Origin of the sequence: Streptomyces sp. CB02923 (genome assembly GCF_001905005.1) — a bacterium.
GTDB lineage: Bacteria > Actinomycetota > Actinomycetes > Streptomycetales > Streptomycetaceae > Streptomyces.
In genome coordinates, this window is record NZ_LWKZ01000001.1 from 118,803 (window position 1) to 234,145 (window position 115,343).

91 protein-coding genes and 1 pseudogene (1 of these 92 only partly in view) are annotated in these 115,343 nt (G+C 72.8%); 56 read left to right on the top strand and 36 right to left on the bottom strand.

Annotated elements, in window-relative coordinates:
* The 4 genes from glgX to A6A06_RS00485 form a co-directional block, all read left to right on the top strand.
* A protein-coding gene (gene glgX, locus A6A06_RS00470) for a glycogen debranching protein GlgX (protein WP_242440575.1) crosses the window boundary here: on the top strand, positions 1 to 664 show its 3' portion. The gene continues 1,502 nt to the left of window position 1, outside the view; 664 of the gene's 2,166 nt are visible here — the last part of the coding sequence; its start codon lies beyond the left edge, outside the window; the stop codon is at positions 662 to 664.
* A gap of 83 nt (positions 665 to 747) precedes the next feature.
* Entirely contained in the window at positions 748 to 2,712 is a 1,965-nt protein-coding gene (locus tag A6A06_RS00475) for an ABC transporter ATP-binding protein (RefSeq protein ID WP_073759573.1), read from the top strand.
* Positions 2,709 to 4,595, top strand: a complete 1,887-nt coding sequence (locus A6A06_RS00480; RefSeq protein WP_073757638.1) for an ABC transporter ATP-binding protein — start codon at positions 2,709 to 2,711, stop codon at positions 4,593 to 4,595. The genes A6A06_RS00475 and A6A06_RS00480 overlap by 4 nt, the downstream gene beginning before the upstream one ends.
* Before the next feature lie 330 nt (positions 4,596 to 4,925).
* The gene (locus A6A06_RS00485) at positions 4,926 to 5,510 is read left to right on the top strand and encodes a YbhB/YbcL family Raf kinase inhibitor-like protein (RefSeq protein WP_073757640.1); all 585 of its coding nucleotides are present in this window, start codon (positions 4,926 to 4,928) and stop codon (positions 5,508 to 5,510) included.
* Between the two features lie 132 nt (positions 5,511 to 5,642).
* Here the strand turns inward: A6A06_RS00485 and A6A06_RS00490 are convergent.
* From A6A06_RS00490 to A6A06_RS00505, 4 genes and pseudogenes are all read right to left on the bottom strand, one after another.
* A pseudogene (locus A6A06_RS00490) lies at positions 5,643 to 7,158 on the bottom strand (carboxylesterase/lipase family protein).
* Positions 7,159 to 7,302: 144 nt separating this feature from the next.
* Positions 7,303 to 8,409, bottom strand: coding sequence for an NAD(P)/FAD-dependent oxidoreductase (locus tag A6A06_RS00495; RefSeq protein ID WP_073757642.1), 1,107 nt, complete (start codon positions 8,407 to 8,409; stop codon positions 7,303 to 7,305).
* 54 nt (positions 8,410 to 8,463) lie between these two features.
* The gene (locus tag A6A06_RS00500) at positions 8,464 to 9,354 is read right to left on the bottom strand and encodes an RNA polymerase sigma-70 factor (RefSeq protein WP_073757644.1); all 891 of its coding nucleotides are present in this window, start codon (positions 9,352 to 9,354) and stop codon (positions 8,464 to 8,466) included.
* A gap of 101 nt (positions 9,355 to 9,455) precedes the next feature.
* On the bottom strand, positions 9,456 to 9,962 hold the full coding sequence (locus A6A06_RS00505) for a DinB family protein (protein WP_073757646.1): 507 nt from the start codon (positions 9,960 to 9,962) through the stop codon (positions 9,456 to 9,458).
* A 272-nt stretch (positions 9,963 to 10,234) separates the two neighbouring features.
* Here A6A06_RS00505 and A6A06_RS00510 point away from each other — a divergent pair, with 272 nt between their 5' ends.
* From A6A06_RS00510 to A6A06_RS00525, 4 genes are all read left to right on the top strand, one after another.
* Complete coding sequence (locus A6A06_RS00510) at positions 10,235 to 11,314, top strand: surface layer protein (RefSeq protein WP_073757648.1); 1,080 nt, start codon at positions 10,235 to 10,237, stop codon at positions 11,312 to 11,314.
* Between the two features lie 368 nt (positions 11,315 to 11,682).
* Positions 11,683 to 13,950: a M4 family metallopeptidase gene (locus A6A06_RS00515; RefSeq protein WP_073757650.1), complete on the top strand. Its 2,268-nt coding sequence runs from the start codon at positions 11,683 to 11,685 to the stop codon at positions 13,948 to 13,950.
* A 270-nt stretch (positions 13,951 to 14,220) separates the two neighbouring features.
* Positions 14,221 to 15,861: a M4 family metallopeptidase gene (locus tag A6A06_RS00520; RefSeq protein ID WP_073757652.1), complete on the top strand. Its 1,641-nt coding sequence runs from the start codon at positions 14,221 to 14,223 to the stop codon at positions 15,859 to 15,861.
* A 163-nt stretch (positions 15,862 to 16,024) separates the two neighbouring features.
* Positions 16,025 to 16,699 carry a response regulator gene (locus tag A6A06_RS00525; protein ID WP_199930612.1) on the top strand — a complete coding sequence of 225 codons (675 nt, stop codon included), beginning with the start codon at positions 16,025 to 16,027 and terminating at the stop codon, positions 16,697 to 16,699.
* A 23-nt stretch (positions 16,700 to 16,722) separates the two neighbouring features.
* Here the strand turns inward: A6A06_RS00525 and A6A06_RS00530 are convergent, their stop codons facing one another.
* Positions 16,723 to 17,961, bottom strand: coding sequence for a helix-turn-helix domain-containing protein (locus A6A06_RS00530; RefSeq protein ID WP_199930613.1), 1,239 nt, complete (start codon positions 17,959 to 17,961; stop codon positions 16,723 to 16,725).
* Between the two features lie 133 nt (positions 17,962 to 18,094).
* Between A6A06_RS00530 and A6A06_RS41320 the strand changes: the two genes are divergently transcribed.
* Both A6A06_RS41320 and A6A06_RS00535 read left to right on the top strand, forming a co-directional pair.
* Positions 18,095 to 18,256, top strand: a complete 162-nt coding sequence (locus A6A06_RS41320) for a hypothetical protein (RefSeq protein WP_199930614.1) — start codon at positions 18,095 to 18,097, stop codon at positions 18,254 to 18,256.
* A 55-nt stretch (positions 18,257 to 18,311) separates the two neighbouring features.
* Complete coding sequence (locus A6A06_RS00535; protein ID WP_079193713.1) at positions 18,312 to 19,943, top strand: sensor histidine kinase; 1,632 nt, start codon at positions 18,312 to 18,314, stop codon at positions 19,941 to 19,943.
* A gap of 37 nt (positions 19,944 to 19,980) precedes the next feature.
* On the opposite strand, the gene A6A06_RS00540 is transcribed toward A6A06_RS00535, so the two are convergent.
* Entirely contained in the window at positions 19,981 to 20,913 is a 933-nt protein-coding gene (locus A6A06_RS00540; RefSeq protein ID WP_073759575.1) for an NADP-dependent oxidoreductase, read from the bottom strand.
* 85 nt (positions 20,914 to 20,998) lie between these two features.
* On the opposite strand from A6A06_RS00540, the gene A6A06_RS00545 reads away from it, so the two are divergent.
* A complete protein-coding gene (locus A6A06_RS00545; RefSeq protein ID WP_073757662.1) occupies positions 20,999 to 21,976 on the top strand; it encodes a GlxA family transcriptional regulator in 978 nt (325 codons plus the stop codon).
* Positions 21,977 to 22,072: 96 nt separating this feature from the next.
* On the top strand, positions 22,073 to 22,360 hold the full coding sequence (locus A6A06_RS00550; RefSeq protein WP_073757664.1) for an antibiotic biosynthesis monooxygenase family protein: 288 nt from the start codon (positions 22,073 to 22,075) through the stop codon (positions 22,358 to 22,360).
* Between the two features lie 67 nt (positions 22,361 to 22,427).
* Here the strand turns inward: A6A06_RS00550 and glgP are convergent, their stop codons facing one another.
* Positions 22,428 to 25,145: an alpha-glucan family phosphorylase gene (glgP, locus tag A6A06_RS00555; protein WP_073757666.1), complete on the bottom strand. Its 2,718-nt coding sequence runs from the start codon at positions 25,143 to 25,145 to the stop codon at positions 22,428 to 22,430.
* A 375-nt stretch (positions 25,146 to 25,520) separates the two neighbouring features.
* Between glgP and A6A06_RS00560 the strand changes: the two genes are divergently transcribed.
* The 5 genes from A6A06_RS00560 to glgB all read left to right on the top strand — a co-directional run bounded on the left by A6A06_RS00560 (position 25,521) and on the right by glgB (position 35,256).
* Entirely contained in the window at positions 25,521 to 26,732 is a 1,212-nt protein-coding gene (locus tag A6A06_RS00560) for a S8 family peptidase (RefSeq protein WP_073757668.1), read from the top strand.
* A 342-nt stretch (positions 26,733 to 27,074) separates the two neighbouring features.
* Positions 27,075 to 29,078, top strand: coding sequence for an alpha-1,4-glucan--maltose-1-phosphate maltosyltransferase (locus tag A6A06_RS00565; protein WP_073757670.1), 2,004 nt, complete (start codon positions 27,075 to 27,077; stop codon positions 29,076 to 29,078).
* Positions 29,075 to 30,775 (top strand): maltose alpha-D-glucosyltransferase, encoded by a 1,701-nt coding sequence (gene treS / locus A6A06_RS00570; RefSeq protein ID WP_073757672.1) that lies wholly within the window; start codon positions 29,075 to 29,077, stop codon positions 30,773 to 30,775. The genes A6A06_RS00565 and treS overlap by 4 nt, the downstream gene beginning before the upstream one ends.
* Positions 30,776 to 31,057: 282 nt before the next feature.
* Positions 31,058 to 32,629 carry a maltokinase N-terminal cap-like domain-containing protein gene (locus A6A06_RS00575; protein ID WP_073757674.1) on the top strand — a complete coding sequence of 524 codons (1,572 nt, stop codon included), beginning with the start codon at positions 31,058 to 31,060 and terminating at the stop codon, positions 32,627 to 32,629.
* 158 nt (positions 32,630 to 32,787) lie between these two features.
* On the top strand, positions 32,788 to 35,256 hold the full coding sequence (gene glgB / locus A6A06_RS00580; RefSeq protein WP_242440507.1) for a 1,4-alpha-glucan branching enzyme: 2,469 nt from the start codon (positions 32,788 to 32,790) through the stop codon (positions 35,254 to 35,256).
* Positions 35,257 to 35,493: 237 nt separating this feature from the next.
* Here the strand turns inward: glgB and A6A06_RS00585 are convergent, their stop codons facing one another.
* Together A6A06_RS00585 and A6A06_RS00590 are read right to left on the bottom strand one after the other, a co-directional pair.
* Positions 35,494 to 35,895 carry a DUF4259 domain-containing protein gene (locus tag A6A06_RS00585; protein WP_073757676.1) on the bottom strand — a complete coding sequence of 134 codons (402 nt, stop codon included), beginning with the start codon at positions 35,893 to 35,895 and terminating at the stop codon, positions 35,494 to 35,496.
* Between the two features lie 122 nt (positions 35,896 to 36,017).
* On the bottom strand, positions 36,018 to 37,706 hold the full coding sequence (locus A6A06_RS00590) for an MFS transporter (RefSeq protein ID WP_073757678.1): 1,689 nt from the start codon (positions 37,704 to 37,706) through the stop codon (positions 36,018 to 36,020).
* Positions 37,707 to 37,886: 180 nt separating this feature from the next.
* Between A6A06_RS00590 and A6A06_RS00595 the strand changes: the two genes are divergently transcribed.
* Entirely contained in the window at positions 37,887 to 38,555 is a 669-nt protein-coding gene (locus A6A06_RS00595; protein WP_073757680.1) for a TetR/AcrR family transcriptional regulator, read from the top strand.
* A gap of 91 nt (positions 38,556 to 38,646) precedes the next feature.
* Here the strand turns inward: A6A06_RS00595 and A6A06_RS00600 are convergent, their stop codons facing one another.
* Positions 38,647 to 40,050 (bottom strand): cation:dicarboxylate symporter family transporter, encoded by a 1,404-nt coding sequence (locus A6A06_RS00600; RefSeq protein WP_073757682.1) that lies wholly within the window; start codon positions 40,048 to 40,050, stop codon positions 38,647 to 38,649.
* A 183-nt stretch (positions 40,051 to 40,233) separates the two neighbouring features.
* Here A6A06_RS00600 and A6A06_RS00605 point away from each other — a divergent pair, with 183 nt between their 5' ends.
* From A6A06_RS00605 to A6A06_RS00630, 6 genes are all read left to right on the top strand, one after another.
* Positions 40,234 to 41,970: a sensor histidine kinase gene (locus tag A6A06_RS00605; protein ID WP_073757684.1), complete on the top strand. Its 1,737-nt coding sequence runs from the start codon at positions 40,234 to 40,236 to the stop codon at positions 41,968 to 41,970.
* On the top strand, positions 41,967 to 42,665 hold the full coding sequence (locus tag A6A06_RS00610; protein WP_073757686.1) for a response regulator: 699 nt from the start codon (positions 41,967 to 41,969) through the stop codon (positions 42,663 to 42,665). Before A6A06_RS00605 ends, A6A06_RS00610 begins: the two co-directional genes overlap by 4 nt.
* Before the next feature lie 63 nt (positions 42,666 to 42,728).
* Positions 42,729 to 44,090 (top strand): extracellular solute-binding protein, encoded by a 1,362-nt coding sequence (locus tag A6A06_RS00615; protein ID WP_073757688.1) that lies wholly within the window; start codon positions 42,729 to 42,731, stop codon positions 44,088 to 44,090.
* Complete coding sequence (locus A6A06_RS00620; protein ID WP_073757690.1) at positions 44,087 to 45,004, top strand: carbohydrate ABC transporter permease; 918 nt, start codon at positions 44,087 to 44,089, stop codon at positions 45,002 to 45,004. Before A6A06_RS00615 ends, A6A06_RS00620 begins: the two co-directional genes overlap by 4 nt.
* Before the next feature lie 4 nt (positions 45,005 to 45,008).
* Entirely contained in the window at positions 45,009 to 45,860 is an 852-nt protein-coding gene (locus A6A06_RS00625; protein ID WP_073757692.1) for a carbohydrate ABC transporter permease, read from the top strand.
* Positions 45,861 to 45,886: 26 nt separating this feature from the next.
* A complete protein-coding gene (locus tag A6A06_RS00630; RefSeq protein WP_079193715.1) occupies positions 45,887 to 46,615 on the top strand; it encodes a S1 family peptidase in 729 nt (242 codons plus the stop codon).
* A 52-nt stretch (positions 46,616 to 46,667) separates the two neighbouring features.
* On the opposite strand, the gene A6A06_RS00635 is transcribed toward A6A06_RS00630, so the two are convergent.
* A complete protein-coding gene (locus A6A06_RS00635; protein WP_199930615.1) occupies positions 46,668 to 50,558 on the bottom strand; it encodes an nSTAND1 domain-containing NTPase in 3,891 nt (1,296 codons plus the stop codon).
* A gap of 320 nt (positions 50,559 to 50,878) precedes the next feature.
* On the opposite strand from A6A06_RS00635, the gene A6A06_RS00640 reads away from it, so the two are divergent.
* The 6 genes from A6A06_RS00640 (at position 50,879) to A6A06_RS00665 (ending at position 58,642) form a co-directional block, all read left to right on the top strand.
* A complete protein-coding gene (locus A6A06_RS00640; RefSeq protein ID WP_073757696.1) occupies positions 50,879 to 51,544 on the top strand; it encodes a mycothiol-dependent nitroreductase Rv2466c family protein in 666 nt (221 codons plus the stop codon).
* 318 nt (positions 51,545 to 51,862) lie between these two features.
* Positions 51,863 to 52,645 carry an ABC transporter ATP-binding protein gene (locus tag A6A06_RS00645; RefSeq protein ID WP_073757698.1) on the top strand — a complete coding sequence of 261 codons (783 nt, stop codon included), beginning with the start codon at positions 51,863 to 51,865 and terminating at the stop codon, positions 52,643 to 52,645.
* Between the two features lie 42 nt (positions 52,646 to 52,687).
* Positions 52,688 to 55,258: an ABC transporter permease gene (locus A6A06_RS00650; RefSeq protein ID WP_073757700.1), complete on the top strand. Its 2,571-nt coding sequence runs from the start codon at positions 52,688 to 52,690 to the stop codon at positions 55,256 to 55,258.
* 122 nt (positions 55,259 to 55,380) lie between these two features.
* Entirely contained in the window at positions 55,381 to 56,382 is a 1,002-nt protein-coding gene (locus A6A06_RS00655) for a YihY/virulence factor BrkB family protein (RefSeq protein ID WP_073757702.1), read from the top strand.
* 158 nt (positions 56,383 to 56,540) lie between these two features.
* Positions 56,541 to 58,199: a catalase gene (locus tag A6A06_RS00660; protein ID WP_073757704.1), complete on the top strand. Its 1,659-nt coding sequence runs from the start codon at positions 56,541 to 56,543 to the stop codon at positions 58,197 to 58,199.
* 137 nt (positions 58,200 to 58,336) lie between these two features.
* Positions 58,337 to 58,642 (top strand): hypothetical protein, encoded by a 306-nt coding sequence (locus A6A06_RS00665; protein ID WP_073757706.1) that lies wholly within the window; start codon positions 58,337 to 58,339, stop codon positions 58,640 to 58,642.
* Between the two features lie 12 nt (positions 58,643 to 58,654).
* Here A6A06_RS00665 and A6A06_RS00670 read toward each other — a convergent pair whose 3' ends face one another.
* Together A6A06_RS00670 and A6A06_RS00675 are read right to left on the bottom strand one after the other, a co-directional pair.
* Positions 58,655 to 58,915 carry a DUF4235 domain-containing protein gene (locus A6A06_RS00670; protein ID WP_073757708.1) on the bottom strand — a complete coding sequence of 87 codons (261 nt, stop codon included), beginning with the start codon at positions 58,913 to 58,915 and terminating at the stop codon, positions 58,655 to 58,657.
* Between the two features lie 290 nt (positions 58,916 to 59,205).
* Positions 59,206 to 60,231 (bottom strand): 6-phosphofructokinase, encoded by a 1,026-nt coding sequence (locus A6A06_RS00675; RefSeq protein ID WP_073757710.1) that lies wholly within the window; start codon positions 60,229 to 60,231, stop codon positions 59,206 to 59,208.
* Positions 60,232 to 60,463: 232 nt separating this feature from the next.
* Between A6A06_RS00675 and pta the strand changes: the two genes are divergently transcribed.
* The 3 genes from pta to pyk all read left to right on the top strand — a co-directional run bounded on the left by pta (position 60,464) and on the right by pyk (position 65,387).
* Complete coding sequence (pta, locus tag A6A06_RS00680) at positions 60,464 to 62,563, top strand: phosphate acetyltransferase (protein ID WP_073757711.1); 2,100 nt, start codon at positions 60,464 to 60,466, stop codon at positions 62,561 to 62,563.
* Between the two features lie 44 nt (positions 62,564 to 62,607).
* Positions 62,608 to 63,819: an acetate kinase gene (locus A6A06_RS00685; protein WP_073757713.1), complete on the top strand. Its 1,212-nt coding sequence runs from the start codon at positions 62,608 to 62,610 to the stop codon at positions 63,817 to 63,819.
* Positions 63,820 to 63,959: 140 nt separating this feature from the next.
* A complete protein-coding gene (gene pyk, locus A6A06_RS00690; RefSeq protein WP_073757715.1) occupies positions 63,960 to 65,387 on the top strand; it encodes a pyruvate kinase in 1,428 nt (475 codons plus the stop codon).
* 77 nt (positions 65,388 to 65,464) lie between these two features.
* Here pyk and A6A06_RS00695 read toward each other — a convergent pair whose 3' ends face one another.
* The 4 genes from A6A06_RS00695 to A6A06_RS00715 form a co-directional block, all read right to left on the bottom strand.
* Entirely contained in the window at positions 65,465 to 66,838 is a 1,374-nt protein-coding gene (locus A6A06_RS00695) for a hypothetical protein (RefSeq protein WP_073757717.1), read from the bottom strand.
* Positions 66,828 to 67,334, bottom strand: coding sequence for a DUF6114 domain-containing protein (locus tag A6A06_RS00700; RefSeq protein WP_073757719.1), 507 nt, complete (start codon positions 67,332 to 67,334; stop codon positions 66,828 to 66,830). The genes A6A06_RS00695 and A6A06_RS00700 overlap by 11 nt, the downstream gene beginning before the upstream one ends.
* 150 nt (positions 67,335 to 67,484) lie before the next feature.
* Positions 67,485 to 68,123: a DUF6230 family protein gene (locus A6A06_RS00705; protein ID WP_073757721.1), complete on the bottom strand. Its 639-nt coding sequence runs from the start codon at positions 68,121 to 68,123 to the stop codon at positions 67,485 to 67,487.
* A 615-nt stretch (positions 68,124 to 68,738) separates the two neighbouring features.
* The gene (locus tag A6A06_RS00715) at positions 68,739 to 69,701 is read right to left on the bottom strand and encodes a tetratricopeptide repeat protein (RefSeq protein WP_073757723.1); all 963 of its coding nucleotides are present in this window, start codon (positions 69,699 to 69,701) and stop codon (positions 68,739 to 68,741) included.
* Between the two features lie 356 nt (positions 69,702 to 70,057).
* Here A6A06_RS00715 and A6A06_RS00720 point away from each other — a divergent pair, with 356 nt between their 5' ends.
* Positions 70,058 to 70,744 (top strand): TetR/AcrR family transcriptional regulator, encoded by a 687-nt coding sequence (locus tag A6A06_RS00720; protein ID WP_199930616.1) that lies wholly within the window; start codon positions 70,058 to 70,060, stop codon positions 70,742 to 70,744.
* 85 nt (positions 70,745 to 70,829) lie between these two features.
* Here A6A06_RS00720 and A6A06_RS00725 read toward each other — a convergent pair whose 3' ends face one another.
* Together A6A06_RS00725 and A6A06_RS00730 are read right to left on the bottom strand one after the other, a co-directional pair.
* Positions 70,830 to 71,849: a GDP-mannose 4,6-dehydratase gene (locus A6A06_RS00725; protein ID WP_073757727.1), complete on the bottom strand. Its 1,020-nt coding sequence runs from the start codon at positions 71,847 to 71,849 to the stop codon at positions 70,830 to 70,832.
* Entirely contained in the window at positions 71,846 to 73,012 is a 1,167-nt protein-coding gene (locus A6A06_RS00730) for a UDP-N-acetylglucosamine--N-acetylmuramyl-(pentapeptide) pyrophosphoryl-undecaprenol N-acetylglucosamine transferase (RefSeq protein ID WP_073759581.1), read from the bottom strand. The genes A6A06_RS00725 and A6A06_RS00730 overlap by 4 nt, the downstream gene beginning before the upstream one ends.
* Before the next feature lie 63 nt (positions 73,013 to 73,075).
* On the opposite strand from A6A06_RS00730, the gene A6A06_RS00735 reads away from it, so the two are divergent.
* The 4 genes from A6A06_RS00735 (at position 73,076) to secD (ending at position 78,377) form a co-directional block, all read left to right on the top strand.
* Positions 73,076 to 73,894 carry a response regulator transcription factor gene (locus A6A06_RS00735; RefSeq protein ID WP_073757729.1) on the top strand — a complete coding sequence of 273 codons (819 nt, stop codon included), beginning with the start codon at positions 73,076 to 73,078 and terminating at the stop codon, positions 73,892 to 73,894.
* Positions 73,891 to 75,288, top strand: coding sequence for a sensor histidine kinase (locus A6A06_RS00740; protein ID WP_073757731.1), 1,398 nt, complete (start codon positions 73,891 to 73,893; stop codon positions 75,286 to 75,288). Before A6A06_RS00735 ends, A6A06_RS00740 begins: the two co-directional genes overlap by 4 nt.
* A 117-nt stretch (positions 75,289 to 75,405) precedes the next feature.
* Complete coding sequence (locus A6A06_RS41325) at positions 75,406 to 75,915, top strand: hypothetical protein (protein WP_199930617.1); 510 nt, start codon at positions 75,406 to 75,408, stop codon at positions 75,913 to 75,915.
* Between the two features lie 119 nt (positions 75,916 to 76,034).
* The gene (gene secD, locus A6A06_RS00750; protein WP_073757735.1) at positions 76,035 to 78,377 is read left to right on the top strand and encodes a protein translocase subunit SecD; all 2,343 of its coding nucleotides are present in this window, start codon (positions 76,035 to 76,037) and stop codon (positions 78,375 to 78,377) included.
* A gap of 52 nt (positions 78,378 to 78,429) precedes the next feature.
* Here secD and A6A06_RS00755 read toward each other — a convergent pair whose 3' ends face one another.
* The 4 genes from A6A06_RS00755 to A6A06_RS00770 form a co-directional block, all read right to left on the bottom strand.
* On the bottom strand, positions 78,430 to 80,130 hold the full coding sequence (locus tag A6A06_RS00755; protein WP_073757737.1) for an acyl-CoA mutase large subunit family protein: 1,701 nt from the start codon (positions 80,128 to 80,130) through the stop codon (positions 78,430 to 78,432).
* 142 nt (positions 80,131 to 80,272) lie between these two features.
* Positions 80,273 to 80,605, bottom strand: coding sequence for a DUF3817 domain-containing protein (locus A6A06_RS00760; RefSeq protein ID WP_073757739.1), 333 nt, complete (start codon positions 80,603 to 80,605; stop codon positions 80,273 to 80,275).
* A gap of 53 nt (positions 80,606 to 80,658) precedes the next feature.
* A complete protein-coding gene (locus tag A6A06_RS00765) occupies positions 80,659 to 81,168 on the bottom strand; it encodes a MarR family winged helix-turn-helix transcriptional regulator (RefSeq protein ID WP_073757741.1) in 510 nt (169 codons plus the stop codon).
* A 66-nt stretch (positions 81,169 to 81,234) separates the two neighbouring features.
* A complete protein-coding gene (locus tag A6A06_RS00770) occupies positions 81,235 to 82,593 on the bottom strand; it encodes an MFS transporter (protein WP_073757743.1) in 1,359 nt (452 codons plus the stop codon).
* Between the two features lie 118 nt (positions 82,594 to 82,711).
* On the opposite strand from A6A06_RS00770, the gene A6A06_RS00775 reads away from it, so the two are divergent.
* Positions 82,712 to 83,710: an ArsR/SmtB family transcription factor gene (locus A6A06_RS00775; protein WP_073757745.1), complete on the top strand. Its 999-nt coding sequence runs from the start codon at positions 82,712 to 82,714 to the stop codon at positions 83,708 to 83,710.
* A gap of 11 nt (positions 83,711 to 83,721) precedes the next feature.
* Here A6A06_RS00775 and A6A06_RS00780 read toward each other — a convergent pair whose 3' ends face one another.
* Positions 83,722 to 84,027, bottom strand: a complete 306-nt coding sequence (locus A6A06_RS00780; RefSeq protein ID WP_073757747.1) for an MTH1187 family thiamine-binding protein — start codon at positions 84,025 to 84,027, stop codon at positions 83,722 to 83,724.
* The gene (locus A6A06_RS00785; RefSeq protein ID WP_073757749.1) at positions 84,024 to 84,368 is read right to left on the bottom strand and encodes a DUF3817 domain-containing protein; all 345 of its coding nucleotides are present in this window, start codon (positions 84,366 to 84,368) and stop codon (positions 84,024 to 84,026) included. Before A6A06_RS00785 ends, A6A06_RS00780 begins: the two co-directional genes overlap by 4 nt.
* Positions 84,369 to 84,497: 129 nt before the next feature.
* On the opposite strand from A6A06_RS00785, the gene A6A06_RS00790 reads away from it, so the two are divergent.
* The 4 genes from A6A06_RS00790 to A6A06_RS00805 all read left to right on the top strand — a co-directional run bounded on the left by A6A06_RS00790 (position 84,498) and on the right by A6A06_RS00805 (position 87,182).
* On the top strand, positions 84,498 to 85,136 hold the full coding sequence (locus tag A6A06_RS00790) for an AIM24 family protein (protein ID WP_073757751.1): 639 nt from the start codon (positions 84,498 to 84,500) through the stop codon (positions 85,134 to 85,136).
* Complete coding sequence (locus A6A06_RS00795; RefSeq protein WP_073757753.1) at positions 85,136 to 85,819, top strand: AIM24 family protein; 684 nt, start codon at positions 85,136 to 85,138, stop codon at positions 85,817 to 85,819. Before A6A06_RS00790 ends, A6A06_RS00795 begins: the two co-directional genes overlap by 1 nt.
* Complete coding sequence (locus A6A06_RS00800) at positions 85,816 to 86,589, top strand: AIM24 family protein (protein WP_073757755.1); 774 nt, start codon at positions 85,816 to 85,818, stop codon at positions 86,587 to 86,589. Before A6A06_RS00795 ends, A6A06_RS00800 begins: the two co-directional genes overlap by 4 nt.
* A 116-nt stretch (positions 86,590 to 86,705) precedes the next feature.
* Positions 86,706 to 87,182, top strand: a complete 477-nt coding sequence (locus A6A06_RS00805; protein WP_073757757.1) for a MarR family winged helix-turn-helix transcriptional regulator — start codon at positions 86,706 to 86,708, stop codon at positions 87,180 to 87,182.
* 3 nt (positions 87,183 to 87,185) lie between these two features.
* Here A6A06_RS00805 and A6A06_RS00810 read toward each other — a convergent pair whose 3' ends face one another.
* Both A6A06_RS00810 and A6A06_RS00815 read right to left on the bottom strand, forming a co-directional pair.
* Complete coding sequence (locus tag A6A06_RS00810; RefSeq protein ID WP_073757759.1) at positions 87,186 to 88,589, bottom strand: sensor histidine kinase; 1,404 nt, start codon at positions 88,587 to 88,589, stop codon at positions 87,186 to 87,188.
* Positions 88,582 to 89,244 carry a response regulator transcription factor gene (locus tag A6A06_RS00815; RefSeq protein WP_075806930.1) on the bottom strand — a complete coding sequence of 221 codons (663 nt, stop codon included), beginning with the start codon at positions 89,242 to 89,244 and terminating at the stop codon, positions 88,582 to 88,584. The genes A6A06_RS00810 and A6A06_RS00815 overlap by 8 nt, the downstream gene beginning before the upstream one ends.
* A gap of 126 nt (positions 89,245 to 89,370) precedes the next feature.
* Between A6A06_RS00815 and A6A06_RS00820 the strand changes: the two genes are divergently transcribed.
* Positions 89,371 to 89,997 carry a PepSY domain-containing protein gene (locus A6A06_RS00820; protein ID WP_073759583.1) on the top strand — a complete coding sequence of 209 codons (627 nt, stop codon included), beginning with the start codon at positions 89,371 to 89,373 and terminating at the stop codon, positions 89,995 to 89,997.
* 753 nt (positions 89,998 to 90,750) lie between these two features.
* Here the strand turns inward: A6A06_RS00820 and meaB are convergent.
* Positions 90,751 to 91,719, bottom strand: coding sequence for a methylmalonyl Co-A mutase-associated GTPase MeaB (gene meaB / locus A6A06_RS00825; RefSeq protein ID WP_073757761.1), 969 nt, complete (start codon positions 91,717 to 91,719; stop codon positions 90,751 to 90,753).
* A gap of 148 nt (positions 91,720 to 91,867) precedes the next feature.
* On the bottom strand, positions 91,868 to 93,043 hold the full coding sequence (locus tag A6A06_RS00830; RefSeq protein WP_073759585.1) for an acetyl-CoA C-acetyltransferase: 1,176 nt from the start codon (positions 93,041 to 93,043) through the stop codon (positions 91,868 to 91,870).
* Positions 93,044 to 93,216: 173 nt separating this feature from the next.
* Here A6A06_RS00830 and mce point away from each other — a divergent pair, with 173 nt between their 5' ends.
* From mce to A6A06_RS40605, 7 genes are all read left to right on the top strand, one after another.
* Positions 93,217 to 93,690, top strand: coding sequence for a methylmalonyl-CoA epimerase (mce, locus tag A6A06_RS00835; protein WP_073757762.1), 474 nt, complete (start codon positions 93,217 to 93,219; stop codon positions 93,688 to 93,690).
* A gap of 199 nt (positions 93,691 to 93,889) precedes the next feature.
* Complete coding sequence (gene scy / locus A6A06_RS00840; protein WP_073757763.1) at positions 93,890 to 98,134, top strand: polarized growth protein Scy; 4,245 nt, start codon at positions 93,890 to 93,892, stop codon at positions 98,132 to 98,134.
* Between the two features lie 114 nt (positions 98,135 to 98,248).
* Positions 98,249 to 99,187 (top strand): cellulose-binding protein, encoded by a 939-nt coding sequence (locus tag A6A06_RS00845; RefSeq protein ID WP_073757764.1) that lies wholly within the window; start codon positions 98,249 to 98,251, stop codon positions 99,185 to 99,187.
* Positions 99,188 to 99,475: 288 nt separating this feature from the next.
* On the top strand, positions 99,476 to 100,555 hold the full coding sequence (locus A6A06_RS00850) for an ABC transporter ATP-binding protein (RefSeq protein ID WP_073759587.1): 1,080 nt from the start codon (positions 99,476 to 99,478) through the stop codon (positions 100,553 to 100,555).
* 2 nt (positions 100,556 to 100,557) lie between these two features.
* On the top strand, positions 100,558 to 101,331 hold the full coding sequence (locus tag A6A06_RS00855) for an ABC transporter permease (RefSeq protein ID WP_073757765.1): 774 nt from the start codon (positions 100,558 to 100,560) through the stop codon (positions 101,329 to 101,331).
* Between the two features lie 161 nt (positions 101,332 to 101,492).
* Complete coding sequence (locus tag A6A06_RS00860; protein ID WP_073757766.1) at positions 101,493 to 102,788, top strand: ATP-binding cassette domain-containing protein; 1,296 nt, start codon at positions 101,493 to 101,495, stop codon at positions 102,786 to 102,788.
* Complete coding sequence (locus A6A06_RS40605) at positions 102,785 to 104,161, top strand: ABC transporter permease subunit (RefSeq protein WP_079193718.1); 1,377 nt, start codon at positions 102,785 to 102,787, stop codon at positions 104,159 to 104,161. The genes A6A06_RS00860 and A6A06_RS40605 overlap by 4 nt, the downstream gene beginning before the upstream one ends.
* A gap of 3 nt (positions 104,162 to 104,164) precedes the next feature.
* Here the strand turns inward: A6A06_RS40605 and A6A06_RS00870 are convergent, their stop codons facing one another.
* Positions 104,165 to 104,482: an ATP/GTP-binding protein gene (locus A6A06_RS00870; RefSeq protein WP_073757767.1), complete on the bottom strand. Its 318-nt coding sequence runs from the start codon at positions 104,480 to 104,482 to the stop codon at positions 104,165 to 104,167.
* Positions 104,483 to 104,671: 189 nt separating this feature from the next.
* On the opposite strand from A6A06_RS00870, the gene A6A06_RS00875 reads away from it, so the two are divergent.
* Entirely contained in the window at positions 104,672 to 105,700 is a 1,029-nt protein-coding gene (locus A6A06_RS00875; protein WP_073757768.1) for an LLM class flavin-dependent oxidoreductase, read from the top strand.
* Positions 105,701 to 105,945: 245 nt separating this feature from the next.
* Here A6A06_RS00875 and A6A06_RS00880 read toward each other — a convergent pair whose 3' ends face one another.
* Positions 105,946 to 106,338, bottom strand: a complete 393-nt coding sequence (locus A6A06_RS00880; protein ID WP_073757769.1) for an SCO5389 family protein — start codon at positions 106,336 to 106,338, stop codon at positions 105,946 to 105,948.
* A 214-nt stretch (positions 106,339 to 106,552) separates the two neighbouring features.
* Here A6A06_RS00880 and nucS point away from each other — a divergent pair, with 214 nt between their 5' ends.
* Complete coding sequence (nucS, locus tag A6A06_RS00885; protein ID WP_199930618.1) at positions 106,553 to 107,215, top strand: endonuclease NucS; 663 nt, start codon at positions 106,553 to 106,555, stop codon at positions 107,213 to 107,215.
* Positions 107,216 to 107,356: 141 nt separating this feature from the next.
* Here nucS and A6A06_RS00890 read toward each other — a convergent pair whose 3' ends face one another.
* From A6A06_RS00890 to A6A06_RS00905, 4 genes are all read right to left on the bottom strand, one after another.
* Positions 107,357 to 109,861, bottom strand: coding sequence for an AAA family ATPase (locus A6A06_RS00890; RefSeq protein ID WP_073757770.1), 2,505 nt, complete (start codon positions 109,859 to 109,861; stop codon positions 107,357 to 107,359).
* 265 nt (positions 109,862 to 110,126) lie between these two features.
* Positions 110,127 to 110,450: an STAS domain-containing protein gene (locus A6A06_RS00895; RefSeq protein ID WP_073757771.1), complete on the bottom strand. Its 324-nt coding sequence runs from the start codon at positions 110,448 to 110,450 to the stop codon at positions 110,127 to 110,129.
* 266 nt (positions 110,451 to 110,716) lie between these two features.
* The gene (locus A6A06_RS00900) at positions 110,717 to 111,565 is read right to left on the bottom strand and encodes a 3-hydroxyacyl-CoA dehydrogenase family protein (protein WP_073757772.1); all 849 of its coding nucleotides are present in this window, start codon (positions 111,563 to 111,565) and stop codon (positions 110,717 to 110,719) included.
* Positions 111,566 to 111,691: 126 nt separating this feature from the next.
* Complete coding sequence (locus A6A06_RS00905; RefSeq protein WP_073759593.1) at positions 111,692 to 112,333, bottom strand: TetR/AcrR family transcriptional regulator; 642 nt, start codon at positions 112,331 to 112,333, stop codon at positions 111,692 to 111,694.
* Between the two features lie 82 nt (positions 112,334 to 112,415).
* Here A6A06_RS00905 and A6A06_RS00910 point away from each other — a divergent pair, with 82 nt between their 5' ends.
* The 3 genes from A6A06_RS00910 to A6A06_RS00920 are packed head-to-tail and all read left to right on the top strand — an operon-like array spanning position 112,416 to position 114,562.
* Positions 112,416 to 113,198: an ABC transporter ATP-binding protein gene (locus tag A6A06_RS00910; RefSeq protein WP_073757773.1), complete on the top strand. Its 783-nt coding sequence runs from the start codon at positions 112,416 to 112,418 to the stop codon at positions 113,196 to 113,198.
* A gap of 25 nt (positions 113,199 to 113,223) precedes the next feature.
* Positions 113,224 to 113,979: an ABC transporter permease gene (locus A6A06_RS00915; RefSeq protein WP_073757796.1), complete on the top strand. Its 756-nt coding sequence runs from the start codon at positions 113,224 to 113,226 to the stop codon at positions 113,977 to 113,979.
* 10 nt (positions 113,980 to 113,989) lie between these two features.
* Positions 113,990 to 114,562 carry a cob(I)yrinic acid a,c-diamide adenosyltransferase gene (locus A6A06_RS00920; protein WP_073757798.1) on the top strand — a complete coding sequence of 191 codons (573 nt, stop codon included), beginning with the start codon at positions 113,990 to 113,992 and terminating at the stop codon, positions 114,560 to 114,562.
* A 6-nt stretch (positions 114,563 to 114,568) separates the two neighbouring features.
* Here the strand turns inward: A6A06_RS00920 and A6A06_RS00925 are convergent, their stop codons facing one another.
* A complete protein-coding gene (locus A6A06_RS00925) occupies positions 114,569 to 115,255 on the bottom strand; it encodes a hypothetical protein (RefSeq protein WP_242440508.1) in 687 nt (228 codons plus the stop codon).
* Positions 115,256 to 115,343 lie beyond the last annotated feature (88 nt).

Below are 115,343 nucleotides of genomic sequence, written 5' to 3' on the forward strand. Positions count from 1 at the left end.
CGGTGCGGAGGGCGAGACCGACGACACCGCCGTACAGGCGCTGCGCCGCCGCCAGCTGCGCAACATGATCACCACCCTGCTGCTGTCCACCGGGGTGCCGATGCTGGTCGCGGGCGACGAGATGGGCCGTACGCAGGGCGGCAACAACAACGCCTACTGCCAGGACAACGCGACCGGCTGGGTCGACTGGTCACTGCTCGGCGACCCGGGCTGGCGGGCCCTGGCCACCCTCGCGTCCCGGCTGATCGCGCTGCGCCGCGACCATCCCGTACTGCGCCGCCGCGCGTTCTTCTCCGGCCGCCCGCAGCGCCCGGACGGCCTGCGCGACCTGGCCTGGTTCACCCCGCGCGGCACGGAGATGACCGAACCCGACTGGTACGCGCCCACCTCCGCGCTCGGCATGTACCTCTCCGGCACCGACATCCCGCAGCGCGACCCCGAAGGCCGCCCGGTCACCGACGACAGCTTCCTCGCCGTCCTGCACAGCGGCCACCGCCCGGCCGCCTTCACCCTCCCGGGGCCGCCCTGGGCCGACGCGTACGAACTGGTCGTCGACACCTCCCGCGAGGACCAGGACGGGCCGCCCGGGACCACCCTGCGCGCCGGTGCCCGGCTCACCGTCCCCGAGCGGTCGGTACTGCTGCTCCGCGCGAGGGCCGGCTGACGCCCCGACTGCCCCTGCTTCCCCTGGCGTTCCGCCGAAAACCCGGTGAGCGATGTCAGTGGTGAGCCGTACTCTCGGTGCTGATGGCCGATACAGCGAAGGTGACGAGTCAGCGGCAGCCCGACAGACCCGGTCCTGCCCCCGCCGACGGGCCGCGCCCGGCGGCCCGGCGCTCCGCCGTGCGCTCCCTGCTGCGGCTGTGGCCGTTCGTCCGGCCGGTGCGGGCGCGGCTGTTCACGGCGGCGTTCGTGGCGGTGCTCGCGTCCTGCATCGGGCTGGTCATCCCCCTGGTCCTCAAGTGGCTGGTGGACGGGCCGATCGCGGACCGGGACCCGGCCGGGGCCTGGCTGGGCGGCGGGTATCTGCTCCTGCTCGGCCTAGCGGAGGCGGGCCTGTTCGGGCTGCGGCGCTGGCTGGTGGCCCGGCCGCTGGCGAGCGTCGAGGCCACCATGCGCGACAGCCTGTACCGGCACGTGCAGCGGCTGCCGGTCGCCTTCCACGACCGCTGGGCCTCCGGCCAGCTGCTGTCCCGGGGCACCACGGACCTCCAGCTGATACGCCTGTTCCTGGCGTTCCCCCTGACGTTCCTCGTCGTCAACGCGACCACGATCCTGGTGGGCTGTGTGATCCTGCTGGTCCAGCGCTGGTCGCTGGGGCTGGTGCTGCTGGCGCCGATCGTGCCGCTGATCGTGCTGTGCTCGGTCTTCGAGGCGAAGTACGCGGTGGCCGCGCGCCGGGCCCAGGACCAGGTCGGCGACGTGACCACGGTCGTGGAGGAGTCGGTCCTCGGCATCCGGATCATCAAGGGGTTCGGCCGGCACCGCAGCCAGGCCCGCGCCTTCCGGACGCTGACGGCCCGGCTGCGCACCACCGAACTGCGCAAGGCGCGGCTGCTGGCCGCCCTGTGGGCCTTCATCATGACGCTGCCGGAGCTGGCCATCGGGGCGGCGCTGGTGCTCGGCACGGTCCAGGTGGCCGACGGGGACATGTCGGCGGGCACCCTCGTCGCGTTCCTGTCCACGGCGCTGGCCCTGGTCTGGCCGGTGGAGTCGATCGGCTTCCTGCTCGCGATGAGCAACGACGCGGCGGCGGCCACCGACCGGTATCACGAGGTCCTGGACGAGCCGGTGGCGGACCGGGACGACACCCGGCGGTCCGCGGAGCACGCGGCCGGAGCGGGTCCCGTGCCCGGTCCCGAAACCGGTCCCGGAAGCGATCCCGGAAGCGGCCCCGAAACCAGCCCCGGAGACGGCCCCCGAGACGCCCCCGGAGCCACGGGCCTCGCCTTCCACGGCGTCACCTTCCGCTATCCGGACGCACCTGCCGACGCTCCGCCCACCCTCCAGGGCATCGACCTGCACATACGCCCCGGCGAGACGATGGCCCTGGTCGGTGCGACCGGCAGCGGCAAGACCACCCTCACCGCGCTCGTCCCCCGGCTCCACGACCCCACCGGCGGCCGCATCACCCTCGACGGCACGGACATCACGGCGCTGACGCGCGACGAGCTGCGCACCCGGGTCGCGGTGGCTTTCGAGGAGCCGACCCTGTTCTCCGCGACCGCCGCGGAGAACGTCCTGATGGGCGGCGAGGGCACCGGCCCCGACGACCTCGTACGGGCGCTGCGCGTCGCCCAGGCCGACGGGTTCGTGGACGCGCTGCCCGACGGCCGGGACACCGAGGTCGGCGAGCAGGGGCTGAGCCTGTCCGGCGGGCAGCGGCAGCGCCTCGCGCTGGCCCGCGCGGTGGTCGGCCGGCCGCGCTTCCTGGTCCTCGACGACCCGCTGTCGGCGCTGGACGTCCATACGGAGGCGCTGGTCGAGGCGGCGCTGCGGCAGGTCCTGGCGACCACCACCGCCCTGGTCGTCGCCCACCGTCCGTCCACGGTCCTGCTCGCCGACCGGGTGGCGCTGCTGTCCGGCGGCCGGATAGCGGCGGTCGGCCACCACCACCGGCTGCTGCGGGAGAACACCGAGTACGCGGCGCTGATGTCCGGCGCCGCGGACGGCGCGAGCACCGCCCGCGGCGAAGGGGAGAGCGTGCGATGACCACGACCACGGATACCGGTACGGCCGCGGGTGACGCGCCGGACGACGGCAGCGCGCCCCGGCCGGGCTCCCCGCCCCCGGCCGCCCCCTCCCCCGAAGCCTTCGAAGAGGACCTTCTTCCCACCGCCAAGGGTGCCTCCCGCGGTCTGCTGGGCTCGCTGCTGCGCCCGCACACCCGGTCCGCCTGGGCAGCGGCGGTCCTCCTCCTGGTCCAGCAGGCCGCGGTACAGGCCGGGCCGCTGCTGGTCGCCTTCGCCATCGATCGTGCCGTGCCCGCCCTGCGCGCGGGCTCGCACGGCCCGCTGGTCGCCGTGGCGGCGGCCTATCTGCTGTGTGCGACGGCCTCCGGCGGCCTCCAGTACGTCTTCATCCGGCTCTCCGCGCGGATCAGCCAGGACGTCCTGCTCGACCTGCGGGGCCGGATCTTCCGGCACGGCCAGGCGCTGAGCCTGGACTTCCACGAGCGCTACACGTCCGGCCGGCTGATCTCCCGCGCGACCACCGACGTGGAGGCGCTGCGCGAGCTGCTGACCGAGGGCCTCCAGGAGCTGATCTCCATCGTGCTGGCCACGGTCTACATCACGGCGACGCTGCTCTACCTGGACTGGGGCCTGGGCGCCGCCGCCGTCGCCACCGCCGGACCGCTCTACCTGCTCATACGCTCCTTCCAGCGCCGTTCGCAGCGCGTCTACAGCGTGAAGTCGTCGGCGATGGCCGCCGTCATCGTGAAGTTCGCCGAGACGATCAACGGCATCCGCCCGGTGCAGGCGTTCCGGCGCGAGCGCGCCAACGACGCGGCGTTCGCCCGCCTGAACGGCCGGCACGAGCGCACCAACGGCGACGCGATACTGGAAATGGCGCGCTATGTCGTCTCCTCGCGCCTGGTGGCCAACGTCGCGGTGGCCGCACTGGTCCTGTGGGGCGCGTACCGGGTGGCCTCGGACAGTCTGGCGCTGGGCGTCCTGGCCGCGGCGGTGCTGTACCTGCGCCGCCTGTACGACCCGATCGACCGCCTCGGCATGTTCCTCAACTCCTACCAGTCCGCGGCCGCTTCGCTGGAGAAGATCGCCGGGCTGCTCGCGCAGCGGCCGAGCGTCCCGGAGCCCGCCGGACCGCTGCCGCTGCCGGACCGGCCCGGCTCCCGGCCCGGCCGCGAGGTCGCCTTCGACGGCGTCCGGTTCGCCTACCGCACCGGCGGCGAGGTGCTGCCGCGCTTCGACCTCACCCTCGCCGCCGGCCGTACGGTCGCCGTCGTCGGCTCCACGGGCGCCGGCAAGTCCACCCTCGCCAAGCTGCTGGCCCGGTTCTACGACCCCACCTCCGGCAGCGTCCGCGTCGACGGCGTCGACCTGCGCGACCTGGCCACCGCCGACCTGCGCCGCTCGGTGGTCATGGTCACCCAGGAAGCGTTCCTGTTCTCCGGCACGGTCGCCGAGAACATCACCATGGGCCGCCCCGACGCCACCCGCGAGGAGGTCGAGCGGGCCGCGCGGGCCATCGGCGCGCACGACTTCATCGCGGCCCTGCCCGACGGGTACGACACCGACGTACGCAAGCGCGGCGGCCGAATATCCGCCGGTCAGCGGCAGCTCGTCGCCTTCGCCCGCGCCCTGCTCGCCGACCCGGCCGTACTGATCCTCGACGAGGCGACCAGCTCCCTGGACATCCCCGGCGAACGCGCGGTGCAGCGCGCCATGGACACGGTCCTGCGCGGCCGTACGGCGGTGGTCATCGCCCACCGCCTGTCCACCGTCGAGACGGCCGACCGCGTCCTGGTCATGTCGGCGGGCCGCATCGTCGAGGACGGCACCCCCGCCGAACTGATCGCGGACCGCGGCCGCTTCGCGGAGCTGCACCAGGCGTGGCGGGAGAGCGTGGTGTGACCCGCTCCCGGTCCAGGTTTCGCGGTTTCGCGAGCACTTCCGCGTGAACATGAGCACCGTTCGGGCACTTCCGCGTGATCGTGGGCAGCGGTGACGTTCGGTCAGCACCTCTCCGCGTCAGCATCCCTCTGCGTCACCACCGAACGCGCACCGGGGCCGTCGAATGGACAGTCCCGTCCGAGATGACAAAGCCGGAAGTGAAAAGTACCCCGATCGGATCGACAAGTACCCTGACGCCAGAAACCAAGGTGCATACGCTGGTTCCGCCCCACGCATACCACTCTCACGCCACGGACGACCAAGCGACCACAAGCATCTCGGGAGCCTCCAGTGAGAAGTGCAGGAATTGCGCTTTGCGCGCTGCTCGTCAGCGGGGCCGTCGGCCTCTCGCCAACCGCCGCTTCGTCGGCCTCGTCGGCAAGCCGGAGCACGTTCGCCCTGTCCAGCACCGCATTCGCCGACGGCGGCGTCATCCCCAAGGTCCACGAGTGCACCAGCGGAGGAGGAAGCGACCCCGGCACGAGGAACGAATCCCCTCCCCTGATCTGGTCGGGGGGACCGACCGCCGCCAAGAGCTACGCGATCGTCATGCGCGATCTCGACAACGCCAGCCTCATCCACTGGGTCATCTACGACATCGCGGCGAGCGCGACCTCGCTCCCCCAGAACGTCGACCATGCATACCGGCCCTCGACCCCGGCGGGAGCCAGGCAGGTCTACTACCGTGGCAGCGCGAGCCTCTACGGCTATCAGGGACCGTGCTCGCCCTCGACGGTGAACACCTACGAGTTCGTCGTCCACGCGCTCAACCAGGCGTCGCTGACCAACCTGAACTCCAGCTCGTCGACCCGGACCGCCGCCAGGGAGATCGCCGCGGCGACGATCGGGTCGGCCAGGATCACCGGGGAGTCATAGCGTTGCCGGGCCGGCATGCCTGCCGCCCGGCCGTTCCGCGGCCACAAGCTGTGCTCATCCCCTGCGGAAAGCCCCACCCTCACAGGAGCCGGTGCTCACGGAACCGCGGTCCCCGCACCGGACGGGGCGCTTCTACCCGTCGGTCGGCCGCAGCACGGGGAAGGTGTGGTCCTGCCAGATGCGGCGGGAGGTGTCTTCCGGGTACGGGGTGACGGCCGGCGGGGTGTCGAAGAGGCGCGCGAGGCGCCGGTCGGGGTCGTAGGCGGGCCAGCCGGGGTCGCCGTGGGCGGCGAACGCCGTCCACGCGGCGCGCATTCCGGCGGACAGTGCCTCCGCCTCGGCGGAGGGTTCCTCGCCGATCAGCGCGGCGGGCTGGCCGCGGTCGAGGGTGCCGAAGACGAGCGGTACGTCGAGGCCGTGGCAGGCGCCGAGGACGCCGCCCATGCCCGGCGCGTGCCAGGTCAGCTCATAGACGTGGACGCGGCCGCCCGCCGCTGCCTGGTCGCGGGCCAGGTGGAGGGACGGCATGCGGAACAGCCAGTCGGAGTGGACCAGTTCGTACAGCTCGTCCGGGCCCGCGTCCGGGAAGCCGTCGCGGTAGTGGCGTGCGCCGTCCCGGCCGGGGCCGAGGGCGTGCAGGGCGGCTGCCGCCTGTTCGTCCGTGACCTGGCCGAGCAGGCCGTCCAGCGCGGTCAGCAGCCGCTGTTCGTGGCGGGTGTGGCCGACGAGGAGCCCGATGTCCCGCGCGGCACCGTCCGCCAGGGCCTGCCACGGCGTGGCCGGCAGCGTGTCCCCCTCGACGACCGGCGAGAACGGGATGGGCCGGTACGCGATCCGCCCCCAGCGGTGTGCCCGGGCGGTCCATCGTGGCGCCGACCGCGTCACCGGCGGCGGACAGCCGGGCCGGGGACACCGTGGACAGGTCGGCCACGGTGGGCTCCAGCCCCAGCTCGGCGGCGCAGGCGGCGGCGATGTCGGCGGCGAGCTCCGGCGAGAAGAACGTGCCCTGCGCGCTCTGCGCGACGGCCCGGCCGAAGAGCCCGGCCGCGCGCGGCATGGCGAGCAGCGCGGCGACCGAGCCGCCGCCCGCCGACTGGCCGAAGACCGTGACGCGGTCCGGGTCGCCGCCGAAGGCCCGGATGTTGTCCCGCACCCACTCCAGAGCGGCGATCTGGTCGAGCAGGCCCCGGTTGGCGGGCGCTCCTTCGACCTGTCCGAACCCTTCGAACCCCACCCGGTAGTTGAACGTCACCACGACGAAGCCCGCGCGCGCCAGACGGCCGCCGTCGTACTCGGGAAGACCGGAGGTGCCGATCGTGTAGGCGCCGCCCTGGACCCACACCATCACCGGCAGCCCGGTAGCCGGGCCCGGCGCGGGCGTCCAGACGTTGAGCGTCAGCCAGTCGTCGCCCGGCGTCCCGCGGGACAGCTCCGCCATGCCGAAGTGCCCGCCCTGAGGGGGCGGCGGTCCGTACGTCAGCGCCTCCCGCACCCCGTCCCACCTGCGCACCGGCCGTGGTGCGGCGAATCGCAGCGGGCCGACGGGCGGTTCGGCGAAGGGGATGCCGCGGAAGACCGCCGCTCCTGCCTCCCGGCTGCCGCGCAGTGTCCCGGCCGCCGCGCGGACCTCGGGCCGGTCTCCGGACATATCGGACGCGACAGCGGCCATCGCCTTCTCCCCCCTCCGGACGGATGCGGCGCGAGCACAGAGGTTCGCGGCGGCCCGGACACCCCGCATCGTCCCGCCGCGCCGGGACGATGCGCCAGCCAATTACCGGCGGGCGGACGGGGATCAGCGGCGCAGGGCCACCACCGTGCCCCGCGTGACGGCCTCCTTGAAGCGGGCCGAGGCGCGGCCGGTGAGGATGCCGGTCACCGGGCTGTCGTCGGCGCGGGTGAACTGGGTGAGGCCGTCGTGCCGGCCGAGGCTGATGTTCTGCCAGACGTAGTGCAGACGGAGTGGTTTCAGGGAGCGGCCGGTGAGGGAGGCGGCGACGCCGCGCGCGACATGGGCGCCCATCGGCAGGCCCGTCTGGCAGGACATGCGGGACGCGGTGCCGTCGGGCCCGTACGCCGCCACCGCGTCGCCCGCCGCGAAGACCTCCGGGTGGGAGAGGGAGCGCAGGGCCGGGTCGACGGCGATCAGGCCGCGGTCGTCGACGGCGAACCCGGCCTCGCGGGCCAGGGCGGGTACGCGGAATCCGGCGGTCCAGACGACCTCGTCGGCCGGGATCTCGCCGCCGTCGGCGAGGACCAGGCCGTGGGCGGCGACCTCGCGGACGCGGGTGTGCTCGCGGAGGGTGACGCCGTGCCGGTTCAAGGCGCCGCGGAGGTATCGCCGGCCGCGTTCGGAGAGTCCGGGTCCGACGTCGCCCTGGGTGACCAGATGGATCTTCAGTCCCGGGTGGGCGCAGGCGAGTTCGGCGGCCGCCTCGATGCCGGTCAGGCCGCCTCCGGCGACGGCCAGCGCGAACCGTGCGTCCCGGGTGCGGGCGCGCAGGCGGACCGCGTCCTGGTGGGTGGCGACCGCCGAGGCGTATGCGGCGGCGCCGGGGACGGCGGTGGTGTCGGCCGTGCTGCCCAGCGCGTAGACGAGGGTGTCGTAGGCGAGTTCGTAGGGGGCGGCGTCGATCCGGACCGTACGGGCAGCGGCGTCGACGGCGGTCACGCGGGCGACGGCCAGGTCGATGCCCGTACCGGCGAGCAGCGTGCTCAGGGGGAGGTTCCTGAGCGGCTGTCCGGCGGCGAGCTGGTGCAGCCGGACGCGTTCGACGAAGTGGCTCGCGGCGTTGACCAGCGTGATGCGCACGTCGCCGCGGCGGCGCAGGCGGCGGGCCGTGCCCTTCGCCGCGATCAGTCCGGCGTATCCGGCTCCCAGGACCACGATGTGATGTGTCATGTGTCCTGAACCGGCGGGCGGGTGCGTCCGTGACAGCTCACGGAGTGGGGTGGATCACGCGAGCTGGGCGGCGGCGAAGGCGAGTTTATCCGGGTTCATCACGGTACGTACCGCGACGATCCGTCCCTCGCTGACCTCCGGCACGACGACGGCCAGCAGCGTCCGGTCCACGCGGACGAGAACCGCCGGCGCGCCGTTGACCTCGGCCGGCTCGATACCGGCCCGCCCCGCCTCGGGACGGGCGCCCAGGCCGAGCAGGTAGCGGAGCACCTTCGCGCGTCCGGTGACGGGACGGCGCGCGGCGGTCACCCGGCCGCCGCCGTCGGCCCAGGCGGTGACGTCGTCGGCGAGCAGCCGTTCGAGTCCCGCGAGGTCGCCGTCGAGCGTGGCGGCGAAGAAGCGCTCGACGATCTCCCGGCGCCGGGCGTCGTCGACGTCGAACCGGCGTCGCGGGCGGTCGAGCCGCTCGCGGGCCCGGCGGTACAACTGCCGCGCGTGCGCCTCCTCGACGCCGATGACACCGGCGATGTCCCGGTGGCTGTGGCCGAACGCCTCGCGCAGGACGAAGGCCGCGCGTTCGGCGGGGGTGAGCCGCTCCATCAGGGTGAGCAGGGCGAGCGAGACGGACTCGCGCTGCTCGGCGGTCTCCATCGGGCCGAGCCGGTCGGCGGCGGTGCGGGTGAGGACCGGCTCGGGGAGCCAGGGCCCGACGTACAGCTCCCGCCGGGCGCGGGCGGAGGTGAGCCGGTTGACGCAGAGGTTGGTCATGACCTTGGTCAGCCAGGCGGCCGGGATGCGGACGGCGGACCGGTCGGCCGCACTCCAGCGCAGGTACGTGTCCTGCACGACGTCCTCGGCATCGCTCGCCGAACCGAGCATCCGGTAAGCGAGCGAGAAGAGCCGGGGCCGGTGCGTCTCGAACTCGGCGGCTGCGTCCGTGGTCATGCCCGCAGCATGGCAGGCGGGGCAGCGGGCCGGCGGACCGGTACGGGGACCCGCGTGGCCGGTCCGGCGAGGGCCGCGAGGCCGCGCCCGTCAGCGGCCCCTCACGGGCCCACCACCCCGTCGATGCCCTCGCGCAGGAAGTCGGCGTGGCCGTTGTGGCGGGCGTATTCGAGGATGACGTGGAGCAGCACGACGCGGAGGGACACGTCGGCGTTCCAGCGGGGCTGGTGGGCGGTCACGTCCAGCGAGGGGGCGGCGCTCTCGATGCGGCGGGCGTGGCCGACCTCGGTCTGCCAGGCGGTGAACGCCTGCGCGCGGGTGGCCGTGCCGGGGTCGTACGCCGCCTGGTAGTCGCCGTCCGGTGACCACACCAGGGGAATGTCCTCCTTGTTGATCACGCGTCGGAACCAGGTGCGCTCCACCTCCGCCATGTGCCGTACCAGCCCGAGCAGGCTCAGCGTGGACGGCGGCATGGACCGGCTGCGCAGCTCCTCGTCGGACAGGCCGTCGCACTTCATGGCGAGCGTCGCGCGGTGGAAGTCGAGGTAGGCGCGGAGGGTTTCGCGCTCGCCCGCGCGCAGTGGCGGGGCGGGCCGTTCGGTGGTCATCTGCTTCCTTTCGACGGCGCCGATCCTGCCGGGCGCACCGGGGCACCGCATCTCTTTTCCGTGCCCGCCCCGGGCCGTACCGGCGGTGATCCGTGTCACGTCCGGGGCAGTGTGCGGGAGCGGTGCGTACCGTCCGGCCTTCGGTCTTGTGCCGGGTGCAAGGAGTCCTTGCGGCACATGCAGTGGAGTCGTCGCGCCGTCCGCAGCAGGCTGCTCACAGAACCAGGCGTGAAGCGGCGGAGCGGCTTCACGCGCGACGGATGGAGTAGGCCATGACACCGGAATCGGCAGGGCGGCGGACAGCGGAGCGGGGCGGCCGGGGGCGCGCCGGGGACGTGCTGGCGGTGGGCGGCCAGAGCGGGGCGTCGATCGGGTTCTTCGACGTCGCCACGTACGAGAGGCTGGGGGTGCTCGACGTTCCCAGCGAACCGCACGAGCTGCTGTTCGACCCGCGGCAGCGCCTGCTGTACTGCACGATCACCTATCACTCGGGCCACTACCACCAGAACACCGGCCGCCACCACCAGGTCTGCGTCATCGACCCGGACGGGCGGGAGCTCGTCGAGATCATCGACACCTCCCCGGAGCACGCTCCGCACGGCCTGGCGCTCGACCGGGAGCGCGGCCTGCTGTACGTGACCGTGGAGGCCGGCGACACCTCCACGGGCGGGGTGGTGGTGTACGACACCGCGACGCGCAAGCGGGTACGGCGCATCGACACCCGGGCCAGCGGGACGCACTGGTTCGCCCTCGCCCCGGACGGCCGGCGCGGCTACGCCGTCAACAAGGAGGCGCCGTTCGTCTCGGTCGTCGACACGGAGACCGGGGCCTTCCTCGACCGCATCGAGGTGCCGAGCAGCGAGGGTCTGGCCGTCTCGCCCGACGGCCGGTACCTGTACGTGGCGGCGCCCTTGGCCGACTTCACGGCGGAGTCCCCGCGGGGGACGGGCGTGCGGGTGATCGATACGGCGACCGGGCAGCTCGTGCGGAACCTGCCCACCGAGGGCGTCGTGACGCCGGTGCACACCACCGCGGGCGGGCTGGTGCTGGCGGGTGAGGCGCGGGTGGCCGAAGACGGCGGCTCGTCGCCGGACGGGCAGACGGACGGCGTGCTGAACGTGTATGCGGCCGGGACGCACGAGCCGGCCGGCCGGGTGGAGGTCGGCGTCTTCCCGCTGACGATCACCTCGTCGCCGGACGGCGCGCTGGCCTACGTGGCCAACGCCTTGTCCAACTCCGTCACCGTGGTGGACCTGGAGTCACTGCGTCCGGTCGGCACGCTGGAGGCCACCGGGCCGGGCCGGCCGGGGGCGCACGGGCTGGCGTACGTGCCGGGGCGCGCCGTGGCGTGAGGCGCCGTCCGTGGGGCGGGGTGCCGGTGGGGATGGACGTACGGTCACGTCCTGTATACGGACCCGGCCCCCCGCTCTACGGACGTTTTCCGGCCAACTCTTGACCGGCCACTGACAATCGCAGCCCTCAGGTGGCACTCTTCCCCGCATCCGTTACGCGGAGCCCCACAGTGCACCACTCCGCGCCCACGGCCCGCTCGATGCCCGACGCTCGATGCCCGACGCTCGAAGGCCCGGACCACCCGCACCTGGTGTCTCCCCCCACACGTTCCACGTGTTCTGCCTCGCTCTGCCCGGACGGTCACTCCGCCGCCCGGTCCCCCTCGGCCGCCCACCCTCCGGTCGCGGCCACCGCAGAAGGAGTCAGTGTGAGACGCACCCCCCATAGGCGCGCCGTCGCGACCGGCGCCGTGGTCGCCATGGCCGCGATGCTGACCGTGACCGTGCAGGCAGGCGCCGGCACGGCCGCCGCCCCCCGGCCCGGCCAGGTCCACGCGCAGCCCGATCCGGGCGCGCTGCCCGCCAAGCTGACCCCGGCACAGCGCGCGGAGCTGCTGCGGGAGGCCGCGGCCACCACCGCCGGAACGGCGAAGCAGCTCAAGCTCGGCCCCAAGGAGAAGCTGGTCGCCAAGGACGTCGTCAAGGACGTCAACGGCAGTACACACACCCGCTACGAGCGCACGTACGCGGGGCTGCCGGTGCTCGGCGGCGGGCTGGTCGTCCACGAGGCGGCCAACGGCACGTTCCGCGGCGTCTCGAAGGACATCCGCTCCCAGATCGACGTGCCGACCACCACCCCGAAGCTGGCGCCGGCCGCCGCGGAGGAGAAGGCGCTGACGGCGTCGCGGGCGCAGGGGGCGAAGAAGTCCGACGCCCGGGAGCCGCGCAAGGTGATCTGGGTCGCCGACGGCAAGCCCGTCCTGGCGTACGAGACGGTCGTCGGCGGCGTCCAGGAGGACGGCACCACGCCCAGCGAGCTGCACGTGATCACGAACGCCACGACCGGCGAGAAGCTCCACGCGTACCAGGGTGTCCACGAAGGCACCGGCAACAGCATGTACAGCGGCAAGGTCACGCTGGGCACCGCGCCCTCGTACACGCTGACCGACACCACCCGCGGAAACCACAAGACCTACAACCTCAACCGCGGCACCTCCGGCACCGGGACGCTGTTCTCCGACACGGACGACGTCTGGGGCGACGGCACCCCGCAGAACGCCCAGACCGCCGGCGTGGACGCGCACTACGGCGCGGCGCTGACCTGGGACTACTACAAGAACGTGCACGGGCGCAGCGGCATCAGGGGCGACGGTGTCGGTGCGTACAGCCGGGTGCACTACGGCAACAACTACGTCAACGCGTTCTGGCAGGACAGCTGCTTCTGCATGACGTACGGCGACGGCAGCGGCAACGTCAAGCCGCTGACCTCCATCGACGTCGCGGCCCACGAGATGACCCACGGCGTCACCTCGGCCACCGCCAACCTCACCTACAGCGGCGAGCCCGGCGGCCTGAACGAGGGCACCTCGGACATCTTCGCCGCGGCGGTCGAGTTCAACGCCGACAACCCCACCGACGTCGGCGACTACATGGTCGGCGAGAAGGTCGACATCAACAGCAACGGCACGCCGCTGCGCTACATGGACAAGCCCAGCAAGGACGGCCGCTCCAAGGACTACTGGTACTCCGGCATCGGCGGCATCGACGTCCACTACTCCTCCGGCGTCGCCAACCACTTCTTCTACCTGCTGTCCGAGGGCAGCGGGCCCAAGGACATCAACGGCGTCCACTACGACAGCCCGACCTACGACAACCTGCCGGTGCCCGGCATCGGCCGGTCCAACGCCGAGAAGATCTGGTTCTCGGCGCTGACCAAGTTCATGAACGCGAACACCAACTACGCGGCCGCCCGCACCGCGACGCTGTCCGCCGCCGCCGAGCTGTTCGGCCAGGGCAGCGGCACGTACAACACGGTCGCCAACACCTGGGCGGCGGTCAACGTCGGCCAGCGCGTCCCGGACACCGGCGTCAGCGTCACCAACCCGGGCAACCAGACCAGCACCGTCGGCCAGCCCGCCAGCCTGCAGATCAAGGCGACCAGCGGCAACGCGGGCGCGCTGAAGTACGCGGCCACCGGGCTGCCGGCCGGGCTGAGCATCAACCAGGACTCCGGGCTGATCTCGGGCACCCCGACCACCGAGGGCACCAGCAACGTGACGGTCACCGTCACCGACTCCGCCAACAAGACCGGTACCGCCAGCTTCACCTGGACCGTGAAGCCGGCCGTCGGCGGCGACGTCTTCGAGAACCTCGACGACGTGCAGATCCCGGACGCGGGCACCGCGGTCAACTCGCCGATCAAGGTGACCCGGGCGGGCAACGCGCCGAGCGCCCTGAAGGTGGACGTGGACATCGTCCACACCTACCGCGGTGACCTGGTGATCGACCTGGTGGCCCCGGACGGCACCGCCTACCGGCTGAAGAACTCCAACGCGGCCGACTCGACGGCGAACGTCAAGGCGACGTACACCGTCAACGCCTCCTCGGAGGCCGCGGAAGGCACCTGGAACCTGCGGGTGCGGGACGTCTACCAGCAGGACACCGGCTACATCAACAGCTGGAAGCTGACCTTCTGAGGTGACGGCGGGCCACGCGCGGTCCAACCGCCGTGACCTGCCGGGAGGTTAGGTGACCAGCCGATCGGGCGTCGCTCCGCACCAGGGGCGGCGCCCGTTTCTTTGCGTGCAGCTCCGCTATACGAACAGTGATGTTCGCTCTACGGACGATTTCACGCCAACTTTTGGGCCCCCTCCTGACATGCACGCGTTCGAATGGCAGTCTCCCCCGCAAGCATCACCCGCATCGCTTTGCACCCCCACCCTTGGCAAAGTTGAAGGAGCACACGCGTGTCCCCCCACATTTCCCGTAAGGCACGTATCACCGGCACCACGCTGGCAGCAGCCGGCGCCCTGGTCGCCGCCGCCGTCACCGCCGGTACCGCGGGCGCCTCCCCCACAGGCCCCCACACCACCAGCGCCGCGGCCGCCTCGCCCATACAGATGACCGCCTCGCACCGCGCCGAACTGCTGCGCGACGCGAGCGCCGCCAAGGCGCAGGCAGCGAAGGAACTGGGCCTGGGTGCCCAGGAGAAGCTCGTCGTCAAGGACGTCGTCAAGGACGCCGACGGCACCACCCACACCCGTTACGACCGCACCTTCGCCGGGCTGCCCGTCCTCGGCGGCGACCTGATCGTGCACCGGGCCAAGGGCGGTGCGGTCAAGAGCACCACCAAGGCCAACAGCGCGAAGATAGCCGTCGCCTCCACCACCCCGAAGATCGCCCCGAAGGCCGCCGCGCAGGCCGCCCAGGGCACCGCGAAGTCCTTCGGCGCCAAGCAGGCCGCCGCCGTGACGCCCAAGAAGGTCGTCTGGGCCGCCTCCGGCAAGCCAGTCCTCGCGTACGACACCGTGGTCGGCGGCTTCCAGAAGGACGGCACGCCCAACCAGCTGCACGTCATCACCGACGCCGACACCGGCAAGAAGATCTTCCAGTACCAGGGGATCGAGAACGGCGCGGGCACCAGCGCCTACAGCGGCTCGGTGGAGATCGGCTCGAAGAAGGGCGGCAGCGGCTACGAGCTGACCGACGACGCCCGCGGCGGCCACTCGACGTTCAACCTGAGCGGCAGCGAGAGCGGCGAAGGCAAGCTGTTCACCAACAAGGACGACAAGTGGGGCAACGGCAAGGCCGACGACCCCGAGACCGCCGCCGTCGACGCCGCCTACGGTGCCCAGCTGACCTGGGACTACTACAAGAACGTGCACGGCCGTTCGGGCATCAAGGGCGACGGCAAGGGCGCGACCTCCCGCGTCCACTACGGCCAGAACTACTCGAACGCGTTCTGGGACGACAGCTGCTTCTGCATGACGTACGGCGACGGCGAGGGCAACAAGAAGCCGCTCACCTCGATCGACGTCGCGGCGCACGAGATGAGCCACGGCGTCACCTCGGCCACCGCCAACCTCACCTACAGCGGCGAGTCCGGCGGTCTGAACGAGGCCACCTCGGACATCTTCGGCACCGCCGTCGAGTTCTTCGCCAAGAACAAGGAGGACGCCGGTGACTACCTCATCGGCGAGAAGATCGACATCGCCGGTGACGGCAAGCCGCTGCGCTACATGGACAAGCCCTCCAAGGACGGCCAGTCGCTGGACAGCTGGAGCGAGGACGCCGGCAACGTCGACGTGCACTACTCCTCCGGCATCGCCAACCACTTCTTCTACCTGCTGTCCGAGGGCAGCGGCGCCAAGGAGATCGGCGGCGTCAAGTACGACAGCCCGACCGCGGACGGCAAGAAGGTCGAGGGCATCGGCCGCGACAAGGCCGAGAAGATCTGGTTCAAGGCCCTGACCACGTACATGACCTCGAACACCGACTACAAGGGCGCCCGCGAGGCGACCGTGAAGGCGGCCACCGACCTGTACGGCGCGGACGGCGCCGAGGTCAAGGGCGTCGAGGCGGCGTGGACGGGCGTCGCCGTCAAGTGAACGACGGTACCGACCGGCCGCACCCGACGGCCGGCTGAACCTTCCGGGGCAGTGTGACCCCATGACCGGGCGGTGTCCGGAGGCTCCCAACCTCCCTTCGGACACCGCCCTTCCATGTGCCCGGCGGCGGGCGGGCACCGTACGGATGGCTAGGGTGACCCGTATGAGCGATGCGGGGGCGACCGTCCGGGTGCTGCTGGCGGACGACGAGGCGATGATCCGGGCCGGGGTGCGCGCCATCCTCACGGCCTCGCCCGGCGTCGAGGTGGTCGCGGAGGCGGCCGACGGGCGCGAAGCGGTGGACCTGGCGCTGCGGCACCGGCCCGACGTGTGCCTGCTGGACATCCGGATGCCGCGGCTGGACGGCCTGGGCGCCGCGGCGGAACTGCGCCAGGCGCTGCCGGAGACGGCCGTGGTGATGCTGACGACCTTCTCCGAGGACGAGTACGTGGCCGGGGCCCTGGGCTCCGGCGCCAGCGGCTTCCTGCTGAAGACCGGCGACCCGCGCGAGCTGATCACCGGGGTACGGGCGGCCGCCGAGGGCGGCGCGTACCTCTCGCCGTCCGTGGCGCGGCGCGTCATCAGCCAGTTCGGCGGCGCGGCGCTGGGCAAGGCGGCCGCGGCGCGGTCGCGTACCGAGGAGCTGACCGGGCGGGAGCGGGACGTGCTCGCGCTGGTGGGCGCCGGGCTGTCGAACGCGGAGATCGCCGGGCGGCTGTTCGTCGTCGAAGGCACGGTCAAGGCGTACGTCAGCGCGATCCTGGCCCGGCTGGGGCTGAAGAACCGGGTGCAGGCGGCGATCCTCGCGTACGAGGCGGGGCTGGTGCGGGACGTGTGAGCCGGGCGGCGGCAGGGCGGGCGTCAGCGCCAGAAGGCCCACCTGGACCGCGGACGCCCGGGTGGCGACGCGGTCATCCACAGGTCGCGTTCACGGCAGAACTCCCGTACCGCTTCCTCGGGACGGTTGCGGCACGCGTCGGCAAGGAAGCCCAGGGCCTCCTGGTCGTCACGTTCGTGGCACGCCTTGACGAACCGGGCGAGTTCACCGGCGGGGGCCATGTCGCCGATGAAGTCGATCAGGCGGTCACCGGTGACGGTCTCGGTGTTGAGGATGTACGCGATACGGCGGAACGTCCCGGTCCGGCACAGGTGGTAGAGCCGGACCCCGCCGCAGATCCGGGCCGCGGCGGCGAGGAGCCGGTCGGCGTCGAGTCTCCGGCTGTGCCCGCGGAACTCCTCCCACAGAGCGGGGATGCCGTCGGGCGACTGCTCGCAGAAGGTGTCCACGGCGGAGTCCGCGGCCACGTCGCGGTCCTCGTCACGGAGTTTCTCGACGAGGGCGAAGAGGTCCGCCACGGAGAGGGCAGCCGCCGAAGGCGCCGTGGGCGGCAGGTCCGTCCCGTCGTACCGGGCGATCTCCCGCGCCGTCTCGGCGGCCATCTCGTCCAGGTGCCGCGCCTCGGACCGCCGCAGCCGCACCACCGCCTCGCCCTGCGCGATCTCGTCCTCCAGCTCGGCCACCCGGAGCCGGGCCGCGTCGCGTTCCCGGGTGAGTTCGCCGATCTCCCGCGCGTGGTCGCCGGCCTGCTCGGCCAGGCGCTGGAGCGCCTCCTCCGCCTTGCACCGCAAGGCGCGCTCGTGCTCCAGTTCCGCACGCAGGGTGCCGAGCGTGGCCGCGGCCTCGGCGCGCAGCAGTTCCTGCTGTTCGCGGGCCTCTTCCACGTCGAATTCGTGCGCCCGCAGCGGCTTCTTGTCCCGCTCGGCGTCCACGACGGCGTACAGCATCTTCTGGGTCGCCCGGACGGCCTCCTGCGCGCAAGCCGCCTCCGATGCCGTGTCGCACACCTGGTGGAGGGCCACGATCTGGGCGCGGCTGGGGAGTTCGTGCCCGTTGAGGAACTTCGACAGCCGCGACACGCTGAGCACGACGTCCTGCTCCGCGAGCCCCTGGGTCAGCTGCGCCAGCGTCAGGCCGGACGCCTCACGCAAGGTGCGCAGCCGCGCAACCAGCACCCTCCGCGGCCCCTCCGGCACGTTGTCCAGCAGGGCGAGCCTGTCCGGCCCCCGCCCCGCACGCCCTGATCCGAGTTCTGGGCTCATCGCCACCCCTGAAGTTGCCGACCCCGCACCTTGCGCCCGCCTCACGCAAGGCCTCCGCGCGCGCTGGCGCAACATCGCACGCCGCTGCTGAGCTTGGACTGTACCCAACACCCCGGACCGATCGAAGGGCCTCATGACACCACGCCAGCAGCAGAAGAAGCCGCCAACCCCCTTTCTGGAACTGCGGATCGGCGGCGTGCACGTAGTGGTCCAGCACATGCCCTACCGGCTGCTCGCCGTCCTGAGCAGCGTGGCCGGCGCGGCCGGAGGTGCGTTCTGGGTCGGCGGGAGATGAACCGGCTTACTTTCGTCAGGGGCGCGCACCGGCCCCGATCGGCGAAGCTGAGGCCATGCTCACTCGTCTGACGCGGACCGCGCCGCCCGCCACCGAACATCCCAGGTGGGTGGCCCGGCTGCTGGACGTCTGTCTCTGGCTGGCGCTGTCCGCCCCGCTCACCGCCGCGTTCGACGGGGTGCCGCAGATGCGGATGTGGACGGCGGTGGCCGGTATCCCGCTGCTGGGCGCGGCGGTGGCGGTGCGCCGGAAGTGGCCGCTCGTGGCGCTCGCCGTGCCCGTCGGGCTGGCGCTCGTGACGGCCCGCGACCTGTTCACGTTCGAGTACACCGCCGCGCTGGCCGTCCTGGCCTATCTGGCGGGCGTACGGGTCGAACGGGCCCGCGCCTCCCTCTGGTTCTTCGCCGGTGCCGCGGCCGCCGGTCTGCCGCTGTGTGTCGTCGTCACCCGCAACATGTGGCCGTGGTTCACCGCGGTGCTCACCCTGCTGTTCAACGTCGTCCTGCCGTGGCTGCTGGGCCGCTACCGCCGCCAGTACGCGGCACTGGTCCGTACCGGCTGGCAGCTCGCCGAGCGGATGGAGTACGAGCAGCAGGCGGTCGCCGACCGTACACGGCTGCGCGAGCGGGCCCGGATCGCCGGGGACATGCACGACTCGCTCGGCCACGAACTGGCGCTGCTCACCCTGCGGGCCGGAGCGCTGGAGGTCGATCCGCGGCTGGCGTCCGACCAGCGGGCGGCGGTCGGCGAGCTGCGGGCGGCGGCCGGTGCGGCCGCCGAACACCTGCGGGACATCATCGGTGTGCTGCGCGCCGACGACCGGCCGGAGCCGTCCCGGCTGCCTGCCGACGACAGCGTCGAGGCCCTCGTCGAACGCGCCCGGTCCTCCGGCCTCGATGTCTCGCTGCGGCGTGACGGGGCCGCGGCGACGGGTGCGGACGCCATGCCGGTGATGGGCGGCCGTGCGGTGTACCGCGTGGTCCAGGAGGGGCTGACCAACGCCACCAAGCACGCGCCGGGCGCGCCCGTGGAGGTACGGCTCACCGGCGGCGACCGGCGGCTGGACGTCACGGTGGCCAACGGCGCGCCGCCGCCCGGCGGTCCGAGGCCGGGCGCGGCGTCCGTACCCGTCCTGGTGTCGGGCGGCAACGGGCTGGTGGGGCTGGACGAACGGGTGCGGCTCGCGGGCGGCGAACTGCGGGCCGGGCCGACGCCCGGCGGCGGATTCGAGGTGGCGGCGCGGCTGCCGACGACGGACGGAGCGCCGGTACGCGGCCCCGGCGACGGTGCGCAGTGGAGCCTGTCGCAGCGGGAGCTGGCGTCCGCGCGGCGCCGGGTACGCCGTCGGCTGGTGCAGACGGTGGCCGTACCGGCGGCACTGTTCACCGGACTGCTGCTGCTCATGGGCGTCTTCGCGCTGATCAGCCCGTCCTGGTCGGTGCTGGACCGGGGCACGTACGACGCGCTGCGCGTCGGCGAAGGGCGGGCGGCGGTGGAGTCGCGGCTGCCGTTCTTCTCCCTGGACGTACCGCCGGACGGCACGCCCGCGCCGCCGCCCGGTCACACGTGCCGTTACTACACCTTCCGCGCGTACGCCGACGACGTGGCCTACGAGCTGTGCTTCGCGGACGGCCGGCTGGCGTCGAAGGGGCTGGTGCACCGGCGGGACCGGCCGCCGTCCGGGTGACCCGGGCCCGTCGGCCGTCCCGCGCGAGGCCGGGCCGTCACTTCACCTCAAGGACGATCTTCCCCTGCGTACGGCCGCTCTCGCCCATCGCGTGCGCCTTCGCGGCCTGCTCCAGCGGGAACGTCGCGGCGATGTGCGCGCGCAGCGCGCCGGACCCGGCGAGGGCGGCGATCTCGCGCATGCCCGCCTGGTCGGCCTCGACGATCAGCAGCGCGAGGCGGGCTCCTCGCTCGGCGGCCTTCGCGGCGTCCTCAGGGGCGCTGCGGGCGAGGATGGAGACGACGGTTCCGCCCTCGCGCACCACGTCCAGCGAACGGGTGAGGGTGTCGCCGCCGATGGTGTCCAGGACGACGTCGACCGGGCCGGCGGCCTCGGTGAAGTCGGTCTCCCGGTAGTCGATCACCTCGTCGGCGCCGAGGGAGCGCAGGAAGCCGTGCTTGGCGGCGCTGGCCGTGCCGATCACATGGGCGCCCCTGGCCTTGGCGATCTGTACGGCGAGGTGGCCGACGCCGCCCGCCGCCGCGTGGATCAGGACGCGCTGTCCGGGCTGTACGTCCGCGGTGTCCACCAGGGCCTGGTAGGCGGTGAGCGCGGCCAGCGGCAGGGCGCCCGCCTGGACGTGGTCGAGGGCGGCGGGCTTGTGCACGAAGGCCCGCGCGGGGCCGGTGACGTACTCGGCGTGGGTACCGACGCCGTACGGGTACGGGACCATGCCGAAGACCTCGTCGCCCGGCTCGAACAGGGTGACGCCCATGCCGACCGCCGCCACGACGCCGGACACGTCCCAGCCCAGGACGCGGGGCAGCGTCCTGACGAACAGGCCGTCCGCGCGGTGCTTCCAGTCGGTGGGGTTGACCCCGGCGGCACGGACCGCGATCAAAATCTGGCCGACGCCCGGCTCGGGCCGCGGGAGTTCGGTCTCCTTCAGGACCTCGGGGCCGCCGGTGACGTCCTGGCTGATGGCACGCATGGTGTTTTCGCTCATGCCGTCCAGCATCATCGGCCGCGGGAGCCACGACAATGGCACGATGGCCATCATCCGATAGAATCGTGCCATGCAGCCTCATCGTGTGGCGGTCCTGGCCCTGGACGGCGTCTACCCCTTCGAACTCGGCATCCCCGCCCGGGTGTTCCATGCCGCCGACGGCCGGTACGAGGTACTGACCTGCTCGGCCGACGGGCGCCCGGTGCGCAGCGGCGCCGACTTCTCGATCGTGGTGGAGCACGGCCCCGAGATCCTGCGCACCGCCGGCACCGTGGTGATCCCGTCCATCGCCCCGGGCCGCGTCCCCACCGAGCTGTCCGAGCCGGTGCGGGCCGCGCTGGCGACGGTCCGGCCCGGTACCCGCCTGGTGTCCATCTGCACCGGCGCGTACGTCCTGGCCGCCGCCGGGCTGCTGGACGGCCGCCCGGCCACCACCCACTGGCAGCTCACCGACGACTTCCGCCGGCGCTTCCCGGAGGTCCGGCTCACCCCCGACGTGCTCTTCGTCGACGACGGTGACGTCCTGACCTCGTCCGGCGCCGCGTCCGGCATCGACGTCTGCCTGCACATCGTGCGCGCCGACCACGGCGGCGCGGTCGCCAACCACGCGGCCCGCGCCTGCGTCATGCCGCCGTTCCGCGACGGCGGCCAGGCGCAGTACGTCGAGCAGCCGGTGCCCGCGCCGACCGCGACCGGCACGGCGGCCACCCAGCAGTGGGCCCTGGAGCACCTGGACGAGCCGCTGACGCTGGCCCGGCTGGCCCGGCACGCCGGGATGAGCCTGCGCACCTTCAACCGCCGCTTCCGCGACGAGACCGGTGTCAGCCCCGGGCGGTGGCTCATCCAGCAGCGCCTGCTGCGCGCCCGCCAGCTGCTGGAGACCAGCGACCTGCCGGTCGACCTGATCGCCGGACAGGTCGGCTTCGCCGGGGGCGCGTCCCTGCGCCAGCATCTGCACGCCGCCATCGGCGTCTCGCCGCAGACGTACCGGCGCACGTTCCGGGCACCGCGCCCGGCGGCGGACCAGCCGGTGGTCCGCGCGGGCTGATTCCGCCCGTAGCGCACCGCGGACGGCTGTACGGAGCCGTGCGGCCGGTCTAGCTTCGGCTCGTACGGCACCGTTCGCCCGAGAGGGGATACCGCCATGGCATTCGGTTTCGTCGCCTTCCACTACCCGGCCCCCGAGCACGTCGAGGAGTTCGTCGGCCAGTGCCACCAGGTCGCCGAAGCGGCGCGGTCGCAGCCGGGCTTCCTGTCCGTCGGGGTCTGGGTCACCCCGGACGGCGAAGCCGTCGTCACCACCGGCGCCTACGAGTCCGAGGAGACCTTCCGCGCGGCGGCCGAGGTCGCCCGCGAGCTGGGCGCGACGCCCGAGGGTCTGAGCGACCTGGAGGTCAGGCCCCGCCAGGTCCACTTCCTGCGGTCCCGCTGAACGGCCCGGCCGGGGCTCCGCACGGCGTCCGTGCGGAGCCCCGGCCGGGTACGGGCGGCGCCCGCCCTCAGCGCATCAGCACCCCGGCCTCCTCCCCCGTCGCCTCCGACGGCACCGCGAGCAGGCCCATCTCGGACGCGGACACCAGCAGCCGGTGAGCGGGCAGGACGCGCACCGTGTAGCCGAAGGAGCCCGTACGGTCCAGGGCGAGCGGGCCCTCGTAGAGCCAGCGGCCCTCCAGGTCCGGGCCGCCGGTCGGCTTGAGCGGCACGGTCGCCGCGTCGGTGATCCGGTCCGACTCGTCGACCCGGCCCGAGACGACCTGGACCTCCACGTCGTCCGGGGCGAGGTCACCGAGGCCGACGCGGACCCGCAGCGCCAGCGTGGCGCCCAGTTCGGCGCTGCCGTTGGGCGGGGCGCCCGGCACGCCGACGGGCTCCGCGCGGTCCACCACCGGGGCCCCGGTCTCGACGTGGTCCACCGCGACGCGCGGCCACGCGGCCCGCACCCGGGTCTTCCACACCGCCAGCTCGGTCGCGGTCTGCGGGGTCAGCGCACGCTGGGAGCGGGCGGCGGGCGCGTACAGCCGCTCCACGTACTCCCGCACCATGCGGCCCGCCAGCACCTTCGGCCCCAGGTTGACCAGCGTCTGCCGGACCATCTCGACCCAGCGCTGCGGGACGCCGCTCTCGTCGCGGTCGTAGAAGCGCGGCGCGACCCGCTGTTCCAGCAGCTCGTACAGGGCGTTGGCCTCCAGCTCGTCGCGCCGGTTCTCGTCGGTGGCGTGGCCGTCGGCGGTCGGGATGGACCAGCCGAAGTCCGGTTCGTACCACTCGTCCCACCAGCCGTCGAGGACGGACAGGTTCAGGCAGCCGTTGAGCGCCGCCTTCATGCCGGAGGTGCCGCACGCCTCCAGCGGGCGCAGCGGGTTGTTCAGCCAGACGTCGCAGCCGGGGTAGAGCTTCTGCGCCATGGCCATGCCGTAGTCGGGCAGGAAGACCAGCCGCTGGCGTACGCGCGGGTCGTCGGCGAAGCGGACCAGTTCCTGTACGAGGCGCTTGCCGCCGTCGTCGGCGGGGTGGGCCTTGCCCGCCACCACGATCTGGAGGGGCCGTTCGTGGTGCAGCAGCAGGTCCATCAGGCGGTCGCGGTCGCGCAGCATCAGGGTGAGCCGCTTGTAGGAGGGCACCCGGCGGGCGAACCCGATGGTCAGGACGTCCGGATCCAGGACACCGTCGATCCAGCCCAGTTCGGCGGCCCCGGCGCCGCGCTGCCGCCAGGAGACGTGCAGCCGCCGCCGTACCTCCTCGACGAGCTGTTCGCGCAGCACCCGCCGCAGGTCCCAGACGTCCGCGTCCGGGATGTCGGCCACCGCCGACCAGCGGCGCGAGTCGCCGACGGACAGCGCGTCCTCGGTGCGCCCGGCGCCGATCTGGCGCGCGCCCAGCCGGAAGACCTCGGGCGCCACCCAGGTGGGCGCGTGGACCCCGTTGGTCACCGACGTGATCGGTACGTCCTCCGGGTCGAAGCCGGGCCACAGTCCGGCGAACATCTCCCGGCTGACGCGGCCGTGCAGGGTGGAGACGCCGTTGGCGCGCTGGGCCAGCCGCAGCCCCATCACGGCCATGTTGAAGCAGTTGGGTTCGCCGCCGGGGTAGGTCTCCAGGCCGAGTGCGAGGATCCGCTCGACGTCGATGCCGGGCAGTTCCGCCGCCTCGCCGAAGTGCCGGGCGACCAGTTCGCGGTCGAAGCGGTCGATGCCCGCGGGGACCGGGGTGTGGGTGGTGAAGACCGTTCCGGCGCGTACGGTCTCCAGGGCACCGTCGAAATCCAGCCCGACCGGCCCGCCGGCCTCGCCGGGGCCGCCCTCGCGGCCGGCGTCCGCCAGCTCCCGGATGCGTTCCAGGCCGAGGAATCCCGCGTGTCCCTCGTTCGTGTGAAACACCTCGGGCGCGGCGTGGCCGGTGAGCCGGCAGTACGTCCGTACGGCCCGCACCCCGCCGATGCCCAGCAGCATCTCCTGAAGCAGGCGGTGCTCGCTGCCGCCGCCGTAGAGCCGGTCGGTCACGTCCCGCTCGCCCGGCCCGTTCTCCTCCACGTCGGAGTCCAGCAGCAGCAGCGGTACGCGGCCGACCCTCGCCACCCAGACGGACGAGCGCAGCTGCCGCCCGCCGGGCAGTGCCAGGGCGACCTGCGCGGGTGTCCCGTCGGCCTCCCGCAGCAGGTCCAGCGGCAGTTCGTTGGGGTCCAGCACCGGATAGTGCTCCTGCTGCCAGCCCTCGCGGGAGAGCGACTGGCGGAAGTAGCCGTGCCGGTAGAGCAGGCCGACCCCGATCAGCGGTACGCCGAGGTCGCTGGCCGCCTTGAGGTGGTCCCCCGCGAGGATGCCGAGGCCGCCCGAATACTGGGGCAGCGCGGCGGTGATGCCGAACTCGGGCGAGAAGTAGGCGACGGCGTCGGGCAGCCGGCCGTCCCGGCCGCCCTGCTGCGCGCCCTGGTACCAGCGCTGCCCGGTGAGGTAGTCCTGCAGGTCGTCGGCGGCCGCGCCGAGCCGGCGCAGGAACCTGCGGTCCCCGGCGAGCTCCGCGAGCCGCTCGGCGGAGACGGTGCTCAGCAGCCGTACGGGGTCCAGCCCCGCCCGGCGCCGGCCGGCGGGGGCTATGGCGTGGAACAGTTCGCGGGTCTCGGGGTGCCAGGACCAGCGCAGATTGCGCGCCAGGTCGCTGAGCGGTCGCAGGGGTTCCGGGAGGACGGGGCGCACGGTGAACCGACGAATGGCCTTCACGCTACGACGGTAGCGGCGCACCCCCGCCCGACTCGCCCGGTACCCCGGAATCCGGTCGGATCCGGGCGCCAACTGCCATGACCGGCACGGCTCTTGACCCGTCACCCGTTCGGCCGAGCCGGACCCCCGGAGGGCGCCTTCCGGGGAGCCGGAGGCGCGGCGGGGCACAGCACGGCGACCGGGGCCCGGACCGCCCCCGGCCCCTCGCTCGCCCCTTCGGCCGATATGGCCGGTTCCCCACCCGCGTGCACTCTTGTACGGGCCCGCGCCGGGCGGAAGGCTGCCGTGTGGCGCCGCCGGGACGGGTGCGCTCCCCGGCTTCCCACCCGCAACTCCGGCGGCTCCCGTATGAGTTGGAGGAGGGGAACGGGACGCATGTCACCCATACGAACCGGCCGCGGTGGCCCGGCCGCGGTCACCCTGGCAGCCGCCGCGGCAGCCGCGCTCACCGCCGTCGCCCTGCCCGCGCACGCCGCTCCGGCCACGGGAAGACCCCAGACCGCCGCCGGCACGGCCCGCAGCAGCTACATCGTCACCCTCACGCCGGGCCCCGGAGAGATCCGCGCGTCGTCCGCGGCGGGCCGGGCGCTGGCGGCGCGGTACGGGGCGCGGGTCAGCCACACGTACCGCACGGTGGTCAACGGCTTCGCCGTCCGCGCGACCGGGGCGCAGGCGGAGCGGCTGGCCGCGGACCCCGCGGTGGCGTCCGTGACCAGGAACCGCACCGTCTCGCTCGCCCGTACGCAGCACCGTCCGCCCTCCTGGGGCCTGGACCGCCTCGACCGCGCGAACCTGCCGCTGGACCGGGCCTATGCCGCGCCGCCGTCGGGCGGCGCGGGGGTGACGGTGTACGTGATCGACACCGGCATCCGCACCACCCACCGGGACTTCGGCGGGCGGGCCCGCAGCGGCTGGGACTTCGTGGGCGGCGACGCGGACGCCGACGACGCCAACGGTCACGGCACACACGTCGCCGCCACGGTCGCCGGGACCCGCCACGGCGTCGCCAAGCGGGCCCGCGTCGTCGGCGTGCGCGTCCTGGACAGCACCGGCACCGGCAGTACCGCGCAGGTCATCGCCGGTATCGACTGGGTCGCCCGGCACGCGCGGCGCCCGGCGGTCGCCAACCTCAGCCTGGGCAGCCCGCCCAGCCCGCAGCTCGACCAGGCGGTACGGAACGCCGTCGCGGCCGGTGTCACCTTCACGGTCGCGGCCGGAAACGGCGGACGGAGCGGGCAGACGTCCTCGCCGGGCCGGGTGCGCGAGGCGGTGACGGTCGGGGCGAGCGACGCCCGGGACCGCCGCGCGGCGTTCTCCAACTGGGGTGCGCAACTCGACCTGTTCGCACCGGGTGTGGGCATCACGTCCGCGTGGAACTCGGGAGACACTGCGAAGCGGACCCTCTCCGGCACGTCCATGGCCGCTCCGCACGCAGCCGGCGCGGCTGCGCTCTATCTGTCGTCCCACCGCCGGGCCGGGCCGAAGGAGGTGCGAAGCGCCCTGGCCGGCGCAGCGGCCAGGCATCGGATCACGGCGGCGGGCCCCGGTTCGCCGACCGCGTTATTGCAGGTCAGACCCCGCTGGTGAGGTCCGGGTGACACCGGCGCGCGCCGCGTGCGAGCGAGGTGGGGCGAGGCGTCCGCGGGCGCCCGTACCACCGCCGGGCGTGGCCGGAGCCCCGGTCATATTCCGTTCCGCGGTTACGTGCCGGTAGTGCGCGGACGGCCGGATTGCCCGCCCGTGCGCCGCGGGAAGGCTTGTGCGGTACCGCTCTTGCGCCCCACCGCGCCGCACGGCTTCCCGCACCGCCCCCATCCGCCAACCGAGTGAAAGCGGACAGGAGAGCCCATGCCCGCAGCCCGTCCATCCGTCACAAAAACGATAGAAAGGACAGAATCCGGTAGCACCTCCCAACCTTCAGGTGACCCCATGATCGGCCGCATCCCCGTGCTGGACCTCCACCCGCTGATCGACTGCGGCCGTCGCCCGGCGAAAGCGGTGACCGGCGAGACCTTCGAGATCTCCGCGACCGTCTTCCGCGAGGGCCACGACGCGGTCGCCGCCAATGTCGTCCTGCGCGATCCCCTGGGCCGGCCGGGGCCCTGGACGCCCATGCGCGAACTGGCGCCCGGCACGGACCGCTGGGGCGCCGAGGTCACCCCGGACGTGGAGGGCCGCTGGACGTACGGCGTGGAGGGCTGGTCCGATCCGGTCGGCACCTGGCGCCACCACGCCGGCATCAAGATCCCGGCCGGCATCGACACCGAACTCGTCCTCGCCGAGGGCGCCGCCCTGCACGAGCGCGCCGCCGAGGGGGTGCCCAAGAGAGATGGCCGGGAAGCGGTGCTGGCCGCGGCGGACGCCCTGCGGGACCCGGGGCTGCCCGCCGCCACCCGGCTCGCCGCCGCGCTCACTCCCGAGGTCACCGGCGCGCTCGCCCGGCACCCGCTGCGCGAGCTGGTCACGGCCTCGCAGACGGTGCCGCTGCTGGTCGAGCGCCGCCGCGCTCTGTTCGGGTCGTGGTACGAGCTGTTCCCGCGCTCGGAAGGCGCGGTCGTACGGACGGACGCGGCGCCGGTCGGCGGCACGTTCCGGACGGCCGCCGAGCGGCTGCCGGCGGTCGCGGCCATGGGCTTCGACGTCGTCTATCTGCCGCCCGTGCACCCCATCGGCACCTCCTACCGCAAGGGCCCCAACAACGCGCTCTCCGCGGGCCCGCACGACGTGGGGTCGCCGTGGGCCATCGGTTCGCCCGAGGGCGGGCACGACGCGCTGCACCCGGACCTCGGCACCTTCGAGGACTTCGAACACTTCGTCCGCACGGCGCGCGACCTGCGCATGGAAGTGGCGCTGGACTTCGCCCTCCAGTGCTCGCCGGACCACCCGTGGGTCACCGAGCACCCCGAGTGGTTCCACCACCGCGCGGACGGCTCCATCGCCTACGCCGAGAACCCGCCGAAGAAGTACCAGGACATCTACCCGCTCGCGTTCGACACCGACCTCAACGGCCTGGTGCGGGAGACGGAGCGGCTGCTGCGCTTCTGGATGGAGCGCGGGGTGCGCATCTTCCGTGTCGACAACCCGCACACCAAGCCGGTGCTCTTCTGGGAGAAGGTCATCGCGGACGTCAATCGCACGGATCCGGACGTCATCTTCCTGGCCGAGGCGTTCACCCGACCGGCCATGATGCGCACGCTGGCGCGGATCGGGTTCCAGCAGTCCTACACCTACTTCACCTGGCGCAACTCCAAGCACGAGCTGACCGAGTACCTCACCGAGCTGTCGCGTGAAACAGCCTCGTACATGCGGCCGAATTTTTTCGTCAATACGCCGGACATCCTCCACGCCTATCTGCAGCACGGCGGACGGCCCGCGTTCGAGGTACGGGCCGTACTGGCCGCCACCCTCTCCCCTGCGTGGGGTGTCTACGCCGGATTCGAGCTGTGCGAGTCGACACCGGCGCGAAGTGGCAGCGAGGAGTACCGGGATTCCGAAAAGTACCAACTCAGGCCCCGGGACTGGGAGACAGCGGGGCGCCAGGGACGTACGATCGCACCTCTCATCACCGCTCTGAACCGCTTGCGACGCCGCCACCCGGCACTCCAACAGCTGCGCAACCTCCATTTCCACACCGTCGACGACGACGCCGTCCTCGCCTATTCCAAACGGGCCGGGAACGGCGCCGGGGCCGACACGGTGCTCACCGTCGTCAACCTCGACCCGCACCACACCCACGAGGCGACGGTGTCGTTGGACATGCCGGAACTCGGCCTCGATTGGCACGATTCCGTCCCGGTGCGCGACGAGCTCACCGGCGAGACCTACCACTGGGGCAGGGACAACTATGTGCGCCTGGAGCCGGGACGTTCACCGGCGCCCGCGCACCTGTTCTCCGTGCGACCGTCCTCACCGATCGGAGGGTCACCCAATTGATCGTCAACGAGCCCGTCCCGGACAAGTTCGAGGACACGCCGGCCAAGGACCGCGATCCCGACTGGTTCAAACGGGCCGTCTTCTACGAGGTCCTGGTGCGTTCCTTCCAGGACAGCAACGGCGACGGCATCGGCGACCTCAAGGGCATCACGGCCAAACTGGACTATCTCCAGTGGCTGGGCGTGGACTGCCTGTGGCTGCCGCCGTTCTTCAAGTCGCCGCTGCGGGACGGCGGTTACGACGTCTCGGACTACACCGCCGTACTCCCGGAATTCGGCGACCTGGCCGACTTCGTGGAGTTCGTGGACGCCGCGCACCAGCGCGGCATGCGTGTGATCATCGACTTCGTCATGAACCACACCAGCGACCAGCACCCGTGGTTCCAGGAGTCCCGCACCGACCCGGACGGCCCCTACGGCGATTACTACGTCTGGGCCGACGACGACAAGCAGTACCAGGACGCGCGGATCATCTTCGTCGACACCGAGGCCTCGAACTGGACCTTCGACCCGGTGCGCAAGCAGTACTTCTGGCACCGCTTCTTCTCCCACCAGCCGGACCTGAACTACGAGAACCCGGCCGTCCAGGAGGAGATGCTCTCCGCCCTGCGCTTCTGGCTCGACCTGGGCATCGACGGGTTCCGCCTGGACGCGGTGCCGTACCTGTACGCCGAGGAGGGCACCAACTGCGAGAACCTGCCCGCCTCGCACGCCTTCCTCAAGCACGTACGGGCGGAGATCGACGCGCATTACCCGGACACGGTGCTGCTGGCCGAGGCCAACCAGTGGCCGGAGGACGTCGTCGACTATTTCGGTGACTACTCCAAGGGCGGGGACGAATGCCACATGGCGTTCCATTTCCCGGTCATGCCGCGCATCTTCATGGCGGTACGGAGGGAATCGCGCTATCCGGTCTCGGAAATCCTGGCCAAGACCCCCGCGATTCCGGCCAACTGCCAGTGGGGCATCTTCCTGCGCAACCACGACGAGCTGACGCTCGAAATGGTCACGGACGAAGAGCGCGACTATATGTACGCGGAATATGCCAAGGACCCGCGCATGCGGGCCAATATCGGCATCCGCCGCCGGCTGGCCACCCTGCTGGACAACGACCGCAACCAGATCGAACTCTTCACCGCGCTGCTGCTGTCGCTGCCCGGCTCGCCCATCCTGTATTATGGCGACGAGATCGGCATGGGCGACAACATCTGGCTCGGCGACCGGGACGCGGTCCGCACACCGATGCAGTGGACCCCCGACCGGAACGCCGGTTTCTCCTCCTGCGACCCCGGCCGGCTCTTCCTGCCGGCCATCATGGACCCGGTCTACGGCTATCAGGTCACCAACGTCGAGGCGTCGATGTCCTCGCCGTCGTCGCTGCTCCACTGGACCCGGCGCATGATCGAGATCCGCAAGCAGAACCCGGCCTTCGGTCTCGGCACCTACACCGAACTTCCTTCGTCCAACCCCGCGGTGCTGGCCTTCCTGCGGGAATACCAGGACGACCTGGTGCTGTGCGTGCACAATTTCTCGCGTTTCGCGCAGCCCACCGAACTGGATCTGCGGACATTCAACGGGCGGCATCCGGTGGAGCTGATCGGCGGCGTCCGTTTCCCGCCCATCGGCGAATGGCCCTATCTGCTGACCCTGGCGGGTCACGGGTTCTATTGGTTCCGGCTGCGGAGGGGGGCGGTCTAGGGACCGTACCGACGCACGTGCAGGGCGGCGGAAAACCGCCGCCCGTATCCCCCCGCGAAGCGGGTACGGGCGTTTTCCGACCGCCCCCACGGGCAGTCTCCCTACTACCGCACGGGCCGGGTGAGCCAGCGCCGAAACCCCGGCGTCAGGGGTAATCCCCACGGACGCCGCTGCCGTACGGACGATCCTCACCCGACACGTCCCGCACCGCCGCACAGTCAAGGCCGCATTCCGGGACACTTTGCCCTATCTGTCGTGTGCCCGGGGAAAGGACGCGACGTCATGTCGGAGACCGCCTCGACCCGTGCCATCCGCAGTACGCACGACCGCCTCTCGATCACCGCGCCCGCGCTGTTGTCCTCACTCGTCCCCCTGCTGAGCGAATGGCTGCCGCGACAGCGGTGGTTCGCCGGCAAAGGGCGGCCGATCACGGGGTTCCAGCTGGTGTCGGCGACCGAGTTGCTGCCGTGCGCGGCGGGTGGCGCCACACCGGGGCTGCTGCATCTGCTCGTACGGGCGCAGCAGTCGGCGGCTCCCGCCGGGCCCCCGCACCCGGCGCCACCGGAGAACCCGGCCGACCAGGCCGCCGCGCCGCCCGGGAGCCCGGCGGCCACCGCGGACTGCTACCAACTCCTGCTCGGCGTGCACAGCGCACTGCCGCCGCAGCTCGCCCCCGCCGTGATCGGCCGCCCCGGCGGCGGCCCCCTGCACGGCCGTACCGTCTACGACGCCCTGCTGGACAACCGGCTGTGCGCCCTCCTGCTGGAACGGCTGCGGGTGCCCGGCCGGCTCGGCGGGCTGCGGTTCTGCCGGGTGGCCGACAGCACCATCTCCTCCGGGATGCCCGCCCGGCCGGTCACCGCCGAGCAGACCAACTCCTCGGTGATCTACGGCGATTCGTACATCCTGAAGGTGTTCCGGCGTACCGCCCCCGGCCTCAACCCGGACCTGGAACTGCCGCTGGCGCTGGCCCGCGCCAAGTGCGGGCGGGTCCCGCCGCCCGCCGCGTGGTTCGAGACCGACCCGGAGGCGGGCGAGGGCGAGCCGGTGACGCTGGGCGTGCTCCAGCCCTTCCTGAGCGGCTCCGCCGACGGATGGCAGCTCGCCCTCAACGCGCTCGCGGTACAGGCCGACTTCACCAGCTCGGCGCGGGCCCTGGGGCACGCCACCGCCGAGGTGCACACCGCGCTGGCCGAGACGCTGCCCACCACCGAACTGCGCCGCCCCCAGCTGGACGCCATCGCGACGCAGATGAACGAGCGGCTGGTCGCCACCGCGCGCGTGGTGCCCGCCCTGCGTCCGTACTGCTCCCGCCTGCGCACCGCCTTCGACGAACTCGCGGCGCTGGGGCACGACGGCCGCGCCTGGTCCGCCCAGCGCATCCACGGCGACCTGCACCTGGGCCAGACGCTGCGGTCCGCCGACGAGGGCCGCTGGTCGCTGATCGACTTCGAGGGCGAGCCGTCCCGGCCGCTGGCCGAACGGCGGCGCCCGCAGCCCGCGGTGCGCGATGTGGCGGCCATGCTGCGCTCCTTCGACTACGCGGCACGCAGCGGCCCTTCGGGCGGCGACCCGTGGTCGCTGGAGTGGGCCCGGCGCACCCGCGCGGCCTACTGCCTCGGCTACGCGGAGGCCGGGGGGCTCGACCCGCGCTCGGCGCCCGAACTGATGCGGGCGTACGAGACCGACAAGGCCGTCTACGAAGTGCTGTACGAGGCCCGTCACCGGCCGAACTGGCTGCCCGTACCGATGGCCGCGGTGCGGCGGCTCGCCGGGGCGCAGGCGTCCCGGGGGGCCACCGGCACCGACCCCGGTGCGGGCCCGGACCTGGACGTGGCCGATGGGCGCGCATGAAACGGCGGGAGCGGGCCACCCGGAGCCCCGTGGAGCACCGGCACCGGCGGGTGCGGCACCGGCGGCCCCGTCCGCGGACCCGGCGCGCACCAGGCCCCTGCACCTCAGACATCTCAGCAGACCCTGACACCTGACATCTGGCCGAGGAGGCTCCTCTCGTGACCGCCCGTTCGTCGTCCCGCCGCCCATCGCAAGAAACCGCGCCCGCCCGTGGCACGGCCGTCCGGGGCGGGCCCCCTCAGGCAACCGCCGGCCGGTCCGGTGTCCCGGCGACCTTCCTGCCCGCGCGGGACGAGCCTGCCGGGCCCGGCGGGGACGCCACGCCCGGCGAGACCGGCCGGCCGGGTGACCCGGGCGGGGCCACCGAGCGGCCGCCGCACCAGCGTGACCACGGCGAGCCCCTGCCGGAGCCCAGCGGCGGGAGCCGTGGCGTGCGGACCGCGCCGCCGCTCGGCGCCGTCGACCGCGACCGGCTGCTGTCCGGCGCGCACCACGACCCGCACGGCCTGCTCGGCGCGCACCCGGTGCGCGGCGGGGTGCTCCTGCGCGTGCTGCGTCCGTACGCGCGGGCCGTCACCGTCCTCGCCAAGGGCCTGCGCGCCGATCTGCACGACGAGGGCGACGGCCTGTTCGGCGGTGTCCTGCCGCTGTCCGCGGTCCCCGAGTACGAGCTGCTGGTCTCGTACGACGACAACGACGTGACCGTGCACGACCCGTACCGCTTCCTGCCCGCCGTCGGCGAACTGGACCTGTACCTGTTCGGCGAGGGCCGCCACGAGGAGCTGTGGCAGGCGATGGGCGCGTGGCCGATGGTCCACCAGGAGGTGACCGGCACCCGCTTCACCGTCTGGGCGCCGAACGCCCTGGGCGTACGCGTCGTCGGCAACTTCAACTACTGGGACGGCACCGGCTTCCCGATGCGCTCGCTCGGCTCGTCCGGCGTGTGGGAGCTGTTCCTGCCGGGGCTGGGCGAGGGCGAGCTGTACAAGTTCGAGATCACCCGGCCGGACGGCTCGAAGACGCTGCGCGCGGACCCGATGGCCCGCCGTACGGAGTGCCCGCCCGCCAACGCCTCGGTCGTGCACGCCTCGCACCACCGGTGGCAGGACGCCCCGTGGATGGAGCGGCGGGCCGCCCGCCCGGTGCACGCGGCGCCGTTCTCGGTGTACGAGGTGCATCTGGCGTCCTGGCGTCCCGGGCTCACGTACCGGCAGCTCGCCCAGCAGCTGCCCGCCTACGTCGCGGACCTGGGCTTCACCCACGTCGAGCTGATGCCGGTCGCCGAGCACCCCTTCGGCGGCTCCTGGGGCTACCAGGTCACCGGCTTCTACGCGCCGACCGCCCGGATGGGCACCCCCGACGACTTCAAGTTCCTGGTCGACGCGCTGCACCGGGCCGGGATCGGCGTGCTGATGGACTGGGTTCCGGCGCACTTCCCGCGCGACGACTGGGCGCTGGCGGAGTTCGACGGGCGGTCGCTGTACGAGCACGAGGACCCGGCACGGGCCGCGCACCCCGACTGGGGCACCCTCGAATTCGACTACGGCCGCGCCGAGGTGCGCAACTTCCTGGTCGCCAACGCGGTGTACTGGTGCGAGGAGTTCCACATCGACGGGCTGCGGGTGGACGCCGTCGCCTCCATGCTCTACCTCGACTACTCCCGCGAGAGCGGCGAGTGGACGCCCAACGTGCACGGCGGGCGGGAGAACCTGGACGCCGTCGCCTTCCTCCAGGAGATGAACGCGACCGTCTACCGGCGCTGCCCCGGCGCCGTCACCGTCGCCGAGGAGTCGACCGCCTGGGACGGCGTCACCCGCGCCACCCACCACGTGGGGCCCGGCGGTTTCGGCGGGCTGGGCTTCGGGCTGAAGTGGAACATGGGGTGGATGCACGACTCGCTCGGTTACGTGAGCAAGGAGCCGGTGCACCGCAAGTACCACCACAACGAGATGACGTTCTCGATGGTGTACGCGTACTCGGAGAACTACGTGCTGCCGATCTCCCACGACGAGGTGGTGCACGGCAAGCGGTCGCTGGTGTCGAAGATGCCCGGCGACTGGTGGCAGCAGCGGGCCACGCACCGGGCGTACCTGGGGTACATGTGGGCGCATCCGGGCAAGCAGCTGCTGTTCATGGGGCAGGAGTTCGCGCAGGGGGCGGAGTGGGCGGAGGGGCACGGGCCCGACTGGTGGCTGCTGGACCCGTCGTACTCGGCCGAGCCCGACCACCGGGGCGTACGGGACCTGGTCCGCGACCTGAACCGCCGCTACACGGACACCCCCGCGCTGTGGGAGCAGGACACCGTGCCGGAGGGCTTCTCCTGGATCGACGGCGGCGCCAGCGAGGACAACGTCTTCGCCTTCCTGCGCTACGGCACGGACGGCACCCCGCTGCTGGCGGTCTCCAACTTCTCGCCGGTGGTGCGGCACGCGTACCCGCTCGGGGTGCCGGAGGACGTGGCGGCGTGGCGGGAGGTCCTGAACACGGACGAGGACCGGTACGGCGGGAGCGGGGTGGCCAACCCCGCGCCGCTGGTGCCCGACGCGTCCGTGCCGTGGCACGGGCGGCCCGCGTCGATCACGCCGGTGCTGCCGCCGCTGGCGACGCTCTGGCTGCGGCCGGTGTGACGGGGGCGGGCCCTGCGGGCCGGTGACGCTCCGCGATCAACCGTAGGAGCCGGGTGCCGCGGCGCACGGCAGGCGGCGCACGGCAGGCGGCGCGTGGCGTGGCGGTGTACGGCCGGGCGCCCGGACGCGCTTCCCGGTCCGCACCGCCGGGCACCCGGTCACGCTCCCCGGTCCGCACCGCCGGGCACCCGGTCACGCTCCCCGGTCCGTACGGCCGGGCGCCCGGACACCGGCTGCTCAGTCCGTACGCCCGGTCAGCTCCGCGCGCAGCCGGGCCAGGCCCGCCCGCCACTGCGCACCGTCGTCCGACTCGCCCCACAGCTCGGCCAGCTCGGAGTGCGGCGCGAGCACCCGGTCCAGGGCGTGCACCGCGAGCACGGCGAGCTGGGGCGGCGGTTCGGGGACCGTCAGATCGGGGGCGGCCGGGGACGCGCTCCCGGCACGGGCGGCGGCCGTCAGGGCCGCGGCGGCCACGGCCATCCCGCCTTCCGGGGCTTCGAGATAGTCCCGTTCGGCGGCGGCGGTGGACAGCACGCCCCGTATGGCACCGAGCCGCCGGTCCACCGGCATGGCGGCCAGGTCGTCCAGCAGATCCGCCGCCCCGTCGTTGTCGAACAGCCCCATGCCCCAGGTCCCCATCAGCCTTCGCCCCTCACTCGTCACCACCCACGCGCCCGAACCAACCACCGGGCCGATTGCATCGTGGCATCTGCCACTGACAATCGACCCGGTGGAGACGTGCGGGACCGCGCGGGTGCGGCTCAGTCGCGCGGGGAAGCGCTGCCGCTGCCCGCCGCGACCGGTTCGCGGGCCGCCGCGGGCCCGCTGTCCGGCTCCGGCGTACGGCGGCGGCGCGGCAGCAGTACGGCGACCAGTACCGTCCCCACGCCGAGGACGACCGCGCCGATCAGGCTGGTGTGCGCCACCGCGTCGGAGAACGCGCCGCGCACCGCGTCCGCGACCGCCTGGGCCTGCTGGAGGCCGAGCGCCTGCGCCTTCTCCGGGCCGACCTTGGGCGCCGCGCCCTGTGCGACCTGCTTGCCGACCTCCTTGGCGACCGCCAGTCCGGCGCCCACCGAATCCTGCGCAGTGTCCAGGGCGCTGCCGGGCAGCTTCGGGCCGCCGTGTGCCGCGGCGGACGCCGCCGCGTCGGACAGCTTGGCGGAGTAGGTGCTCGCCAGGACGGAGCCCAGGATGGCGATGCCGAGCGAGCCGCCCAGCTCGATGGAGGTGTCGTTGACCGCGCCGCCGACGCCGAGCTGGTCCTCGGGGAAGGCGCCCATGATGGCGTCCGTGCACGGCGACAGGGACAGGCCGATGGCCAGGCCCAGGACGATGAGCGGGGCGAGGAAGTCCGCGTACGAGGAACCGGCGTCGACGCGGGTGAGCAGGGCGAGGGCGACGGTGCCGCCGACCATGCCGGTGGTGACCGTGATCTTCATGCCCAGCCGCGGCGTCAGGAAGCCGGTCAGCGCGGCGCCCACGAAGACCGCGCCGGCCAGCGGCAGCATCCGTATGCCGGTGTCCAGCGGGGAGTAGCCGAGGACGAACTGGAGGTGCTGGGTGAGGTAGTAGAACGCGCCGAAGACCGCGAGGAAGAAGAGGGCCACGGCGAGGTTGGCACCGGCGAAGCCGCGGTGGGCGAAGCGGCGGACGTCCAGGACCGGCCGCGGGTGGCGCAGTTCCCAGACGACGAACAGGACCAGGCCGAGACCGGCGGCCACCGCGGCGCCGACGGCGCGGGCGTCCCAGCCGAAGTGCGGCCCCTGGATGAGCATGTAGATCAGCGAGCCGACCCAGACGACGGACAGCAGGCCGCCGACGTAGTCGAGGCGGTCGCTGTGGCCCGCCTTGGACGCCGGGACGACCAGCAGCGCCCCGACGATGCCGAGCGCCGCGACCGGCACGTTGATCAGGAAGGACGAGGACCAGCCGTGGTCCTCCAGGAGCGCGCCGGCGACGAGCGGGCCGACGGCGATGGCGAGCCCGGCGGTCGCGGTCCAGATGGTGATGGCCAGCGCGCGCTCCTTGCGCGGGAACGTGGCGGCCAGCAGGGAGAGCGTCGCGGGCATGATCATGGCCGCGCCCACGCCCATCACGGCACGCGCCGCGATGACGCCGCCGGAGCTGTCCACCAGGGCGCCCGCGACCGAGCCGCCCGCGAACACCAGCAGACCGAGGACCAGGGCCCCGCGGCGGCTGTACTTGTCGCCGACGGCACCGAGCATCAGCATCAGCGCCGCGTACGGGACGGTGTAGGCGTCGATCACCCATTGCAGGTCGGAGCTGCTCAGGCCCAGGTGGGCGGTCATGTCGGGGGCCGCGACGGTGAGCGAGGTGTTCGCCATCACGATGATCAGCAGGCTCAGGCACAGCACGCCCAGTGCCCACCAGCGCTTCGTATAGGGCCGGTCCCTGTCGTGGTCCGGCCGGGTCTCCGTGGGAGCCACCCGATTCACCCCTGACTCTCGAAACGATGTCGGTCCGCGTACGCAGGCACGCACGCTCTTGCACACGAATGAGCAATTACACAGCCGTGTGCAATTTACGTTGCTGCACAGCGATGTGCAAAATGAATCGGGAGCGGGACCGTGACCGCACGCGTCCGCCGACCGAGGAGCCGCCCCGCCATGACCGCACTCACCAGCCGGGCCCACGCCAACCGCCGCCGGATCATGGACATCGCGCTGGCCGAACTGCTGCGGCACCCGGACGCGACCATGGACCAGATCGCCCGCGCCGCCGGGGTGGTGCGGCGCACCGTCTACGGCCACTTCCCGAGCCGGGAGGCGCTGATCACCGCACTGACGGACGCCGCCGTCGACGATGTGACGACCGCCTTCGCCGACGGCACGGCCGACCCGGCCGAGCCCGCCGACGCGGCACTGGCGCGGGCCACGCTCGCCGCCTGGGAGTGCGCCGACCGCTACCGGCTCCTGGTCTCACTCGCCCAGTGCAGCGTCACGGACGCGGGCATCCGGACCCGCCTGGAGCCCGTACGGAGCCGGGCGACGACCATCCTGGCGCGCGGCCTGGAGGCGGGGGTGTTCCACTCCCCGCTCACGCCGCGCGCGCTGGCACACGTACACGAGCACATGCTGTTCGGGCTGATGCAGGCGGTCAACGACGGCGACCTGGACGCCGAGGCCGCGGGCCACGCGGCGGCGGAGACGGTGCTGGCGGCGGCGGGCGTACCGGCCGGGCGGATCGCGGAAGCGGTACGGGAGGCGGAGGCGACGCCGGGGGCAGGGGCAACGCCGGTGGCGGGAGCGTCACCGGTGGCGGAGGCGACGGACTGAAGGGCGGGCAGCCGGGCAGCCGGGCAGCCGGGAACGCGGAAGAGCCCCGGCGGGTGCGCCCGCCGGGGCTCTCGGTTGCTCTTCTCGGATCTCAGACCTTCGCCGGCTCCTTGGAACCGTCCGTGCGCTGCGGCGGCGGCCCGTCCGCCGCCGCGGCGTGGCCGTCCGGGCTGAGCGTCCGCTCGTCGAAGGGCAGCTGCCCGGCGAGCACCACGCCCACCCGGGCCTTGTCGATCTCCTTGGTCCAGGTGCCGACGAGGACCGTGGCCACCGCGTTGCCCGCGAAGTTGGTCAGCGCCCGCGCCTCGCTCATGAAGCGGTCGATGCCGACGATCAGGCCGACGCCGTCCACCAGTTCCGGCCGGTGCGACTGGAGGCCGCCGGCCAGCGTCGCCAGTCCGGCGCCGGTCACGCCCGCCGCGCCCTTCGACGCGATGATCATGAAGACGAGCAGCGACACCTGCTGGCCGATGGAGAGCGGGCTGCCCATCGCCTCCGCGATGAACAGCGAGGACATCGTCAGGTAGATGGCGGTGCCGTCGAGGTTGAAGCTGTAGCCGGTCGGCACGGTGATGCCGACGACCGGCTTGCTGACACCCAGGTGCTCCATCTTCGCGATCAGCCGCGGCAGCGCGGACTCGGAGGAGGAGGTCGACAGGATCAGCAGGAACTCCCGGCCCAGGTACTTCAGCAGGGCGAAGATGTTCACCCCGGCGATCAGGCGCAGCAGCGTACCGAGCACGACGATCACGAACAGCAGGCAGGTCACGTAGAAGCCGACCATGATGACGGCGAGCGACTTCAGCGCGTCCACGCCGGTCGCGCCGACCACCGCGGCCATCGCGCCGAACGCGCCCACCGGCGCGGCCCACATGATCATGGACAGTACGCGGAAGACCAGGCGCTGGAGGTGCCCGATGCCGCGCAGCACCGGCTCGCCGGAGGCGCCCATCGCCTGGAGGCCGAAGCCGACGAGCAGCGCCACCAGCAGCGTCTGGAGCACCTCGCCGTGGGTGAGGGCCGAGACCAGCGTCTCCGGGATGATGCCGAGCAGGAAGTCCGAGGTCGACTCGGCGCCGCCCTTGGTCTGGGCCTGCCCCGCGTGCCGCAGCGACTCGGTCAGGTGGAGGCCGGAGCCCGGCTCCAGCACGTTGCCCACCACCAGGCCGATGGCCAGCGCGACCGTGGACATCACCATGAAGTAGCCCAGCGCCAGCCCGCCGACCGCGCCGACCTTGGCGGCCTTGCGGACCGACCCGACGCCCAGCACGATCGTGCAGAAGATCACCGGCGAGATCATCATCTTGATGAGGTTCACGAAGCCGGTGCCCAGCGGCTTCAGCCCGACGGCGAAGCCGGGGGCGGCGAAGCCCACGGCGATGCCGGCGAGCACGGCGACGATGACGGCGATGTACAGGTAGTGCGTCCGGTCCCGCTTGCGCTTCGGTGCGGTCTCCTCGGTCGTCCCCCCGGGCGGTGGGGTCTGTGCGGCCACGGTTGACTCCTCGGTCCTCGGTTCTGCGCCGGTCTGCGGCTCTGCAACCCGTACGCGGCCCGAGTCGGTGCCGGTACGCGGCCCGTACGCAGAACAGTCCCGGTGACTATGCACGCCGTTGTGGCGCCCGTCACCCTTGCGTGCATTTCGTTCACGCATAAATAACCGGGCAGACTGGTGCCCATGCCAAGTTCCCGACGGGGGGTTCCGACGCGTGGCGTACGCCGCGCACCCGATGCGACCGGTGCGCGCCGCCCGCGCGTCCGGTGGCCGCGCAGCCTGGCCGGGCAGCTGTTCGCCGTGCAGGTGGTGCTGGTCGGCGTGGTGGTGGCGGGGTACGCCGTGTTCGCGTACGTCAGCGCCGGGCGGCAGGCCGAGGAGACCGCGCGGCGGCAGACGACGGCGGTGGCCGCGGCGGTCGCCGACGCCCCGGCGGTGGCGCGGGCCGTGCGCTCGGCCGACCCCACCGCGGAGCTCCAGCCGTACACCGAGCGGCTGCGGCGGGACGCCGGTGTCGACTTCATTGTGGTCATGGACACGGCAGGCAAGCGGTGGACCCACCCCGAACCGTCCGCCATCGGCCGCACCTACCTCGGCCGGACCGCGCAGGCCCGGTCCGGCCGGACGTACACCGAGACGCACCGGGGCAGGCTCGGCCCGTCCGTACGGGTCATCACGCCGGTACGGGACCAGGAGGACGGCGGCCGCGTCGTCGCCCTGGTCAGCTCCGGCATCACCGTCGCCACCATCAGCGACGGGCTGCGGCAGCAGGTCACGACGCTGGCCGCCGTCGGGGCCGGGGCGCTCGCGCTCGGCGGACTCGGCACGTACCTCGTCAACGCGCGGCTGCGCCGCCACACCCACGGCATGAACGCCGCCGAGCTGGGCCGACTGCACGACTACCACGAGGCGGCGCTGCACGCGGTGCGCGAGGGACTGCTGATGCTGGACGGGGAGCGGCGGGTGGCGCTCCTCAACGACGGCGCGCGCGAGCTCCTCGGACTGCGCGGCGACCCCAGGGGCCGGCCGGTCACCGCGCTCGGCCTCCCCGCGCCCCTCACCGCCACCCTCGCCTCCCCCGCTCCGCACGCGGACGAACTCCACCTCACCGACGACCGGGTGCTGGTCGTCAGCACCTCGCCGGTCTCCGGCGGCGAACGGCGCGGCACGGTCGTCACCCTCCGCGACCACACCGAACTCCAGACGCTCTCCGGCGAGCTGGACTCCGTACGCGGCATCACCCGGGCCCTGCGCTCCCAGGCGCACGAGGCCGCCAACCGGCTGCACACCGTCGTCTCCCTCGTCGAGCTGGGCCGTACGGACGAGGCCGTCGACTTCGCCACCGCCGAACTGGAGCTGGCCCAGGCCCTCACCGACCAGGTCGTCGGCGCGGTCGCCGAACCCGTCCTCGCCGCCCTCCTCCTCGGCAAGGCCGCCCAGGCCAACGAACACGGCGTCGAGCTGGTCCTCACCGCCGACAGCCGCATCGACGACGGCGTCCTGCCGTCGTCCCTGCCGCCGCGTGACCTGGTCACGGTCCTCGGCAACCTCCTCGACAACGCGATCGAGGCGGCACCGGAAGGCGCCCGGGTGCGGGTCACCGCGCTGGCCGACGGCGGGGAACTGCTGCTGCGGGTGGCCGACAACGGCGACGGGGTACAGGGCACGGAGGACGCCGAGGACGTGTTCCGGTGGGGGTGGACCACCAAGGGCGGCGCGGGCCGCGGCCTCGGGCTGGCGCTCGTACGGCAGGCCGTGCTCCGGCACGGCGGGACCGTGCGGGTGGGCGAGGCGTCCGGCGGGGGCGCCGAGTTCACGGTGCGGTTCCCGCTGCGGGCGGGAGACACCGCGGACGGGGGCGTCACGGCCGGGGACAGCACGGCCGGTGGCGCCACGGCCGGGACGGGCGGCGCCGGATGACCGGGCCGCACGCCGACGCCGCGCCACCGCTGCGGGTGCTCATCGTCGAGGACGACCCCGTGGCGGCCGACGCCCACGCCCTCTACGTGGGGCGGGTGCCGGGCTTCACCGTGTCGGGGGCGGTGCGTTCCGTCGCCGGTGCCCGCCGGCACCTGGACCGGCACGGCGTCGACCTGCTCCTGCTGGACCTCTTCCTGCCGGACGGGCACGGCCTGGCGTTCGTGCGGTCGCTGCGGGCGGCCGGGCACGGCGCCGACGTCATCGCCGTCACCTCCGCGCGTGATCTGGCCGTCGTCCGGGAGGGGGTCTCGCTCGGGGTCGTGCAGTACGTGCTGAAGCCGTTCACGTTCGCCACGCTGCGCGACCGTCTGCTGCGGTACGCCGCCTACCGCGCGGCCGTCGGCGAGGCCAGCGGACAGGACGAGGTGGACCGGGCCATCGCGGCCCTGCGCTCGCCGCGGTCCGCCGCGCTGCCCAAGGGCCTGACCGCGGCGACCTTGAGCGCGGTGACCGACGCGCTGCGCGCCGCCCCCGGCGGTCTCAGCGCCGCCGCGGCCGCCGAGGAGATCGGCATCTCCCGCATCACGGCCCGCCGTTACCTCGAACACCTCGTCGACGCGGGGCGCGCCGCCCGCTCCCCGCAGTACGGTCAGGTGGGCCGTCCCGAATTGCGGTACCGCTGGATGGGGCATTGACCTCCCTTTATCCCTGACCTACGGTCACCGGGCAGCCTGCCGTGGCTAGTTGGAGGTCATGCCGTGCGCCGCACCGCTCCGATGGCTCTGCTCACCGCCGCCGTGCTGGCCGCAGGCACGCTCACCGCCTGCGGCGGCCCGGGAGGCGACAAGAACACCCTCAAGGTCGCCTTCCCCAAGGACACCAACAACAAGGTGACGCTCCGGGACGACTACGTCGAGATGGTGACCCGCGCGTTCGAGAAGGCCAACCCCGGCAAGAAGGTCGAGCTGATCCCGATCCAGGCGTCCGAGAACGACTACTACGCCAAGATCCAGCAGATGATGCGCTCCCCGAAGACCGCCCCCGACCTGGTCTACGAGGACACCTTCCTCATCAACTCCGACATCACCGCCGGACTGCTGCGCCCGCTGGACCCCTACATCGCCAAGTGGGCCGACTGGAAGCAGTTCGAGCCGTCCGCGAAGGCCGCCGCGCGGGCGCAGGACGGCAGGACGTACGGCGTACCGGACGGCACCGACACCCGCGGCCTGTGGTTCAACCGGAAGATCTTCAAGAAGGCGGGGCTGCCGCAGGACTGGCGGCCGAAGACCTGGGACGAGGTGCTGGACGCGGCCCGCACCGTCAAGCGCGAGGTCCCCGGCGTCATCCCGCTGAACGTCTACACCGGCAAGGGCGCGGGCGAGGCCGCCGTGATGCAGGGCTTCGAGATGCTGCTGTACGGCACCGGCAAGGACCAGCTCTACGACCCGGCGGCGAAGAAGTGGGTCACCGGGAGCAAGGGCTTCCGGGACAGCCTGGAGTTCCTGCGCACGGTGTACGGCGAGAAGCTGGGGCCCGACCTGTCCGACGCGCTCAGCCCCAACATCCAGACCAACGTCGCCACCGAGCTGATGCCCGAGGAGAAGCTCGCGATCAACCTGGACGGCTCGTGGCTGGGCCAGCAGTGGCAGCCGAAGGGCGGCGGCAAACCGTGGCCCGAGTGGCCGCGGACGCTGGGCCGGGCGGCGTTCCCCACGCAGACCGGCGCGGCGCCGGGCCGGGTCAGCCTGGCGGGCGGCTGGACCTGGTCCGTACCGCGGCAGTCGCAGCGGCCCGACCTGGCCTGGAAGCTGATCGAGACGTTCCAGACGCAGCGCAACGCGCTGGAGTGGTGTGTGCGCGGCGCGCAGATCGCGGTACGCAAGGACGTGGCGGCGGACCCCGCGTACCTGAAGTCCGTGCCGGGCATCGGCTTCTTCACCGCTCTGGTGAAGGTCAGCCGGTACCGGCCGGCGCTGCCCGTCTACCCCAAGGTCTCGGCGGCGATCGGTGAGGCGATGGAGGCCGTCACCTCCGGGGCCGCGACACCGGCGAAGGCCGCGGCGGACTACGACGAGCAGCTGAAGACCCTCACCGACGGCCAGGTCGTCGCCAAGCCATGACCCGCGCCGCCACGACGGCCACCGCGTACGGCACGGCGGGCCGCGGCGCCCGGTCCCGCCGCCGGGCCCTGCTGCGCTGGTCGCCGATCGCCCCCGCGACCGTCCTGCTGCTGCTCTTCCTCGCCGGTCCCATCGGCTACTGCGTCTACATCGCCTTCACCGACATGCAGCTGACCGGCCAGGAGTCCACCTCCTTCGTGGGCCTGGACAACTTCCGGCACGCCTTCGGCGACCCCGCCTTCCTGAACGCCGTCGTCCTGACGCTGGTCTTCACCCTGGTCTCGTCGATCCTGGGCCAGAACACCCTGGGCCTGGCGCTCGCCGCGCTGATGCAGCGCGCCTCGAAGCCCGTGCGCACGGTCACCGGCGCGGTCGTCATCACCGCCTGGGTGCTGCCGGAGATCGTCGCGGGCTTTCTGCTGTACACGTTCTTCGAGCGGCGCGGCACCCTCAACGCGATCCTCGACCAGCTCCATCTGCCGTCGCAGAACTGGCTGTTCACGCTGCCGATCCTGGCCGTGTCGTTCGCCAACGTCTGGCGCGGCACGGCCTTCTCGATGCTGATCTACTCGGCCGCGCTCTCCGAGATCCCCAAGGAGGTCACCGAGTCCGCCGAGGTGGACGGGGCGAGCGGCCGGCAGCGGCTGTGGCATGTGACGCTGCCGATGATCCGCCGCTCCATCGGCACCAACCTGATGCTCAACACCCTCCAGACGCTCTCCGTCTTCGGGCTGATCTGGGCGATGACCCGCGGCGGCCCCGGCAGCCGGAGCCAGACGCTGCCGGTGTTCATGTACGACCAGGCGTTCCTGAAGTCGCTGATCGGGTACGGCACCGCCGTCGCCCTGCTGCTGCTCGTGGTGGGCGCCCTCTTCTCCGTCGTCTATCTGCGTCTGCTGCGCGAGGAGGTGTGACGCGGTGCCCGCCCGGTCCGCCAGGCCCCTGCTGACCCGCCGTGCCCGGCGCCGCCTCGCCGCCGACGCGGCCCTGCTCGCCGTCGCCGCCGCCTTCGCCGTACCGCTCGCCTGGCTGGTGCTCTCCTCGCTCGACACCGGGGCGACGCTCCGCGTGAAGGTGCCCGGGTCGCCGTCGCTGGACAACTTCTCGGCGGTCCTGACGGACGAGATCACCTTCACGCCGATGCTCAACAGCCTGGTGCTGTGCGGCAGCGCCACCGTCGTGACGGTCGCCTGCGCGGCACTGGCGGCCTATCCGCTGTCCCGCTACCGCTCCCGGTTCAGCCGCCCGTACCTGCTGACCATCCTGTTCTCCACCTGCCTGCCGATCACCGCGATCATGGTTCCGGTGTACGCGCTGTACGTGCGGGTCAACCTGATCGACACCGTGTACGGCACCGCGCTGTTCCTGGCCACCGCCCAGCTGCCGTTCGCCATCTGGCTGATGAAGAACTTCATGGACGGCATCCCCCGGGTCCTCGAAGAGGCCGCCTGGACCGACGGCGCCTCCTGGTTCCAGACGCTGTGGCGGGTGATCCTGCCGCTGATGGGGCCGGGCGTCACCGTCGTGACGATCTACACGTTCGCCATCATGTGGGGCAACTTCTTCGTCCCGTTCCTGCTGCTCCTGACGCCCGACCAGCTGCCCGCCTCCGTCAGCATCTTCACCTTCTTCGGCAACTACGGCGCCATCGCCTTCGGCCAGCTGGCGGCGTTCTCGATCCTGTACTCGACGCCGGTCGTCCTGCTGTACGTGCTGATCTCGCGCCGGCTGGGCGGCGGGTTCGCGCTGGGCGGCGCGGTGAAGGGCTGACCCCCACTCCCTCCGGAGGAGGACCCGTGAGACCGAGACCCACCGCAGTGCCCCGCTCCGTGGCCGCGCAGGCCGTCGCCGTGCCGGCCGTCCTGGCCACCGCCGTATCGGCTCTCCTGGCCACCGCCCCCTCCGCCGGTGCCGCCCCGGGCACCGGGCCGTCCCGTACGGCCGCCGCGACGGCGGTCCGCGGCGGCAACGTCCTGTACAGCGCTTCGGGCCGCTGCACCGTCGGCTTCAACGCCACCAAGGGGAACACCTATTACGCAATCATGGAGGGCCGGTGTGCGGGCGGCGCCCGGGACTGGTACGCCGACGCCGCCCGTACCGTCCACGTCGGCGTGACCGAAGCCGTCCGCTTCCCCGGCGAGGACCACGCCCTCATCCGCTACACCAACCCGGCCGTCTCCTACCCCGGCGAAGTCGACCTCGGCGGCCGGTTCCTCGACATCACGGGCGCCGCCCGGCCCGCCGTCGGACAGCAGGTGTGCCTGGCCGGCCCCGCGGCCGGGCAGCGCTGCGGGCGGGTCGACGCCGTGAACGTCAGCGTGAACTACCCCGAGGGCACGGTCTCCGGCATCGCCCGGACATCGGCCTGCACCGATCCGGGAACGGCCGCGGGCCGCCCCGCCGTCTCCGGCGGCACCGCGATCGGCCTGGCCATGGGCGGCAGCGGCACCTGCACATCCGGCGGCACCACCTACCTCCAGCCGGTCGTCCCGGTACTCCAGGCGTACGGCCTCACCCTGCACTGACGGGCCCGCCCGCCGCCTCCGCGCCCGGTCCGGCGGGCGCGGACCCGGCGGCTCACCGGCAGTACCAGTCGGCCGGCACGCCGAGGGCCGACGCCGCCCAGTGGCCCTTCCGGCTCAGCTCGCAGATCGTCCGCGCCGCCTCGTCCACCTTGGTGTACCACTCCCGTACGGTGCCGTCCGCACTGCCGCTGACCAGCGCCCGGCCGTCGGGCCAGAAGGACAGGGACAGGACGCTGCCGGTGTGCCCGGACAGCACGGCCGACGTGCGGCGGGCGGCCACGTCCCACAGGCGCACGGTGTCGTCGTCGCCGCCCGAGGCCAGGGTGCGGCCGTCCGGGCTGAACGCCAGGGAGGCGACGCTGCTGGCGTGGCCGCGCAGCGTGCCGGTCTTCCGCCGGCCCGGTACGTCCCACAGCTGGACGTCGTGGTCCGTGCCGGACGTGGCCAGGGTCTTGCCGTCCCGGGTGAAGGCGGCGGCGAAGATGGGGTACGAGCGGCCGGTCAGGCGGGCGGTCTCCCGGAGCCCGGCCATGTCCCACAGGGCGACGGAGCCCATGTTGTTGGCGTTCTCGGTGACCGCCAGGGTGGTGCCGTCCGGCGCGAAGGTGACGGTGGACCCGCTGCCCGCCAGCTTGCGCGCGGCCGTCCGGCGGTGGCCGGCCACGTCCCACAGGAACAGGTTGCGGTCGTCCCCGACGGTGGCCAGTTTCCTGCCGTCGAGCGAGAAGGCCACCTGCCGGACGGTGTTGGTGTGTCCGCGCAGGGTGGCGAGCATCCGTCCGGTGCGCGCGCCCCACAGCCGCACCGTACGGTCGGCGTGCACGGTGGCGAAGACGTCGTTCTTCGGTGAGAACACCAGGCCGGTGATGACGCCGGGCGGCGCGTCGAGCGTCCGCAGCGGCCGCGGCCGGTCGGCCGACCACAGCGTCAGCGTGCTGCCCGCGGCCGCGATGATCCGGCCGTCCGGGGACACTCCGACCGAGGTCACCGCGCTCTGCCGACCGCCGAGGGTCTCCTGCCGTTCGCCTGCGGAGCGCCACAGCCGGACGGTGCCCGTGTCGTCGTCGGAGGGCGCGGCCAGGGCCGAGCCGTCCCGTGCCCAGGACAGCGCGCCGGGCGTCTCGACGCGCGCGGCGAACTTCTGCGTCGCGTTCCGGGAGTTCACGTCCCACAGCCGGACGATGCCGTCGTAGCTGCCGACGGCGAGGGTGGTGCGGTTCGGCGCCCAGGCCAGGGCCGTGATCCGGTCGGCGGTCCCGGTGAGTTCACCCGTTCTGCGGCGCCCGGCGACGTCCCACAGCAAAACCGTACGGTCGCCGCCGCCGCTGGCGAGGGTCCGGCCGTCCGGGCTGAAGGCCAGCGCGAGCACCGGCTGGAGGTGTCCGTCGAGGGTGGCGAGCGGCCGGTGGGTGCGCGCGTCCCACAGCCGGACCGTGCGGTCGTCGCCGGCCGACGCCAGCACCTTGCCGTCCGGCGAGAAGGCCACCGCCACCACGTTGCCGGTGTGTCCGGCCAGGTCGGCGGCGGGCCGCCGCGAGGCCACGTCCCACAGCCGTACGGCCCTGCCGATCCCGCCGGAGGCGAGGGTGGCGCCGTCACGGGAGAACGCCAGCGACACCACCCGCCCCGAGGGGCCGTCCAGTTCGGCGAACCCGCGGCGGGTCTCGACGTCCCACAGGCGTACGGAGCCGTCGTCCCCGGCGGTCGCGAGGATGCTGCCGTCGGGGCTGAAGGCGAGTGCGTACACGGGGCCGGTGTGGCCGATGAGGGTGCCGAGCATCCGGTCGGCGGCGGTGTCCCACAGTTTGACCGTGCGGTCCACCGAAGCGGTGGCCAGGGTGCGGCCGTCGGGCGCGAAGGCCACCGCGTTCACGACGCCGGTGTGCCCGGTGAACTGGTTGGCGCGGTAGGCGGCGTAGGCGCTGAGCAGGCTGCCGCGCGCCTCCGCCGTCTCCGCCTGCCGGTAGCCGTACAGCGCGGTCAGCGCCGCCGCCTGGGGCTGCTGCTGCCGCAGCTCGCCGGCCTGTGCGGCGTACTGGCGGGACACCGCGATCCGGCGCTGGAGCTCGGCGTCCGACCACTGCTGGATGGCGATGCCCGCCGCGATGAGGGCGAGGACGAGGAGGGCGCTGAGCGACGCGGTGAGCCAGCGCGCGCGGCGGCCCCGCCGCCGGTCGGCTCCGGTGGCGCTGCGCAGGAAGTCCCGTTCCAGGGCGTTGAGCGCGGAGCCGTGCTCATGTGCCCAGGTCCGCGCACCGGCCAGCTGCGCGCCCCGGTAGAGCGCGCCCGCGTCCCGGCCCAGTTCGTGCCACGCCTCGGCGGCGGCGGTGAGCCTGCGGTGGGTGCGCAGCGCCTCCCGGTCCTCGTCGAGCCAGTGCCGCAGCCGGGGCCAGGCCCGGATGACGGCCTCGTGGGCCACCTCGGCCGTGCCCTCGGAGAGCACGACCAGCCGGGCGGCGGCCAGCTTGCGCAGCAGCCCGTCGATCTCGTGCGGGTCGGCGAGGCCGTCCAGTTCGCGGCGGGCCAGCCGCCGCCGGGTGTCCTCCGTGCCCTCGCCGAGCGCGGTCAGCCGCAGGAACACCGCCCGCATCACGTCGCGCTGCCGCGGCGCGGCCTCCTCGTACATCCGCTCGGCGGTCTGTGCGACGGCGCCGCGCATGCCGCCGGAGGCGCGGTAGTCGGCCAGCCGTACGGTGTCGTCGCCGCGGCGGTGCCACGCCTCGCGCATCGCGTGCCCGACCAGCGGCAGCGCGCCCGGCTGGCCGGCCGCCTCGGCGAGCACCGCCTCCACCAGGTCCGCGTCCACCTGGACGCCGGAGCGCACGGCGGGCTCGGCGATGATGTCCCGCAACTCGGCGCGGTTGGGCGGCCCCACGGGCAGCTGGGCGGAGGCGCGGAGGACGGCGACCAGCCCCGGGTGGACGAAGCAGCGTGCGTAGAAGTCGGCCCGGATGCCGATGGCGACCCGGATCCGCCGGTCGGCGGAGCGGGCCAGTCCGGCCACGGCGCCGAGGAAGGCGGTGCGTTCGTCCTCGTCGTCGCAGAGCGTGAAGACCTCTTCGAACTGGTCGACGACCAGCAGCGCACGGTCGGCGTCGGGCCGGGCGGCGAGCCAGGTGCGCAGGGCGAGGTCGAGGGCGGCGGGGTCCTCGTCCGTACGGCGGCGGAGGGCGGCGGCGTGGTCTTGGGGGGTGGGGGTGGCGGGGGTGGTGGGAGTGGCGGGATCGGGTGGGGGGACGGGGATGGTGGGGGCGGGGGTGTCGGTGGGCAGCTCGGCCGGGGCGGCCGGGCTGTCGTCACCTCCGGGCGGTTCCGGTTCCTGGTCCTGGTCCTGGTCCTGCTCCGGTTCCGGTTCTGCCGCCAGGCGGGCCACCGCCGCCGCGAGGGCGTCGAGCGGCCGTGCACCAGGGGTCAGCAGCACCGGGTGCCACTGCGCACCGAGACGGGGCAGCAGCCCGGCCCGCAGCAGGGAGGACTTGCCGCTTCCCGAGGCGCCGAAGACCACGGTGAGCGCGTGCTGTTCGACGCGCACCGACAGTTCCTTGGTGAGGGCCGCGCGGCCGAAGTACTCCGCGGCGTTCGCCGCCTCGAAGGCGGCCAGCCCCGGGTAGGGGCACCGCGCGGTGACCGGTTCGTCGTCGCCGGCCCCGGCCGCGGCCCGCCAGCGCGCCTCCCATTCGGCCCGCTCCCCGCCGCACGCCTGGGCGTAGGCCAGGACGACATCGAGGGTTGCCAGCCGCTCCCCTTTGGCCGCCTCCGCCAGCGTACTGGCCGAGTAGTGCGCCGTTTTGGCGAGCGTGCGGTAGCTCGGCGTCCCGGCCCGCTCCCGCAGCTGCCGTAGTTCCCAGGCGAGCCGTTCCACCGGCCCGGCCTGCGGGTCCACCGGCCGTTCGGGCCGCCCCAGCCGGGGTTTGTGCTGCCCTCCCCCTGCGATCCCCGCCACCTTCTTCCCTGCGCCGGGACCGCCCCCGCGGCCCGGCTCCCCATTGTCCGACTTGTTTGTCCCGTACGAGCTGCACTTTCGGACAACTCCGCGGCGTTGCACAGTCGTAGTCTCCGGCGCCGTCGGGGTGGCAAACGGGGGTGGTGCGAGTACGCACGTCCTCGCACCGCGGCACCCCCGGCGTGCCGGACACACACGCCGGACACACACGTCGGCCCGGCCGTACCGGGCAGATCGCCCCCGATGGCATCCTTGAGACGTTCCGGGCGCGCGCCGGCGGAGGCTGACCGCGCCCGGTCCCGACGGCGGGGAGGGCGCGGGTGGACGGTGAGGCGGGCGCGGCGGTTTCCGGCCGCGGCGTCACGGCGGACTTCTGGTTCGATCCTGTCTGCCCGTACACGTGGGTCGCCGCGCAGTGGATACGGGAGGTGGCCCGGGTCCGCCCGGTGCGGGTGCGTCTGCGGCTGATGAGCCTCCAGGTGCTCAACGAGGACCGGGAGGTCAACCCGGAGGACCCGGACGGCGAGTGGGGCGCGTACCTGTGGGCCCCGGTGCGGGCGTGCGCCGCGGTGGAGCAGCGGTACGGGCAGGAGGCCCTGGGCCGCTTCTACCGCACGCTCGGCACCTGGCTGCACCACAGGGGCGAGTGGGACGGGATCGAGCGCGCGCTGTCGGACGCGGGGCTGCCGCGCGAGGTGGCCGCGGCGGCGTGGACCACGGAGTACGACACGGTGATCCGGGCTTCGCACGCGCGCGCCGTCGCCCTGGTCGGCGCGGATGTCGGTACGCCGGTCATCGCGGTGGGCGGCACGGCCTTCTTCGGGCCGGTGGTCTCCCCCGCGCCACGGGGAGAGGCCGCCGGGCGGCTGTGGGACGGCGCGCTGCTGATGGCCTCCGTACCGGGCTTCTACGAGCTGCGCCGCCCGGCCGCCGCGGAACCGGACTTCGGCCCCGCGCCTGCTGCCGAGAGCGCTGCTCCGGAGTAGGCGGCGGGCACCCGGCCGGGATGCGCGCGGGATTCGGCCGGTACGCGGGCGGGATTCGGCCGGGATTCGGCGGGCCCTTACGTCGGCCATAAGTCGGACGTCCGTCCCTCCACGGGATGACGGGTCCCGCGCAGGTCGCACTTCCGGCCGGTACCGCTTTCCACTCTTCGGGCTGAGGCATCGGCGGCCCCGCCCGACGAAGAATGGAACTGCACCACTCACCCGGCTCCCGTGGCCCTCCCGGCCCCCGGAAACCGGTGTTCCGCCGGGGCCCGCCTACCCCGGCAGCCCGCCCGTCCCCTTCCCTGGAGTTCTCCCGTGTCCTACGCGGCCGCCTTCCCCGCCCCCGCCCGAGCCACCGCGGCCGTCGCCGCCCGTGCCACGGACCTGAGCAAGATCTACGGCGAGGGCGAGACCCGTGTGGTCGCCCTGGACAACGTGTCCGTCGAGTTCGGCCGGGCGCGCTTCACCGCCATCATGGGCCCGTCCGGTTCCGGCAAGTCGACGCTGATGCACTGCATGGCGGGTCTGGACTCCATATCGTCCGGCTCCGCGCTGATCGGGGACACCGAGCTGACGGGCCTGAACGACAAGAAGCTCACCCAGCTGCGCCGCGACAAGATCGGCTTCATCTTCCAGGCGTTCAACCTGCTGCCGACGCTGACCGCCGCCGAGAACATCACGCTGCCGATGGACATCGCGGGCCGCAAGCCCGACCGGCAGTGGCTGGAGCAGGTCATCTCGGCCGTCGGCCTGTCCGGACGCCTCGCGCACCGGCCCGCGCAGCTCTCCGGCGGCCAGCAGCAGCGCGTCGCGGTGGCCCGCGCGCTGGCCTCCCAGCCCGAGATCATCTTCGCCGACGAGCCGACCGGCAACCTCGACTCCCGCTCCGGCGCCGAGGTGCTGGGCTTCCTGCGCGAGTCCGTACGGGCGATGGACCAGACCGTCGTCATGGTCACCCACGACCCGGTCGCCGCCGCCTACGCGGACCGGGTGATCTTCCTCGCCGACGGCCGCATCGTCGAGGAACTGTACGAGCCGACCGCCGACGCCGTCCTGGACCGGATGCGGCTGTTCGACGCCAAGAACCGTACGAACTGACGCCCGCCGCCGACACCTCACCCCAGGACTGACACCACCACCATGTTCCGAACCGCCCTGCGCAACGTGCTCGCGCACAAAGCCCGCCTGATGATGACCGCGCTCGCGGTCCTCCTCGGCGTGGCCTTCGTCTCCGGCACCCTGATCTTCAGCGACACGGTCGGCGAGGCCGTCAAGAAGGCCTCGGCCAAGAGCTTCAAGGACGTCGCCGTCTCCGTACAGTCCACCTCCGGCGACGGACCCCGCATCCCCGAGGACGGGCAGAACCGCTCGACCCTGCTCACCGACCGGCTGGCCGACCAGGTCCGCTCCCTGCCGGGCGTGGCCGCCGTACACGCCAACGTCAGCGGCCGCGCCACCGTCGCCGACAAGGACAACCAGCCGATCGGCAACGACTGGCAGAACGTGGCCACCAACTACCAGCCGGGCGAGGGCGGCAAGGACAGCCGCTACCCGGTCGTCCAGGGCCGCGGCCCGGCCGCGGCCGGCGAGATCGCCCTCGACGAGGCCACCGCGGAGAAGGGCGGCCTGAAGCTCGGCGGCACCGTGCGCTTCGCCACCGACGGACCGGCCCTGCACAAGAAGCTCGTCGGCATCGTCCACTCCGAGGACCCGCAGGTCACCGCGGGCGGCAGCCTCGCGCTGTTCGACACCGCCACCGCGCAGAAGCTGTTCGTGCACCCCGGCCAGTACGACGAACTCGTGGTCGCCGCCCAGCCCGGCACCGACGAGAAGGCGCTGACCGCCGCGGTCGAGAAGCTGCTGCCGAAGGACCGCGCGACGGCGACCAGCGGCGCCGTCCTCGCCGCCGATCAGGCCAGGATGGTCGAGCAGAGCAACCAGGCGATGAGCAAGACGCTGCTGGTCTTCGCCGGTATCGCGCTGTTCGTCGGCATCTTCATCATCGCCAACACCTTCACCATGCTCATCTCCCAGCGCAGCCGCGAGATCGCGCTGATGCGGGCGATCGGCGCCTCCCGCCGCCAGGTGGTGCGCTCGGTGCTGGCCGAGGCGGGCCTGCTCGGCCTGGTCTCCTCCGTCATCGGCTTCGCCCTCGGCACCGGCATCGCGGTCACCATGCGCTCCGTGCTCAACGCCAACGGCGCCGGCTTCCCCGACGGCCCGCTGGTCATCAGCCCCGGCGCCGTCCTGTCCGCGCTCGGCGTCGGCGTCCTGGTGACCGTACTGGCCGCCTGGCTGCCCTCCCGCAAGGCCGCGAAGATCGCCCCGGTCGAGGCGCTGAACACGGTGGACGCGGCGCCCAAGCTGCGCGGCCTGGTCGTCCGCAACACCATCGGCGCGGTCGTCACCGGCCTCGGCGTCGCGATCATGCTCTACGTGTCCACCCTGAAGGACGCCGAGGACATGATGACGCCCATGGCGGGCTCGGCGCTCACCCTGGTCGGCGTCATCATCCTCGCGCCGCTGCTGTCCCGGCCGCTGGTCACGCTGGCCGGCAAGGTCACCACCCGGATCTTCGGCATCAGCGGCAAGCTGGCCAAGGAGAACGCGCTGCGCAACCCGCGCCGGACCGCCGCCACCGCCTCCGCCCTGATGATCGGCCTCACCCTGATCACCGGTATGACGGTCGTCGGCGTCTCGGGCCAGCGGGCCTCGGACGAGATGGCCGCCCAGGGCCTGACCGCGGACTACCAGGTCGGTACGGCCAACTTCCTCGGCCTGGACCCCGAACTGACGAAGAAGGCCGCGAAGCTGCCCGGCGTGCAGGCGGCGGTACCCCTGCGCTCGGCCGCCTTCGAGACGAACGGCGGCGACGGCTACGGCTCGATCTCCGGCACCGACCTCGCGCACCTCGACAAGGTCGCCGACCTCCGGTTCGTCAGCGGGTCGCTGGACGCCGTGCGCGACGGCGGGGTCGCGGTCTCCCGCAGCCGGGCGGAGAAGCTGCACTGGAAGACGGGCGAGACCCACGACGTCGGCTTCTTCACCGGCACGGAGAAGAAGGAGAAGGCCCGGCTCAAGGTCGCCGGCATCTACGAGGACAACGCCACCATCGGTGACCTGTTCGGCCCCACCGCGCTGGTCGACCCGCACGTCAAGCCCCTCAAGGACGAGAAGGTCCTGATCAAGACGGCCAACGGGCCCGACGCCGCGCTGGAGAAGGAGATCCGCAAGGCCCTCGGCGACAGCCCGCTGCTCAAGGTGCAGGACAAGGACGCGCTCCGCAAGGAGAACGCGGGCAGCATCGACACGGTCCTGAACATGGTCTACGGGCTGCTCGGCATGGCCGTGATCATCGCGGTGGTCGGTGTCGTCAACACCCTGGCCATGTCGGTCTTCGAACGCACCCGGGAGATCGGGATGCTGCGCGCCATCGGCCTGGCCCGCAGCGGCATCAAGCAGATGGTCCGTCTCGAATCCGTCGTCATCTCGCTGTTCGGCGCGGTGCTCGGCATCGGCGTGGGCATCTTCCTCGCCTGGGCCGGCGGCAAGCTGACGGCCTCCTCGATGCCGATGTACGAAATGATCCTGCCGTGGGGCCGCCTGGGCATCTTCCTGGCCATCGCCCTGGTCGTCGGCGTCCTCGCCGCCGCCTGGCCGGCCCGCCGCGCCGCCCGGCTGAACATGCTGGAGTCCATCGGCGCCCAGTAACCGCGCCGAAGGCACCCCCGCCGTCTGCCCCGTCCCCTCTCCCCCAGGGACGGGGCAGACGTTTTGCGTACGCGGCAGGGCGCCGGGGGTTCGCCCGCCCCGAAAGGGCAACCCGCACCGGCATGGCAGCCGAAGCCGGACCCACGTCCGAGAAACCCACCGCCCTCATCGCCCACTCCTGGTGGTCCGTACTGCGGCGTACGGCCAAGGAGTTCGTGGACGACGAGCTTCCCGACCGCGCCGCCGCCCTCACCTACTACGGGGTGCTCTCCCTCTTCCCCGCACTGCTGGTGCTCGTCTCGATGCTCGGGGTGATCGGGAAGTCGGCGGCCGACGCCGTCCTCGGCTCCCTCGAAGAGATCACGCCGGAAGCCGCGCAGCAGATCCTGCGCGGCGCGGTGCGCCAGCTCCAGGACGGGCCCGGCGCGGGCGGCGTCCTCGCCGTGCTGGGGCTGCTGGCCGCGCTGTGGTCGGCCTCCAGCTACATCGCGGCCTTCATCCGCAGCGCCAACGCCGTCTACGACCTGCCGGAGGGGCGTCCGGCGTGGAAGACCCTGCCGCTGCGGCTCGGCGTCACGGTCGTGCTGATGATGCTGCTGGCCGCCAGCGCGGTGATCGTGGTCTTCACCGGCTCGCTGGCCCGGCAGGCGGGCCGCGGCCTGGGCATCGGCGACACGGGCCTCGCGGTCTGGTCGGTCGCCAAGTGGCCCGTCCTGGTCCTGCTCGTGGTGCTGATGATCACCATCCTGTACCGCGCCACGCCCAACGTCCGGGACCAGGGACTGCGGTGGCTGACCCCCGGCAGCTTCCTGGCCGTCGCGCTGTGGCTGGCCGCCTCGGCGGGCTTCGCGCTGTACGTGGCGAACTTCGGCTCGTACAACAAGACGTACGGCACCCTGGCGGGCGTCATCATCTTCCTGGTCTGGGTGTGGCTGTCGAACCTGGCGGTCCTGCTGGGCCTGGAGTTCGACGCCGAGCTGGCCCGGCAGCGGGCCATCGCCGAGGGCCGCCCGTCGCGGGAGGAGCCGTACGTGGAGCCGCGCGACACGCGCACCTGGCCGGACCGCCTGCGGTGGCCGCGACGGCGCCGCCGTACGGCGCGCGAGCCGTCGCCGGACCTCTGAGAGCCCGTGCCACGGGAGCGCCGTCCCCCGAACGGGCACTGCCCCAAAAAGGTGAGCGTCTGCACCACCGCCGCCCCCAGCGGGTACCTCTGACCTTCCGGAGCCCCACCCACGGCGCGGACCCGAGCGCCTTCGAGTGCTGAAGGAAACCGAGAGCAGTGACAGACGTAGCAAGCCAGGGACCGGCACCCGGCGACGACCGCCCGGTGCTCACCAACCGGCAAGGCCATCCGGTCTACGACAACCAGAACCAACGGACGGTCGGCGCGCGCGGACCGGCCACGCTGGAGAACTACCAGTTCCTCGAAAAGATCAGCCACTTCGACCGGGAGCGCATCCCCGAGCGGGTCGTGCACGCCCGCGGCGTGACCGCGTACGGCTACTTCGAGAGCTACGGGAAGTGGGGCGACGAGCCCGTCGGCCGCTACACCCGCGCCAGACTGTTCCAGGACGCCGGCCAGCGCACCGAGGTGGCCGTGCGGTTCTCCACCGTGATCGGCGGCCGGGACTCCTCGGAGGCGGCCCGTGACCCGCGCGGCTTCGCGGTGAAGTTCTACACCGAGGACGGCAACTGGGACCTGGTCGGCAACAACCTGGGGGTCTTCTTCATCCGGGACGCCATCAAGTTCCCCGACGTCATCCACTCTCTGAAGCCCGACCCGGTCTCGCACGAGCAGAAGCCGGCCCGCATCTTCGACTTCATGTCGCAGACGCCGGAGTCGATGCACATGCTGGTCAACCTGTTCAGCCCGCGCGGCATCCCCGCCGACTACCGGCACATGCAGGGCTTCGGCGTCAACACCTACAAATGGGTGAACGAGAAGGGCGACACCGTCCTGGTCAAGTACCACTGGCTGCCCAAGCAGGGCGTACGCAGCATGACGGAGGAGGACGCCGCCGCCGTCCAGGCCGGGGAGCTGGGCCACGCCACCAAGGACCTGTACGAGGCGATCCGCCGCGGTGACCACCCCGAGTGGGAGCTGGTCGTCCAGATGATGGACGACCACGGCCACCCGGAGCTGGACTTCGACCCGCTGGACGACACCAAGACCTGGCCCGAGCAGGACTTCCCGCCCCGGCCGGTGGGCCGCATGGTCCTGGACCGCACCGTCGGCAACTACTTCGCCGAGAACGAGCAGATCTCCTTCGGCACCGGCGTCCTCGTCGACGGCCTGGACTTCTCCGACGACAAGATGCTCGTCGGCCGGACCTTCTCCTACAGCGACACCCAGCGCTACCGCGTCGGCCCGAACTACCTCCAGCTCCCCGTCAACAGCGCCAAGCACGCCACCGTGCACACCAACCAGCGCGACGGCCTGATGGCGTACGAGCAGGACCAGCACGGGCAGAACCCGGAGGTGAACTACGAGCCGTCGGTCACCGGGGGCCTGCGGGAGGGCACGTACCCGACCCACGACGAGCAGGGGCCGGAGATCCGTGGCCGGCTGACCCGCAAGCGCGTCCCGCGTACCAACGACTACCTCCAGGCCGGGCAGCGTTTCCGCCTCATGGAGGGCTGGGAGCGCGACGACCTCGTCAAGAACCTCACCGACCTGATCTCCCAGGCCGCCCGGCCGGTCCAGGAGCGGATGGTGTGGCACTTCCTGCTGGTCGAGAACGAGCTCGGCCTGCGCGTCGGTGAGGGGATGGGCATCGGCCCGAAGGACGTCGCCCATCTGGAGCCCCTGACGGGCCAGGACCTGACGGACGAGGACCACGAGCGGCTGTCCCGCCTCGGCGACAACCCGCCGCGCGACGTCTCCGGGCTCACCATGACCCACTGCGTACCCGACACGCGGCATACCGTCCCCTCCTGACGGGCACGGTGAACGCACGGACGACGCCATGAGGCACGGCCCCGCGGGCGATCCGGCGGGGCCGTGTTCCGTGCGCACCAGGGTGGCCCTCCCCGCCTGACGCGCGAGAGGCGCCACGGGAGGAGGAACGATCGGGCATGGCAGCGGCGAAGCGGTACGCGGTCGCGGCATCGGGGCAGTGGGTGGACGACGAAGACGGGCGGCGGCTGCCCGCGGGCGAGGTGCACGCCTGGGAACAGGGGCTGAACCAGACCGTGTGCGGCCTCTCGCTCAGCCGCTCGCAGCTGGCGCGCTTCCCGCACGTCGTATGGCCCGACATCCTGCCCGAGTCCGGCGGGGCCGCGGACCGCGTCCAGCGGGTGTGCCCGCGCTGCGCGTCCGTCGCCGGGCGCCGGGGCGGCGACGCCCGCCCCCGCTGGCACCGCACCAACCCCCGGCCGTGACGGCGTACGGACTCAGCCGGGCCAGGTGCCGGTGGCCTTGCGGACGGCCACCGCGCCGCTGCGGTCCACGGCCGCCTTGACCACCGCGAGCGTCGCGCCCTGGAGCGCGGCGGCGGGCAGCACCTCGCGCCAGCGGCGTTCCTCGTCCATGGCCTTCGGCGCGTCCTCCTCTCCGCCGACGACCTTCCACAGGCGCTTGAACACCATCCCGGCCAGCACCCCGCCGAGGACGCCGAACACCGTCCCCAGGGGCTTGTAGAGAAGTTTGATCATCAGTCGTGTCCTTTGTTCCGGCAGGCCCGCCGGGCCGTGCCGCCCGCTCCGGCTGCGGCGGGACCCGCCGGCCCGTCCGTCCGGTGATCCACGAAATCGCTCATCCCGGTCACGCCTCCTTCCTCGTGCGCGCCGGGTACCTCTTCCCGGGCCGGTTAACCGGAACGTTGGCCCGTACGGGTGCCGGACAGCGCACGTACGGGTGCCGGGCCGCGCACAGACGGGTGCCGGGCCACGCAAAAGGCGCGCGCTCCCCGGCAGGGGAACGCGCGCCTCAGGATGCGGGCGGGTCAGAAGACCGACTCGGCCTCGTCCATCCGGTTCACCGGCACGGTCTTCAGCTCGGTGACCGCGTCGGCCAGCGGGCTCATCACGATGTCCGTGCCGCGCAGGGCGGTCATGTGGCCGAAGTCGCCGCGGTGCGCGGCCTCGACGGCGTGCCAGCCGAAGCGGGTGGCCAGCACGCGGTCGTACGCGGTGGGCGTGCCGCCGCGCTGGACGTGGCCGAGGATGACCGGGCGGGCCTCCTTGCCGAGGCGGTGCTCCAGCTCGCGGGCGAGGGCGGTGCCGATGCCCTGGAAGCGCTCGTGGCCGTACTGGTCGATCTCGCCGTGGCCGTAGTCCATCGTGCCCTCGGCGGGGTGGGCGCCCTCGGCGACGCAGATCACGGCGAACTTCTTGCCCCGGTCGAAACGCTCCTCGACCATGCTGACCAGGTCGTTCACGTCGAAGGGCCGCTCCGGCAGGCAGATGCCGTGGGAGCCGCCGGCCATCCCGGACTCCAGCGCGATCCAGCCCGCGTGCCGGCCCATGACCTCGACGACCATGACCCGCTGGTGCGATTCGGCGGTCGTCTTGAGGCGGTCGATGGCCTCGGTGGCGACGCCGACGGCGGTGTCGAAGCCGAAGGTGCGGTCGGTGGCGGAGATGTCGTTGTCGATGGTCTTGGGCACACCGACGATCGGCAGACCCGCGTCGGCGAGCATCTTCGACGCGGTGAGCGTGCCCTCGCCGCCGATGGGAATGAGCACGTCGATGCCGTACTCACGGGCCAGGTCCTTGCCGTTCTCGCACGCCTCGCGCAGCCGGGCGCGCTCCAGGCGGGCGGAGCCGAGGATGGTGCCGCCGCGGGCCAGGATGCCGCTGACGGCGTCCAGGTCCAGCTTGCGGTACCGCCCGTCGAGCAGGCCCTTGAATCCGTCCTCGAAACCGATGACCTCGTCGCCGTGGCCCGTGAGGGCCCGGTGCACCACCGAACGGATCACAGCGTTGAGGCCGGGGCAGTCGCCGCCCGCGGTGAGGACTCCGATACGCATGGTGCTGTGTCTCCTGTGTGCTCGCTGTTGGTTCTTGTGAGCCGGTCCGATTGTTTCACGGGCCGACAGGCGTTGCCCTCACAGCGTCGGGCACCACTGCGGCTGCCCGCTGACACATGCGTAAAACTGGAGGCGCGGCTTAACCACAGCCGCAGGTATTGTCAAGAGGGGCAAGCTCACCATAACGGGAAATTTGACCTTGCGAAGCGACGGAATGGATCGGAGAGCACGCGTGACGCGCAGCGTGTACGTAACCGGTATCGATCGCGGCGACGGCCGGCAGGTCGTCGAGCTGGGAGTCATGGAACTCCTGACCCGCCACGTGGACCGGGTGGGCGTCTTCCGCCCGCTGGTGCACGACGGACCCGACCGTTTGTTCGAACTCCTGCGGGCCCGCTACCGGCTCTCCCAGCCCGCCGAAACCGTCTTCGGTCTCGGTTACGAGGAGGCCGCCCGCCTCCAGGCCGAGCAGGGCACCGACGAGCTGGTCTCCCAGCTCGTCGAACGCTTCCACCGGGTCGCCAGGGACCACGAGTACGTGCTGGTGCTCGGCTCCGACTACGCGGCCACCAGCCTGCCGGCCGAGCTGAACCTCAACGCCCGGCTGGCGAACGAGTTCGGCGCCGCGGTGCTGCCCGTCGTCGGCGGCCAGGGCCAGGAGGCCGAGTCGGTACGCTCCGAGGCCCGCAACGCCTACCAGGCCTACCACTCGCTGGGCTGCGACGTCGTCGCGCTGATCGTCAACCGGGTGGCGCCCGCACAGCACCCGGTCGTCGCCGGACAGCTCTCCGCCCACCTGCCCGTGCCCTGCTACGCGCTCCCCGAGGACGGCGCCCTCTCCGCGCCCACCATCGGCCAGATCGTGCACGCGCTCGGCGCCGAGGTGCTGCTCGGCGACGACTCCGGGCTGGCCCGCGACGCCCGCGACTTCGTCTTCGGCGGCGCCATGCTGCCGACCTTCCTCAAGGCGCTGACCCCCGGCTGCCTGGTCGTGACCCCCGGCGACCGCGCCGACCTGGTCATCGGCTCGCTCGCCGCGCACAGCGCCGGGGCCCCGTCCATAGCCGGCGTGCTGCTGACCCTCGACGAGCGTCCGGGCCCCGACATCATGGCGCTGGCCAACCGGCTCGCCCCCGGCACACCGGTGATCTCGGTGTCCGGCGGTTCCTTCCCGACCGCGGCGGAGCTGTTCGCCGTCGAGGGCAAGCTGAACGCCGCCGCGCCGCGCAAGGCGGAGACCGCGCTCGGCCTGTTCGAGCGGCATGTGGACACCGCGGAGCTGACGAACCGTATCTCCGTCGCCCGCTCCGGCCGCGTCACGCCGATGATGTTCGAGCACGAGCTGATCGAGCGCTCCCGCGCGGGCCGCCGCCGGGTCGTCCTGCCGGAGGGCAACGAGGAGCGGGTGCTGCGCGCCGCCGACGTGCTGCTGCGCCGCGACGTGTGCGACCTGACGCTGCTCGGCGAGGAGGCGGCCGTCCGCAAGCGCGCCGCCGACCTCGCCATCGACCTGGACGGCGCGCAGATCATCGACCCGCAGGTCTCCCCGTTGCGCGAGCGCTTCGCCGAGCTGTACGGCAAGCTCCGCGCCCACAAGGGCGTCACCTACGAGCTGGCGTACGACGTCGTCGCGGACATGTCGTACTTCGGCACCCTGATGGTGCAGGAGGGTCTGGCCGACGGCATGGTCTCCGGCGCGGTGCACTCCACCGCGGCGACCATCCGCCCCGCCTTCGAGATCATCAAGACCAAGCCGGGGGCGCAGATCGTCTCCTCGGTGTTCTTCATGTGCCTGGCCGATCGCGTCCTGGTCTACGGCGACTGCGCCGTCAACCCGGACCCGGACGCCGAGCAGCTCGCCGACATCGCCATCCAGTCGGCGGCCACCGCCGCGCAGTTCGGCGTCGAGCCGCGGATCGCGATGCTGTCGTACTCCACCGGCACCTCCGGCTCCGGCGCGGACGTCGACAAGGTGCGCAAGGCCACCGAGCTGGTCCGCGACCGCCGCCCCGACCTGCTGGTCGAGGGCCCGATCCAGTACGACGCGGCCGTGGACGCCGCGGTGGCGAAGACGAAGCTGCCGGAATCCGAGGTCGCCGGGCGGGCCACCGTGCTGGTCTTCCCGGACCTGAACACCGGCAACAACACCTACAAGGCCGTACAGCGCTCGGCCAACGCGGTCGCCGTCGGGCCCGTGCTCCAGGGCCTGCGCAAGCCGGTCAACGACCTCTCGCGCGGCGCGCTCGTCCAGGACATCGTCAACACCGTGGCCATCACGGCCATCCAGGCGCAGGGTGCGGCGCCGGGCGGCTCGCCCGCCGCCGACGCCTGACGCCCCTCGCCGCCCGCCCCCCGCACCCAACCGAAGGCTGCTTCATGACTGCCAACGCCACCCGCGTCCTCGTCCTCAACTCCGGCTCGTCGTCGGTGAAGTACCAGCTGCTCGACATGCGCGACGGCTCCCGGCTCGCCGTGGGCCTCGTCGAGCGCATCGGTGAGGAGACCTCGCGCCTGGCGCACACCCCGCTGGCCACCGGCGGTGACAAGCGCGAGAACGAGGCCCGGATAGCCGACCACGAGGAGGCGCTCAAGGCGGTCGCCGACGAGCTGTCCGCGGACGGGCTCGGCCTGGACTCGCCGGAGCTGGCGGCGATCGGCCACCGGGTGGTGCACGGCGGCCTGAAGTTCACCGAGCCGACGGTGATCGACGACGCCGTGCTCAAGGAGATCGAGCGGCTGGTGCCGGTGGCGCCGCTGCACAACCCGGCGAACATCACCGGGATCAGGACGGCCCAGGCGCTGCGCCCCGACCTCCCGCAGGTCGCGGTCTTCGACACCGCCTTCCACACCACGATGCCGGAGCACGCGGCGCGCTACGCCATCGACGTGGAGACGGCCGACACCCACCGCATCCGCCGGTACGGCTTCCACGGCACCTCGCACGCCTACGTCTCGCGCAAGACCGCCGAGCTGCTCGGCAAGGCGCCCGAGGACGTCAACGTCATCGTGCTGCACCTGGGCAACGGCGCCTCCGCCTCGGCGGTGGCCGGCGGCCGCTGCGTGGACACCTCCATGGGGCTGACCCCGCTGGAGGGCCTGGTCATGGGCACCCGCTCCGGTGACATCGACCCGGCCGTGGTCTTCCACCTCAAGCGGGTGGCGGGCATGGACGCGGACGAGGTCGACGAGCTGCTCAACAAGAAGAGCGGCCTGGTCGGGCTGTGCGGCGACAACGACATGCGGGAGATCCGCCGCCGTATCGACGAGGGCGACCAGCGGGCGACGCTCGCCTTCGAGATCTACATCCACCGGCTGAAGAAGTACATCGGCGCCTACAGCGCGGTGCTGGGCCGGGTGGACGCGGTGGTGTTCACCGCGGGCGTCGGCGAGAACGCCGCCCCGGTGCGCGAGGCCGCGGTCACCGGCCTGGAGGAGCTGGGGCTGGCGGTGGACGCCGACCTGAACTCCGTACGGTCCGACGAGGCGCGGCTGATATCGCCGGAGTACGCGCGCGTCGCGGTCGCCGTCGTCCCCACCGACGAGGAGCTGGAGATCGCCGACCAGACATACGCCCTGGTCGGCAACTGAACATACGCCCTGGTCGGCAACTGACCTCCGGCACAACCGGCCGGGTGCCGGCGCCCCTGCGTACGGCGCCCGGCCGGACCTCGCACCCGGGCACCCGAGCCCCAATAATTCCGCTCCGAAACAAACGATAGGATTGAGCCATGCGCCGTTCCAAAATCGTCTGCACCCTGGGCCCCGCCGTCGACTCCTACGACCAGCTGAAGACGCTGATCGAGGCCGGCATGAACGTGGCCCGATTCAACATGAGCCACGGCACCCACGCGGAGCACGAGGAGCGCTACCACCGCGTTCGCAAGGCCGCCGAGGAGACGGGCCGCGCCATCGGCGTGCTGGCCGACCTCCAGGGCCCCAAGATCCGCCTGGAGACCTTCGCCGACGGCCCCGTGGAGCTGGTGCGCGGTGACGAGTTCGTCATCACCACCGAGGACGTGCCCGGCGACAAGACCATCTGCGGCACGACCTACAAGGGCCTGCCCGCCGACGTCTCCAAGGGCGACCCGGTCCTGATCAACGACGGCAATGTCGCGCTCCAGGTCGTCGAGGTCGACGGCCCGCAGGTGCGCTGCATCGTCATCGAGGGCGGCGTCATCTCCGACCACAAGGGCATCAACCTGCCCGGCGCGGCGGTCAACGTCCCGGCGCTGTCCGAGAAGGACATCGACGACCTGAAGTTCGCCCTGAACATGGGCTGCGACCTGGTCGCCCTGTCCTTCGTGCGGGACGCCAAGGACGTCAACGACGTGCACCGCGTCATGGACGAGGTCGGCCGCCGCGTCCCGGTGATCGCCAAGGTGGAGAAGCCGCAGGCGGTCGCCAACATGGAGCAGGTCGTCGCGGCCTTCGACGGCGTCATGGTGGCCCGTGGCGACCTCGCCGTGGAATACCCGCTGGAGAAGGTCCCGATGGTGCAGAAGCGCCTTGTGGAGATGTGCCGGCGGAACGCCAAGCCGGTGATCGTGGCGACCCAGATGATGGAGTCGATGATCACCAACTCGCGGCCGACCCGCGCCGAGGCGTCCGACGTCGCCAACGCGATCCTGGACGGCGCCGACGCGGTCATGCTCTCCGCCGAGTCCTCGGTCGGCCAGTACCCGATCGAGACCGTCAAGACGATGTCGAAGATCGTCGAGGCGGCCGAGGAGGAGCTGCTGTCCAAGGGCCTGCAGCCGCTGGTCCCGGGCAAGAAGCCCCGTACGCAGGGCGGCGCGGTGGCCCGCGCGGCCGCCGAGATGGCCGACTTCCTCGACGGCAAGGCGCTGATCGCCTTCACCAAGTCCGGTGACACCGCCCGCCGCCTGTCCCGTTACCGCTCGGCCCAGCCGATCCTGGCCTTCACCACGGACGCCGCCACCCGCAACCAGCTCGCGCTGAGCTGGGGCGTGGAGACCTTCGTCGTCCCGCACGTGGAGCACACCGACGAGATGGTCGACCTGGTCGACGCCGAGCTGCTCAAGCTCCAGCGCTACAACGACGGCGACACCATGATCATCACGGCCGGTTCGCCCCCCGGCGTCCCCGGCACCACCAACATGGTCCGCGTCCACCACCTGGGCGGCGAGCGCGCCTGACGCGCCAGGACTGAACACGGCTGTGGGCCGCATCCCGTACGGGGTGCGGCCCACTGTCGTACGCCGGGGGCGGCGGTTCAGTCCGTGACCGACTGGTGCAGCCCCGGAATGGTCAGGGTGCCGCCGAACTGGCCCGCCTGGGTGATCTTCACCTTGGTGAAGTACGCGAACGGGACGTTGAGGGGCGGCGGGTGCTCCGGGTCGAAGACGATCGGTATGAGGCCGAAGAGGTTGCCCTGGAGGCGCTCGGTGTACATGGTGACCTTGCCGCCGCGGATCGTCGAGGTGGAGCCCTGGGCCGCCTGGACGTGGTACTTCTTCCCGGCCTGGCCGTCGACGATCTGGTGGAGGTCGCCGATGTCGATGCTGTCGGCGGTGAACTTCAGGGCCTGCTTGGTGCGGCCGTTCGGCATCGTGAGGTTGACGACGCCCTCGTAGTCCAGGCCGCGCAGGGTCAGGCCGCTGGACTCCAGGTACCAGGGCTGGACCGGGACGGTGGCCGGGGCCTGCTCGTCCTTGCCCGCGGCCTTCTTCTCCTCGACGCAGGGGAACGGCTTCTTGCCGTCCGCGTCGGGGGCGTTCGGGTCGGCGCTGCCACTGGGGGACGGGGAGGGCGTCGGGAGGGCGTCGTCCGCCTTGTCCTTGGCGTCCTCGGCGTCCTTGGAGTCCTTGGCGTCGTCCCCGGTCTTTCCGGGCTTTCCGGCCTTGCCGGTGGCGTCACCGGCCGCCTCGCCCGGCTTGCCGGTGGTGTCCTCCAGCGGGCCGGTGGCCTTGCCGCCGGGCTTGCCGGACGTACCGCCGGAGCCCTGGTCCGCGGGTGCGGAGGAGGACGGGGACGGGGACGAGCCCGGGGTGCCCGGCCCGTCGTCGCCGGGGTGGAAGACGTCGTGCAGCTTCTTGCCCACGCCCAGCGGGTCGTACCAGGGATTGCGCTCCGTGGGAGAGGCGGAGGGGGACGGGGATGCCTGCTTGCCCGTGGACGGCGACGGGTCGGGCTCGGGGGCCGACCCGCTCTTGTCCGGGGCCGGGGTGGAGGCGCCGGGGGCGGGGGTGTCCGGACCGGTGCCCTCGGCGGAGCCCTTGTCCTTGCCCGCCTTGTCCTCGGCGGCCTGGTCCTTGCCCGTCTTCTCCTTCTCGGCCTTGTCCTTGGCGGCCTTGTCCTTCTCCGCCTTCTCCTTCTCCGCCTTCTCCTTCGCCTGCTGCTCCGCCGTGTCGGGAGCGCTGACGCACGGGCCCTTCTTGAACGGGTTCTCCGGCTGCGGCTTGGCCATCGCCAGCTGCGGTGTCAGGCCCATGCCCATCAGGACGGCGGAGGGCATCGCGGCTATGGCTATCGCCTTGCCGGCGGGCACGTGCAGCCGGGTCAGCAGCGGCTTGCGCGGGGCCGCGTGGCGCGGCCCCGTTCTCGCGCCGGCCGCCGCGTTCGTCTCGTGCAGCTCGTCACCCGGCACTGTGCCTCCCGTTCGCCCCGTCGACCGGGCTCGCTCCTGACAGGTGGTCCGGTGTGCCGCCCGCGGACCGGGCCGGTTCGTCGCCCTTGGAGGCGCGGGGCTTGCCCGGCGCCCAGGAGACCCCCAGCGCGCCGCCGATCAGGCCCAGCAGGAAGCCGACCAGGAAGGCGCCGAAGTTGGAGACCACCAGGGAGACCAGGGACAGCAGGATCGCCGCCACGCCCGCGAAGACGCGGGAGGCGGGCTGGAACCACATGGTCAGGCCGAGGACGACCAGGAGTACGCCGATGATCAGCGAGCCGGCGCCCGCGGTCGTCGCCATCCGGACGGTCAGGGAGCCGATCGTGAGGTTCGCGTAAGGGATGTACATGATCGGGAAGCCGGCCAGCAGCGTCAGCACCCCGCCCCAGAACGGGCGCTGACCTCGCCACTCCCTAAACGAAATGCGCTTGCGGCCGATGCTTGCGTTCAGCCGTGGTCGCGTGTCGGCGCTCATGTCGTACAGCTCCTCGGGACTGGCTAATCGGTGGTACGTGCGCTGGGTGCGTGCCTGCTGCACCGGCTGTGGGCGTACGGGTGCGGGGCGGGTGGGGCGGCGGGCGGTGCCGCCGCCCGGCGCGCGCCCCGCACCCGTACGCTCAGTGCGTCAGTAGCACTCGTTCTTGCCGCGGCTGACGTTCATGTGCAGGCCGCTGAGCTTGAACGTGCCGGCCGTGGTGGCCCAGGCGCGCTGCTTGACGTCTTCGAAGTGCACCTTGTCGGCCTGCTGGGCGAAGGAGCCGGGGAGGTAGTCCCCCCTGCCGCCCTCGCCGCGCTTGGCCGGGCCGGGTCCCTTGGTGGTGTCGTCCACCGAGACGCCGATGTCCACGTTGGTGAACGTCGCGTTGGTCTTCAGGTCGTCGGCGTCGATGTACAGCGTCTTCGCGTAGACCCGGGGGTCCTTATTCTTGCTGCTGCCCGCCTCCAGCCGCATCGTCACGTCGCCGAAGATCGGCACCGGCACGACGACCGACTGACACAGGTCGGTGATCTCCGCGGAGTTCATGCCGACCACGGCCACCGGGTGCGCACCCGTCTTGCCCTTGTCGAGGGCTCCGTACTGGACGAACCCGTCACCGTCCAGTTCCGACGCGGTGACCTTGAACTGCTGACCGGAGACGCTGAACGACGCCGCCAGCGCACCCTGCGCGATGGCGACTCCGATGGCAGCCGTCGCCGCGACGCTCGGCACCATGACAACGGCGAACCGCTTCCATCTGGTCCCGCCACGAGCCAGGGACTCCATGACTTTCCTCCTTCTCGGACGTACATCTCCGGTTGCGGTCCGGGTCTTGGGAAGACGGCGGCCGTACCTGGGATGGGAGAAGTGCTACGTCCTCGGGAAGGAGAGCGCCCGTATCGAAAAGGCGTACAGGCGTACGGCGTTCCGAAGCACCGGCGATCACCCCCGAGCGACAACCACTGGCCGCGCTGACGCGCGGCCCTTGTCGGACAGGCCCTGCCGGGTGAGCAGGAACCCCCCTGTCCAGGACCGGTGGCGGTGCCGCCGGCCACTCGGTGGGGACCCATGAACCCCGCGGCGCCGACCGGTTGCCGGGCGGCGGGAATGGACCGAGCGTGGCCGATCGTGGTGCATCGGCGGCTGTCGCACAAGGGGTTCGTTACTTGCGAGTAACGGAGAGGTAACCGCGCCACGACGGCGCGAAATCGACCGGGCACCCAGGGTTGTCGCCCTCAGCGAGGGGATGCCGGGGAATCGGGGAGGAATGCCGACAAACCACCACCCTCCTCTTACTCCAAGTAACAGCGGCCACGATTGCCAAGATTTGGTAAAACGTGGCCGCCGCTGAGGGTGGGGCCCGCGCGCTTCAGGAGGCGCGGGAGACCGGACACCGAGGGGTCAGAACAGGACCCGCGCCAGTGCCGTACGGGCCGAGATCACCCGCGGATCGTCGGTGCCGATGACCTCGAAGAGCTCCAGCAGCCGTACGCGCGCCGCCTCGCGGTCCTCGCCCGCCGTGCGCCGGACGGTCTCCACCAGCCGCCCGAAGGCGTCCTCGACATGACCGCCGACCAGGTCCAGGTCGGCCGCCTTGATCTGGGCCCGCACGTCGCCGGGGCCGTCGGCCGCCGCCTTGCGCACCTCCTGCGGGTCCAGGTCGCTCACCCGGCGCAGCAGTTCGGCCTGCGCCAGGCCCAGCTTGGCCTCCGGGTTGCCCGGGTCGTCGGAGAGCACGTTCCGGTACGCCTGGACGGCGCCGTCGAGGTCGCCGTTGTCCAGCGCCTGGTTCGCGGTCTCCAGCAGGGCGTCGTACGGGCCGACCGGCTCGGGGGCGTCCTCCTGGGGTGCCGCGCCGGCCGGGTCGACGGGCGCGCCCACGATCCCGAACTGCTGCTCGGCGGCCTGGACGAGCTGGTCCAGCACCTGGCGGATCTGCGCCTCCGGGGCCGCGCCCTGGAACAGCGGGATCGGCTGGCCCGCGACGACCGCGAAGACCGCCGGGATGCCCTGCACACCGAACTGCTGGAACAGCGCCTGGTTGGCGTCGACGTCGATCTTGGCCAGGACGAATTTGCCGGCGTACTCCCCCGCCAGCCGCTCCAGGAGCGGGCCGAGCTGCTTGCACGGCTCGCACCACTCGGCCCAGAAGTCGATGACGACCGGGACCTCGGTGGAGCGCTGGAGGATGTCCTGCTGGAATCCCGCCTCGTCGACGTCGAACACCAGAGGGGCGCCGCCCGTGGGCCGGCCGGAGCGGACCGCTTCGGCGCGGGCCTGCTCCGCCTTCTGCTTCGCTTCCCCGGCCGCCTTCACCGCGGCGAGGTCGACGGCTCCACTCATGGACATGTTGCGTGGCTGCATGCGCCTATCCTCCCCCCTCCGGCGTACCGTTGCGAAAAGCGGTGCCGAAAATTCACGGTGCGCGAAAAACGCGCGGCGCGGGGTCCGTCCGTGCGGCCTGCCGGTGTGCCGGCGCAGGACGGGAGTGCCGCGTTTCCACCGGCCGCGCGGGCCGGTGACACCTTCGTGGCCCCGGGTCCCCACCCGCGGCCTGTGGTTGTCGCGTCCGGGGCAGGCCGGGCGGCCCACCCTTTCGCTACGACCCGTAGCGTAACTGTCCGGCGCCCGGACCCGGCAACCCCTGCCGCGAACCGTACGAGTGATCTGCCTCACGAGGGCGGGCCCGCGGCAGGCTACTGGCCGGTATGGTCGCCCCCATGCACCGCTGCCCCCTCACCGGCACCAGCTCCCCCGCGGGCCGTGCGGGCTCCCGGAGCCGTACGGGCCGGCCGCGCAGCGCCGAGGCGGACCGCGCGATCCTCGACGCCACCCGCGCCGCACTGGTCGAGCTGGGCTGGGGCAAGCTCACGATGAGCGACGTCGCCGCCCGCGCCGGGGTGGCCAAGACGACGCTCTACCGCCGCTGGGCCAACAAGAACGAACTGGTCCTGGACGCCGTGGCGGTCCTCTTCGACGAGCTGGAACTCCCCGACCGGGGCTGCCTCCAGTCGGACATCGAGGGCGTCGTCCTGCAGTTCGCCTCGCTGCTGGCCCGCCCGGAGACCAAGACGGCGCTGATGGCCGTGGTCGCCGAGTCCACCACCGACGAGGCGCTGCGGGTGCGTATCCGCTCCGCCGTGGTGGAGCGGCAGAAGCGGCTGGTGGTGCTCGGGCGCGAGCGGGCCCAGGCGCGCGGCGAGCTGCCGCCGGACCCGGCCGGCGCGGAGGGCGAGGCAGCCGCCGGGCGGGCGGTGGGGCTGATCTTCGATGTGATCGCGGGTGCGGTCGTGCACCGGGCGCTGGTCAGCGCGGAGCCGGTGGACGAGCTGTGGGCGCAGCAGTTCAGCACGCTGCTGCTGACCGGGATGGGCGGACTCGCGGACCCGGGCCCGCCCGGAGCGTGACGCTCCGGGCCGCCCGGAACCGGAACCGGCCCCCGGCTCAGACCCGGTACCGGCCCCCGGCTCAGACCCGGTACCGGTCCTCGGCTCAGACCTGGTACCGGTCCGCCGCGAACAGGTGCACGTTCTCCGCGACCCACTCCGACGTCCGCTTCAGCCCCTCCTCCAGGGACACCTCAGGCGTCCACGACGCCCACTCCCGCGCCCGCGAATTGTCCGAAAGCAGTCGCTGGACCTCGCTGCCGGCGGGCCGCAGCCGGGACCCTTCCACCACCACCTCGGCGTCCCGCCCGGACGCGGCGATCAGGGCCCGCGCCAGGTCGCCGATGGAGATCTCGCGTCCCGTACCGAGGTTGACGACCTCGCCCAGCGCCCGGTCGCAGTCGGCCATCGCCAGGAACCCGGCCGCGGTGTCGGTGACGTAGGTGAAGTCCCGGGTCGGGGCGAGCGAGCCCAGCCTGACCTGCCGGGCGCCGGAGTGCAGCTGCGCCAGGATGGTGGGGATGACGGCGCGCGCGGACTGGCGCGGGCCGTAGGTGTTGAACGGGCGGACGACCGTGACCGGCAGCTCGAAGGCGTGCCAGTGGGAGAGCGCCATCATGTCCGCGCCGATCTTCGAGGCGGAGTACGGGGACTGCGGCTGCAGCGGGTGGTCCTCGCTGATCGGCGCGGTCAGCGCGGTGCCGTACACCTCGCTGGTCGAGGTGTGGACCAGGCGGCGCACGGCGTGCCGGCGGCAGGCCTCGGCGATGTTCTCGGTGCCCACGACGTTGGTCTGGACGTAGGCGCCGGGCGAGTCGTAGCTGTACGGGATGCCGATGAGGGCGGCGAGGTGGAAGACCGTGTCGCAGCCGGCCACGGCGTCCGCCACCCGGCCGGCGTCGCGCACGTCGCCCGCGATCATCTCGACGGGGCTGTCCGGGCCCAGGTATCGGGCGAGGTGGCCCTTCTCGGCGTACGGCTTGTAGTGCACGAAGGCGCGGACCTTCGCGCCGTACCCGACGAGCTGGTCCACCAGCGTCGAGCCGATGAAGCCCTCGGCGCCGGTGACCAGGACGGTGCGGCCCTTCCAGCGGGCTTCCATGACGGCGTGGTCGGTGGTGCTCATGCGGTCTCCCTCAGGTGGGTGGGGGTGGGGTGGGCTGCGGGGTGGCCGGCCAGCTTCAGGACCTTGGCGGCCAGCAGGTCGGCGGCGTGCGCGTGGGTGCCCGGGTCGGCGGCCTGGCCCATGGCCGCCAGCCGGGCGGGGTCGTCGAGCAGCGGCGTGACGAGCGCGTCCAGGCGTTCCGCGGTGGTCTCGGCGTCCGGCAGCAGCACGGCGGCGCCCGCGTCGGACAGCACCCGCGCGTTGTGCGTCTGATGGTCGCCGGGCGCGTGCGGGTACGGGACCAGGACCGCCGGCATGCCGATCGTGGCCAGCTCGGCGACGGTCGCCGAACCGGCCCGGCACACCACCAGGTCGGCGGCGGCGTAGGCGAGATCCATCCGGTCCAGGTACGGGACGGCCTCGGCGACCGCCGCGCCGCCCGTCGCCGCCAGCCGCTCCCGGGTCTCGTCCAGGGCGGCGGGCCCGGTCTTGATGAGCAGCCGCAGATCCGTACGGGACCGGTACCGGGCCGCGAGGCCGACCGCCGATTCGGTGAGCCGGGCCGCGCCCAGGCTGCCGCCGTTGACGAGCACCAGCCGGGCGCCTTCCGGCACGCCCAGCTCGCGGCGCGCCCGCTCCCGCAGGGCCGTCCGGTCCAGGCTCGCCAGCGGCCCGACCAGCGGCATGCCGACCGTCTCGGCGCGCTCGCCGCCCGCCAGGTGCGCGCGGCTGCGGTCGAAGGCCAGCGCGATGTGCGGGGTGAGCCGGGCGGCGAACTTGTTGGCCCGGCCGGGCACCGCGTTGGACTCGTGGACCAGGCTGGGCAGCCCGGCCATCCGCGCGCCGACGATGACCGGGGCGCTCGGGTAGCCGCCCATGCCGACCGCGACCTGGGCTTCCTGCGTGCGCAGGATCGAGCGGCACTGGGCGCCCGATTTCAGCAGCGCGGCGGGCAGCAGGTAGCGCTTGGCGCCGAGCGACGGGTCGAAGGGAATCATGTCCACGGTGTGCAGGCGGTATCCGGCCTGCGGGATGAGCCGCGTCTCCAGCCCGCGCTCCGTACCGACGAAGGAGACCACCGCGTCGGGCACGGCCCGGCGCAGGGCGTCCGCGAGGGCGAGCCCGGGGTAGATGTGACCGCCGGTACCGCCCGCGCCTATGACGACTGAGAGTGGTGTGCGCATGGCCGCCACGCTCGCCAAGCGCCTTAAGAAGGTTCTAAGACACAGGTTTGGCAGCCTGTGTGCATGCCGTCCTCGCCTGCACCGCAGCCCGCGCACCGGAGCGCTCCCCAGCAGCCCGCCGCCGCGTCCCCGCCGAAGATCCTCGTCGTCGACGACGAACCGGAGGTGCGGGCCGCCGTCGAGGACGGCCTCAGCGTGGAGGGGTACGCGGTACGCGGCGCCGCCGACGGGCTGGCCGCGCTCTCCGAGGTCGCCTCCTGGCAGCCCGACGCGATCGTCCTGGACGTGATGATGCCGGTCCTGGACGGCCTGGCGGTCTGCCGTCGGCTGCGCGCGCTGGACGACCGTACGCCGATCCTCGTGCTGACCGCGCTGGACTCGGTCAGTGAGCGGGTGGACGGGCTGGACGCGGGCGCCGACGACTACCTCGTCAAACCGTTCGCGCTGGACGAGCTGGTCGCACGCGTGCGGGCGCTGCTGCGCCGCGCGTCGGCCACCGCCGCCGACGACACCTCGCTGTCCTTCGCCGACCTGGTCGTCGACCCGGTGACGCGCACCGGCCACCGGGCCGGCCGGCCACTGGAGTTCAGCCGTACGGAGTGGGCTCTGCTGGAGCTGCTCCTGCTGCACCCCGGGCAGGTGATGCCGCGCGAGATGATTCTGGAGCGGGTCTGGGGGCGCGACTTCGGGCCGGACTCCAATTCCCTTGCCGTGTACGTGGGTTACCTGCGCCGCAAGCTGGAGGCGGGCGGCGAGTCACGGCTGGTGCACACCGTGCACGGCGTCGGGTACCGGCTGGACCAGGCGGACCACTCGGCCCGCGAGGCCAGGGCCGTACGAGACGGCGAGGCGGGCCGGGACGGCAAGGCGGGACGGGCGTGAGCGGCCGGCGCGGTCTGGGCGCGCGCTGGCGTCGGCGCCGTCCGCTCCGGACCCGGCTGGCCATCGCCGCGTCCGCCGCCGTGGCGCTGGTGGCGGTCGGCATCTGTACGGCGGCGTTCTTCATCATCCGCTACCAGATGACCCGTCAGCTGGAGCTGAACCTGGCCCAGACAGCGGCCCAGTACTCCGAGAAGATGCGCTCGTGGGGCCCGACGCCGGGCGATACGAGCTGCCGTTTCCAGGCCGTGCCCTGCGTCCAGTCGGTCCCCGCCGACAAGGCCCGGGACCCGCGCGACCCCTACGCGCTGCCGGTCGACGACGCCACTCGCGCGGTCGCCGCCGGACGGCACGCCCCGTACTACCGCGAACTGACCGTGGCCGGTTACCCGGTGCGGATGTACACCGTGCGGCTGCGCGGCAAGGACGAGGCGCTCCAGGTGGCGCTGCGCACGGACACCGTGCAGCGCGGCGTGCGGAAGGCCGCGGTGGCGCTGGCGGGGACGGGCGGCGCGGGCGTCCTGCTGGCGGCCGGACTCGGCTACTGGGTCTCGCGCACCGGGCTGGCCCCGGTCGCCCGGCTCACCGCCACCGCCGAACGCATCGCCGCCACCCGCGACGCCCGGCACCGCATCGAACTGCCCGCCGGGCCGCCCGGCCGCGAGGACGAGGTCACCCGGCTGGCCGCCAGCTTCAACACCATGCTCGGCGAGCTGGAGCAGTCGGTGGCGGCGCAGCGGCGGCTGGTCGCGGACGCCTCCCACGAGCTGCGTACGCCGCTGACCGCGCTGCGGACCAACGCCGAACTGCTCGCCCGCGCCGACCGGCTGACCGACACCCAGCGCGACCGCGCGTCCGGCGCCCTGGGCCGGCAGCTGCGCGAGGTCACCACGCTCGTCAACGACCTGATCGAACTGGCCCGGGACGAGGAGCCGCAGCCGCTGGTGGAGCAGGTGCGCCCGGCCGCGCTGCTGGAGCACGCGATGGAGGCGGCCCGCGGCCACTGGCCGGAGATCACGTTCACCGCGCGGGCCGACGGGGCGGCGGCCGGGGTGACCGTCCCCGGCGTACCGGCGCGGCTGTCCCGGCTGCTGTCCAACCTGCTGGACAACGCGGCGAAGTTCTCACCGCCCGGCGGCCCGGTCGAGACGGAACTGTCCCGCACCGCGGACGGCCTGGAGCTGACCGTCCGCGACCACGGCCCCGGCATCGCGACCGAGGACCTGCCGCACGTCTTCGACCGCTTCTACCGCGCCGAGGCGGCCCGCGCGCTGCCCGGCTCCGGCCTCGGCCTGGCCATGGCCCGCCAGATCGCCCGCGCGCACCACGCCGAACTGACGGCCGCGCAGGCACCCGGCGGCGGGGCGCTCTTCCGTCTCCGCTTCCCGGCGGGGTAGGACAGGGGTTCGCGGCGGGGCCGGACGGGGCCCCGCCGGGGCGGGAACGGCGTACTACCCTGGGCCGGAATCACGGCCCGGTACGCAGGCCGAGCGGACGGACCGGGAGGGCGGGCGGTGAGCAGACGAGTGCGCCGTGCGCTGCCGGGCTTCCTGCCCCGCGCGCTGGCCGGGCTGTGGGCCGTCCTGCTGGTGCTGGCAGGCACCTCCGGTACGGCGGGTGCCGCGTCCGGCCCGCTGGGGCCCGGCCTGCCGGCGGCCGCCGCTTCCGGCCCCGCCGCCACCGCTTCCCAGCCATCGTCCGCCGCCGCGGTCCATTCCCCGCCATCGTCCGCCGCCGCGGCCCAGGTGCTCACCGCGCACACCGCGCCCGGTCCCCGGGCCGACGCCCGCACCGCGCCCGACCGCCCGGTGGCCCGCCAGTCCGCGGGCGCCCAGGCGTACGCGGTCCTCCCGCACCCGCGCTTCCCCGGCCTCCCCGGCGCACTGCCCGCCGCGGCTCCGGCGCCGCACCACTCCCCCTTCGGGTACGGGCGGTCCGTCGGCCCCCGCCAGGAACGGGCGCCGCCCCCGGCCCGGTACTCCCCGCGCAGCCCGCGCGGCCCTCCCTCCGTACGGAGCAGCTGACGCCCCAGGCGTACGGCGGCCCGCAGCATCCGCACGCCCGGCGACGCCCTCGCGCGCCGCCGCGGCCCGGTGCGCGCGGCCGGCCGGCGCCCGCCTCCGTATCCCTGAAGGGGAGACCCATGCCGTCCCGCGCTCCGTCGCGGCGTCACTGGCGTGCGCTGATCGCGCTCGCCGTCGTCGCCGTGTCGCTGTTCTTCGCCCTGACCACACCCGCCCGCCTCGGACTCGACCTCCGCGGCGGCACCCAGATCGTCCTGGAGACCAAGGACTCGCCCACCGCCCGCGCCGACTCCGCCGCCACCGACCGGGCCCTGGAGGTGCTGCGGCAGCGGATCGACGCACTCGGCGTCGCCGAGCCGTCGCTGTCCCGCTCCGGTGCCCAGCGCATCGTCGCCGAACTGCCCGGGGTCCAGGACCCGAAGGAGGCCGTCGAGGTCATCGGCCGTACCGCGCAGCTCACGTTCCACCCCGTACTCGGGACCACGCAGGACCCGAAGGGCACGCCGGAGGCGAAGGCCAAGGGCGACACCACCCGCACCCTCCCCGACCCCGACGCCCCCGGGCAGGCCCTGCGGCTCGGCCCGCCCGCGCTGACCGGCGAGGGCGTCAAGGACGCGGAGGCGCTCTTCGACCCGCAGGGCGGCCGCGGCTGGACCGTCGACCTGGCGTTCCGCGGCGCCGCCGCCGACGCCTGGGCGCGGGTCACCGGCCAGGCCGCGTGCGCGGCGCCCGGCGATCCGGCCCGGCGGGTCGCGATCGTGCTCGACGACCGGATCGTCTCCGCTCCCGGCATGCAGCAGAGCGTGCCGTGCACGGCGGGCATCACCGGCGGCAGTGCCCAGATCACCGGCGGGTTCAGCGACGCCGAGGCCCGCGACCTGGCGGCCCTCGTCAAGGGCGGCGCCCTGCCGGTGCCCGTCGAGGTCGTCGAACAGCGCACCGTCGGCCCGACGCTGGGCGCCGACGCGATCAAGGCGAGCGCCACCGCGGCGGTCATCGGCCTGCTGTGCACCGGCGCGTTCGTCATCGTCGTCTACCGGCTGCTGGGCGCGCTGGCCACGGTCGCGCTCGCCGCGTACGGACTGATCTCGTACGCCGTGCTGGTCGCCCTGGGCGCCACCCTCACCCTCCCCGGGCTCGCCGGTTTCGTGCTCGCGATCGGCATGGCGGTCGACGCCAACGTGCTGGTCTTCGAGCGGGCCAGGGAGGAGTACGCGCGCCGCGCGGCCCGCTCCGGCGGCGACCTGCGGCGCCCGCTGCGCGAAGGTTTCAGCAAGGCGTGGAGCGCGATCGTCGACTCCAACGTCACCACCCTGCTCGCCGCCGGCCTGCTCTTCTTCTTCGCCACCGGCCCGGTCAAGGGCTTCGGCGTCACCCTGTCCATCGGCGTGCTGGCCTCGATGGTCTCCGCGCTCGTCATCACCCGGGTGCTGGCGGGGTGGGCGGTGCGCCGGGGCGCCGTACGGCGGCGGCCCGCGATCACCGGCATGGCGTCCGAGGGGCGGGTACGGCGATGGCTGGCCCGCCGCGAACCGCGGCTGATGCGGCGGCGCCGCACCTGGCTGGGGATCGGCGCCGGGCTGCTGCTGTTCGCCGTCGCCGGGATCGGTGTCCGCGGCCTGGAGTTCGGCGTGGAGTTCACCGGCGGCCGCCTGGTCGAGTACAGCACCAGCCGTACCGTGGACGCGGAGACGGCGCGCGAGGCGGTCTCGGCGGCGGGCTTCCCGCGCGCGGTCGTGCAGGAGTCGGGCGACGGCGGCATCGCCGTACGGACCGAGCTGCTGACCGACGCCGAGCAGGAACGCATCCGTACGTCCCTCCAGGCGCCCGGCGGCACGGTCGACGTCGAACGGGACGAGCTGATCGGGCCGAGCATGGGCAGTGAGCTGCGCGGCAAGGCACTGATCGCGCTGGGCATCGCGGTCGCCGCCCAGCTGGTCTATCTGAGCATCCGCTTCCGCTGGACGTTCGCGACGGCCGCCGTCCTCGCCATGCTCCAGGACGTGGTGCTGGTGGTGGGCCTGTTCGCCTGGCTGGGCAAGCCGGTGGACAGCGTCTTCCTCGCGGCGCTGCTGACCGTCGTCGGCTACTCCGTCAACGACACGGTCGTGCTCTTCGACCGCGTACGGGAACTGCGGCGCGGCGCCAAGGACGGCCGGGCCGCGCGCGGTGCGGAGGGGCTCGCCCGGCTCGCCGACCGGGCGATCGTGCAGACCGTGCCCCGCACGGTGAACACCGGCATGGGCGCCCTGTTCGTCCTCGCCGCCCTCGCGGTGCTGGGCGGCGACTCGCTGGCCGACTTCTCCGTGGCGCTGCTCGCGGGCGTCCTGTTCGGCATCGCCTCGACGGTCTTCACGGCCACTCCGGCCGCCGTCGTCCTGGAGAGCCGCCATCCCGCGCCGGAGGCGCCCGCCGCACGGCCCCGCGACAAGGCGAGGACCGGGAACGGAGCGGTGGTCTGACACGGCACCGGGGGCGGGGCCGCGCACGGCCCCGCCCCCGGTGGACGCCCACTCAGAATCCCGCGGGCTCCGTGTACACGCCCCACTCGTCGCGCAGCACGTCACAGATCTCGCCGAGCGTCGCCTCGGCCCGTACGGCCTCCAGCATCGGCTCGATCATGTTGCCGCCGTCCCGCGCGGCGCTCAGCATCGCCGCCAGCGACGAGCGCACCCGCGCGTCGTCCCGGGCCGCCTTGCGGTCCTTCAGGACCCGCACCTGGTCGCGCTCGACCTCGTGGCTGACGCGCAGGATCTCCAGGTCGCCGGTGACGGAGCCGTGGGCGCAGTTGACGCCGACGACCTTCTTCTCGCCCTTCTCCAGTGCCTGCTGGTACTGGAAAGCGGACTCGGCGATCTCGCCGGTGAACCAGCCGTCCTCGATGCCGCGCAGGATGCCGGAGGTGATCGGGCCGATGGGGTGCTGGCCGTTAGGCACGGCGCGGGTGCCGCGCTCCTTGATCTGCTCGAAGATCTTCTCGGCGTCCGCCTCGATCCGGTCGGTGAGCGACTCGATGAACCACGAGCCGCCCAGCGGGTCCGCGACGTTGGCGACGCCGGTCTCCTCCATCAGCACCTGCTGCGTGCGCAGCGCGATCTCCGCGGCCTGCTCGCTGGGCAGCGCGAGGGTCTCGTCCAGCGCGTTGGTGTGCAGGGAGTTCGTCCCGCCGAGGATCGCGGCCAGCGCCTCCACCGCCGTACGGACGACGTTGTTGTACGGCTGCTGGGCGGTCAGCGAGACGCCGGCGGTCTGGGTGTGGAAGCGCAGCCACTGGGCCTTCTCGCTCGTCGCGCCGTACACGTCGCGCATCCAGCGGGCCCAGATCCGGCGGGCGGCCCGGAACTTCGCGATCTCCTCGAAGAAGTCCAGGTGGGCGTCGAAGAAGAAGGACAGTCCGGGCGCGAAGGTGTTGACGTCCAGGCCGCGGGAGAGGCCCAGCTCCACGTATCCGAAGCCGTCGGCGAGGGTGTAGGCCAGCTCCTGCGCGGCCGTCGCGCCCGCCTCGCGGATGTGGTAGCCGGAGACCGAGAGCGGCTTGTAGGCGGGGATGCCGCCCGCGCAGTGCTCCATCAGGTCGCCGATCAGGCGCAGATGGGGCTCGGGCGGGAAGAGCCACTCCTTCTGGGCGATGTACTCCTTGAAGATGTCGGTCTGGAGCGTGCCGTTCAGCACGGCAGGGTCGACGCCCTGGCGCTCGGCGGCGACCAGGTACATGCAGAAGACCGGGACGGCCGGTCCGGAGATCGTCATCGAGGTCGTGACGTCGCCGAGGGGGATGTCCTTGAAGAGGACCTCCATGTCGGCCGCCGAGTCGATGGCGACGCCGCAGTGGCCGACCTCGCCGAGCGAGCGCGGGTCGTCGGAGTCGCGGCCCATCAGGGTCGGCATGTCGAAGGCCACGGAGAGTCCGCCGCCCCCCGCCTTCAGGATCATCTTGTAGCGCTCGTTGGTCTGCTCGGCGTTGCCGAAGCCGGCGAACTGGCGGATGGTCCACGTACGGCCGCGGTAGCCGGTCGGGTACAGGCCGCGGGTGAACGGGAACTCGCCCGGCCAGCCGATGCGCTCGAAGCCGTCGACCGTGTCGCCCGGACGGGGGCCGTACGCCGGCTCCACCGGATCACCGGAGAGGGTGGTGAAGTCCGCGTCCCGCTTGCGGGCGGAGTCGTACCGGGCCTGCCAGCGGCGGCGGCCCTCTTCGATCGCGTCAGCGTTCATACCCTCGAATTTACTAGGACGTCCTAGTAATTGTCGATGGCTGACGGCCGGAAGTCGCCGTGAAGCCCCCGCCATGCGGCCCCTGCCGGGCGGTACGCGAAGGCCGCCGGGCCGGGCCCGGCGGCCGTGTGTCCGTACCGCCTCAGACCTTGGCGGGCTGCGGCGTACCGTCCGTGACCAGCGGCTCGACCTCGCGGACGACCTTGCGCTCGACGAAGAAGGCGGCGGTCGGGATGGTGCCGGAGATCAGCACCCACAGCAGCTTGCCGAACTTCCACTTCGCCTTGGAGCCCAGGTCGAAGGCGAAGACGAGGTAGATGATGTAGAGCACGCCGTGGATCTGGGAGACCACGAGCGTGAGGTCCTTGCCCGTGCCGAAGCCGTACTTGGCCACCATGCAGGCGCACAGGACGAGGAGCATGACGGCGGTGACGTAGGCCATCACCCGGTAGCGGGTCAGCACGCTTCGTTTCATGGTCCGAGCGTAACCGTCCGTTCCGGGGCGATCTTCGCCGCCCCTACCACGGATCAGCCGTCCTGGAAATCACCGGCCGCGACGCGCAGCGGCCGCAGCATCGCGAAGATCTCCGCGCACTCCTCGGCGTCATAGGCGCCCAGGCCGAAGTCCATCGCCATCAGGTCGCGGGTGGCCTTGTCGCAGGCCTCGCGCCCCTGCTCCGTGATGGACGCCAGCGTGCCGCGCCCGTCGTTCGGGTTCGGCCGCTTGTCGACCAGACCGGAGCGCACCAGCCGGTCGACGGTGTTGGTCACCGAGGTCGGGTGGACCATCAGCCGCTCGCCGATCTTCGACATGGGCAGCTCCCCCGCCTTGGAGAAGGTGAGCAGCACCAGCGCCTCGTAGCGCGCGAACGTCAGCCCGTACGGCTTGAGCACCGCGTCCACCTCGGACAGCAGGATCTGATGGGCCCGCATGACCGAAGTGATCGCGGCCATGGACGGCACGGCTCCCCATCGTCGCTGCCACAGTTCGTCGGCGCGGGCGATGGGATCGAAGGCAAGGCTGAGCGGCTTCGGCACGTCTTCGACCCTACCGTTCGGTCATATCGTGGTCAGCCCTGTCTCAGGTTTCGGTACCTAGGTGAATCACCTCTTGACATCGGCGGCCTTCGGGGGCGCCGCGATGCCCGCGGTCCCCGCCGTCGCCCCTGTCGCCCCCGCCATCGCCGCCGCCCCGGGAAGCGGCAGCCGGTCGCCACGGCTCCGCCGCACCTCGCGAACCACCAGCAGCACCGACACCACCCCCACCACCCCGGCGGCCGGCATCACCACCCGCAGGGGTGCGTACTCGGCGGCGGCGCCCGCCGCCCCCATCGCCAGACCCATGATCGTCATACGTCCCGCCTGCATCACCGTCATCGCCTGCCCCAGCAGGGCTTCGGGTACGGCGGCGACGAACCAGCGGTCCACGCCGAAGTTGTACGCGATACCGGTACCGGTCAGCACGAGCAGCACCACCGCCCAGCCGAGCGAGGGCCGCGCGGCGAAACCCAGGGAGGGCAGCACGCAGAAGACGCCCACCGGGAACGTCAGCCGGGACCGGGCCGCGGGGCCGAGGAAGGTACCGGCCAGCGTCTCCGCGACGACCGCACCGACCGGCATGGCGCACAGCAGCAGCCCCGCCCCCGCCGGACCGGCGCCCAGCAGGTCCGCGTACGCCACGAGCAGCGCCTCCGGGATCACGACGAAGGCCGGCGGCAGCCAGGTCAGCAGCAGGAGCGCCCGGATACGCCGGTCGGCCAGCAGCTGCCGGACACTGGCCAGCGAGGCGCTTAGCAGCGCGCCGCCGGACGCGCCGCGCGCGGGGCGGGCGCGGGTGCCCAGACGCAGCAGCAGCGCCGACGCGAGGAACGTGCCCGCAGTGACGGCGAGCACCGCACCAGGTGCCACGGCGGCCAGCAGCAGGCCCCCGGCGCCGAAGCCGACGAGCTGCGCGCTCTGGTTGACGATGCGGATCAGCGAACGTCCCAGGACGAACAGGTCGCCCTCCCCCAGCACGTCCCCGAGCGTCCCGGCCCGCGTACCGGCGAAGACCGGCGCGATGGCGGCGGTCGCGCAGCGCAGCGCCAGCAGCACCGCGACCGGCGTACCCGGGACCACCATCGCGGCGGCGCAGCCCGCGCACAGCAGGTCGCAGACGACGAGGACGCGGCGGGCGGGGCAGCGGTCCGCGACCGCGGAGAGCAGCGTGCCGCCGACGACGTACGGCAGCAGACCGAGCGCGAACGTCAGCGCGCTCAGCAGCGGCGACCCGGTGAGGCGGTACACCAGCACGGACAGCGCGATCTCGCAGACGACGACGCCGAGCGAGGACATCAGGTGCGCGGCGAAGACGAAGCGGAATTCGGGGACGGCGAAGACGGCGCGGTAACCGGCCCCGGCGGGCGGCGGCTCCGGGCGCGGGTCGGCGGGGCCCGTGGCGGCGGGCCCGGAGGGTGCGGGCATGACGGCAGCGTGCCGGGCCGCGCCTCCGCTCCCCAGTCATTCGGCGGCAGCCGAATCCATGACGGAACCGGCCGCCCGGTGGGAAGAGTGAAGGAATGAGGAGAGGGGGGCCTCGGCCATGCCGCTGGACATGCGCTTCGGCGCGGACGACCTGCTGCGCATCCGCTTCGCCATCTCGCCGCTGTGCGAGACCCACGAAGCCGTACGGACCCTGTGGCGCACCGACCGGCACGGCTACCACCTGCCCTGGCTGCGGCGGATGCGCGCGGCGCTGGCGGGCCTGGACCTGTCCGCGCTGTGGCTCCTGATGCCGTCCCCGCAGCCCGGCTACACCCCCGACTTCCTGGGGCCGCCGCCGCAGGCGTCGCTCGCCCCCTTCGACGAGGAGCTGGCCCGCGTACGGGCCACGGACCCCGCGCTCGCCCGCGCCGAGCTGGCGAAGTCGCTCGCCTGTACGCCGGGCGCCGCCGAGTCCCCGCGGGGCCGCGCGATGCTGGCGGACCCGGCGCGCGCCGTACAGGAGCTGGCCGACGCCACCGAGCGGGCCTGGCACGCGCTGCTGGCCCCGGACTGGCCGCGGCTGCGCGCCCTGCTGGAGGCCGAGGTCGCCTACCGGTCGCGGCAGCTGGCGAGCGACGGGCTGGAGAAGCTGTTCGCGGACCTCAGCCCGCGGATCACCTGGTCCGGCGGCACCCTCACGGTCCGTACCCGTCCCCGTTTCCTGCAGATCCAGGATCTCGCGGGGCGGGGCGTGCTGCTGATGCCGAGCGTCTTCGTGTGGCCCGACGTGGTGAGCGCCTACGAGCCGCACTGGCAGCCCACCGTCGTCTACCCGGCGCGCGGCATCGGCGGGCTGTGGCAGGAGCCGGAGACGGGCCCGGCGCTGGCCCGGCTGCTCGGCGCGAACCGGGCGGCGGTGCTCGGCGCGCTGGACGAGCCGGCGTCGACCACGGCGCTGGCGCAGCGGCTGGGGCTGGCGCCCTCGTCGGTGTCGGCGCAGCTGTCGGTGCTGCGCGGCGCCGGGCTGCTGACGTCGTGCCGGCACGGGCACGAGGTGCTGTACGAGCGCACGCCGCTGGGTATCGCGCTCAGCGCGGGCGGTACGCCGCCGCGCTGAGCGCGTACGCCCTAGTTGCCGGAGTCCGCCGAGAGATAGCGCTCGACGGTCTCGACCTTGGAGGTCAGGCCGTCGGTGACGGAGGGCCTGATGTCGGCCTTCAGGACGAGCGAGACCCGCCCGGCGCGCGCCTCGACGGCGGCCACGGCGCGTTTGACGACGTCCATGACCTCGTCCCACTCGCCCTCGACGGACGTGAACATCGCGTCCGTACGGTTGGGCAGCCCGGACTCGCGGACCACCCGTACGGCGTCGGCGACGTACTCCCCGACGTCCTCACCCACCCCCAGCGGGCTCACCGAAAATGCGACGATCATGCGTTGACCACGCCCTCCTTGCGGGCGCGGGCGGCGATGACGCTCGCCTCGGCCTCGCGCTTGAGCATGCGTTCGGCGAAGAAGCCGCCGGTGGGCAGGACGGAGAGCACGAAGTACAGCGCGGCGGTCTTGAACTGCCACTTGGTGCGGTTCCAGGCGTCCAGCCAGAACACCACGTACAGGATGAACAGGATGCCGTGCACCATGCCCATCGCCATCACACCGTCGAAGCTGGTGGTCCGCTTGAGGACCGAGCAGACGAGCAGCAGCAGGAAGGACACCGCCTCGGGGGCGGAGACCAGGCGGAGCCGGCGCAGGGCGGAAGCGGTCTTGATGTCCACGGGAACCTCGTTCGGGTGGCAGGAGGCGGCACGATGCGCTTGTGCGACATTTCACAAGGGCGCCCCCATTGTTGCAGGCCCGCAAAGGATCACTGTTCAGGGGTCGGTGCGCCGGATACCTTCGATCCTGTGGCTCAGTTTCGGCTCCAGGGGAGCAAAGTGCTCGCCGTCGACATGACCGGCGACGCCGTGAAAGCGAAGAACGGCGCGATGGTCGCCTACGACGGCCGGATGACGTTCAAGAAGATGACCGGCGGCGGTGACGGGCTGCGCGGCATGGTCACCCGCCGGCTGACCGGCGAACAGATGGAAGTGATGGAGGTGAAGGGCCACGGCACCTGCTACTTCGCCGACCGCGCGAGCGAGATCAACCTCGTACAGCTGCACGGCGAGAAGCTGTACGTGGAGGCCAGCAACCTGCTGTGCACCGACGCGGCGCTGCGCACCGGCACCACCTTCACCGGGCTGCGCGGCGCCTCGCAGGGCAACGGGCTGTTCACCACCACCGTCGAGGGCAGCGGCCAGGCCGCGATCGTCTCCGACGGCCCGGCCGTGGTGCTGCGCGTCACCAAGCAGTACCCGCTCCAGGTCGACCCGGGCGCGTACGTCGCGCACACCGGCGACCTCAAACAGCACTTCCAGTCCGGGGTGAACTTCCGCACCTTCATGGGGGAGGGCTCCGGCGAGTCCTTCCAGATCCGCTTCGAGGGCGAGGGCCTGGTGTACGTACAGCCCAGCGAGCGCAACACCGTCGGCGGGGAGGTCTGATGCCGTTCACCGCCGTCAACTCCCGCATGGTGCGCGCGCAGATCGGCCCGGGGCAGCGGATGTTCAGCCAGCGCGGCGCGATGCTCGCCTACCAGGGCGACGTCAGCTTCACCCCCAACATCCAGGGCGGCCAGGGCGGCATCGGCTCGATGATCGGCCGCCGCATCGCCAACGAGGCGACGCCGCTGATGACCGTGGAGGTCCCCCAAGGCCTTGAGGGCCAGGGAGGTGCCCCCACCGGCACCGTCCTCTTCGGCCACGGCGGCCACCACATCCACGTCGTCGACCTGACCGGCGAGACCCTGTACGTCGAGGCGGACCGGCTGCTCGCCTTCGACGGGACGCTCCAGCAGGGCACGATGTTCATGGGCTCGCAGGGCGGCGTGATGGGCATGGTGCGCGGCCAGGTCACCGGCCAGGGCCTGTTCACCACCACCCTCAAGGGGCAGGGCGCGGTGGCCGTGATGGCACACGGCGGCGTCATCGAACTGCCCATCACCCCGCAGGGGTCCGTCCACGTCGACCCGCAGGCGTACGTGGCGCACCGCGGCGACGTCCGCAACAAGCTGTCCACGGCCCTCGGCTGGCGGGACATGGTCGGCCGCGGCTCGGGCGAGGCGTTCCAGCTGGAGCTGTCCGGCCAGGGCACCGTCTACGTACAGGCGTCGGAGGAGAAACTGTGACCGGTCCCGTCGTTTTCGACCCCCACACGCTCCCCTCGGACGACAACGTCAACGAGTACACCTTCAGCGTGGACCTGAACGGCCAGTGGTTCCTGCAGAAGGGGAAGATGATCGCCTACTACGGGCGGATCGACTTCCAGGGCATCGGGCACGGCGCGCTGGAGCGCCTGATCGCCCACAGTTTCCATTCGCCATTGCACGCGGCGGACTGGGTCGTCGCCGAGGGCCAGGGCAAGATGCTCCTCGCCGACCGGGCGTTCGACGTCAATTCCTACGATCTGGAAGACGGCAACCTGACCATTCGCTCGGGCAACCTGCTCGCCTTTCAGCCATCTCTGTCGCTGAAGCAGTCGATCGTCCCGGGCTTCCTCACGCTGATCGGCACGGGCAAGTTCGTGGCCGCCTCCAACGGCCCGGTCGTCTTCATGGAGCCGCCGATCCGGGTGGACCCGCAGGCCCTGGTGGGCTGGGCCGACTGCCCCTCGCCCTGCCATCACTACGACCACCAGTACCTGCGCGGATTCCTCGGCGGTGTCCGGGCGCACACGGGCCTGGGCGGAGTCTCCGGCGAGGAGCACCAGTTCGAGTTCGTCGGAGCGGGCACGGTGCTGCTCCAGTCCACCGAGCAGCTGATGCCGGAGGTGGCCACGGGCGAGGTCACGGCCGGGGCGGGGGTGCCGGGCGGGGGCGAGGCAACTCGCCAAAGTGGCTCACAACTGCCCCAGCTTCCGGGCGGGCTCGGGGGCCTCCAGCGCCGCTTCGGGCTGTGAGCGGTAGTCTGCGGACGGTGACCTCGAACGTCTGAGCACGTGCCCGACCGAGCGCCCTGGGCCATGTCACAGCCATGACTAATTCGATATTCAACTTTCACGGGTAGAATTCATTCATGACGACCGACAGCGACACTCCCTGGCTGACCGACCAGGAGCAGCGAGCGTGGCGTACCCACCTGGACGTCAGCCGGCTGCTGATGCACCAGTTGGAGCGCGACCTGCAGCCGTTCGGACTGACCATCAACGACTACGAGATCCTGGTCAACCTCTCCGAGGCCGAGGACCGGCGGCTGCGCATGAGCGACCTGGCAGCCGCCACCCTCCAGTCCAAGAGCCGCCTGTCCCACCAGATCACCCGCATGGAGAACGCGGGCCTGGTACGCCGTGAGAGCTGCGAGTCCGACCGCCGCGGTCTGTACGCGGTCCTCACGGACGAAGGCTGGGAGACCATGCGCCGGGTCGCGCCGCACCACGTCGCGTCCGTACGCCGGCACTTCATCGACCTGTTCACCCCCGAGAACCTCGCGTCCCTCCGGGACTCCCTGACCCCGGTGGCCGAGCACCTGCGAGGCCGCCGCGGCAAGGTCTGACGGCTACACCACCGGCAGCCGCAGCTCGAACACCGAGCCCGCACGCACGGCCAGCGTGCCACCGTGCCGCTCGGCGACGTCGCGGGCGATGGCGAGGCCGAGGCCGGCCCCGCCGTCGTCGCGGCTACGGGCGTCGTCGAGCCGTACGAACCGCTCGAAGATCCGCTCACGCTCCTCCGGCGGCACCCCGGGCCCGTCGTCCTCGACCCGCAGCACGGCCCACCGCCCGTCGCACACCACACTCGCCCGTACGACGCCCTCCGCATGCCGCTGCGCGTTGTCCAGCAGATTCCCCAGCACCCGCCCCAGCTGACTCCGCGACCCCGCGACCTCCACCCCCGCCAGCTCCCCCACCTGCACGGCGATCCGGTCCCCCACCCGCTGCGAGACGTCCTCGCGGACCAGCGCAGCCAGATCGATCCGCGCGTCCGCCGGACGCTCCCCCGCGTCCAGCCGCGCCAGCAGCAGCAGGTCCGCCGCCAGATTCTGCAGCCGTACGGTGTCCTCCACGGCGCCCTCCGCGTCCAGCAGCTCCGGATGGGCGATGCCCACCTCCAACTGCGTCCGCAGGCTCGCGATCGGGCTGCGCAGCTCGTGCGAGGCGTCCGCCACGAACCGTCGCTGCCGCTCCACCGACGCCTGAAGCGCGCCGAGCGTCTCGTTCGTCGTACGGGCCAGCCGGTCGATCTCGTCCCGCGACCCCGGCTCCGGGACCCGCCGCGACAGGTCCGTACTCGCCGTGATCACCGCCATCTCCCGCCGGATGCCCTCCACCGGCCGCAGCGCCCGCCGCGTCACCAGCCAGGTCACCCCCGCCACGACCAGCAGCAGACACGGCAGCCCGATGAGCATCGCGGTACGCACCGAACCCACCGCCTCGCGCTCCGCCGCCAGCGGCGCCCCGGCCCGCACCACGGCCTTGTCGCCCCGCGTGTCCTTCGCCTCCACCGTGGCGAACCGGTAATCCGCCGTGCGGTGCCCGACCGTGGCCGTACCGGCACTGTGCCGCGCCGAGTCCTCGACCTCCCCCGGCTTGATCCCCTGCTCGTCGTCACCGTCATCGTCGTCGTCCGGCTGCCGCGCGGCCGGCGGATGCCGCTCCGTCACGGCCTTCCCGTCCACCGCCCGTACGTCCTCGCCCGCCGCCAGCACCCGCCCGTCCTCGGCCAGCACCACCACCGGACGGTCCTCCCCGTCCGGCAGATCCAGCTTCCGGTACGGCTTGCCCGTGGCGATCTGCGTCGCGACCTCCCGCGCGGCGTTCTCCGCCTGGAGATCCGCCTGCCCCACCAGGTTGCTCTTCAGCACCAGCAGCAACGCCGTTCCCGCCGCGACCAGCGCCACCGCCACCACGAGCGAGGCGCCCGCCGCGGCCCGGACCCGTACCTTCCCGAAGAACCTACGCACCGGACACCAGCCGGTAACCGGCGCCGCGCACCGTCACGATCGCCGCCGCGCCCAGCTTTCGGCGCAGCGCGCTCACGTACACCTCGACGATGTTGTCGTCGCCCTCGTAAGCGAAGTCCCACACGTGCTCCAGGATCTCCGCCTTCGACACGACATCCCCCGCGCGCAGCGCCAACTGCTCCAGCACCGCGAACTCCTTCGCGGTCAGGACCACCTCCGCCCCGCCCCGCTCCACCCGGTGCGAACCCTGATCGATGGTCAACTCCCCCACCCGCAGCACCGGCAGCGCCGACCGGCCGCGGCGGCGCAGCAGCGCCTTGACCCGGGCCACCAGGACCACATACGAGAACGGCTTCGTCAGATAGTCGTCCGCGCCGGTGTCCAGCCCCTCGGCCTCGTCGTACTCCCCGTCCTTGGCCGTCAGCATCAGGATCGGCACGTCGTTCCCGGCCGCGCGCAACGCGCCGCACACCCGGTAGCCGTTCATCCCCGGCAGCATGATGTCCAGCACGATCAGGTCGTACGCGCCCTCACCCGCCCGGTGCAGCCCCTCCAGGCCGTCGTGCACCACGTCGACCGCGTACCCCTCGGCCATCAGTCCCCTGGCCAGCGACAGAGCCAGCCGCTTCTCGTCCTCCACGATCAACAGGCGCATACGCACACGATGCCACCGCCCGCCTGAAGAACCCTTCAGGTGACTTCAGCCTGCCTTCAGCTTCGTTCGGCCACGGTGGACCACGTCATCGAGCAACACCTCACCAACCGGGGAGAACGAACCGAGATGAAGCGCAACATCGTCATCGCCACCGTGGCCGCGGCCGCCCTCGTCGGCGGCGGCACCGCAACCGCCGTCGCCTTCAGCGGCGACTCGGCCACGCCGTCCCAGTCGTCGACGCCGCGCTCCAGTGTCAGCGTCCCCGACGACGGTATGACCGAGGACGCACGGGAGGCCAAGGCCGCGTCCGTCACCGCCCCGCAGGCCGCGGCGGCCGCCCTCAAGGCCACTCCCGGCACCGTCACCGGCATCGACCTCGACCAGGACCGGCCCGGCCTGGTCTGGGAGGTCGACATCCTCGGCAAGGACAGCAAGTGGCACGAGGTCACGCTCGACGCGGGCAACGCGAAGGTCTTGAACCAGCGCGTCGAGCACGAGGGGGACGACGATCACGGCGTCGCCCACGCCCGCGCCGAGCTGAAGGGTGCCACGGTCGACGCCACGCAGGCGGCGCAGAAGGCCGCCGCCTCGTACGGCACGGTCACCTCCGTCGACCTGGACGACGACCACCGGGCCAGTGCCGCCTGGGAGGTCGAAACCGTCACCAAGGACGGCAAGGAGCACAAGGTTCTCGTGGACCCGAAGAGTGCGCGGGTGACGGTTGCTCCGCAGGAGGGCTCGGACGACGACTAGGCCCCCGGGGGGCTGGACCTGATTCGTCAGGTTCACCCCTGGCGGGGTGGGCGTTTGCGCTTCGCGCGGGGGGTGTGCTGGCGGGCGGGTCGCATTGTGTGACTCGTGGGGCGGGGGTGCGCAGGGGGCCAACTCCTCGACACCGTGTACGGCAACGGGGAATGTCATCGTGAACCCAGATACCCGGCTGCTCTGCGGGGATGGCCCCCTACGCACCCCCTCAGGTCGTTTGGCGACTGCGGCCAGCTGGGGGGAATTCATCGATCACCCCCGTGCCCGCCCACCACATGGTGAGGCTCATGGGGTGGAGGGCGGGGGCGGCTATGGCGTCACCCGGCGGCGGATGTGCACCCGCGGCGTGCCTGATCGGCGCCCACCTAGCGGTGAGGCCCACGGTGGCGGGGCGGGGACGGGCCATGGCGTCACCCAGCGGCGGGTGCGCACCTCATGGCGTGCCTGGCCCAGCCGCCACGCTCCGCGCGGCGGGCCCAGTCCACCGCGCTGCGCGCGGTGGACACGGCCCCGGCCCCTGCGCTGCGCGCAGGGGTATTGCAGCCACGATGGCGGGAAAGCCGCAATCCGGCCGGGCTCGGGTCCACGCAGGGGTCTCCCCGCAGAGCAGCCGGGTATCTGGGTTCACTATGTTTTCGCCGTTGACGTACACGGTGTCGAGGAGTGACCCCTGCGTGGGCCCGAGCCCACCCCCACCGGACCCCACGCGCACAACGCCCACCCCCACCGGGCCAACCGCGATCAACCCCCCGCATCCTCCCCCGTCAACCCCGCCACCAATTCGTCCGCCCCCGCGTACGGGTCCAACTCGCCCGCGACGATGCGTTCCGCCAGGACGGACAGGCGGCGGTCGCCGCGGAGGTCGCCGATGCGTTCGCGGAGGCGGGTGACGGCGATCGTTTCGACCTCGCGGGCCGCCCGCGCGCGGCGGCGCTCCGCGAGGACGCCGTGTTCCTCGGTCCAGGCGCGGTGCTTTTCGAGGGCCTCGACGACCTCGTCCGTACCTTCGCCCCGCGCGGCCACCGTCTTGACGATCGGCGGCCGCCAGTCGCCGGGCGCACGGGCCTCGCCCAGGCCGAGCATGTGGTTGAGCTCGCGGGCCGTCGCGTCGGCGCCGTCGCGGTCGGCCTTGTTGACGACGTAGACGTCGCCGATCTCCAGGATTCCGGCCTTGGCGGCCTGGATGCCGTCCCCCATGCCCGGTGCGAGCAGCACCATCGTCGTGTCGGCCTGGCCGGCGATGTCGACCTCGGACTGTCCGACGCCGACCGTCTCGACGAGCACGACGTCGCAGCCGGCCGCGTCCAGTACCCGGATGGCCTGGGGCGCGGACCAGGCGAGGCCGCCCAGGTGGCCGCGGGTGGCCATGGAGCGGATGTAGACGCCGGGGTCGGACGCGTGTTCCGACATGCGGACGCGGTCACCGAGCAGCGCGCCGCCGGAGAACGGGGAGGAGGGGTCCACGGCGAGCACCCCGACCCGCTTTCCGGCCCGCCGGTACGCGCTCACCAGCGCGGACGTGGAGGTCGACTTGCCGACGCCGGGCGACCCGGTCAGCCCGACCACGTACGCCTGGCCGGCCAGCGGAGCCAGCGCCGCCATCACCTCGCGCAGCTGCGGGGACGCGCCCTCCACCAGCGAGATCAGCCGGGCCACGGCCCGTGGCCGGCCCTGCCGTGCTTGTTCCACCAGCTCGGGGACGTCCACCATCGACCAGTTCCTCCCATTGTGTTCCACGTGGAGCATGTGTACGGCGGCGGGCAGAAGGCGGAGCCGGTGATCGGCCGTCGGCGGCACCGCGTCGCACGATCGCCGTAACGGCGCCCGGCCCCGGACCACCGCCCCGCGCAGCGCCGGCCTACTTCCCCGGCACGCGGATGATCAGCGCATCGCCCTGGCCGCCGCCACCGCACAGCGCCGCGGCCCCCACGCCACCGCCGCGCCGCCGCAGCTCCAGCGCGAGGTGGAGCACGATGCGGGCGCCGGACATGCCGATCGGGTGACCGAGCGCGATGGCTCCGCCGTTGACGTTCACCTTTTCCGGGGACACCCCGAGGTCCTTCATTGACTGCACGGCCACCGCGGCGAACGCCTCGTTGATCTCGATCAGGTCAAGATCTTCCACGGCGAGGCCGGCCTTGCCCAGGGCGTGCCGGATCGCGTTGCTCGGCTGGGACTGGAGGGAGTTGTCCGGGCCCGCCACGTTGCCGTGCGGGCCGATCTCGGCGATCCACTCCAGGCCCAGCTCCTGGGCCTTGGCCTTGCTCATCACGACCACCGCGGCGGCGCCGTCGGAGATCTGCGAGGCGGAGCCGGCGGTGATCGTGCCGTCCTTGGCGAAGGCGGGGCGGAGCTTGCCGAGGGATTCGGCGGTGGTTTCGGGCCGGATGCCCTCGTCCTTGCTGAAGACGACCGGCTCGCCCTTGCGCTGCGGGATTTCCACGGGCGTGATCTCGGCCTCGAAGAGGCCGTTCTTCTGGGCGGCGGCGGCCCGCTGGTGGGAGCGGGCGGCGATCTCGTCCTGTGCGGCGCGGCCGATGCCCAGGCGCGCGTTGTGCTTCTCGGTGGACTCGCCCATCGCGACGTTCTCGTACGCGTCGGTGAGGCCGTCGTGGGCCATCGAGTCGAGCATCTCGACGGCGCCGTACTTGAAGCCTTCGCGGGACTTGGGCAGCAGGTGGGGCGCGTTGGTCATGGACTCCTGGCCGCCGGCGACGACCACGTCGAACTCGCCGGCGCGGATCAGCTGGTCGGCGAGGGCGATGGCGTCGAGGCCGGAGAGGCAGACCTTGTTGACGGTCAGGGCCGGCACGCTCATCGGGATGCCGGCCTTGACGGCGGCCTGCCGGGCGGGGATCTGGCCCGCGCCGGCCTGGAGCACCTGGCCCATGATCACGTACTGCACCTGGTCGCCGCCGATGCCCGCCCGGTCCAGCGCGGCCTTGATGGCCGCGCCCCCCAGGTCGGCGCCGGAGAAGCTGCGCAGGGACCCCAGCAGGCGGCCCATGGGGGTACGGGCGCCCGCGACGATCACGGAGGTGGTGCTGGACGTACCGTTCGCTGTCGACATCAGCGCGGCCCTTCCTGTACAGGGAGGTTAACGAGGGTTCCCGTCAATGTACTGAGCGGTAGGCGCCGGGTCACCGGGCTGCGGGTGTGATCGCGCGCACGTTGCGTAACCACGCGTGCGAGCGGTGCACTGGAGCCATGCTGACGCGAATCGACCACATCGGGATCGCCTGCGAGAACCTCGACGCGACCGTCGAGTTCTACCGCGCCACGTACGGCTTCGAGGTGTTCCACACCGAGGTCAACGAGGAGCAGGGCGTCCGCGAGGCCATGCTGAAGATCAACGATACGTCGGACGGCGGCGCCTCGTACCTCCAGCTCCTGGAACCCACCCGGGAGGACTCCGCGGTGGGCAAGTGGCTCGCCAAGAACGGGGAGGGGGTGCACCACATCGCCTTCGGGACGGCTGATGTGGACGGGGACTCCGAGGCCGTCCGGGACAAGGGTGTGCGGGTGCTCTACGACGAGCCGCGCACGGGTTCCATGGGGTCGCGGATCACCTTTCTGCACCCCAAGGACTGCCACGGCGTGCTGACCGAACTGGTCACCGCGGCCCCTCACGAGGGAACTGCCGCCCCCTCTTCCTCGTCTACCTCCACGACTGAGCACTGACCTTTCCCTTCCCCGGCCGGTAGAGTGCATCTTCGGCCGGGGGCCGGGTCGGGGCCCGGTCCACACTCCGCCGATGATCTGACACCATTTCTTCGGAAGGGTCAGCTCCAGTACGCGCCCGGCACGAGGCAATTCGGGCTGCGGACGAGCAGATGGGAGCCGGCCGCCACCATGACCAGGGGACGGATGGGACCGCGCAGTGCGGGGCAACGACCGCTACGAGGCTGACGACCACCTCTCGCAGTTCGAGGCCGAGATGGAGCGGCTGAAGACGGAGCGGGACAAGGCGGTCCAGCACGCCGACGACCTCGGTTACCAGGTCGAGGTGTTGCGAGCCAAGCTCCATGAGGCGCGGCGCACCATCGCGGCCCGCCCTGCTTACGACAACGTCAGCCACCAGGCCGAGCAGCTGCTGCGCAACGCCCAGATCCAGGCCGACCAGTTGCGTACGGACGCCGAGCGCGAGGTGCGCGAGGCGCGTGCCCAGACGCAGCGGCTGCTCCAGGAGCAGGCCGAGCGCCAGGCGCGCATGGAGTCCGACCTGCACGCCGAGGCGGTCGAGCGACGCCGCCGGCTGGACGAGGAGCTCAACGAGCGCCGTCAGACCGTCGAGTCGCACGTCAACGAGAACGTGGCCTGGGCGGAGCAGCTGCGGGCCCGTACGGAGTCGCAGGCGCGCCGTCTCATGGACGAGTCGCGGACCGAGGCCGAGCAGGCGCTGACCGCAGCCCGCGCCGAGGCGCAGCGGCTGGCCGAGCAGACCCGTACCCGGCTGGGCAGCGAGGCCGAGCAGGCGCGCACCGAGGCCGAGGCCGTGCTGCGCCGGGCCCGTACGGACGCCGAGCGGCTGCTGAACGCCGCCTCCAGCCAGGCCCAGGAGGCCACGGACCAGGCCGAGCAGCTGCGCACCAGCGTCGGTACGGAGTCCGAGGAGGCGCGGCGGCAGGCCGCGGAGCTGACGAAGACCGCCGAGACCCGGATGCAGGAGGCCGACCGCGCGCTGCGCGAGGCCCGCGCCGAGGCGGAGAAGCTGGTCTCCGAGGCGCAGGAGAGCGCCACCAAGCGGCTGTCGGCCGCCGAGGCGGACCAGGAGCAGCGCCTGCGGACGGCCAAGGCGGAGATCGCCCGGCTGGTCGGCGAGGCCACGAAGGAGGCCGACGCCCTCAAGGCGGAGGCCGAGCAGCTGCGCGCGGACGCCCGTACGGAGACCGAGCGGCTGGTCGCCGAGGCGCAGGAGGCCGCCAGGTCCAAGGCGGCGGAGGACTCGGCGGCGCAGCTCGCGAAGGCCGCGCGGACCGCGGAGGAGGTGCTGACCAAGGCGTCGGAGGACGCCAAGGCCACCACGAAGGCCGCGGCCGAGGAGGCCGAGCGGGTCCGCCGGGAGGCCGAGGCCGAGGCGGACCGGCTGCGCGGTGAGGCGCACGACACAGCCGAGCAGCTCAAGGGCGCCGCCAAGGACGACACGAAGGAGTACCGCGCCAAGACCGTCGAGCTCCAGGAGGAGGCGCGGCGGCTGCGCGGCGAGGCCGAGCAGCTGCGGTCCGAGGCCGTCGACGAGGGCGACCGGATCCGGGCGGAGGCACGCCGCGAGGCGGTCCAGCAGATCGAGGAGGCGGCCGCCACCGCCGAGGAGCTGCTGGCCAAGGCGAAGTCCGACGCCGAGGAGACCCGTTCGGGCGCGAGCGCGGAGAGCGAACGGGTACGGACCGAGGCCGTCGAGCGGGCCACCGCCCTGCGCAAGCAGGCCGAGGAGGCACTCGAAAGCGCCCGCGCGCAGGCCGAGGAGCTGCGGAGCGAGGGCGAGGAGGCCGCCGCCGGGCTGAGGTCGGAGGCGGAGGAAGCCGCGCGGCAGCTGCGTACGGAGGCCGAGGAGGCCGCCGCCGAGCGCCGTACCGAGGTGCAGGAGGAGCTGGACCGGCTCCGGACGGAGGCCGCGGAGAAGGTCACCGCGGCCGAGGAGTCGCTGCACGACGCCCGTGGCGAGGCCGAGAAGCTGCGCCGGGAGGCACAGGAGGAGGCCGCCCGGCTCAAGGCGGAGTCGGCGGAGCGGCTGCGGGTGCTCCAGCAGCAGGCCGAGGACGAGGCCGAGCGGCTGCGTACGGAGGCGGCGACCGACGCGTCCGCCGCGCGCGCCGAGGGCGAGTCCGTCGCCGTACGGCTGCGCAGTGACGCCGCCGCCGAGGCGGAGCGTCTGAAGACCGAGGCCCAGGAGACCGCGGACCGGGTGCGCGCGGAGGCCGCCGCCGCCGCGGAGCGCACGGGCGCGGAGGCCGCCGAGGCGCTGGCCGCCGCCCAGGAGGAGGCGGCCCGCCGCCGCCGGGAGGCCGAGCAGCTGCTCGGTGAGGCCCGCGAGGAGGCGCACCAGGAGCGCACGGCCGCGCGTGAGCAGAGCGAGGAGCTGCTCGCCTCGGCCCGTACACGGGTCGCCGAGGCGCAGGAGGAGGCCGAGCGGCTGGTCGAGGAGGCCGACCGGCGGGCCGCCGAGCTGGTCGCGGCGGCCGAGCAGACCGCCCAGCAGGTGCGGGACGCGGTCGCCGGGCTGCACGAGCAGGCCGAGGAGGAGATCGCCGGGCTGCGTTCGGCGGCCGAGCACTCCGCGGACCGTACGCGGACCGAGGCGCAGGAGGAGGCCGACCGGGTACGGGCCGACGCGTACGCGGAGCGTGAGCGCGCCGCCGAGGACGCGGGCCGCGCCCGGCGCGAGGCCCAGGAGGAGGCCGAGGCCGCGAAGGCGCTGGCGGACCGGACGGTCGCGGAGGCCATCGCGGAGGCCGACCGGCTGCGCGCGGAGGCCGACAGCACGCTGGACGAGGCGCGCGAGGCGGCCGGCAAGGCCCGTACGGACGCCGCCGAGCAGGCCGACACCCTGGTCGCGGAGGCCACCGCGCAGGCCGAGAAGCTGGTGGCGGACGCCTCCGCCAGGGCGCAGCAGCTGCGTACGGACGCGTCCGACGCGCTGGCCTCGGCCGAGCAGGACGCCAACCGCGCCCGCGCGGAGGCCCGCAACGACGCCAACCGGATGCGTTCGGACGCCGCCGAGCAGGTGGACCAGCTCATCACCGAGGCCCGTACCGAGGCCGAACGGATCGTCACCGAGGCGACCGAGCTGACCTCTTCGGCGCAGGACGACGCGGACCGCACGGTCCGCGAGGCCCAGGAGGCCGCCGAGCAGCTGCGGGCCGACGGCGAGCAGCGGGCGGCGGAGCTGGTCGCGGAGGCGACCGGCGAGGCCGAGCGGCTGCGGACCGAGGCCGCCGAGGCGCTGGAGAGCGCGCGTCAGGAGGCGGAGCGGACCGGCGACGAGGCGCGCGAGGCGGCGAACAGGACCCGTTCGGACGCCGCCGAGCAGGCCGACCAGCTGATGTCCGAGGCCGGCAGCGAGGCCGAGAAGCTGCGTGCGGACGCGGCGGAGGCCACCGCGGGCGCCGAGCGGGACGCGGACCGCACCCGGGCGGACGCCCGCGAGCAGGCCGACCGGATGATCGCCGAGGCCACCGCCGAGGCGGACCGGCTGCGCGCGGAGGCGGCGGACACCGTCACCTCGGCGCAGGAGCACGCCACCCGGACGCGTGCGGAGTCCGAACGGATCAAGGAGGACGCGGAGGCGGAGGCCGACCGGCTGCGTACCGAGGCGCTGGAGGAGTCGGAGCAGACCGTCGACGCGGCGCGCAAGGACGCGGCGCAGCGCCGTTCGGACGCCGCCGAGCAGGCCGACCAGCTGGTGGCCAAGGCCCAGGAGGAGGCGCTGAAGTCGGCGACCGCCGCCGAGGAGCAGTCCGACCTGATGGTGGGCGCGGCCCGCAAGGAGGCCGACCGGATCGTCGCCGAGGCCACCGCCGAGGGCAACGCGCGGGTCGAGAAGTCCCGTACGGACGCGGACGTCCTGCTGAGCGAGGCCCGCGGGGACGCCACCGCCATAAGGGACCGCGCGGAGGAGCTGCGGACCCGCATCGAGGGCGAGGTCGAGGAGCTGCACGACCGGGCCCGCCGCGAGTCGTCGGAGACGATGAAGAACGCCGGGGAGCGCGTCGACAAGCTGATCGCGCAGGCCACGCAGCAGCAGGCGGAGGCCGAGGAGAAGGCCAAGCGGATGGTGTCGGACGCCAGCAGCGAGGCCAGCAAGGTCCGGATCGCCGCGGTGAAGAAGGCGGAGGGGCTGCTCAAGGAGGCCGAGCAGAAGAAGGCCGCGGCCGTACGGGAGTCGGAGCGCCTGCGCACCGAGGCCCGCGCGGAGGCGGAGCAGATCGTGGAGGAGGGCAAGCGCGAGCTGGAGGTGCTGGTGCGGCGCCGCAAGGACATCAACGCGGAGATCTCCCGTGTCCAGGACGTGCTGGAGGCGTTGGAGTCTTTCGAGGCCCCGGCCAACGGTGGTGGCAAGGACGGGGCGAAGGCCGCGGCGGGGGCGGGCGCAACTCGTTCGAGTGGCAAGCAGTCTGAGGGGTAGCCACCCGAATGAGGGGCCATTCTCCACTCCAAACGTGCAATGACTCGATGACACGCCGTTGCGGCCCCTAGGATTCCCTTTATCACCTCACCGGTCTCTTTCGACAGGAACCCCATGAGCGACACTTCCTCCCCCTACGGCTTCGAGCTCGTGCGGCGTGGGTACGACCGCGGTCAGGTGGACGACCGCATCTCGAAGCTGGTCGCCGACCGCGACAGCGCCCTGGCCCGTATCACCTCGCTGGAGAAGCGGATCGAGGAGCTGCACCTCGAAACGCAGAACGCCCAGGCCCAGGTCAATGACGCCGAACCGTCCTACGCGGGCCTCGGCGCGCGCGTGGAGAAGATCCTCCGGCTCGCGGAGGAAGAGGCGAAGGACCTGCGCGAAGAGGCCCGGCGGGCCGCCGAGCAGCACCGCGAGCTGGCCGAGTCGTCCGCCCAGCAGGTCCGTAACGACGCCGAGCAGTTCGCGACGGACCGCAAGGCCAAGGCCGAGGACGAGGGCGCCCGCATCGTCGAGAAGGCGCAGGGCGAGGCCACCGCGCTGCGCGCCGAGGCGCAGAAGGACGCACAGTCCAAGCGGGAGGAGGCGGACTCCCTCTTCGAGGAGACCCGCGCCAAGGCCGCGCAGGCCGCCGCGGACTTCGAGACCAACCTCGCCAAGCGCCGCGAGCAGTCCGAGCGGGACCTGGCCTCGCGTCAGGCCAAGGCCGAGAAGCGGCTGGCGGAGATCGAGCACCGGGCCGAGCAGCTGCGGCTGGAGGCCGAGAAGCTGCGGACGGACGCGGAGCGCCGGGCCCGCCAGACGGTGGAGACGGCGCAGCGCCAGGCCGAGGACATCGTGGCCGACGCGAACGCGAAGGCGGACCGGATCCGCAGCGAGTCCGAGCGGGAGCTGGCGGCGCTGACCAACCGCCGCGACTCGATCAACGCCCAGCTGACGAACGTCCGCGAGATGCTCGCGACGCTCACCGGTGCGGCGGTCGCCGCGGCCGGTACCCCGGCGGACGAGGAGCCGATCTCCCGCGGCGTCCCGGCGCAGCAGTCGCGCTGAGGCGCCGTTCGCCGTGGTGACGCCGGTGCGGCCGGCGGGCTTTTTTGGCCCGTCTCCGTGACGGCCGGTACCGCGCAGCACGGCGCAGGCGTTTTCCGCCCGCCCCGCCTCTCTCCGGAGGCCGGGCGGGCGGAATGCTTTCAGCAGATCTGCGGACCGTCGTACCGGAGACCTGCGGACCGTCGTACCGGCCCGTACGGGTCGCCCCCGGCTCTCGGCAGCCCCCGGTGCGCGATGTCCGGTACGCCCGAGATGCGGGCCCTCCGGCCCCCGCTTAGCGTGCTGTACATGATCCAGATCGAGGGGCTGACCAAACGGTACGGCGACAAGCTCGCCGTGGACGGGCTGACCTGCACGGTGCGGCCCGGGATCGTCACCGGCTTCCTCGGCCCCAACGGCGCCGGCAAGTCCACGACCATGCGGATGATGCTCGACCTGGACCATCCGACGTCGGGACGGGTCCGTATCGACGGACGCCACTACCGGCAGCTGTCCAACCCCTTGAAGCACATCGGCGCCCTGCTGGACGCCAAGGCCGTGCACGGCGGCCGGAGCGCCTTCAGCCACCTGCTGTGCCTGGCACAGAGCAACGGCATCCCGCGCGCCCGCGTCCACGAGGTACTGGACACCGTCGGACTCACCGCGGTGTCCAAGAAGCGCTCCAAGGGCTTCTCCCTGGGCATGGGCCAGCGCCTGGGCATCGCGGCGGCACTGCTCGGCGACCCCGAGATCCTGATGTTCGACGAGCCGGTCAACGGGCTCGACCCCGAAGGCATCCACTGGATCCGCAACCTGATGAAGGGTCTGGCGGCGCAGGGCCGTACGGTCTTCGTCTCCTCGCACCTGATGAGCGAGATGGCGCTGACCGCCGAACACCTGATCGTCATCGGCCAGGGGCGGCTGCTGGCGGACACCTCGATGGCGGAGTTCATCCGGCAGAACTCACGCTCGTACGTACGGATGCGGTCGCCGGAGCGCGAGCGGCTGCTCGAAGCGCTCGCGGGGGCCGGGTACACGGCGGTGGCGTCCGGCGACGCGCTGGAGGTCGACGGGGCGAGCGCCGCCGCCCTCGGCGAACTGGCCGCGCAGCACCGGCTCGTCCTGCACGAACTGAGCCCGCAGCAGGCATCCCTGGAGGAGGCGTTCATGCAGCTGACCGCCGGATCGGTGGAATATCACGCGCATTCGGAGGAGCCACGGCCGGCGGCGCCGGACGGCACCCTGCCGGAGGCGCCCCCACCGCCGGGCGCACCGGAGGCGCCGGGAACACCGGACGCGCCGGGAGCACGGAACACGCGGGGAGCACCGGACGCGCCGCCCGGCGGCGGCTGGGGCGCCGACTGGCGGAACAAGAAGCGGGGGTCCTGACGATGGCGGCGGTCTCCCAGGTCCTGAGGTCGGAGTGGACCAAGATCCGGTCGGTGCGGTCCACGGTGTGGACCCTGGGCATCGCGCTGGTCGTCACGGTCGCGCTGGGCGCGCTGATCTGCCTGCTCGCCTCGAACGACTTCGGCACCATGTCCCCCCGCGACCGGCTCACCTTCGACCCCACGAACATCAGCTTCGCCGGGATGGGCCTCGGCCAGCTCGCGATGATCGTCTTCGGGGTGCTGGTGGTCTCCAACGAGTACAGCACCGGCATGATCCTCACCTCGCTCGCCGCCGTGCCGCAGCGCGGCACCTTCCTCTTCAGCAAGGTCGCCGTCGCCGCCCTGCTCGCCCTCGTCGTCTCCTTCGTGACCGCCTTCCTCTCCTTCTTCATCGGACAGGCACTGCTCGGCGCGCACGCGGCGACCCTCGGCGACCACGGCGTCCTGCGGGCCGTGGTGGGCGGCGGGCTGTACATGACGCTGATCGCGGTGTTCTCGATGGGCGTGGCCACGATGCTGCGCAGCCCCATGCTGGCGCTGGGCATCCTGATGCCGTTCTTCTTCCTGATCTCCAACATCCTGGGGAACGTCTCGGCCACCAAGAAGATCGGCTGGTACCTCCCCGACCAGGCCGGCCAGAAGATCATGCAGGTGGTGCCGCCGGCCGGCAGCGAGGTGCCGTACGGGCCGTGGGGCGGGTTCGTCATCATGCTCGCGTGGACGGCGGCCGTACTGCTGTGCGGGTATGTCCTGTTGAAGCGGCGCGACGCATGAGACGCCGGGCTCCGGAGCCGCCTGCCCGGCGCCGGTCCCCGTGGTCCCGCACGCCCCGCCGGCCCGCGTTTTGACGGGAACCGTCAGCCTGCGGATAACCTCCTAACCCTCACGGGGGTACGAGAGCACCTCTGCCCCGAACCATTTTTGAGGGGCGGAGAATGATCGAGGCATTCGGCCTGACGAAGCGCTACGGCGCCAAGACGGCCGTGCACAACCTGTCGTTCCAGGTGCGGCCGGGCACCGTCACCGGGTTCCTGGGGCCCAACGGCTCCGGCAAATCCACGACCATGCGCATGATCCTCGGCCTGGACACCCCGACGACCGGGCGCGTCACGATCGGTGGCATCCCGTTCCGCCAGGTCCCCAACGCCCCGCGGCACGTCGGCGCGCTGCTCGACGCCAAGGCCGTGCACGGCGGCCGCAGCGCGCGCCAGCACCTGCTCTGCCTCGCGCAGCTCTCCGGCATCCCGGCCCGCCGGGTCGACGAAGTGCTCGGCGTGGTCGGCCTCCAGGACGTCGCCCGCAAGCGCTCCAACGGCTTCTCGCTCGGCATGGGCCAGCGCCTGGGCATCGCGGCGGCACTGCTCGGCGACCCGCAGGTGCTGCTCTTCGACGAGCCGGTCAACGGCCTGGACCCCGAGGGCATCCTGTGGGTCCGCAACCTGATGAAGCAGCTGGCCGCCGAGGGCCGTACGGTCTTCGTCTCCTCGCACCTGATGAGCGAGATGGCGCTGACCGCCGAACACCTGATCGTCATCGGCCGCGGCCAGCTGCTGGCCGACATGTCGGTCAAGGACTTCATCTCGGCCAACTCCGCCGACTTCGCGCGCGTCCGCACCCCGGACACCGAGCCGGAGCTGCGCGAGAAGCTGGGCTCGCTGCTCGGCGAGGCAGGTGCCCGGGTCGCCCCGGAACAGGACGGCGCACTGCGCGTCAGCGGGCTGCCGCTGCCCCGCATCAGCGACCTCGCCCACGACGCGGACATCCGCCTGTGGGAGCTGTCGCCGCACCAGGCGTCCCTGGAAGAGGCGTACATGCAGCTGACGCAGGGCGCCGTGGACTACCGCTCGACGGCCGACCAGCGGACCGGCCTCCAGCAGCAGGCGCCCGCCCACGCACCGCAGGGCCCCGGTGCGCCGGGGCAGCCGCCGCAGGGGTACGCACCCGGAGCGCCGCAGCCCGGCCCGTACGGGCACCCCGGCCACCCGGGGCAGCCGCAGGGCCACCCCGGGGCCCAGGGACAGCCGAACCCGTACGCGCAGGGGCCCGGCGGCGCGCCGGGCCAGGGCTACCCGCCGCCGGTGGCCGGCCAGGGCTCGCCGTACGGACAGCCGAACCCGTACGGGCAGCCGCAGCCGGGCCCGCAGGCCGGCGCCCCGGCGCCGATGCCGCACGCCGCCCAGCCCGCCGCCCCCGCCGACATCTCCACGCCGCACACCGAGGACGCCCGATGACCAGCCCTCAGCAGCCGCAGCCGCAGCCTGAGCCGCACGACACCGACGCTCCCGGCGCGGGCGTCCCGGCGCCCCCGGCCGGGGCCCCGCAGCCGCCCGCGCAGCCGCCCGCCGAGCAGCCGGAGCCCCGGCCGCTGGCCGCGCACTCCCGGCCGGAGCAGCAGCCCGGCGGACAGCCCCCGGCCCAGCCGCCCCTGCCGCCGCAGGCGGGCCAGGCTGCGCAGGAGGGTGCTCCCGCCCGCGAGGCGGGCACGATGATGCTCCAGGCTCAGCAGCCGCCCGCCGCCGCGCCCGGCCAGGAGGCCGGGACGATGATGCTCCAGGCCCAGTCGGCGCCGCAGGCCCAGTCCGCGCCGCAGGGCGCGCCCGTCCCGCCCGGCCCGCACGTCCCGCAGGGCGCGCCCAGGGACGCGGGCACGATGACGCTCCAGGCCCAGCAGCCGCCCGCCGGTTTCCCGCCGCCGCAGGCGCCCCAGCAGGCGCCCCAGCAGCCGCACCAGCCCGCACAGCAGCAAGCGCAGCAGCCTCCTCATCAGCAGCAGATCCCCGCCGCCTGGCAGGCCGCCGGTCCCGGCGGCACCGCCCCGGCCTACGTCTCGCCGATCCCGGTGCGCCGCACCAACCTCGGCCACGCTCTCGCCTCCGAGTGGACGAAGATCCGCTCGGTGCGCTCCACGATGTGGACGCTGGGCGCGATGATCCTGCTGAACGTCGGTATCGGGCTGCTGACGTCGCTGGCGCTGGCGGGCCCGGACCGGGTGGTCGAGCCGGTGCTCGGCTTCGCCTGGTTCGGCCTGCTGCTCGGGACGCTGTGCGTGATCCCGCTCGGCGTGCTGGTGATCTCCTCGGAGTACGGCACCGGCATGATCCGTACGACGTTCACGGCCTGTCCGAGCCGGGCCCGGGTGCTGACCGCCAAGGCGATCGTCCTGTTCGCCCTGACGTTCGCCTTCACCACCGTCTCCAACGCGCTGGTCGCGGTGGCGCACGCCGGGATGCTCAACGGCCCGGCTCCGACCGGTGACCAGTGGCTGCGTGCCACGGTCGGCTCGGGTCTGTACGTCGCCCTGCTGAGCCTGCTGGCCCTGGGGGCGGGCACGCTGCTGCGGCACTCGGCCGGCGCGATCAGCGCGATGATGGGCCTGGTCCTGCTGCCCATGCTGATGGCCGTGTTCATGGTCGGTTCGGACAGCCTGCGCCCGTTCGCGACCAAGCTGATCGAGTACTCGATCCCGAACAACCTCGGCGCGCTCTACGGCCAGCCGTTCCTGCCCGACGGCCCGGCCGGCTGGCAGCCGCTGCTCGTCCTGGCGGTGGTCACCGCCGTCGTCCTCGGTGGCGCCTACGGGGCGCTGGAGAAGCGCGACGTCTGACGTTCAGTACCGCGGTGCGTTACGGGACCGCTGGAGCCGTGCGCTCCGGCGGTCCCGTGCGTTCCAGCACGCCTTGTGCCAGTGTCTGCGCTCGTCCACGTCGCCCTCCCGCGGCCAGGCGACGACGTGCGGCACCCCCGGCGGGATCTCCTGGTCGCACCCCGGGCACCGGTAGTGCTTGGCCGTGCCGCCGCCCCCCAGGTGCCGTACGACCCACTCCTCGCCGTGCCACTCCTCGGTACGTTCGAGACCGTAGCGGCCCCCGCCCGCGTGGTCGGCTGGCTTCTCACCGCCGCGAGAGCGGTTTCGACGCGGAGACACTGGGCACCTCGGGAAATCTGCGGAGTCACGGGCCGTCACCACCCTACGCGGCTCCGTCATGGGGCGATGCCGGTCACCACAATCCTGCGATCATCAGGAAACTGCGCCCAGGGCCGTGCCCTTGGCACGTGTCACACGTTGTTGCCTGTTAGGGGGATGTCGCGTCGGCTGCGAGGAGGCAGAAGAGCGATGCGCGTTGGGGCTTTCATTCTGGCCGCTCAGTTTCCGGGCCAGGGGCAGGGGGAGGCGCTGCACCGGGCGGTGCGGTCCGCGGAAGTGGCGGAGGAGGCGGGGCTCGACGCCGTCTGGCTGGCGGAGCACCACTTCGTGCCGTACGGGGTGTGTCCGTCCGCGGCGACGCTCGCCGCCCTGCTGCTGGGCCGTACCCGCACCATCGGCGTCGGCACGTCCGTCAGCGTGCTGCCGACCCAGCACCCGGTCGCCCTCGGGGAGCAGGCCGCGCTGCTGCACCTGACCTCCGGCGGGCGGTTCACCCTCGGTGTCGGCCGCGGTGGTCCCTGGGTGGACCTGGAGGTCTTCGGCTCCGGGCTGGCGGCCTACGAGCAGCACTTCCCGGAGTCGCTGGACCTGCTGCTGCGCTGGCTGCGCGAGCCGCGGGTCGGCGCCGCGGGGAAACGTCACTCGTTCCGGGAGGTCGCCGTCGTGCCGCGGCCCGACGAGTCGCTGGAGATGCCGGCCGGCCCGCCCGTCGTCCTCGCCTGCACCTCGCCCGGGTCGGTGCGGCTGGCCGCCGAGCGCGGGCTGCCCATGCTGCTGGGGATGCACTGCGGTGACGAGGACAAGGCGGAGATGGTCGCGCTGTGGCGCCGCGTCTCGCTGGCGGCCGGGCGGGACCCGGCCCTGGTCGCGGCCGCGGAGCACGTCTCGGCCGGTGTGGTGCAGGTCGGCGACACCCGCCAGGGCGCGGCCGAGGTCCTCACGAAGGCCATGCCGGGCTGGCTGCGGCGCGGGCTGGCCGCCCACGAGACGGTCGACGGCCGCTACCGCGCCATGCGCGACCCCCTGGCGTACACGGAACTGCTCTGCGACCTGCATCCGGTCGGGCCGCCGAAGCTGTGCGCCGACCGGCTCGCGGCCTCGGCCGAGCGGACGGGCATCCGCCGCTTCGCACTGCTCGTGGAGGGTTCCGGCGATCTGGACGCCACCGAGGAGAACGTACGGCGGCTGGGGGCCGAGGTGCTGCCGCGGCTCGGCTGAGCCGGGCGTGGGGCGGGGCACCGGGCCGGATGTGGCGCGGGGCGCGGCGGCCCGCGCGGCCGGTGGGGTGTCCCGGTCCCGGTCCGCCGCCTGGCGCGATAGTGACGGTATCCGGCCCCGCGACCGGAAGGCTCCGTTCACCTGCGCCGACTCTGGGTGACCGGAGCCGAGTTGACCGGTGCTGCCGCTGGCGCGCCGGCGTCGCACGGCCGCACGTCGCGCGTGCGCAGCGGCAGCATCTCCGGTCAGCAGTCGCGCAGCTCGGGCGACTGGTTCAGCAGCTGGCCCCGGATGGAGGTGAACTTGGCCAGCCTGCCGTCCACCGACGGGTCGAGCGGGAAGACCGCGACCCGGTGGCAGTTCTGGAATGCCAGCCGCACACCGAAGTGACGCTCCAGGGACCCGCGTATCGCGTCACTCGCCAGCGCACGCAGCAGCTGACCGCGCGCCTGCTCGTCCGGCGGCGGCGTCTGGTTGTCGGCGAACTGTCCGCCGTCCACCTTCAGCTGGGCCGCCAGGGAGCTGATCATCCCCCATGCGTAGGGCAAGGAGGTCCGGACGCAGTCGACAAATTCCGCTTCGTCGACCTCGCCTCGCTCGGCCTGTTCGAGGAGGGCCGGTGAGACGTCGAGCGACATGAGGTTCTCCTCTCGCGGTCCCGCCGGGGCGGGGCCTCAGGGATGGGACGGGGGTTCGCGACGGAGCGTGTCCGTATCACGACCCCCCGCTTCAACGGTATGCCGCACACCCGGACCGCACCAGGAGATTGCAGAGACAACCGGCCACCGTCCCCCCCGGGCGGTCCAGGGGCGAATCGCGCCCGCGGCCTCCGGTCGAGTAGCGTGGCGCACCATGCGTCTCGTCATTGCCCGTTGCTCCGTGGACTACGCGGGCCGGCTCAGTGCCCATCTCCCGTCGGCCCCCCGCCTGATCCTCGTGAAGGCGGACGGTTCGGTCTCCATCCACGCGGACGACCGGGCCTACAAGCCCCTCAACTGGATGTCCCCGCCGTGCACCCTCAAGGAGGGCGACGGCAGCGTGTGGACGGTGGAGAACAAGGGGGGCGAGAAGCTCATCATCACCCTGGAAGAGGTGATGCACGACTCCGCCCACGAGCTGGGAGTGGACCCGGGCCTCATCAAGGACGGGGTGGAAGCGCACCTTCAGGAGCTGCTCGCCGACCGGATCGAGACCCTCGGCGAGGGCTACTCGCTCATCCGGCGCGAATACCCCACCGCCATCGGCCCGGTGGACATCCTGTGCCGGGACGCGGACGGCGGGACGGTCGCCGTGGAGATCAAGCGGCGCGGTGAGATCGACGGTGTCGAGCAGCTCACCCGCTACCTCGAACTCCTCAACCGCGACCCGCACTTGGCTCCGGTCAAGGGCGTCTTCGCGGCCCAGGAGATCAAGCCGCAGGCGCGGGTGCTGGCCACCGACCGCGGCATCGGCTGCGTCGTCCTGGACTACAACGGGCTGCGCGGCATCGAGGACGACAAGCTGCGGCTGTTCTGAGCCGCTCCGCCCGCTCCGGGCGGGGCCGGGGCGCCCGCTCCACGCGGGGCAGGACGGCCCGCCGGTACGGATGACGACGGCCCGGTACGGGAGCGCCCGCCAAGGTGGCGGACGGTCGCGTACCGGGCCGTCGTGCTGCGCTCAGACGTTGTCCGTACCGCCGGTCGTACCACCGCTCGTGCCGCCGGAGGTGGTGGACGCCGAGCCGCTGCCGTTGGCGCTGCTGGGCGCCGGGTTGCCCGTGGTCCCGGTCGGGTCCTGGCTGGTCGGCTTGTCGGTGGGCTTGTCGGTCGGTTTGTCCGTCGGTTTGTCGGTGGGCTTGTCCGTCGGTTTGTCGGTCGGCTTGTCCGTGGGCTTGCCGGTCCCCGTCCCCGTGTCGGTGGGCCGGGTGGTCGGGTCGGTCGGCCGCGTCGTCGGGTCGGTCGGGCGGGTGGTGCCGTCCGTCGGCCGGGTCGTCGGGTCGGTCGGGCGGTTGCTGGGGGCGGCGGTCGTGCCGTTGACCGGCTGCCCGCTGGTGCCCGGCGTGCCCGGTGCCGTCGAGCCGGAGCCCGTGCCGGTGCGGCTGCCCTGGCCGGTGCGGGTGCGGTCGGTGCCCGGCTGGTCGGCGGGCATGCCGTCGCCGTCCTGGCCCGGTTCGGCGGACTGCTCGGTCTTGACCTTCTCGCCCGTGCCGTCGTCGGACCCGGAGACCGCGCCCAGGGTGACGACCGTGCCCAGTACGGCGATGAGCAGCGCGCCCGCGCCCGCGGCGACCAGGTTGCGACGGGCGCCGAGCACCATGGCCTTGCGGCTGCCCGCCTTGCCGCCGCCCGCGCCGCCGCTCGCGACGGCGCTGCGGGTGACCACGGTGGGCGCGGTCGCGTCGACGGCCGGGGCCGCGGCGAGTCCGGCGGGCACCCCGCCGGGTGGCGACGCCGACTCCTCCGAGCGCGCGTCCGGGATCTCCTCGCCGGCCGCCGCTGCCGTGCCGGCGGGCGGGGTGAACGTGCCGGAGCGGTCGGCGACCAGGGCCAGCGCGCGCCGTCCCGCGACGGCGCCGCGCCGGTCGGAGAGCACACCGCGCAGCCCTATCGAGGCCTCCAGCTCGGCCCGTGCCCGGTCCAGGTTGCCGGTGCACAGCGCGAGCACGCCCAGCTCGTGGTGGAAGTACGCCTCCTCGGCCACCTCTCCGGCGATCCGGGCGGCCTCCGCGCCGTGCCGCAGGCTGCGCTCCCAGGCGCTCCAGTTCAGGGCGGCGGCGAAGGCCGGGGCGGCCGTACGGGCCAGCAGGACGGCGGCGCTGGGGTGGCCGCTGTCCCGGCTGCCGGTCAGTACGCCCATCGCGGCGAGGATCGCGTCGGACTCGGCGGCGGCCCGCTCGGGGGTGACCGAGGGGTGGCCGGCCCACCAGGCGTAGTGCTGGGCGGCGGTCAGGGCCCGCTCGCCCGCGCCGTCGTCGTACCCGGCGGCGGCGAGCTGGTCCGCCACGGTCGCGGCGAGCCGGTAGTGGGCCCCGGCCGGGGTGATCAGTCCGCAGTCCAGGAGTTCGCCGAGGGCGGCGTCCGCGTGGGTGTCCTGGGCGAGTGCGGGCAGGTGCGCCTGGTGGGGCAGCTCGCCGCCCAGGGCGACCGCGAAGCGCAGCGTCTCGCGCGCCGCCTCGCTCAGCCGGGAGGCGATCAGCGGCGCGGGCGAGGCGGCCTCGCCGACGGGCGGCAGCGGTGCGTCGTGGCCGTCGCCGGACGCGTCGTCGAAGCCGTGCCCGTCGAAGGCGTCCTGACCCGCGCGCACCCGCTGCCGCAGCAGCGCTCCGGCCTGCACGAAGCGCAGCGGCAGCCCCTCGGACTCGAACCACAGGTCCGCGGCCCACGCGGCCTCTTCGTCGGTGAGCGGGCGGCCGACGACGCCCTCCAGCAGTTCCCGGCAGGCGCCGCGGCCGATGCCGCCGAGGACGACCTCTTCGAGGTGGGAGCCGGGCGAGGGGGCGGCGACGTCGGGGGTGGCGGCGAGCAGGAAGGCGCACTCGGGGGTGGCGCCCAGCAGTTCGTCCAGCGCGGCGCCGCCGAACTCCAGGTCGTCCAGGACGACGATCGCGCCGATCTCGCCGAGCAGCCGCAGCAGCTCGCCGCGGTCGGGGCGGTGCAGCGGGGCCCGGTGGACGGCGGCGAACAGCTCGTACATCACGTCGGTGGGCGTGCGGCGGTATCCGGAGAGCCGCACCACGCCGTCGGGGGCCAGGCCGTCGCAGGCGGTGGCGGCGGCGTCCAGCAGGCGCGTACGGCCCGATCCGGAGGCTCCGGTGACGCGTACGGATCTGCCGCGGGACAGCAGCCGCACCAGCCGGTCGGTCTCCTCGGCGCGCTCCAGGAGCGCGCCCTGGCGGCCCGCGGAGACCGGCACCGCGGGCGGTTCGGCGGCGCGGGCCAGCTCGGCGCGCTCGGCGGGGCCGTGCTTGCCGGGGACGGCGGGCTGCTCGCCGGGCGGGCAGGGTTCGATCTCGCTGCCGTCGACCGGGTTGACGGTGAGCAGGTAGGGGCCCGACACGAGCTGTACGGTGCGGGCGAGCCCGCCGGGGGCGGCTGCGGAGCCGCCGGCCGGGGGTCCCGGCGTCGTGGCAGGGGCGTCCTGCTCGCCGTACTCCTCAGGTCCCCGGTTGGTGTTCGGGTCCATGGTGAAATGCCCCCCAGATGCGCTTGGCGTGCCGACCGACCGTTTGCGTCCCGGCCGTCCGCACTCCCCCAGCCTCCGGCCGGGGTGCTCCCCGGCCGCCGCTTCTGGTCCGGTGCCCGCCGTGCGGTGTACCGGACGGCGGAAAACCGAACCTTAGACCTTCGCCCAGTATCTACGATGCGCCGGGGTCCGTTCCTGCCCGGAACGTCACAGTGTTGTGAGAATCCTTCGGGTATGCGGCTTTTTGATCTTGCCGTCGGCGCCGTCAGACCCGCGGCAGGGTCTCGGCCGCGATGCCGCCCTCGATGGCGAGGATGCGGTGCAGGCGGGTGGCGACCAGGAGCCGCTGCATCTGCGGCGGTACGCCGCGGAGCACGAGCCGGCGGTTGGCCCGCCCGGCGCGGCGGTGCGCTCCCATGATCACGCCGAGGCCGGTGGCGTCCCACGAGTCGAGTCCGGTCAGGTCCAGCACGAGATCGCCCTGACCGGAGTCGACGGCGGTGTGCAGGACGGTTCGGGCGTCCGCCGCGCTGCGGACGTCGAGGCGGCCCCCGACGACCAGCTCGGCGTGGTCGCCCCTGATGTGCATATGCGCTCCCCGGGTGATGAGTGCTCGATCGTTACGTCTACAGAACTGACTGCCTCTCATGCGGCGAAGTTGCCGCCTGTAAGCGAACCGATACCGAATTCACCCCGGAGGGTGACGACGCCGGGCCCGTGCGCCTGACGCGCCGGCCACCGTGGCGGGCATGCCGCCAGCGGCCGGCGCCCCGGCCGCCACGCTCTGGCGGTGCCGGAGGCCGGGCCTGACGCAGCGTCAGTGCGGTGCGGGGTCCGGGCCCGCCCGACGCGGTATCAGTGCTCGTAGAAGCCTTGCCCACTCTTGCGGCCGATATCGCCGGCATCCACCATCCGCCGCATGATCTCCGGCGGCGCGAACTTCTCGTCCTGGGACTCGGTGTAGATGTTGTCGGCGGCGTGCAGCAGGATGTCCACGCCGGTCAGGTCGGCGGTGGCCAGCGGCCCCATGGCGTGCCCGAAGCCCAGCTTGCAGGCGGTGTCGATGTCCTCGGCGCTGGCCACGCCGGACTCGTACAGCTTCGCCGCCTCGACGACCAGCGCCGAGATGAGGCGGGTGGTCACGAAGCCGGCCACGTCGCGGTTGACGACGATGCAGGTCTTGCCGACGGACTCGGCGAACGCGCGGGCGGTGGCGAGGGTTTCGTCGCTGGTCTTGTAGCCGCGTACCAGTTCGCACAGCTGCATCATCGGCACCGGCGAGAAGAAGTGCGTGCCCACCACCCGCTCGGGGCGCGCGGTGGCCGCGGCGATCTTGGTGATCGGGATGGCCGAGGTGTTGGAGGCGAGCACCGCCTCGTCCTTGGCCAGCTTGTCCAGGTTCGTAAAGATCTCGCGCTTGACGTCGATCCGCTCGAAGACGGCCTCGACGACGATGTCCGCGTCGGCCACCGCGTCCAGGTCGGTCGTGGTGGTGATCCTGCCGAGCGCCTTCCCGGCGTCCTCCGCGGCCAGCTTGCCCTTGCTCACGAACTTCTCGTACGAGGCCTCGATGCCGCCCTTGCCGCGGGCCAGCGCGCCTTCCGTCACATCGCGGAGGACGACCTCCCAGCCCGCCTGGGCCGAGACCTGCGCGATGCCGGACCCCATGAGTCCGGCCCCGATGACGGCGAGCTTCTTTGCCACTTGCTGTCCCCTAACACGCTGTACATCCGACGGCTCTCAGCAGTGACGTTAGCGCCCGCCGACGATCGATAGGAGGGTTAGAGATGCGCGTCACGTCTCAGATGACGGACATCACACCGCGGGGCCTCATCCGCCCCCGCGCACGGCATAGTTGAGGACCTTTGCGCTGAGCGCGTCCTCCAGGTCGTCGAGCAGGACGAGCGCTTCGCGTGACACCTCGTCGGGTGCGCGCCCGGCCATCATCGCGCGGGCGACGTGCGCCGCGAGCGTGGCGTGCACCCAGTTGAGCTGACCGGCCACCAGGAGCGGCAGCCAGTCGTCCGCCGCCGCGCCGGCCTCCTGACGCAGGGTCTCCTCCAGACGGGTGAGCTGTTCCTGCTGGAGGTGCCAGAGGCGGGCCTTGAGGGTGGCCGCGCCGTCGATGACGCGCAGGAAGCGGTCGTAGCCCTCGACCAGTCCGACGGCGGGCGAGACCGCTTCGACCTGTTCGCGCAGTTCGCGCAGGACGGCGGCGGCCGCGGACTCCCCCGCGTCCCGGCCGCGCACGTAGCGCGCGAGGCGGTCCACCAGCCCGGCGCCGCGGTCCATGAAGAGGTCTTCCTTGGCCGGGAAGTAGTTGTAGACGGTGTTGACCGAGACGTCGCAGACCTCGGCGATCTCCGCGATGGTCACCGCGTCGAAGCCGCGCTCCAGGAACAGGCCGGTGGCCATGTCCGAGATGTGCTGGCGCGTCTGCCGCTTCTTGCGCTCCCTGAGTCCCTCAGCCATGTCCCGCATCGTACGCCTTCTTGGTGGTTCTGAAATTTTGGGGGCGTTGCAAAATTTCAGTGTCTCTGTTTTTCTGTGCGGCATGGCAGTCATCACCGCGTCCGGCCTGGCCCGGACCTTCACCACCCGACGCGGCACCGTCGAAGCCGTACGCGGCGTCGACCTCACCGCCGAGCGCGGCGAGATCCTCGGCCTGCTCGGCCCCAACGGCGCCGGGAAGACCACCACCCTGCGGATGCTCACCACGCTCCTCGCCCCCACCGGGGGCAGCGCGACCGTGGCCGGCTGCGACCTCGTCCGCGACCCGGCCGGCGTCCGGCGCAGCACCGGCTACGTCGCCCAGACCGGCGGCGTCGACCCGCACCTCTCCGTACGGGAGGAGCTGGTGACCCAGGGGCGCCTCTACCGCCTGCCGAAGCCCCGGGCAGCGGCCCGCGCCGGGGAGCTGGCGCACGCCCTCGGCCTCGACGGGCTGCTGGACCGCACGTGCGCGTCGCTGTCCGGAGGGCAGCGGCGGCGGCTGGACATCGCGATGGGTCTGATGCACCGGCCCGCGGTGCTCTTCCTGGACGAGCCGACGACGGGGCTCGACCCCGGCAGCCGGGCCGGCCTGTGGGAGCTGGTCCGGCGGCTGCGCACGGACTTCGGCACCACCGTCTTCCTGACCACCCATTACCTCGACGAGGCGGACGCGCTCGCCGACCGCCTCGTGGTCGTGGACCAGGGCGTGGTGGCCGCCGAGGGCACCCCGCGCGCGCTCAAGACCGAGTACGCCGGCTCGCCCGGTGCGTCCCTCCAGGACGCCTTCCTCGCGATCACCGGGCGCGGCCCCGCCCCGGCGGACACCACCCCCGTAGCCGTCTGACCGCCCCTCCCCTCAGGAGCCCCGCATGTCCTCCGTCCTGTCCGACACCGCCCTGATCTTCGGGCGCTACGCCCGGCAGACCCTGCGTTCCAAGGTGCAGATGCTGTTCGGCGTGCTGATGCCGCTGCTGTACCTGCTCTTCTTCGGCCCGCTGCTGACCGGTATGCCACTGGCTTCCGAGGGCAGCTCGTGGCAGGTGCTGGTACCCGGGCTGCTGCTGCAACTCGCGCTCTTCGGCGCGTCGTTCTGCGGCTTCGCCATCATCATCGAGAAGCAGTACGGCGTGGTGGAGCGGATGCGGGTGACGCCCGTCAGCCGGCTCGCGCTGCTGCTGGGACGGGTACTGCGGGACACGGCGCTGCTCACGCTGCAATCGGTGCTGCTGGTGCTGGCAGCGCTGGTGATGGGCCTCCGGGCGCCGCTCGGAGGCATCCTCGTCGGGTTCGGATTCGTCGCCGCTACGGCCGTGGGCCTGTCCTCACTCTCGTACGCGCTGGCCATGAAGGCCGCCTCGCCGCAGGAGTTCGGGCCCGTCGTCAACGCCGCCACCATGCCCACGATGCTGCTGTCCGGCCTGATGCTGCCCATGGCCCTGGCGCCGGGGTGGCTCGACGTCCTGTCGCGCTTCATGCCCCTGCGCTACCTCGTGGACGGCGTCCGCGCCGCCTACGTGGGCGACTACACGGGTACGCCCGTCCTGTACGGCGCGCTGGTGGCCGCCGCGCTGGCCGTGGCGGCCACGGCGGTCTGCACCCGCGCCTTCCGCAGGGCCGCGGCGTAGGCTCGCCCGTATGGTCAATCTGACGCGCATCTACACCCGTACCGGCGACAAGGGCACCACCGCCCTCGGTGACATGAGCCGTACCGCCAAGACCGACACGCGGATCTCCGCCTACGCGGACGCCAACGAGGCCAACGCGGCGATCGGGGTGGCCATCGCCCTCGGCTCCCTGCCGCAGGACGTCGTCACGGTGCTCGTCCGGGTGCAGAACGACCTCTTCGACGTGGGCGCGGACCTGTCGACGCCGGTGGTGGAGAACCCCGAGTTCCCGCCGCTGCGCGTCGAACAGACCTACATCGACAAGCTGGAGGCCGACTGCGACCACTACCTGGAGAGCCTGGAGAAGCTCCGCAGCTTCATCCTGCCCGGCGGTACGGCGGGCGCCGCGCTGCTGCACCAGGCGTGCACGGTGGTACGCCGCGCCGAGCGCTCCACGTGGGCGGCGCTGGAGCTGCACGGCGACACCATGAACCACCTCACCGCCACCTACCTCAACCGCCTCTCCGACCTCCTGTTCATCCTGGCCCGCACGGCCAACAAGGAGCAGGGCGACGTGCTGTGGGTGCCGGGCGGCGAGCGGTAGGCCGGGCTACCGCGACGCGGGCGGGCCCTGGCGGCCGGACCCCTGGCCCGCCCCTGCACGGTCGCGGTCGTCGTGGTTGCGGACGTCGTGGCCGCGGTCGTCGTGGCCGCGGTCGTCATCACGGTCGCGGACATCCGCGGCGCCCGTGGGCAGATGGCCCGCCGGGGCCTGCTTCGGCCAGAGCGTGTAGCTCACCGCGATCACCAGGTTGATGCCGATGACGAAGAGCATCTTGGTCTGCCAGGCGCGCAGCGAGGCGGTCTGCCCGGGGTCGCCCACGTACCAGGCCGCGATCTGGAGCAGGCCCATCGCGATGAGCGCGGCGAGAATCCAGCGGCCCGCCGACTGCCATTCGAAGACCATCCGCTCCCTGCCGTACTTCGGCGCGGGCACCGGCGGCGGGCCGCCCGCGAAGCGGTGGGCGAAACGGACGTCCACCCACTTGATCGTGCGGTGTCCCAGCGCGGCCGAGAACCCGATGTAGACGGCGGCGAGTCCGTGCTTCCAGTCGGCCTCCGCGCCGTTCTTCAGGTCCACGGCGGTGGCGACCAGCAGGACGATCTCCAGCAGCGGTTCCAGGAGCAGGACGGCGGCGCCGGTCCGCGGCATCTTCGCCAGATAGCGCAGGGCCAGCCCGCCGGCCAGCAGCACCCAGAAGCCGACCTCGCAGACGACGATCAGCGTAACGATCACGGGACCCACCTTCTTTCCTGTCCCTTCCAGGCTCACCCGGGAATCCGGCCGTCACCTCGTCGCCCGCGATGATCCGGCGCTGCATCTT

Coding starts and splice junctions, on each gene's coding strand:
- A6A06_RS00475 (WP_073759573.1), top strand. CDS start 748: ATGGCCGATACAGCGAAGGTGACGAGTCAGCGGCAGCCCGACAGACCC.
- A6A06_RS00480 (WP_073757638.1), top strand. CDS start 2,709: ATGACCACGACCACGGATACCGGTACGGCCGCGGGTGACGCGCCGGAC.
- A6A06_RS00495 (WP_073757642.1), bottom strand. CDS start 8,409: ATGACACATCACATCGTGGTCCTGGGAGCCGGATACGCCGGACTGATC.
- A6A06_RS00500 (WP_073757644.1), bottom strand. CDS start 9,354: ATGACCACGGACGCAGCCGCCGAGTTCGAGACGCACCGGCCCCGGCTC.
- A6A06_RS00505 (WP_073757646.1), bottom strand. CDS start 9,962: ATGACCACCGAACGGCCCGCCCCGCCACTGCGCGCGGGCGAGCGCGAA.
- A6A06_RS00510 (WP_073757648.1), top strand. CDS start 10,235: ATGACACCGGAATCGGCAGGGCGGCGGACAGCGGAGCGGGGCGGCCGG.
- A6A06_RS00525 (WP_199930612.1), top strand. CDS start 16,025: ATGAGCGATGCGGGGGCGACCGTCCGGGTGCTGCTGGCGGACGACGAG.
- A6A06_RS00530 (WP_199930613.1), bottom strand. CDS start 17,961: ATGAGCCCAGAACTCGGATCAGGGCGTGCGGGGCGGGGGCCGGACAGG.
- A6A06_RS41320 (WP_199930614.1), top strand. CDS start 18,095: ATGACACCACGCCAGCAGCAGAAGAAGCCGCCAACCCCCTTTCTGGAA.
- A6A06_RS00535 (WP_079193713.1), top strand. CDS start 18,312: ATGCTCACTCGTCTGACGCGGACCGCGCCGCCCGCCACCGAACATCCC.
- A6A06_RS00540 (WP_073759575.1), bottom strand. CDS start 20,913: ATGCGTGCCATCAGCCAGGACGTCACCGGCGGCCCCGAGGTCCTGAAG.
- A6A06_RS00545 (WP_073757662.1), top strand. CDS start 20,999: ATGCAGCCTCATCGTGTGGCGGTCCTGGCCCTGGACGGCGTCTACCCC.
- A6A06_RS00550 (WP_073757664.1), top strand. CDS start 22,073: ATGGCATTCGGTTTCGTCGCCTTCCACTACCCGGCCCCCGAGCACGTC.
- A6A06_RS00560 (WP_073757668.1), top strand. CDS start 25,521: ATGTCACCCATACGAACCGGCCGCGGTGGCCCGGCCGCGGTCACCCTG.
- A6A06_RS00565 (WP_073757670.1), top strand. CDS start 27,075: ATGATCGGCCGCATCCCCGTGCTGGACCTCCACCCGCTGATCGACTGC.
- A6A06_RS00575 (WP_073757674.1), top strand. CDS start 31,058: ATGTCGGAGACCGCCTCGACCCGTGCCATCCGCAGTACGCACGACCGC.
- A6A06_RS00585 (WP_073757676.1), bottom strand. CDS start 35,895: ATGGGGACCTGGGGCATGGGGCTGTTCGACAACGACGGGGCGGCGGAT.
- A6A06_RS00595 (WP_073757680.1), top strand. CDS start 37,887: ATGACCGCACTCACCAGCCGGGCCCACGCCAACCGCCGCCGGATCATG.
- A6A06_RS00605 (WP_073757684.1), top strand. CDS start 40,234: ATGCCAAGTTCCCGACGGGGGGTTCCGACGCGTGGCGTACGCCGCGCA.
- A6A06_RS00610 (WP_073757686.1), top strand. CDS start 41,967: ATGACCGGGCCGCACGCCGACGCCGCGCCACCGCTGCGGGTGCTCATC.
- A6A06_RS00620 (WP_073757690.1), top strand. CDS start 44,087: ATGACCCGCGCCGCCACGACGGCCACCGCGTACGGCACGGCGGGCCGC.
- A6A06_RS00650 (WP_073757700.1), top strand. CDS start 52,688: ATGTTCCGAACCGCCCTGCGCAACGTGCTCGCGCACAAAGCCCGCCTG.
- A6A06_RS00655 (WP_073757702.1), top strand. CDS start 55,381: ATGGCAGCCGAAGCCGGACCCACGTCCGAGAAACCCACCGCCCTCATC.
- A6A06_RS00665 (WP_073757706.1), top strand. CDS start 58,337: ATGGCAGCGGCGAAGCGGTACGCGGTCGCGGCATCGGGGCAGTGGGTG.
- A6A06_RS00670 (WP_073757708.1), bottom strand. CDS start 58,915: ATGATCAAACTTCTCTACAAGCCCCTGGGGACGGTGTTCGGCGTCCTC.
- A6A06_RS00675 (WP_073757710.1), bottom strand. CDS start 60,231: ATGCGTATCGGAGTCCTCACCGCGGGCGGCGACTGCCCCGGCCTCAAC.
- A6A06_RS00685 (WP_073757713.1), top strand. CDS start 62,608: ATGACTGCCAACGCCACCCGCGTCCTCGTCCTCAACTCCGGCTCGTCG.
- pyk (WP_073757715.1), top strand. CDS start 63,960: ATGCGCCGTTCCAAAATCGTCTGCACCCTGGGCCCCGCCGTCGACTCC.
- A6A06_RS00700 (WP_073757719.1), bottom strand. CDS start 67,334: ATGAGCGCCGACACGCGACCACGGCTGAACGCAAGCATCGGCCGCAAG.
- A6A06_RS00705 (WP_073757721.1), bottom strand. CDS start 68,123: ATGGAGTCCCTGGCTCGTGGCGGGACCAGATGGAAGCGGTTCGCCGTT.
- A6A06_RS00715 (WP_073757723.1), bottom strand. CDS start 69,701: ATGCAGCCACGCAACATGTCCATGAGTGGAGCCGTCGACCTCGCCGCG.
- A6A06_RS00720 (WP_199930616.1), top strand. CDS start 70,058: ATGCACCGCTGCCCCCTCACCGGCACCAGCTCCCCCGCGGGCCGTGCG.
- A6A06_RS00725 (WP_073757727.1), bottom strand. CDS start 71,849: ATGAGCACCACCGACCACGCCGTCATGGAAGCCCGCTGGAAGGGCCGC.
- A6A06_RS00730 (WP_073759581.1), bottom strand. CDS start 73,012: ATGCGCACACCACTCTCAGTCGTCATAGGCGCGGGCGGTACCGGCGGT.
- A6A06_RS00735 (WP_073757729.1), top strand. CDS start 73,076: ATGCCGTCCTCGCCTGCACCGCAGCCCGCGCACCGGAGCGCTCCCCAG.
- secD (WP_073757735.1), top strand. CDS start 76,035: ATGCCGTCCCGCGCTCCGTCGCGGCGTCACTGGCGTGCGCTGATCGCG.
- A6A06_RS00755 (WP_073757737.1), bottom strand. CDS start 80,130: ATGAACGCTGACGCGATCGAAGAGGGCCGCCGCCGCTGGCAGGCCCGG.
- A6A06_RS00760 (WP_073757739.1), bottom strand. CDS start 80,605: ATGAAACGAAGCGTGCTGACCCGCTACCGGGTGATGGCCTACGTCACC.
- A6A06_RS00770 (WP_073757743.1), bottom strand. CDS start 82,593: ATGCCCGCACCCTCCGGGCCCGCCGCCACGGGCCCCGCCGACCCGCGC.
- A6A06_RS00775 (WP_073757745.1), top strand. CDS start 82,712: ATGCCGCTGGACATGCGCTTCGGCGCGGACGACCTGCTGCGCATCCGC.
- A6A06_RS00780 (WP_073757747.1), bottom strand. CDS start 84,027: ATGATCGTCGCATTTTCGGTGAGCCCGCTGGGGGTGGGTGAGGACGTC.
- A6A06_RS00795 (WP_073757753.1), top strand. CDS start 85,136: ATGCCGTTCACCGCCGTCAACTCCCGCATGGTGCGCGCGCAGATCGGC.
- A6A06_RS00805 (WP_073757757.1), top strand. CDS start 86,706: ATGACGACCGACAGCGACACTCCCTGGCTGACCGACCAGGAGCAGCGA.
- A6A06_RS00815 (WP_075806930.1), bottom strand. CDS start 89,244: ATGCGCCTGTTGATCGTGGAGGACGAGAAGCGGCTGGCTCTGTCGCTG.
- A6A06_RS00820 (WP_073759583.1), top strand. CDS start 89,371: ATGAAGCGCAACATCGTCATCGCCACCGTGGCCGCGGCCGCCCTCGTC.
- meaB (WP_073757761.1), bottom strand. CDS start 91,719: ATGGTGGACGTCCCCGAGCTGGTGGAACAAGCACGGCAGGGCCGGCCA.
- mce (WP_073757762.1), top strand. CDS start 93,217: ATGCTGACGCGAATCGACCACATCGGGATCGCCTGCGAGAACCTCGAC.
- A6A06_RS00845 (WP_073757764.1), top strand. CDS start 98,249: ATGAGCGACACTTCCTCCCCCTACGGCTTCGAGCTCGTGCGGCGTGGG.
- A6A06_RS00850 (WP_073759587.1), top strand. CDS start 99,476: ATGATCCAGATCGAGGGGCTGACCAAACGGTACGGCGACAAGCTCGCC.
- A6A06_RS00855 (WP_073757765.1), top strand. CDS start 100,558: ATGGCGGCGGTCTCCCAGGTCCTGAGGTCGGAGTGGACCAAGATCCGG.
- A6A06_RS00860 (WP_073757766.1), top strand. CDS start 101,493: ATGATCGAGGCATTCGGCCTGACGAAGCGCTACGGCGCCAAGACGGCC.
- A6A06_RS40605 (WP_079193718.1), top strand. CDS start 102,785: ATGACCAGCCCTCAGCAGCCGCAGCCGCAGCCTGAGCCGCACGACACC.
- A6A06_RS00875 (WP_073757768.1), top strand. CDS start 104,672: ATGCGCGTTGGGGCTTTCATTCTGGCCGCTCAGTTTCCGGGCCAGGGG.
- A6A06_RS00880 (WP_073757769.1), bottom strand. CDS start 106,338: ATGTCGCTCGACGTCTCACCGGCCCTCCTCGAACAGGCCGAGCGAGGC.
- nucS (WP_199930618.1), top strand. CDS start 106,553: ATGCGTCTCGTCATTGCCCGTTGCTCCGTGGACTACGCGGGCCGGCTC.
- A6A06_RS00890 (WP_073757770.1), bottom strand. CDS start 109,861: ATGGACCCGAACACCAACCGGGGACCTGAGGAGTACGGCGAGCAGGAC.
- A6A06_RS00895 (WP_073757771.1), bottom strand. CDS start 110,450: ATGCACATCAGGGGCGACCACGCCGAGCTGGTCGTCGGGGGCCGCCTC.
- A6A06_RS00905 (WP_073759593.1), bottom strand. CDS start 112,333: ATGGCTGAGGGACTCAGGGAGCGCAAGAAGCGGCAGACGCGCCAGCAC.
- A6A06_RS00910 (WP_073757773.1), top strand. CDS start 112,416: ATGGCAGTCATCACCGCGTCCGGCCTGGCCCGGACCTTCACCACCCGA.
- A6A06_RS00915 (WP_073757796.1), top strand. CDS start 113,224: ATGTCCTCCGTCCTGTCCGACACCGCCCTGATCTTCGGGCGCTACGCC.
- A6A06_RS00920 (WP_073757798.1), top strand. CDS start 113,990: ATGGTCAATCTGACGCGCATCTACACCCGTACCGGCGACAAGGGCACC.